This is a genomic window from Plebeiibacterium sediminum (genome assembly GCF_026013605.1).
Classification (GTDB): Bacteria; Bacteroidota; Bacteroidia; order Bacteroidales; family Marinilabiliaceae; genus Saccharicrinis; species Saccharicrinis sediminus.
The window spans coordinates 1-115,343 of sequence record NZ_JAPDPJ010000006.1 but is presented as its reverse complement, the minus strand read 5'-3'; the positions used below and the strand labels follow the sequence as shown (position 1 = coordinate 115,343).

The following is a 115,343-nucleotide window of genomic DNA, read 5'->3' as shown; positions in this document are numbered from 1 at the left end:
TCTTTTGGTAATGTAGGAGAAATGTAAAGTTAACATTAAATTAACATAGAAAGGAGCTGTTAACAAAAGGGCGAATTTTTAACAAATATGTGCAGAAAAAACAAGGGTTTGTTAAAAAGGTAATTTGAAAATATCGGGTCTGTTAATATGTGTTTTTAGAATTTTCCACTTAGTGAAATGATGTAATTCCTTCCTGCAGAGCTGATTCCTGAGGCGAATGTTTTATAGTGAATATCGAATATGTTTTCTACAGAAAGCTGGATATGTATGTTTTTACTAATTTGTAATTGGTTGGCCCAGTTTAATGTAGTCCATGAAGGAAATCCATTTATAGTACCCTCCTCTTCATTATCTTCACCATAAGGTGAAACATCTTTTAAATCCTTTTTGCCCTGGTAATATAAATATAATTCGGTTTTGTACCACTTAGCTTTATACGATCCTGAAATTTTGCCAAACACAGGAGTTATGTGACCTAAAGGTTCTTTTGTTGAAGTAACTTCACCCTCGGTATAATTAATAGTAGCATGAAAAGAAGTATTTGCGAATGGAGACAAATTGATACCCGCAGAAATTCCTTTAATAGATGCCTTTTGAGCATTTGAATTTGTAACTATAGTATAAATGTCACCATCATATAAAAGGGTTTCTTGTGAATATGGAGTGTTGTATGTTCTAACAATGGCATCTTTTAGCCAGGTTTGATAAACAGAGAAGTTTATTAAAGCCAGTTCATTACAAAAAGATTTTGATGCTGATAGTTCAATGTTGTATGCAAACTCGGGTTTTAGATTTGGATTTGGTAAACTTATATCATCATTCTTAGCTCTGATCTTACCATAGTCATCAACGTTTGGAACTCTATAACCAGTTGTGAATACGCCATTAATTTTCCATTGATCTGTTGGAGTTAAAATAAGGCCAAAACTACCGGAAGGAGCTGTGTTTTTGTTATCAAGTTGTGTGATGATGGGTTCAAAGTATTTATCAGCTTTAAATTTTGACATGTAGTGGTAATGGCCTAATCTTAAACCTGCATTTAATTGTAATAAAGCATTAATTTTAGATTGATAGCTGATGTAAACTGCATAGGTATGTACATCAGTGCCTCCATTAGGATACCTGGTTGGCGCTACTTCTTTATTATCTGATTCCAGGTTATTGTAAAAGGCTGTTGAATTAACATTGTTATATAAATATTCAAGGCCATAGTTTATGCGACCTTCTTTATTAAGGTTCTTTGCCAGGTCTATATTAATGCTAAATGCATCAACTAACTCAATTTGATTAAGTTTTTCATTTGAATTAAACTTTCTGCTGTGTCTTGATTCTTCAGTGTTTTGATAGGCAATGGTTGTGTGTATGGAATTATAAAAGTGTGTTTCTTTATTGTAATAGCTATTTGCTGCTAAAAATAATCTTTCTTGTGGACCATAGTAATATTCGCTAAATTTTAAATAATCACCTTTGTAATCGTTAAGCTGATCAAATCGGCTGATATCTGAAGATGTGGAGTATTGCCCGTTTAAAACAATATGGTGGTTGGAATTAAGTTGAAAACTAAATTTTTGAATAAAGTCGTATTGTCGATATCCTGTAAATAGCTGTTTGTTCGGATTTTTGTTGTCAATCATATAATCAACGCCATCAATTCTTTTGCTATAGTGGTACATTTTGCCCCAATCATATGGCGAAATATTTTTTCGCCTGTTTTTACCCATAATTATATTTCCATAATCGCTATAGGAAACGCTGGAGAATGATGCTGTTTTCTTTCCTCCGATATTAAGGTGTAAACTTGATTTTTTACTATTTGTGGCTGTTTGGTTTTGAACAAATGCCCCACCATTAATAAGTGGTTTTTTGTCGGTAGAAAAAACAGGATCTTTTGTGATATAGCTGATGACGCCACCAAGTGCATCACTTCCGTACATTACGGACGAAGGTCCGAAAAGTATTTCTGTGTTGGTTAAAATATTTGGATCAATTGTAATGCTGTTTTGCAGGTGCCCGCTTCTGTAAATGGCATTATTCATTCTAACACCATCTAATACTAAAAGTATACGGTTTGCTTCAAATCCTCTTAAGTTTGGGCTTCCTCCGCCGCCCTGGCTTTTTTGAATACTAACATAACCTGTTGATGTTAAGATGTCAGCTGCGGTATTTGAATTTTTGTATTGGATGGTTTTGGGTGCTACAGTTTGTAAAAAATATGGAATTTCTTTTTTGTTTTCTTCAACTCTGTTTGCCGATACGATAAACTCATCGAGCGTAAATATTTTTGGAGTTAAATAAAACTTCATTTGCTTTATGTCCTTTGCTGCAAGCAATAGAAGATTGTAAGCTGGATGTTTTAACCATAGGTTAGCTTCCTCCGGAAACAAAGAAACATCAGCTATTCCACTATTATTTGTAGATGTGGAGATTTGCTCAGCTTCATCAAATATAATCACATTCGAAACAGGAAGAAGCGTTTCCTGATCATAAATGCTTATGCTTTGTGATTTTAAGGATAAAAAAGGGGCCAGGCAGAATAATAAAAGTATTAATAGCGTATTAAGTTGTTTCATTATAAGTATTTACTCAGAAATTAAGCTCTTTGCAGCCTCGTAAATACCTTCTTTATCAAAGCCGCATTCATGCTGTAGTTCTGTTTGAGTTCCATGATCAATAAATTTGTCAGGGACTCCTAATTTTTTAATGGTAGCATTATAATTATTTTCTACCATAAATTCAGTTACAGCACTTCCAATTCCTCCAATAATTGTTCCATCTTCTATTGTAATCACTTTTTTGTGTTTACTAAAAACCTGATGTAATAAATCTTCATCAATGGGTTTGCAGAATCGCAAATCGTATAGTGCCGCATAAATATTTTCATCCTTAAGTTTTTGACAAACTTGTAATGCCTTGTTGCATACAGGACCTAGAGTTAAGATAGCAATATCTTCACCATCTAATATTAACTCTCCTTTTCCTATTTCTATTTGTTGCATTGGGTTTTGCCATTCTGTTGTAGTTCCAATTCCTCTGGGGTATCGGATCACAAATGGTCCCTGGTTTGGAAGTTGAGCAGTAAACATTAAGTTCCTAAGCAGATGTTCATTTCTTGGGCTGGCAATAATTAAATTAGGAATAAGTCTGAAAAATGCAAGATCATAAACGCCATGATGGGTAGCTCCGTCTGCTCCTACAAGACCACCTCTGTCGAGACAGAATACCACGTTTAATTTCTGAATTGCCACATCATGTATAACCTGATCATAAGCTCGTTGCATAAATGATGAGTAGATGTTACAGAAAGGAACAAGACCGGAAATTGCCATTCCTGCAGAAAAGGTTACCGCATGTTGCTCTGCAATACCAACGTCAAATGCTCTGTCGGGCATCTTTTCCATCATAATGTTTAATGAGCAACCAGTAGGCATAGCTGGAGTAATCCCGACTATCTTATCATTTTTTTCAGCGAGTTCCACAATGGTGTTTCCAAAAACTTCCTGATATTTAGGAGGTTTTGGTTTTGAAGTAGGAACTTCTAATTTTTCTCCGGTTACCTTGTCAAATTTAGTTCCGGTAGCATGCCAGGCTGTTTGGTTTTCTTCTGCATACTTAAAACCTTTTCCTTTTTTTGTAATGCAGTGTAAAACTTTTGGCCCAGGAATAATCTTTAAATCATTAAGAACTTTTATCAGGTGGTTGATATCATGTCCATCCACAGGACCAAAATATCTGATGTTTAATCCTTCAAATATATTGGTTTGCTTAGTAAGTAATGATTTAATGCTATTGTTAATAGCCGTGATTTTATCTTTTGCGTTTGGACCTGTTATTTTTAGTTTTTCAAGTCCTTTAATCAGTTCGTTTCTTATTTTATTATAGGTATGCGATGTGGAAATGTCCACAAGATATTCGCTTAAACCTCCCACATTAGGATCAATGGCCATGTTGTTATCATTAAGTATGATAAGCATATTAGCCTTGGAACTACTCAAATTATTAAGACCTTCGAACGCTTGTCCGGCAGTCATACTTCCATCTCCAATAATGGCTACGGTTTGCCTGTCAAACTCTTTATTGAGCTTGGCTGCCATAGCAATACCTAACGCTGCAGAAATAGAAGTAGAAGAGTGTCCAACTCCAAAAGCATCATATTCGCTTTCAAAAATATTAGGGAAACCACTAATTCCTTTGTATTTTCTATTGGTATGAAAACGATCTTTTCTTCCGGTTAATATCTTATGACCGTATGCCTGATGACCTACATCCCAAATTAATTTGTCGTATGGAGTATTAAATACATAGTGGAGTGCAACAGTAAGTTCAATTACACCCAGACTAGCTCCAAAGTGTGCTGGATTACACGAAACAGCATCGATGATAAAGTCCCTAAGTTCCTGACATAATATAGGTAGGTCTTTTTCGTCAATTTTTTTTAAGTCGTCAGGAGTATTAACCTTTTGAAGAAAGCTGTTCCCTTTGTGTTCCATTCTTTTTACCTCGGGTGAAAATTTGTTGGGTGCAAATATAATATATTAGCGCGAAACAAACCTAATCAGAGTTTTTATAGTTAAAAAATATCAGCATCTTTGGGCTTATTAAAGTAATCAACACATTTTAATTCAAGTATTAATCATGAGTAATTTTAAAATATTAATTTTTTTAGCACTTGTATTTGGTTTGTTTTCATGCGTACCATTAAAGCAGTTTCAGGAATTGGAAGATAGATATGATTCCAATAAGAGTGAATTAAGAAGTCTGAAGCAGAATAATGAGGAGCTCGAAGTAAAAAATAATGAATTGTCTTCAGAATTAGAGCGACTTAAAAGTGCGGTTGATAAATTGGAAAAAGATACGGTAAGGTTAGCAAGAAAAGTGTGGTCCTTACAAAATAGAAATAAGGAACTTTCCGGACAATATAATAGTTATCTTGATGAGATGTTAAAAAACAATCAGGATAAATCCTCAGGAGATTTGTTAAAGCACTTGCAGACTTTGCATGAGGAACTTCAAAAGAGAGAAGATGATTTAATTGCTGCAGAAAGAGAGTTGGAGTTAAAGAAATCCGGACTTGACCAGGCCAAAAGTAATTTGATGGCAATGGAGCAGGAGTTGGAGCAAAGAAATAAGCGTCTTTATGAGTTGGAAGGAGCTTTGGCGGAAAAAGATTCTTTAATGAATGCTTTAAGAACTACGGTTGCAGATGCATTAACCGGATTTAACGATGATGAATTGGCCGTACATATTAAAAATGGAAAAGTTTATGTTTCCATGGAAGAGAAGTTATTGTTTAGTTCAGGTAGTTATCAGGTGAGCGCGGCCGGAGTGTCAGCATTAAATAAAATTGCTGGAGTTTTAGAACAAAAGAAAGATATTAATGTATTGGTAGAGGGACATACAGATGATGTGCCTTATAAAAGTACAGTTTTGCTCGATAATTGGGACCTGAGTGTTAAAAGGGCAACATCTGTTACCAGAATTTTATTAAAAGGAGGTAATATTGAGCCTTCAAGAATAACCGCAGCCGGACGAAGTGAGTATGTTCCAATTCAAAATGGAAAAACTCCGGAAGCAAGAAAGAAAAACAGAAGAACAGAAATTATTTTATCTCCTAATCTTGATCAGATTTTCAACATACTCGAAACCAATTAAGCGTTTAAAGGTATTTATATTATATACAAAAATTTATTTAGGAGCTTGTAGTTTTAATAAGCTCCTGAATTTATTTTGTTTACACTTTTCGTATTTCATTAGCAGGTTCAGTAAAAAAATGATGCGCTATAAAGGGTTTCCTATGGCGGTAAGTATTGAACCATTGAATATATGTAACCTGTCCTGTCCGGAATGTCCTACCGGATTAAAACTTATTAAAAGAAATAAAGGAAGCATCAATCCTGAATTATATCAGAAAATAATAGATCAAATTTCAAAACGTACATTTCTGGTGAATCTTTATTTTCAGGGAGAGCCATTAATGCATATAAAGTTATTTTCTCTGATAGCTTATGCAAAACAGAAAGGTCTTGTTGTTTCAACTTCTACAAATGCACAATATATAACTCCATTTATTGCGGAAAAGATTGTGGAATCAGGTTTGGATGAAATATTTATTTCACTGGATGGCATTACTCAGGATGTTTATGAAAAATACAGGGTTGGTGGTGACTTAAATAAAGTGTTGGATGGCATTAAAAATATTGTTGCGGCAAAGCAAAAATTTAATTCGAATCTTCCGATCATTCGTACCCAAATGTTGGCTTTCAGCTTTAATGAGCATCAAATCAATTCCTTTAAAAAAGAATCATATAAGTTAGGCGCAGATATAGCCGATGTGAAAACAGCTCAAATATTTGATGTTGAGTATAAAAAAGATCTGTTGCCTCATTCTGAGGACTTAACGAGATACAGAACGGATAATCTAAACTCGATAGGCTTAAAAGGAAAGATAAAAAATAGCTGTTGGAAGCACTGGTCATCGTTTGTTATAACCTGGGATGGAGATGTTGTTCCATGTTGTTTTGATAAGGATGCTCATTTTAAAATGGGAAACGTTCAGAATGAATCATTGAACCATATCTGGAATAATACCCAATATAATGAATTTAGAAAAACTATTTTGTTGCAACAAAATAGTTTTGAAATGTGTAATAATTGTCCGTTAAGTAGGGGCTAAGAGTTAGTAAAGTAGACTTTATTTATCCATATTACAGAATTGACCGTGGTTGTTAATAAATTTTGGATAGATTTTATGATTTTTTTGATTAAAAATCAAGAAGTTTAAGTTGAAAATCCTAATTTTAGGTTTTAGAATAAACCTCACAGCCGCAGGGATACAAAATCCCTGTTTTAATGTATGATTAAGAAAGAACGAAGTCGAACACTCCGAAAGATTGATATATGTGTAAGGAGAAGGTTAGGTCCTACATCCTTACCTTCAGGGAATGGTTTCCTTTATTGGAGAGAACGAATCTTTCATTATTTTATCATAGCGTTAATTTCAATAGGTCTTCTTTCTTATTTATATTATACAATATCTTTTTTGCAGGACGAAAAATATATTTCTGCAATATTTAGCTCCGTTATATTTATATCAACCCTTTTTGTTTCAATAGTACGTACTTTGCCTTTAAAAATAAGAGCATCCTGGGTGTTAACCTGTATTTATCTGTTGGGAGGCTATTTGTTTATCATTAAAGGGCCTGAGTCTTTAGGTTTGGTTTTATTGCTTGCGTATTCTATTTTGTCCGCTATTTTATTGGGCTATAAATCCAGTGTATATTCTGTTGTGCTGAATATTGTTTTGTTGGGAGCTGCGTTTATTCTACATTATTCAACTTTTATAACACATGAGTTGCTGATTGATTTTAATATGGCAACGTATTTAAATTTAACAGCTCTTTTTGTGGTTGTAAATATTATTACACTTTTTCCGTTAGTTTCGTTTATTAACGGAATGACATTTAGTTTTGAAAAAGAACTTAGATATAAGAATATTTTAAGTAAGGAGCGTGAAAAGTTAATGCGAGCTAAGATAAAGGCAGAAGAATCAGATGTGCTGAAAACATCTTTTCTGTCTAATATGTCGCATGAAATTCGAACACCCATGAATGCTATTCTTGGTTTTAGTAATTTGCTGTCGCATAAAGAAATCAGTAGTGCAGAAAAAGAAGAATTTGTTAATCTAATCAGAATCAATGGTAAAAACTTATTGACACTGGTTGAGGATATAATAGATATTTCAAAAATAGATAGTGGCCAGTTGCAGGTAAAAAACAGTCCGGTGTGTTTGCACGAAATTTTAAAAGAGGTTTATGATTCATTCTGGGATGATATTAAACGCAGAGGTCAGTTAAATATTAAACTCTATCTGAATGAGGGGATTTCTGATAAAAAAACAATGATTCTTACTGATGCTTTTCGTCTGCGTCAAGTACTTATAAATCTTGTTGGAAACGGTATAAAGTTTACTGACAGAGGCTTTGTTGAGTTTGGTTATGAGTTGAGAAATGAGGAAGTGCTTCAATTCTATATTAAGGATACAGGAATTGGTTTACCCAAAGGAAAAGAGCAGGAAGTATTTGAGCGGTTTTCAAAGTTTTCAAATGATAAACAAAAAATGCTATATGGCGGAACTGGTATTGGATTGTCCATAGCCAAAGATGTTGTTTCGTTGATGGGAGGAAGGATATGGGTAGAGTCAGAAGAAAAAGTTGGAAGTACATTCTATTTTACCATTCCCTATCATAAAGTGTCAAATGTTTTAGTGAAGCCTGAGGATGATATACCTGTTACAAAATATAACTGGGAAGGTAAAACATTTTTAGTGGCAGAAGATGAGGAAGATAATTTCAGATATCTTGAAGTGGCTCTTTCTATTTCAAATGCCAGTTTAATATGGGCAAGGAATGGTGTGGAAGCTGTTGATATATTTAATAGGATCGATAATATAGATTTGGTATTGATGGATATAAAGATGCCTGAAATGGATGGGTATTCAGCAACGAGGGAAATCAAATTAAAAAATAAAAATGTACCAGTGATTGCTCAAACAGCCTATGCTATGAGTGAAGAAAAGGAGAAGTCTAGATTAGCTGGTTGTGATGATTATATTGCAAAACCTATTAATTATGGCGACTTGCTTAAGGTAATACATAAGCATGTGCCAGGTACCAATGGGCAATAAAAAAAGAGGTTACTTTTTTTAGTAAACCTCTCTTCTGTATTTTTTAGGTATCTATCTTCTTATATAGTTAAGATATCTTTCTCTTTTTTAGCGATGTATTCATCAACTATTTTAGAATACTTATCTGTTAGTTTTTGAACTTCAGCTTCAGCATCTTTTTCAAGATCTTCTGCAAGACCGTCTTTTTTCATCTTTTTTAGTTCTTCGTTACTGTCTCTTCTAACGTTACGAATACTTATTCTTGCATCTTCAGCTTCTTTTTTCGCTTGTTTTACAAGGTCTTTACGTCTTTCTTCTGTCAAAGGAGGAACGTTAATTCTTACAATTTCACCATTGTTTTCAGGATTGAAACCTAAGTTAGCAGCCATTATGGCTTTTTCAATAGGTTGAATCATTGCCTTTTCCCATGGTTGGATAGCAATAGTTCTAGGGTCAGGAGTGTTAACGTTAGCAACTTGTTGTAAAGGAGTCATTGATCCATAATAATCAACCATTATTCCATCAAGCATACCTGGGTTAGCTTTCCCGGCTCTGATTTTAACCAATTCATGTTCAAGATGGCTAATTGTTTTATCCATCTTTTCTTGAGCCATTTCAAATAATATTTCTATTTCCTCTGTCATAACAAACGAATTTCAATGCAATTTAACTTATGTTAAGGTAACATATTTTCACATGCAAAAATATAAAACTTTACTATATTATGAAAGTAGTATCATATGATGCAGTTTAATGTTTCCTTTAGATGTTTTAAAAATTAGGATGAATTTATTCCATTATATAATATGTATCCCTTGTTGTAACGAAGTTTATCTGTAAAAAAGCAATCTTTATAATATATATAGTATACCTCCGGATACCTCTTTAAATAGTTATTAAATGTTAAAAGCTGCTCTAAAACAATCCTCTTTATTTTTAAAATAAATAAATACATGTTTATTCCGTTAAAATATCGGGTTTTTGAATTCTTTATATTATTGATACATAGTGGTGTAGGATTCTTTTCTTAGACGGATTTTAAATAAAGATTTTTTTCTTTATTCTCATTGTAAAACACCATGAACAAACTACCTTTGCAATTCAAATTTTTGAAAATATATATTTAGAGATTTAATATTTAACTTTATGAGTAATCTATTTTGTTCCTCAATTGGAAGAAAGCTTGTGATGAGTTTATCGGGGCTTTTCTTGATTATCTTTTTGATAGTCCATCTTTCAGTTAACTTAATGTTATTAGTTCCAGATGGTGGAGAAACTTTTAACATCGCAGCTAATTTTATGGCGCTGCCAGTTATAAAGTACGGTCTTCAACCGGTTCTAGCTTTAGGTTTTATTGTGCACATTGCTTATGCTGCAATGTTAACAGCACAAAATAACAAAGCACGTGGACATAACAAGTATGCATCAGGTAACAGTACTAAAGAGGTAATGTGGGCTTCTAAGAACATGTTCGTTTTAGGAATTGTTGTTATTGCATTCTTAGCTGTTCATATTCTTGACTACTTTGTACCATTACAAATTACACATGGTGCTAAAGAAGTAACTATTGGTGGTGCAACTATGCACGACACTTATAGTTTAGTAAAAGAAACGCTTCAAAATCCGGTTAAAGTTATTCTTTACATCATCGGATCTTTAGCTTTAGCGCTTCACCTTACTCATGGATTTTGGTCTGCATTCCAAACGTTAGGAGCTAGTAATAGCATTTGGCGTAAGCGTTGGACTGTAATCGGAACTATTTTCGCTTGGGTTGTAAGCCTTGGTTTTTGTGTGATCGCGATTACAATGTTTTTATCTTAATCCTTTAATTTTTAAGAAATGAAGTTAGATTCAAAGATACCTGAAGGGCCATTGGCTCAGAAATGGGAAAATTATAAAGCCAGTCAAAAACTGGTTAACCCTGCAAATAAAAGAAACCTTGATATTATTGTAGTTGGAACAGGATTAGCTGGAGCTTCTGCTGCTGCTTCTTTTGGTGAAATGGGTTTCAAAGTAAAAAACTTTACTATTCAAGATTCTCCACGTCGTGCTCACTCTATTGCTGCACAGGGAGGTATCAACGCTGCTAAAAATTATCCTAACGATGGAGACTCAATCTATCGTTTATTTTATGATACAGTAAAAGGCGGTGACTATCGTGCTCGTGAAGCTAACGTTTACCGTTTGGCTTCTGTAAGTAACGATATTATCGACCAATGTGTTGCTCAAGGTGTACCTTTTGCTCGTGAGTACGGTGGTTTATTAGATAACCGTTCTTTTGGTGGTGCACAGGTAAGTCGTACTTTTTATGCAAAAGGACAAACCGGTCAACAGTTATTAATTGGTGCTTACCAGGCTTTAATGCGTCAGGTAAATGCTGGTACAGTTGAAATGCATACTCGTACTGAGATTGTTGATATTGTAATGGTTGACGGTAAAGCTCGTGGTGTTATTGCTCGTGACTTAGTAACAGGAGAATTCTCTCGTCACTTTGGACATGCAGTTGTTTTAGCTACCGGCGGTTACGGAAATACATTCTTCCTTTCAACAAATGCAATGGGATCAAATGGTTCTGCTGCTATTAAAGCGTTTGAAAAAGGAGCTTTATTTGCAAACCCATGTTATGCACAAATTCACCCTACTTGTATTCCAGTACATGGTGAATTCCAATCAAAATTAACATTGATGTCAGAATCTTTACGTAACGATGGTCGTATCTGGGTTCCTAAGAAGAAAGAAGATGCAGAGGCTATCCGTGCAGGAAAGATGAAACCAACTGATATTAAAGACGAAGATAGAGATTACTACTTAGAAAGAAGATACCCTGCGTTTGGTAACTTAGTACCTCGTGACGTTGCTTCACGTGCAGCTAAAGAAAGATGTGATGCAGGTTATGGAGTAGGATCTACAGGTTTAGCTGTATATCTTGATTTTAAATCAGCGATTGAGCGTTTGGGAGAAGATACTATCCGTGCTCGTTACGGAAACTTATTTCAAATGTATGAGAAGATTGTTGATGACAATCCATATGCAACTCCAATGATGATCTATCCTGCTATTCACTACACAATGGGTGGTATCTGGGTTGACTATGAATTACAAACAACTGTTCCTGGATTATTTGCAGCTGGTGAGGCTAACTTCTCTGATCACGGTGCTAACCGTCTTGGAGCTTCTGCATTAATGCAAGGACTTGCTGATGGTTATTTTGTACTTCCTTATACAATTCAAAATTATCTTGCAGATGATATTCGTACACCACGTATGACTGGTGAAGAAAAAGAATTTGTTGAGGCTGAAAAAGCAGCTAAAGATAAGTTTACTAAATTGTTAAATATCAAAGGAAATCGTTCAGTTGACAGCATTCACAAAGAATTAGGTTTAGTAATGTGGGATTTTGTTGGTATGGCTCGTAACAAGAAAGGTCTTGAAGAGGCAATCGAAAAAATCGCTGCTATTAAGAAAGAATTCTGGACAAATGTTAAGATACCTGGATCTGATAAAGGTATGAATGTTGAGCTTGAAAAAGCTTCTCGTTTAGCAGACTTTATTACTATCGGAGACTTAATGGCTCGCGATGCTTTACACCGTGAAGAGTCTTGTGGTGGTCACTTCCGCGAAGAGTACCAAACAGAAGAAGGAGAAGCACAACGTCAGGACGATAAGTTTACTTACGCTGGATGTTGGGAATATCAAGGTGAAGATAAAGCACCTATCATGCATAAAGAAGACCTTAAATTTGAAGTGGTTAAAGTTGCACAACGTAACTATAAATAATCTTGTAGGTCATTAATGTTCATAAGTTAAACAGAGAAAAATGGAAAATAATATAAATTTGACTCTTAAAGTTTGGCGTCAGAACGGGCCACAAGACAAGGGTCGTTTTGAAACATACAAACTAGAAGGTGTTTCTACAGAAAGTTCATTTCTTGAAATGATGGACGTTCTTAATGAGCAATTAATTGGTGAAGGAAAAGAACCAGTAGCATTTGATCACGACTGTCGTGAAGGTATTTGTGGTATGTGTTCTTTATATATCAACGGTCGTCCTCATGGACCTGATGATGATGTAACAACTTGTCAGTTGCACATGCGTAAGTTTAAAAATGGAGAGACTATTACAATTGAACCTTGGAGATCTGCAGGTTTCCCTGTAATTAAAGATTTAATTGTAAACCGTAGTGCTTTCGATCAAATTATTGCTGCAGGTGGTTATACATCAGTAAGTACAGGTGGTGTACCTGATGCTAATGCTATTCCAATTCCAAAACCAGATGCTGATGAAGCTATGGATGCTGCTTCTTGTATTGGTTGTGGAGCTTGTGTTGCAACATGTAAAAATGGTTCTGCAATGTTATTTGTTTCTGCAAAAGTGAGTCACTTAGCACTTTTACCTCAAGGTAAAGTTGAGGCTGCCCGCAGAGCAAAAGCAATGGTAAGCAAAATGGATGAGTTAGGTTTTGGTAACTGTACTAACACAGGTGCTTGTGAAGTAGAATGTCCAAAAGGTGTTTCTATTTCAAATATCGCTCGTTTAAACAGAGAATACTTAAAAGCTAAGTTAGCAGACTAAGCATTAGAGTTTTCTAAATAATATAGAGAGGTTGTCTTATGGCAACCTCTTTTTTTGTGCCTATTGATGATGTTCTTAAGCAATTGTACCCTTTAACTATGTGTTTTACACATTTGTGCGATTATTTTTTTATTATTGTAACTGAATCATTCTAATGAAGCTATTCTGTTCTTTAATTCTATGAAGAAGTTTATTATTCAGTTACTGGTATGTGCTTTTTGCATGTCATCTTATGCATTTTCAAATCATCCTTACGAAAAATTCTATCAGCGTTTGGATAGCGTAATTCAGCATAAGCAAGATTTTGAACAGCAAAAGATTCAGCGCATCAATCAGATAAATACGGAACTTCAGAATCATGAATCTAGAAGTCTACAGGAAAGTTATAATCAACTGCATAATTTACAAAAGGAATATTTTACATTTAATTATGACTCCGCCATGCTCACGGCAATTCATATGTTGAATGTATCTTATCAATTAAAAGATCCTGGTAAAATTGCCTATTCAAAAATACGTATAAGTGCAACTTTGTTAGCATCGGGTATTTTTAATGAGGCGGAGGATTCATTAAAATCAATTAACGTTAGAGGATTGTCCATAGAGCTCAAGCAGGATTATTATTACAACTGTTCTCGCTTGTATTATGATATGGCCGATTATTATCAACAATCTTACTTTGTGGAACATTATGTGAGTTTAGGAAACCAATATCTCGATTCTGCTATTAAAAATTCAGAAAAAGGATCGCTTGAATATTATTCGTTTAGCGGTTTAAAAGAATTAAGAAGTCATCAATTAACATTTGCACTGGCTAATTATGAAGCTTTATTTAGTCAATACTCTTTATCCGGCAGACAGTTGGCAATTGATGCTTGTACTTATGCATATGTACTGGAAACGAAAGGTAGAATGGAAGAATCTATTCGCTTGTTAATTGATGCTGCAATTGAAGATATAAAGTTGGCTAATAAGGAACATGTGGCTCTGATGAAATTAGCTTATATTTTGTATGAGGAAGGAGATATAATACGTTCCAGTAACTATTTAAAACTGGCCTTAAATGATGCTGATGAGTATGGAGCTCTGCAGAGAAAGTTTCAAATTTCACAAATGCAACCAATTATAGAGGCAGCAAAACTTAATTTAGCGGAAGGACAAAAATCGAAAATTAAAAGTTACGCTGTTCTTATTACCTTGCTGTTTCTGGTAATTGCAATTATTCTGTTTGTAATGATTCGTCAGTTTAAGAAAATTATTGAGGCTCGTAATGAAGCCAATACTTCCAATGAAGCATTGAAATCGACCAATAATCAACTCCGTGAAGTTAATTTAATTAAAGAAGAGTATATAGGATACTTTTTTAATGTAACTACAGAATATGTTGACAAACTCGAAGCTTTTAAGCAAAGCATCGAAAATAAATTGTTATCAAACAAAGTCAGTGAAATTAACCAGGTTGTTAAAAACCTAAATGTAAAAAAGGAACGAGAGGCCATGTATAAATCGTTTGATGTTACCTTTTTAAAGATATTTCCAAATTTTATAGAGGGCTTCAATAATCTGCTTGAAAAAGAATATCGAATTACAGTGAAAGAAGAAAATGCCCTTAATACTGATTTAAGAATTTTTGCATTAATACGATTGGGTATTACGGATAATGATAAAATTGCCCATATTTTAAATTATTCAGTTAATACGATTAATACCTATAAAACCCGAATTAAAAATAGATCTATTGTTCCAAATGAAGAATTTGAAAATGAGATCATGCAAATTCAATCAATCTAAATCAGGCTCTGTTACTTTCTAAACATGCCTAAATTTACTTTCAATTTTAACACAAGATATAACTGTTTTCAGGTTTGTGTTGTCTTTTCTTTTCTTGTTAAAAAACGTATTTGCTTACCTAAAAAATCGCAGAATTATCCTTTTATAGCTCAAATATAACTTAAAATAGCTGCTAAAATCGTTATATTTTTTAATGGTTTTTGTAAGTGGTGTATTGTGTTAAAATATTGTATTACAGTACTTATGTATTTTTAAAGTCGTTATATTTTATTATATAATCATTTGATATTTTGACGTTCTTTAACATTTGACTCAATTTTGTCATGTTCTCTTAAAAAGAGAGCGTATGGTATACCAAAAATAAAATCAAAAACTACAATTAAATCTAAAGGGGCAATAATCATGAAGGAAATAAATAGTAATAGTTAGATCATAAACAAGTAGTCTGTAATTGAATTAAAATGGAGTTTATGAAGCCTGTGTGGTAAATGGAAATCATAGAGCACAGGACAATTTTTCCATATGGGTTTCATAGTACTAAAAAAAGATTTCAATTCAACAGATCACGCGAATTATGCATTTGAGAGAAAGTAATTATTAGAGAATTAGTGTTTGGTAATCTTAGACAAGTAAAACAAGTAATAGATAAAATGTTGAATAAAAGGCTATTGCTAGTGGTATTTGATGTAAAACCAAAAATTAACACATGAAACGATCATAAAGAATTAATTATCTGCAATTACACACAGGACGGTGATTGATTTTTTCTGAGAGTTCCATCTGGCAAATAAATTAAATTATAAACAGATGAATCAAAAGATGATACATAAACGAGAAAATGTACTGAAGGTGCTTTTCTTATTATTTGTTTTTGTAAATGCTTGCTTTATTCAAACGGCGCATGCTGAATCTGGAAGAAGTGACATTTACTCAATGCAACAAAACGTAACATGTTCAGGTACAGTTAGCGATGAGTTGGGAGGACCCATTCCGGGAGTTTCTGTCATTGTTAAAGGAACAACGATAGGGACTATAACAGATATTAATGGTAACTATACGCTATCTGATGTTTCAAATGATGCCATTCTTGTTTTTTCTTTTATTGGAATGAGGAATAAGGAAGTTGCCGTAAATGGTCAAATTACAATCAATGTTACGCTTGAACAGGATATGATTGGTTTGGATGAGGTTGTGGCAGTTGGTTATGGAGTTACTAAGAAGATGGATTTAACAGGTGCTTCTTCGAATATTTCTACCGATGATTTAAATCAAGGAGCAGTAACAAATCCATTGCAGCAAATGGCAGGTAGAGCCGTGGGTGTAAATATTACACAAGTGGGTAGTGAGCCAGGTTCTGCACCAAGTGTACGTATTCGTGGTATAACTTCGTTATCCGGGGGTAATGATCCGTTGGTGGTTATTGATGGAATTCAGGGCGATATGAGTATGTTCAATCAGTTGGCTCCTTCTGAAATTGAAAATGTTGATATTCTTAAAGATGCTTCTGCTACTGCAATTTATGGTTCCAGAGGTGCTCCTGGTGTTATTATTGTGACTACTAAAAAAGCTAAAGCCGGACACAAATCAATTGAGTATAGTGGTTCTTATTCTGTTGATATGTTAGCAAATAAACTTGACTTTTATTCAGCAGACGAATACAGATCACAAATGGCAGCATGGCAGGTGCCAGGAGAAGTTGATCATGGTGCAGATACAGACTGGTATGATATTTTAACGCAGATTGGAAGTACACAAAATCACACAGTAGCCTTTGGAGGAGGAACTGGTGATTTTAATTATAGAGCTTCTGTTTCAGCTATTTTACAAGAAGGTGTGGTAATTAACTCAAGCAACAACAATTATATTGCTCGTTTAACTGCTACACAAAAGGGGTTAGATGACAAATTAACGCTTACTCTTAACATGAATAATAGTATCAGGCAAAATGTTGGTAGTCCTTCTGGAGTTGGTAGAGCACAATTTACAGGAAACCTTATTAGTAATGCCTACTTTGCAAAACCAACTGATCCTGTTTATGATGTGGATGGAAGTTACTACTACGATGAAAATGTTTTTCAATACATGAACCCTTATGCTGTTGCTCAGGAAGTTGAGAATGATAGAGAGGAAAAGAGCATGTTTACCAGCTTAAGGGCTGATTTAGAAATTGTAGAAGGATTAAAAGCTGGTTGGTTTGGTAGCTGGAGAAAAGTATCTGAAGAATCAGGATATTATGCTTCTCCAAAGTCAACACTTTATTCCGCAATGGATAAAGATGGCATTGCAAACGTAAGGTCTAATTTTAAAGAAGACCGATTAATGGATATTAGCCTTAATTACGACAAAGTAATTGGAAAACATAAAATTGCTGCTTTAGCAGTATATGAATGGCAGCGTAATACATATCAAGGTCATTTTGCACAGTCCAAAGGATTTATTAACGATGTTTTTACTTACAATAAGTTAGAGGCTGGTTCTGAGGGAAGTATTGATTTAGGCGATATGACCTCCTATAAAAATGACCGTACTGTTGTTTCTGTATTAGGGCGTGTGAATTATACTTTTAACGAGAAGTATTTATTAACAGCAAGTCTTCGTCGAGATGGAGCATCTGTATTTGGAGATAATTATAAATGGGGTAATTTCCCTTCAGCTTCGTTGGCATGGCGTGTAAGTGAAGAAGGTTTTATGCAAGGTCAGGATCTTGTTTCTAATCTTAAATTAAGAGTTGGTTATGGAGTTACAGGAAATCAGCAAGGTTTATATCCTCAGGCATCACTTTTATTAGTTGAACCATCAGACACACTGTTCTTTGGAGGTGAGGAAATTAAAAACTTCCGTATCAACCAAAATGCCAATCCTGACCTAAGATGGGAAACGCGCAAGCAGTTAAACCTGGGTGTTGATTATGGTTTGTTTAATGGAAAAGTTTATGGTGCTATAGATGTGTTTTCTGCAACAACAGATAATTTACTTTTTTCTTACGATGTGCCACGACCTCCATATCCAAACCCAAGTATGTATGCTAATGTAGGTTCATTGGTAAATGAAGGTATTGAGTTTGCGGTGAATTATATTCCATTAAAAAAAGGAGATTGGGAAGTTAACCTAGGTGCAAATTTTTCATTATTAAGAACAGAGGTTAAAACTTTAAGTGGTAAAATTGGCGAAACTGTAATTGATACGGAAATTGTGTCATGGGGAAGTTATAATGCTTTCTTAAAAGAAGGAGATGCAATAGGTACTTTCTATATTCTACAGAATGCAGGTAAAGATAATAGTAACTCAGAACTTGTAGCTGACATAAATAACGATGGTACAATTGATACAGGCATCCGAAGTGAAGATCGTTATAAAGCTGGTCAGGCTTTACCAAAATATAATTTTGCTTTTACACCTTCAGTCAAGTATAAGAATTTTGATCTTTCCATGGTTTGGCGTGGTGCCGGAGGTAATAAAATCTTTAACTATATCAAAAAGTCATTTTCAACTTATGAAAACCTTGGTAAGTCAAATTTATTGAAAACATCTTCAAATACTGGCTTATCAACAACTATGTATAACTCTGATTTATGGTTGGAAGATGGTGACTTTGTAAGGTTCGAAAATTTATCCGTAGGCTACACATTTAATACTGACAGACTTAAATATATCTCAAAAATGCGTTTGTCATTAACCGGAAATAACCTTGCTGTATTTACAAAATATACAGGCTTAGATCCTGAAGTTGATGTATCCGGTGGAAGTGGGTCTGGTGCCGATGTTGGAATCTATCCTCGTACCAGAAGTTTTTCACTTGGGTTAAATGTTACTTTCTAATTTAATTAATGAAGAATAATATGAAACGAGCAAGTAAATTTGATGATCCAAATTCGAATATAAGAGGATGATTAGATTTATTTGGGAGTTCCATATGGCCTTTGTAAATAAATAATAATCATATGAAGAAATATATAATAGTATCATTATTGGCTGCATTTTTTATCGTAGGATGTACCGATCTTGATGAGCAGGTGTATGATAAAATTGATGCCAATGAGTTCTACGATTCAGAGATAGGAGCTGATGCTGCATTGGCTAGTGTTTATGCTTTAATTCCAGGAAACTGGGATGGAAAAGGATTGATAGGCGCTGACAGAGGATATTATGACCTCAATAACATGAGTACTGATGAGCAGGTAGTTCCTCATCGAGTTACAGGAGACTGGGAACCAGATTTTGCATGGTTTCATAAACGTATGTGGACTCCAGGGCATGGCTTTATTAACAATGCCTGGAACTGGTTGTATGATTGTGTTTTTCATGCGAATTTGGCGGTTGAGTTATTAGAAAATGCAAATGCAGATAATGAAGTAGTGGCTGAGGCCAAGGTGCTAAGAGCTTTCTTTTATTATCTGTTGATGGATGATTTTGGAAATGTTCCATTCTTTACAGATAATAACCTTACTGTGGATCAAATTCCACAAAAAAGCAGAGCTGAAATTTTTGATTTTATCGTTACAGAATTGGAAGACAATGTTGCGTTCTTATCAGAAGAAAAAGGCGGTTCTTATTATGGTCGTTTCAATAAGTGGGCCGGTTATGCATTGCTTGCAAAAGTATATTTAAATGCTGAAGTATATACAGGTACTCCAAAATGGCAAGAATGTTTAAATGCTTGTGAAGCGCTCGAAGAAGGAGGGTTTTCTTTACACCCGGCAGTATCAGATGCATCTCATCCCAATGGCAATACTTACTTTGAATTATTCGGAGATCAATGTCCTGATGATGAAGTTATTTTAGCATTATATATTGAGTTGGATGTTGTGGGAAGAAATATCACAACAATTAGAAGTTTTGGGGGTACAGATGGTGCTCTGTTGTTTGGAGAAACTGTTTCAACATGGAATGGTACTATTATCCCAACTGAATTCCTGAATCAATTTGATGATATAGATATTCGTAAGCGTCAGTTCAGATATGGTTCAGAGCCATTTGGACCACGACCTGCAGGTTTTATTGTTTATGATCCGGAGGAAGATAATTATATCGATCCCGGTGCCGAGAGAGATGGGGGAGCCCGTAGCATGAAATGGTGGCCGGCAGGTACTGTAAATGGAGGTGGTGCTTCAAATGATTTTCCAATTTATCGTTATGCAGATATGTTGTTAATGAAAGCAGAATGTTTGGTTCAACAGAATAAAGCAGGTGAAGCTAAACCGTTTGTTGATCAGGTAAGAGAACGTGCTGGTCTGGATGCACTTAATGCAGATCCAACTTTGGAAGATATCTATAATGAAAGAAGTAAAGAGCTTTCTCTTGAAGGACATAAAAGACAGGATATGATTCGTTTTGGAACATTTACGAAAGCGCATGGAGAGGATGAAAATGGAGATCCTATTGTACCTGCTGTAGACAGCCATTATGAATTGTTTCCAATTCCTACTGCGGCAATTGATGCCAATCCTAGCTTGCAGCAAAATACTGGATATTAATATTTAAAAAGGACTGCCATGTCAACGTGTGTTTGGATAAAGACAAGGCAGTATAAGGTTTATTTAAAATTCAAAGCAATGCAAAAAATACTATATATAACATTAGGTCTAATAGCAACTTTGTTATTGGCTACTAGCTGCGAAGATGATCCAACGCTAACAAAACTTCAGGCGATAGGATTTGATAGCGAAGCTTCAATTTCTGTAACAGAATTAGTTTTGGCAGAAGAAAATGCAAATGATGTCGCACTTACTTTTTCGTGGACAGAAGTAGCTTATCCAATAAGTACTTATCCTGTTGAATATTCAGTAGAAGTTACTGATGTAACAGATGAAGGCTGGGCAATGCCAACTGTTTTTACAGCAGGTGAAGATGTAACCTCTGTGGGATTAACAGGAGTTCAGTTGAATGATCTGGGTGTTAAATTTGGCTATACAGCTGAGGAAGTTGGTACTTTTAAGGCTCGTATTCGCTCCTATGTGGATCGAGCAGCATATTCCAACGAGTTGGTTTTTGCTTTAACTCCTTATTTTATGCCCGTTGAAGATCCTGGAATTACTTATCCTTCGTTATGGGTGCCTGGCGATTTTCAAAACTGGACTCCGGTAACAGCACCAAAACTGGCATCTTTTATTGAAGGAGAAGAGGATACTTATCTTGGTTTCTTTAATATAGAAGAAGGTGCAGGCCTTGGAATTAAGCTAACTGCTCAACCAAGTTGGGAACCTACAGCATATGGAAATGATGGAGAAACAAATCTGGATGATTTTAATGCTGGAAATGTAGCGTATATCGAAGGTAATCTAAGAGTGTCAAATGAAGCTGGTTATAATTTTGGTTTACCTCAGACAGGTTATTTTTGTATGACTGCGAACCTGGCTGATATGACATATACCATCACCCCGATTAATACTCTGGGCATTATAGGTGATGCAGCACCTAATGGTTGGGATGGTTCAACTCCAATGACCTATGATGCAGAAAATCAGGTATGGATAATTGAAGCTACATTCAATGCCGGAGGTTTTAAAATCAGGGCAAATGATAATTGGGACATTCAGATTGCTCTTAATGATAACGATAAACCTTTTATGGTAGATCATTATGTATTAAACTATAGTGATGTACATGGTTTAGTGAGTGTACCTGAAGCAGGAAATTACAGATTTACTTTAGATTTAAGTAACCCGGGTAATTTTAGTTACGATTTTGTAAAACTATAGATTCCAAATATCAAGGAAAAGCAGTTTAACTGTTTTTTCTTGATGTATTAATGGTTATGGTAATCTAAGTCTACTTTGATTTTTTTATTAAGAAGGAAAATATCTCTTTAAATACGGTATCATTTTATAGTACTATTAAAGCTGATATTTATTATGGTTGAAACATACTTTGGATATAATTGAGGATTTAGAAATGGAAAAGCGATTTAAATATAAAATAAGTAAGGGTAATCTATTGGCTGTGTTAATGTTTTTTGTGTTGATAGTGCCATTTCATGCTTGTAAAAAAGATGAGATTGTACTTGAAAATAACAATAGCAATAAAATAATAGATGAAGGACCTGTTCAATATGGTACTCCATTTGCTGATGTTCCGGAAGTGCAGGATGTGGTTTTGTATGAAGTAAATCCGTTAGCTTTTAGCAGTCAGCAAAATTTAGATGGTATTACTGCCAGATTAGACGATATTAAGTCTTTAGGTGTTAATGTAGTTTGGTTGATGCCTATTTATCCAACAGGAACATTAAATTCTGTGGGTTCACCATATGCAGTCAAAGATTATAAATCCGTAAACCCTGATTATGGTACTTTGGCTGATTTGAGGGAGCTGGTTGATAATGCACATGCTAAAGGCATGGCTGTGATGCTTGATTGGGTTGCAAATCATACTTCATGGGATAATCAATGGATTGAAAATAAGTCATGGTACACCACCGACGAATCTGGTAATATTACTTATCCTGAAACCTGGCAAGATGTGGCAGATCTGAATTATAATAATACTTCCTTGCGTAAAGAAATGATTGCAGCTATGAAATATTGGACGCTGGAAGCTAATATTGATGGTTTTAGATGTGACTATGCTGGAGGCGTACCAAATGATTTTTGGAAAGCAGCCATTGATACGCTTCGTAAAATCCCTAACCGAGATATTTTGATGTTTGCAGAAACGGATAAAAAATCGGTATTAGATGCTGGGTTTGATATGATTTTTGGATGGAACTTCTATGGAAAAACCAAACAAGCAATAAGTGAAGGTACTTCTGCATTCAATATTATTAATGCTCACACATCTGATTATCAAGATTTGGCAGAAGGTAAGCATATTGTTAGGTGGATTACAAATCACGATGATAATGCACATGATAATATCCCTCAGGCATTATTTAATGGCGAAAGAGGAAGTGTGTCCGCTTTTGTATTATCTGCATATATGGGCGGTGTTCCTTTAATTTATAATGGTCAGGAAGTTGGCTTTGATAAACAGTTGGATTTCTTTAAAGCTAATACAACCATTATTGATTGGAATTATAATAACAGTTTGTTAGAAGAATATACCAATATCATTCAACTTAAAAAGACGGAAAGTGCACTTCGAAATGGTGCTTTCACATCGTATGGAAATTCAGATATTGTTGCTTTTACCAGAACTTTTAATGATGAACAAGTATTGGTTATTGTCAACATTAGAGCTGAAGAACTAACATATAATGTACCTGATGCACTTCAGGGTGAAGGTTGGTATAATGGATATACGAATAGTGCAGAAACTATTGGGGCAACAATTGCTTTAGATGGTTATGGATATAAAGTATTTGTGAAATAAAAAAACATCAAGGAAGGCAATCCAATTGTATTTTATTGATTTGTATAATGGAGCCTTGCTGAATTAATATAGAGTTACGGATGAAGTTATTCCTGATAGATCTTTCTTTGATAGGAAACTATTCAAATTTTGAGTATTTTATCTGACAATAAAAATTATACGCATGAGAAAAGTATTAGTGTACCTGCTGTTTATAGGAATCGTATTTACATCTTGTGAACAGTCTAATAAAAGTGGGATGATTGGAGACAGTGAAGCTGTGTTCTATCCCCAAAATTTTGATGCCGAACAACTGTTGCCCTCTTTTGCTCTATTAAATGAGCCAGTTGTTACTTCTGGTGTTAATGATGACTGGAAGATTAAACCAGAATACTATTTGAGTGAAGATAGCTTAAATGCCATTAAAATTCCAGTTGGAGAAGCTGTTGATTTGTATGGGACAGGTGAGGTTTTTGGTGACTTAAACAGAAGTGGTAAAGATGTTACGTTATGGAATACTGATAATTATGCTTATGGTAAAGATGAGGGTAAAAGATTGTATCAATCTCATCCCTGGATATTAGGTGTCCGACCAGATGGAACTTCGTTTGGTATTCTGATTGATAACACATGGAAACAATATTTCAAATTAACCAATCCAATTGAAATCAAAACAGAGGGTCCTGCACCAAGAGTTGTTGTAATTGAAAAGGATTCACCTCAAGCAGTAATAAAGAAATTAGCCGAATTAACAGGAACAATGGAAATGCCGCCGTTATGGGCATTGGGTTTTCAGCAATGTCGATATTCTTATTTTCCGGATACAAGAGTTAAAGAAATTGCAGATGAATATAGAAAAAGGGAAATTCCTTGTGATGTAATCTGGATGGATATTGATTATATGCAGAATTATAAAATATTCACCTTTGATAGTGTTGCGTTCTCTAATCCTCAAAGTGTGAATGATTACTTACACCAAAAGGATTTTAAATCAGTTTGGATGATTGATCCTGGTGTTAAGAAAGAAGAAGGATATCATGTTTATGATCAGGGAAAAGCGGGAGATCATTGGGTGAAAACTGCTGATCACAAAGATTTTGTAGGAAGTGTATGGCCTGGTCCTTGTGTATTCCCGGATTATACACAACCAGAAACTTGTGAATGGTGGGGTACTTTGTATAAAGATTTTATGGCAACAGGTGTTGATGGCGTTTGGAATGACATGAACGAGCCTTCCGTGTTTGATGGACCTGATGGAACCATGCCTGAAGATAATTGGCATAGAGGTGGTGGTTTATTGCCTGCTGGATCGCATTTGAGATATCATAATGTTTATGGTATGATGATGGTTAATGCCAGTAGAGAAGGTATTCTAAAGGTGAATCCTGATAAGAGACCGTTTGTGCTATCTCGTTCGAACTATTTAGGTGGTCAACGTTATGCTGCAACATGGACTGGTGATAATGCTTCAACATGGGAACATATGAAAGTAGCAACACCAATGATTTTAAATCTTGGACTTTCAGGTCAACCTTTTTCTGGTCCGGATATAGGAGGTTTTAAAGGAGATGGAAATCCGGAGTTAATTGCCAATTGGATGGCTGTTGGTGCGTTCTATCCATTTAGTCGTAATCATACCGAAAATAATTCAATCAATCAGGAACCATGGGCTTTTGGAAAAACGGTTGAGGACGTGTCAAGAGTGGCTTTGGAAAGAAGGTATCGTTTAATGCCCTATTTATATACCCTTTTTCATGAGGCTTCTATAGACGGTTTACCGGTTATGCGACCTGTATTTTTTGCAGATACAAAAGATCAGAATTTAAGAAATGAGCAGGAAGCTTTTTTACTTGGTAAAGACTTGTTAGTAGTCCCTCAATATGTTAATAATCCATCATTACCTAATGGTATTTGGAAGACCATACATTTGTTGGAAAATGATAAAGAGAATGATGGTTACCAGGCAGAATTAAAGCAAAGAGGTGGATCTGTTTTACCTTTAACAAAAGTGATGCAATCAACAGAAGAGTATCAAACAGATAGTTTAACTATTTTGGTAACACTTGACAAAGAGGGTAAAGCAAAGGGACAGTTGTATATGGATGCAGGAAATGGCTTTGGTTATAAAAATGGAGAATACGCAATAGATGAATATAGTGCTGTTCTGGCAGCTACAAATGAGGTGATTGTGAATATAAACCAGACAGAAGGGTCGTTGAAAAGTAAGGCTCGTTACTATAAAGTAGGCTTGGTTTCTGATGAGGGAATTAAGTTCTCAGAATGGGAAAATGATGGTTTAATTAAAATTGATTGTAAAAAGTAGTTTGTTTCATAAAAGTGAATTAATATTTATGCTGAGACTGACTTAATTTATTAAGTCAGTCTTTTTTGTTCAAAAAAGATTGTTTTTATAGTAAAAAAGTAAGTTTTGAGTTTTTGCAGATTATCAGAGTGTTATAAAAATGAGGTTTTGGTGATTTGAAAACTTTATTAAATATTTTGTAAAATTGTTATTTGTTGGTTTGTAGTTAGTTAGAATTTTTTCTAATTTCGGTGCGAATGCTTTACTTCAAAAATATTATTGATGCCCTACAGACGACTTCCAAATACAGATCAGGCTCGATTACGTGCATTGAAAGCAGCACTGGATCAAGGTAGATTAAAATATCCATACGATTTGGCATATCCACAACAGTTATACCACGATATTCAATCAATTTTACCTCAGTTTGAACAAGCTGTATCTCAATATAATTTTAGTAAGGAACGTCAGGCGAAGTACGGAAAATTATTATCCGATCAATTTAAGGAAGCTCGTATTTATGTATCTCATTTTGTGCAGGTATTAAACTTTTGTATTATCAGGAAAGAACTAAAACCTGAAGTTCGTGAGGAATTTGGTTTAAGTATTGATGATAAGGCCGTTCCGGAATTGGGAACAGAGCAGCAATTAATTCATTGGGGTAAAAAAGTAATTACAGGCGAGGAGTCGAGAATGATGAAAGGTGGAACAAGGATTTATAATCCCTCCATTGCCATGGTTAAAGTAAAGTATGAAAAGTTTATCGAATACTACAATAACCATAAAAATCTGCAAAACACCACTCAAAAAATGCACGAAAAAGTTACAAGCATGAGAGATGTTGTTGATAATCTGATACTGAAAGTCTGGAATGGTATCGAAGAAAACTTCAATGATCTTTCTGGTGATGATAAAAGAAATGCATGTTCCAACTATGGCATAGTATACATGTATCGAAAAGATGAAAAACCTATGGAATCCTAGTCAGGGATTGAATGCTGCTTTTTTCTTAAATAAAATAAAATAGCACCCACTCCCAGAATACTCAATAACACAAGGGAAAAATTAGGTAACTCTGTTTGTGCCTCCAATGGATTTCCTGGTATTTCGTTTTTGCTTTGAGATAAGTTATATAGAATAAAAGCTAAAAAGTTATTGATAAAGTGAGCTGTAATGGATAGCCAGATACTTTTACCATAAACCACAAGGTAGCCAAAAATTATTCCTAAAAAGAAGCGAGGGAAAAAACCAAAAAATTGCATGTGCATCGCACTAAACAGAAAAGCTGTAATCAAAACAGAAACATGATGGTTTTTTGTCAATGCAGTTATTAACTTCTGTAGGGCTCCTCTAAATAATAGTTCTTCACCAATTGCTGGAATAATGGCGATGATAAAAATATTCAAAACCATTAAAATCCATCCTGAGGTATCTAAAAATACTTTAGTAAGTTCTAAGGCCTGCTGCTCCTTCATTATCAGCCATTTTTCAATATGCTGTAAATATTGAGGAAAAGGAATGTGGTAGTTTAAATAACCCAGGAAGCTGACAAAAGGTTGTGCTATTAAAATAATTAAAATGGCAAGTACAACATACTTGTAACCAGGGTTTTTGAGGCGAAGCCATAAAAATGGTTCGTTTTGTGATATTAAAGCAAAAAATATAGGAGGAAGCGCGAATAGTGCAAGGCTTTGAATAATCTGAAAATATCTGGCAAATCCGGGATTGCTCAAAATTTGCTGGGTGTTGTTAATGATATCAGTCCCCCAGATAAGTGATCCAATAAAAGTAGCTGCAATACTCAGCAGTAACCAGGTTGTGAGCGTAACGATAAAAAGTAATATTATTTGGCTGAAACTAGATAAGTTATTGAAACGAACCATAAATCTTGATTTTTGCCGAATATAAAAAATCAAATTAATTTATTGGCTATTATATAAAATAAAACCCCATTAATCTTAAAATCAATGGGGTTTTGGATAACTATATAAAATGTTCTAAGCCAATTTTTGCGATATCAATTTTTCACTTAATTGTGTTTTTAAATTCTTTCCTAAATTATATGTTCTTAATTCTTTTCCTTTATAAATCGGTTTAGAATTGGAATCATTGATTTTTGGATAATTTAAAAAGGTTTCGTAAAATTTCACCTGTTCAAAATAATTAAGTTTCACCTTGGTAGGCGATGTTAAGTAAATTTTAAGCCAAAAATTAATGGGTTTGTTAATGTTTAATACCTGTAGTCCTTTTATTTTATAAAAGTAATCAAGTATCAAATCATCACTTAGTCTTTTACTGGTAACATTATGTATGGTTTCAAGTACCGATTCTTTTGTTTCATTAGTGTTGCTAAACAAGATTTTCTCCATCTTAGGAATAGCTCTTTTTTCTGCAATTAATCTTAAAATTGGCTTATATAAATAGATTAATGATAGCAAAAATATAAAAGTTAATGCAATAATTATATAGGTCATCTCTCCCTGTTTTGTAAATTCAACATCTCCAATAATCACTCTTCTCTCTCTCGTTTTGTTTACTCCTTTTACCTTGGTCGTGGATAAAAGGTTTTAATTAATTGACGAACTACCCTTATAACGAAATGAATTGTAAAAATGTTACAACGAAAAGAGTGAAATGAGTTAAAAGCCAGATGAAAGGATGCCTAATCTCAGGCTATTTCTATAGTTTGAAGAGTGCTTTTTTTATTACTTCTATATTTAAATTTTTCTGAGAGATATACATATGGTGGTTTGCATGAAACTCAGCAAGATATTCTTGTTCTGTTTGGCCTGGAGTTGGAACAAGCAAGGCTCTTTTTTTGAGGTACTCTAAGTCCATGATAGATGAATATCCCGATCTGCAGATGATTAGTTTAGAGTTTAATAATGCTTCTTTTATTTCAGAGGAAGATAGGTGAGACACTATTTTGAGCTTTTGCTTCAGATGTACTTTTTGTTGATTAGGTTTCCCTTGTATTATTAAAGATTTATATTCACTTTCTCGCAATATATTAACAATAACATTTTCAAAATCTGTTCTTGCAGGTTCCGGTCCAGATAAAACAACTACAATATCATAATTTTCAGAAGATGTATTCTGGTTGTTGATAAACGAAAATCTGGATTTTGGACCAATAAATTTAGTGTTTGATCCGTATGGATATTTATGACTTAAATCTCCACTGAGATTATTTATATGATCAGAATAATCAGGAATCCAACATTCATTGTATTTACTAATGAAGTTTTTTATCATTTGATGAAGTATTCCCTCAAACAGAATAAATGGACTGGGGAGTTTCACCATTAGTTGGTGAGTTATAAATATGCTATGTGTTTTTTTATTCCATAAACCATATCTGTTATCGGAAATTATTACATCAACATTTTCTTCTTTAAGAATTCTCTTAATTTTCCAATGCTCGTATATTATACGATAAATTAGTTGAGGAATGATCTTAATTAAATTGAAAATGGAGCCTTTTGAAGAAAACCGGATTGAGATATCTTTTATGATAATTGTTTTGAGATCCGGGAAAGCATTACTCAAACTTTGCAGGGCATCACCATCTCCGCAAAGTATAATGTTCTGTCCTTGATTTTTTAAATCAAAAATGATGGGCATCAAACGAGTTGCATGTCCTAAACCCCAATTAAGGGGACATACTAAATATGTTTTAGGAGCAGCCACTTAAATTATCCTGAAACCTGGGTTTTTATTCCTAGATTCTCAACTAACCGAGCAATTTCGTTTAGTTTATCAATCGGAATTTTCTTTAGTCCATCAACAGGAGTATCTCTTTCAATTGTATAAATCATAACTTGTTTAGGAGCAATGATTTTTAGTAATTTCAACCAGGACTCAATGTCTTCCGGAGTGGAATTATCAATTGGCTTACTATTATATGTTCCCTTAACAAACATGGTTTGAATGATCAGTTTACCTTCAAATTTCTTAAGGTTTTCAACAGTTTCTTTAATAGAGTATTTAGAAACAGGTTGATCTAAAAGGTTGATACTTTCCTCAAGGCCGGAATCCAGTTTTAGAATATTATCATCAATCTTATTAAGTGCTCTAAAAACTGAAGGTTTGTCAATTAATGTGGCATTTGAAAGAACGGCAATTCTTGCTTCCGGAAAATAGGTGTCTCGTAAGGCAATTGTTCCATCAATGATTTCTTCAAAATCTTTGTGGATCGTAGGTTCTCCATTACCCGCAAAAGTTATAACGTTGGGCGCTGTTCCTTTAGCTTTCATATCTTCAAGAACCAATTTTAGGTTCTGTAAAACCTCCTCTTTTGAAGGCATTTGAGTTTTAATATTTGTATTTTGATTGTTAAATCCACATTCGCAATAAATACAATCGAATGTGCAAATTTTCTTATTCACAGGTAACAGGTTTACACCTAATGAAACGCCTAATCTTCTGCTTTTAACAGGACCAAAAATAATATCTTCAAAAAGAAAGGTTGCCATTGTATACTTAAGTTCTATCGTGTTTTTATTGTGTAAGAGGGTACAAAAGTAGTCCAAAATTACGAAAGCTAATTATATTTAGAAATTATTATCTTTGACAGATTGTAAATTAAGGATTGAATTGAATGTTATTTAAACAAGTTGTTGGTCAGCAGGATATTAAAAATAGGCTTGTCCGAATGGTACAGGAAAACAGAGTGAGTCATACATTATTGTTTACCGGTCCGGAGGGTAATGGTAAGTTGGCAATGGCAATTGCTTTTGCCCAATATCTTAATTGTTTAAATCCCAGTGAAGGAGATGCTTGTGGAGAATGCTCTTCGTGTAAAAAGTATAATAAACTGGTTCATCCCGATTTACATTTTGTTTTTCCGGTGATTAAAACCACTTCCGAAAAAAATCCGGTCAGTGATACTTATATTTCTGAATGGAGAACTTTGGTGAATGAGAATCCATATTTCAGCTTAACAACATGGTTAAATCAAATTCGTAAAGAAGGCGAGAATAAGCAAGGAGCTATATTTACGGCAGAAAGTTCAGAGATTATCAGGAAATTAAGTCTTAAAACTTTTGAAGGAAAGTATAAGGCAATGATAGTATGGATGCCCGAAAAAATGAATGAGGCCACAGCAAATAAGCTTTTGAAAATTTTGGAGGAACCAACACCCAATACTGTTTTTATTTTGGTTTCCAATCATCCGGATGAGATGATTTCGACCATTTTATCGCGCACGCAACAATTAAAAATACCGGCATTTTCAGATTCCGAAATTGCCAATTATTTAATTGAGAAGTATGAAATTTCTGAGGCAGAAGCTCAAGGTGCAGCAAAAGTGGCTAATGGGAGTCTGATCGATGGTGTTGAGCAAGTTCATATGAGCGAGGATAATCAGTTCTTTTTTGAAAGTTTTGTTCAGATGATGCGCTATAGTTATGCTCGGAAAGTGAAAGAAATGCTGAACTGGGTTGAGGAAATGAGTCGTCAGCCAAGAGAAAAGCAACGAAACTTTTTGAATTATGCAATTAAAATGATTCGTGAAAATTATATCATGAACTTTAAGCAGCCTGACATTGTTTATCTGACTCCAGAACAGTATGATTGGTCGAAAAAGTTTTCGCCCTTTATCAATGATAAAAATGCATTAATGATTTCTGAGGATTTTGCATTGGCAGATTCGCATATCGGTCAAAATGGAAATAGTAAAGTGATATTGTTTGATTTGGCTTTAAAGCTGATTATTTCTATAAAAACAGGAGTTGAAGGATAGTTTGGAAAGTTAAATAAGCTTGATTATTTTTAACCAATCTACTTTAAGATGGCATTTCATGCAGAGAATGGGTTTTAAGTATTTGATTAAATGTGAGAATGAACCATTTAAATATGTTGATTCTCGTATTTAAAACTTAAAATAAATGATCTGTAATTAATATATATTCAGGCTACAATGCCTTTAAAAACAAAAAGATGGAAGAAGAAGTACAATCAAAATGTAGTACTTGTATTGATAGATGTGGAAAATTAGATGTTTACGACTGGCTGGCAGATGTTCCTGAAAGTTGTAATGTTTCCGATATAGTTGAAATACAATTCAAAAATACTCGTAAAAGTTATTATAAAAACACCAATGGTTTACGCTTAAAAAAAGGAGATGTTGTTGCAGTTGAAGCTTCTCCAGGTCATGATATAGGAACTGTTTCCTGTACAGGAGAAATTGCTGTAATGCAGATGCGTAAAAACAGGTTAAATATTAATGAATACGAATTTAAGCGCGTATATCGCCATGCTAAACCTGTTGATTATGAAAAATGGGAAGAAGCAAAGGAACTGGAGCATGAAACAATGATTAAAAGTAGGCAGATTTCTGCAGACTTGAATCTAAATATGAAGATTGGTGATGTGGAGTATCAGGGTGATCGCACAAAAGCCATCTTTTATTATATTGCTGATGAACGTGTAGATTTCAGACAGTTAATCAAAGTTCTTGCAGATAAGTTTAAGGTGAGAATTGAGATGCGTCAGATTGGTGCTCGTCAGGAAGCAGGACGAATTGGCGGTATTGGACCATGTGGCAGAGAATTATGTTGTTCTTCATGGATTACAAATTTTGTATCTGTAACAACAAATGCGGCCCGATATCAGGAGATATCATTGAATCCACAAAAGCTGGCAGGACAATGTGGAAAATTGAAATGTTGCTTAAACTTTGAGTTAGATGCCTATATTGATGCTCAAAAAGGATTCCCAAAAACGGATATTCCTCTTGAAACTCAGGATAATACGTACTATCACTTTAAAACAGATATTTTTAAAGGAATTATGAGTTACTCAACTGACAAGATGATTCCTGCAAATATTACAGAAGTACCAGTTGATAGGGTTAAAGAAATTATCAGAATGAATAAGCGAGGTAAAAAAGTACCTAGTTTATTAGATGACAGACATGTGGTAGTTGATAAAACTAAAGCCTTAGATTATCAGAATGTTGTAGGTGAAGACAGTATCTCAAGGTTTGATGAACCCAAAAAGCCTGTTAGCAGAAACAGAAATAAGAGAAGAAGAAAACCTAACACTAATAATAATAACAATAACAGAAATCCGAAAAATAAAAAGTAGTATGAGGTTTTTAGTTGCTGTACTGTTTCTTTCAATAATGTATGCTTGTGGATCTGCAGAATGGTACAATCATCAGGTAAATATACCGGAAACAGGATGGCATAAGGATACTGTGGCTGTATTTCATAGTGAAATAAATGAGTTGGATAAATCATGTCATTTACTGGTAGAAGTCACAAATAAAGAAAGCTATAAGTATAGTAATATTTGGTTTTTTATAGATGCAATTTCACCATCCGGACATATAGAAAGAGATACACTTGAGTGCTATTTGGCCAATGATGATGGATCATGGTATGGTAAAAGTTTAGGGGATGATTTATATGAAAGTATTCATTCCTATAAGTTAAATATCCGTTTCCCGGAAAAGGGGGTTTATAAATATTATGTCATTCATGGTATGAGAGATACTGTGTTAACAGATGTAGCATCAGTGGGATTAAAAATTATTGAAGTTGAATAATAGTTGGACGTGATTATAAGCTAGACTGTAAATAGTTCTGATACATATTAAAAGGATTTAGAAATAATCACTAAAGACAGTAGTTGGATTTAAAAGTGGGAAAAAACAAATTGTTTAAGTTTGCCAAACTGGAAACTTATCCTCATGTATTTCAAGTGAAATTTGATGAGCCTAATCGTGAAGATTTTCACATGAAAGGGCAATGGAAAAAAGAGTTCTTTAAAAATGATAAGCCTCTTGTTCTTGAATTGGGATGTGGAAAAGGTGAGTACACAGTTGGTTTAGGTGAGTTATATCCGGACAAGAATTTTATTGGTATGGATATTAAAGGGGCCCGAATATATACCGGTGCTACTCAGGCCTTAAATAAAAAGATGACTAATGTGGCTTTTATCAGGGCTAAAATTGAATTGATTACATCGTTTTTTGCAGCAGATGAAATTGATGAAATTTGGATTACTTTCCCGGATCCACAAATGAAGAAAACCCGGAAGAGATTGACTTCAACCAGGTTTCTTGAATTTTACAAAGAAATTCTAAAACCGAATGGTATCATTCATCTTAAAACAGACAGTAATTTCTTATACACATATACAGATGCTGTTGTTAAAGAAAATAACCTGCCTTGCGAAATCAATACAAGTGATTTATACAACAGTAATATTGTGGATAAAATACTTAGCATTAAGACTTTTTACGAAGGTCAATTCTATGAGCAAGGTATTCCAATTAAATATATTCGATTCTTTGTGCCTAAAGATAAGGCATTAATAGAACCTGAAATAGAGATTGAATTTGATAGCTACCGTAGCTATAATCGTGGATCAAAAATGCCATCCGACAAAAAGATTTGATATTAGGATAAGGAATGGAACCTGATTTTAATGATAAAGTTTTTGAGGTAGTTAAACAAATTCCCTTTGGAAGAGTTACTACATATGGAGCCATTGCCAGATTTTTAGGTGTTTCTAAATCCAGCAGAATGGTTGGATGGGCACTGAATAAATGTAGTCTTAGAGGAGACTATATTCCTGCACATCGTGTAGTAAACAGAGTAGGCTTATTAACTGGGAAAGCTGCATTTTCAAGTGAAAGAGTAATGGAAGAACTTTTGGAGAGTGAAGGTGTTCGTATTGAAAATGATAAGGTGAAAGGGTTTGATACATTATTTTGGGATCCACAGGAACTATTAAAAGAATTTGAGTAAGATCTATTTCTATGTTAATAAATGAGAATATGCTCATTTATTATAAGAGTATTGTATATTTGCAATTATTTTAAATCAAATTAAATAAACGTAATGCACATAATGATAATATACTAATGTTGTTAGTATTAAATTATGTGTCATAATCATAAAAGAAGGTACTATGAGTTTTTATCCTCAATTAGTTTTAGATGCATTAAAGCACGTTCGTCATCCGGGAAAAGGAAAAGATATTGTTTCGTTGGAGATGGTAGAGGATGATATTAGAATAGATGGCAAAAGAATAAGTTTTAGTTTGTTGTTTGACAGAGCTAATGATCCAATGATTCCATCCATTAAAAAAGCATGTGTTCATGCTATTTTAACCTATGTTGGAGAGGATGCAGATATTAAAGGAAATATCTATGTTAAGGTTAAAAATAAGCCAAAAGTTGAGGTTGAAAAGCCATTGTCTGAAGTTAAAAATGTAATAGCTGTAGCTTCAGGAAAAGGGGGAGTAGGTAAATCAACGGTAACATCAAATTTAGCTGTAGCATTAGCAAAGGCTGGATATAAGGTGGGTTTGTTGGATGCCGATATTTTTGGACCTTCTGTACCTAAAATGTTTAAAACAGAAGATGCTCGTCCTGTTTTAGAAAAAGTTGATGGTAAGGACAAAATTATTCCTGTAGAAAAGTATGGTGTAAAAATGCTTTCTATTGGTTATTTTGTAAATCCTAAGGATGCAACAATTTGGCGAGGAGCAATGGCAACCAATGCTTTGAAGCAGTTAATCACTGAAGGAAATTGGGGAGCGCTTGATTACTTGTTGATTGATTTACCTCCGGGTACCAGCGATATTCATTTAACTATAGTTCAAACGCTTTCTATTACAGGAGCTGTTATGGTAACTACTCCACAAGATGTGGCTTTGGCAGATGCGATTAAGGGTGTTAGTATGTTTCAGAGTAAAAATATTAACGTGCCAATTTTAGGGTTAATTGAAAATATGGCATGGTTTACGCCTGCAGAATTGCCTGAAAATAAATATTATATTTTTGGTAAAGATGGAGGCAAAAAACTTGCTGAAGAGTTGGGTGTAACATTGTTAGGACAAATTCCTATTGTTCAGAGTATACGCGAAGCAGGAGATAATGGAGAACCAGCAGCGCTTAACGAAGATACTGTTACCGGAAATGCTTTTGCTAATGTGGCACAAAAAGTTGTGGAATGTATAACGGAACGAAATTTAAATCTTCCACCAACTCAAATTGTTGATGTTAAAACAAAATAGTTATGGACGTAGTTAAATATCAAAAAGTTGAAGACGCACTAGAGCTTATTCGACCATATTTAAAAGCTGATGGTGGAGATATTTCACTTGTTGAAGTAACTGATGACTTTGTTGTAAAAGTAAAGTTGTTAGGAGCTTGTAATGGATGTCCAATGAGTTATCAAACCATGAAAAATGGTGTGGAACAGGTGTTGAAGAAAGAGGTGCCGGAGTTAAAACAGGTGATAACTGTTGAAAACTAATAAAATATTATTTAATATAAAGCCATGTATTTTTAAATGCATGGCTTTTTTGTTTTCTGGCCTTATATTAGATTATTATTTCAGAATTATGGTTCAATATATGAAACGATCTAAAAAAAATAACTCAAGAGATAAAGATTAGTTTTTTCAATAGTTTCATATTATAAATCGAAGGAAAAAGTAAGCGTATGAATTTAAAATTTAAATGGATCGGATTTGATGCAGATGATACCTTATGGGAAAACGAGTCTTATTTTAGGGAAGCTGAAGAGGAGTTTTGTAAAATGCTTAAAGATTATGCAACTGCAGAAGAGTTAACTAAAGCGTTGTATGATATTGAAGTTAAAAACATAAAGTACTATGGTTACGGAATAAAAGGATTTGTTTTGTCTATGATAGAAACTGGAATGCAAATAACTGATGGTAAGCTTTCCGGCGAAGTTTTAGAAGAAATTATAAGTCTTGGGAAAGAGTTATTGAATAAGCCGGTGTGTTTAATTGATGGAGTAGCTGAAGTATTGGAGTCATTAAAATATTGGGGGTATAAATTAGTTGTTGTAACCAAAGGCGACCTTCTTGATCAGGAAAAAAAGTTGCAGCGATCCGGCCTCGAGAAATATTTTCATCATATTGAAATTGTGAGTGATAAACAAGAAGAGAATTATCAGAAACTTCTTAATCATCTTGATGTTAAGCCAAAAGATTTTTTAATGGTAGGTAATTCACTAAAATCAGATGTGCTTCCGGTACTGAATATTGGCGGAAGTGCTATTCATATACCTTTTCATACAACATGGATTCATGAGCATGTTGAAAATGTTGGCGAATTGGATCATTTTTGTGAAATAAAATCAATATCAGAAATACATCATATTTTAAGTGTATAGGTATATATTGTAATTAGGATTATTGTGCATAAATGTATTTTGTAATGTATTGAAATCAAGAGTATTGTATTTTAGACTAATGTAAAAAAAACGTCGTTTCGTCAGGGGTATTTATCTATTTATCAAAGTAATGTAAACATACACAGTAAGTTGCGTAATACTTTCTAAACAAATAAACTTACGTTATCCGTAAGTAGAATTAAGAAAGATATTATGAAACGATTTATTTTTATTTTATTAATTGCTATAGGAATAGGAAATGCTGCTTCAGCACAAAATTTTTCATCATTAAATGAAGTAAAGTTTGTCGATACAGAAATGTATGAAGAATATATTGATCAGGTTTTTGATTGCTGTTATTATCTGGTACAAACTCCATTTACAAAAAAAGATGCAGAGAGAGTGGCTGCAAATGAATTTATTAAAAGATGGGTGAAAGGTTCTCCGTCGTATACTGTAAAAGTCAGTGATAAAGTAAAGCAGTTATTTGAAGAAAGAGAAGAATTGATTTCGTTGTATTATGGTTGCTATCTTAAGGTTTCCCTTGAGCAGGATGAAACAAATGCACAGATTATTGAGGAAAAAGCTTTAGATTCAATTATCAGATATTGTGAAAACTCTTCCAATAAACTTAAGATGACTAAAGGAATGAAAGAGCTTTTCGAATTAAAATCTAATGGAGATATTCAAAGTATAGATGAATATTTTGCAATGAAAGGGTGAGGTACTCTACTATTTTTATGTATAGAAGAGAAGGGGAGATTTTAAACCCTTCTCTTTTTTTATGCTTTATTTTTTATCGGTAGTTTCTTCAATTAAATCACCGTCTTTTAATTTTTTTGAAATGATATTGTAAGGCCCGCTAACAACAGACGAACTATCTGAAATACCGGACAGAATTTCGATGTATTTTAAGTCTTGAATTCCAGTTGTAACAGTTTGTTGTTTTACCTTTCCGTTTTCGTTTACAAATACCACTTCAATTTTTTCGTCAACCCCTGGATTATCACTTTTGGTTGTATCTTTTCGTGATGACACTGCTAGTATGGGAATGGTTAAAACATCTTCTCTTGTGTTGGTTTGTATATCGACTGTAGCCGACATTCCAGGTCGAAAAGGGTGGAAATTTTCTCCATGTTCATCTATAAGCTTTTGATAAGATTCCGGTAATATGAGAATTTCAACTTCAAAGTTTGTGATTTGATCTGCACTGTTTCCTTCTACATTAGCAGAATTAGCTATTTGCGTTACAATGCCTTTGAATTTGTCTTTTAAATATGCATCAACCTCAATAATAGCCGTGTCATTTAAACTTACTCTGATGATGTCATTTTCATTTACATCCACAACAACTTCCATGTTATTCAGGTTGGCAATGGTCATTATTTCTGTTCCTTCAAATTGAGCTGTTCCAACTACTCTTTCTCCTTTTTCAACTTTTAAACTTGAAATGGTTCCATCCATTGGAGCGTATATTGTTGTTTTTGAAAGGTTGTCTTTTGCCTCATTTCTGGATGCTGTAGCATTTTTTAGTGAAGCTTTAGCGGCGTCAACACTTGATTTGGCAACATTGTAATCAGCAAGAGCCAATTCATATTCAGCTTCAGAGATCGTTTTTTGTTCCCAAAGTAATTTTTTACGATTGAAGTCTAATTCCTTTTGTTTGTACTGTGCTAAAGCTTGTGACAGGTTGGCTTCAGATGATACAACTGCAGCCTCCATTTTTTCAAGGTTTCGTTGGTAAATATCTGGTTGAATTTTTGCTAACATTTGCCCTTTAGTTACTTGCTCTCCTTCTTTCACTGGAAGCTCAAGTATTTCCCCCGACACATCAGAAGTTACCTTTACTCTTACTTCCGGATTAATTTTCCCATTAGCTGTTATAATTTCAGTAAGTGTTCTTTTTTGAGCTTGCTCTGTTGTTACTTTGTATTTAAATTCATTTCCAATCCAACCCAATTGTTTTCCAATAACTAAAACCACAATTAGAATGACTAAAATTACCAGCGGATATAATAATGATTTCTTCATAAGATTATAATTTCTTTATTGGTAAGGCTTAACCTGTTTAATTCTTAACCCTACTGATTAATTGAGTTGTATATTGATTAAGGTCTGTATGTAATTAATGAATAAATGCAAAAAGCATGAGCAAGAAACTCATATGCAATATAATAAGATAAATGGATTATTGAATTATTGAGATTAAAGTTCTTAGTTAAGTGAAGAAATATTTTCCTTTGAGGGTAAAGTAATGCAGAAAGTAGAGCCCTCTCCAACCGTACTGATTACCTTAATTGAACCATCATTTTTCTCAATATACTCCTTACTGATTATTAATCCTAATCCGGTTCCGTTTTTTCCGCATGTCCCAATACATCGTTTTGAATTATCAATATTAAATAAATTATTGATGGTTTCCGGAGGCATTCCTATTCCATAATCTCTAATGTAAATAGTTGTTTTTCGTTTGTCTGTTGTTGATAATATTTCAACTTTGCCTCCTGCGTACGAAAATTTAATTGCATTACTGATAATGTTTCTTAGTGCCAGACTTATCATATTCATATCTCCATAAACAGTGGTTCCTTTTGAGATTGTAGAAACTATATTTATCTTCTTTTTTGCAGATGTAAGTTCAAACAAATTTATTTTTTGATTGATAAGTTTGTCTAATTCAAACTTAGTTCTTACCAGATTAATACGTTCATTCTGGCTTCTAGACCAGTTAAGTAAATTGTCAATTAAAGAATTAACATGTTTTGTTGACGAGTCAATTAGCTTAATGTATTTCCGTTTTTTGTCATCCTCTATTTCATCGTAGGTTTCTCTTAAAAGTGAAGAAAACCCCATAATGGATTGAAAAGGACTTTTTAAATCATGAGCTATAATGTCAAAGAATTTGTCTTTTGAAGTATTGGCTTTGATATATTTTTTATTTGCAATCTGAAGCTTAACTTTTTGTTTGCTTAATCGTGCCCGGCTTTCTATTAATTCAGTGTTTGCCTGTTCAAGTCTTATGGCATTTTCTTTAATGCTTTTATTTTGTTTGATAATTTTCTGATTTTGTTTTTTAAGCGTGTTGTTTAAAAGTTTAAGTCGGTAATAATTTATAAATACAATAACAGTAATAATACTTATGAATAGTAAAAACGTGATAAGTAATATTTTTGTTAATCGTTCGCTTTTAATTTCTGCATGTTGTAATTTTATCTGTTGGTCTTTTGTTTTTGAATTAAACTGTACATATAATTCGCTAATTTGTTGAGATATAGTTGAATGAAAAAGTTTATTTTCAATGTTGGAATGAATTTGCAAATATTTAAAAGCTTTAATTGTATCCTTATTATTTAAATATAGGTTGCTTAACGCTTTGTATGATTTTGATGTAATATCTGTATGATTGTTTGATTCGGATATTTCTAAAGTTTTAGTATAATAGTAAAGAGCAGAATCCATATTATTTACCGTTGAATAATAATTGCCTATATCAATTGTAAGGTTAGAAATCTGATAGCTTACATCTTCTTTTCTTTCTTTAGTTAGGGCTAGAGCGTTTCTAAAACATCTGCCTGCTGCAATCAAATGATCCTGATGTAAATTTAAATTTCCAAGGTGATGTAGTATGTGAATTTGTATGAGTGTGTCGTTGATACTTTTATTCAGGTTTAGAGCATCTGTATAAAAACTTTTTGCTTTAGTATAATGTTGTTGACTCTGATTATAACAACCCAGATTTACCAATAATCTTATTTTTTCAGTTGCATTTTCATGTTTTTTTAAAAGGAATTGTGCTTTTGCTGTATAAATAAACGCTTCTTCGAATCTCTGCGCATGATTTAACGAATAAGCAATTTGATTATAAATAGGTATAAGTCTGGAAGAATCCTGTTGGTTTTCAAGTATTAGTAAGGATTTATTAAGACAAGAAAGTGCCTTGGCGAAATTTCCTTTTTGGTTATATGACTTACCCATTGCAAAGTAAATTGATGATTGAATTAGTTGGTCACTAATATCTTTTATGTTTTCGGGGCAATGAAATTTTATTAACGTATCAGCAGGTATAGGTATGATTTGTAGTTCATGATCCTGAGCATGGATAGTTGAATAAAAACATATTAGTAGTATAAATAGACTCTTCCGAATCAAGTTTAGGAGGTGTGTTATTTTCATATGTTAGCTAAAGGTATTAATTAGTTATCGGTTAAAGATTTTTCATCTTTTTGAATTGGCTAGACGAATTTAATAAAAATATTTAATGTTTTCAATATCAATTTTATACATAAATAAAGTTGTGCTTATAGACCTTTGTATTTGCGGGATGTGTAAGGTTTTTTTCTGTGTTTTTTGTTTGGAATAGAAATGTTAATTACTTTACACATCCTACAATCTATGTTTAAATAAATCTAATTATAAAGCATGAAGCTTTTTGTTCGAATTATCATATTGTTTTGTTTATTCTTTTCAAATGAGCTGGCAGCTCAGGTTAAGAAAATAGGAATCCCGGATATAGAATATTTCAACAGGCGAACTTATCATGGAGCAACTCAAAATTGGGGAATCACTCAGAGTAAAAGTGGATTTTTATATTTTGGAAATAACTATGGTGTTCTGGAGTTTGATGCAGATCAATGGCGTTTGTATCGCGATTTAGGAGATTATAATGTAAGAAGTGTACATGCTATTGGAGATAGGATTTATGCCGGAGCTTTTAATGAGCTAGGGTATTTTTATTATGATTCCATCAGTAAATTGCAATATAAATCATTACTCCAGGGACCAAACGTAAGAAACTTCGAGGATTTTTGGCATATCTATGATTGGAATGGCTATGTTGTATTTCACTCACAAAAAGGATTATGTTTTTATAAAGATGATCAGCTAACACATATTATTTATCCCGAATCTCGTTTTGTTTCAGCATTTGTGGTTAATGGTTTGTTTATTGTTCAAGATGAGCAGGCTGGTTTAATGGAAGTTAGAGGTAATGATATTTACCCCATTAATGGCGGGAAATTGTTTGCCGGCAAAGAAGTAAAGTCTATTATGTCATTGTCAAATTCTGAAATGGTAATCGGAACAATGAATAATGGCTTGTATAAATGGGATATGCAAATGTTTGAAGCGTGGAAAGTGCCTGCAAACAGTCTTCTTAAAAAGATAAATATATTCTGTGGTTGTAAGTATTCAGATGATCGTTTAGTTTATGGAACAATTCAGGGGGGAATAGTAATTGTTGACGAAAATGGGGAGATTAACTTACAAATAGATAAAGATAAAGGTTTAAGGAATAATACTGTTTTAAGTGCATTTGTAGATCGGGAAGGCAATATTTGGGGCGGTTTGGATAATGGTATTGTAAAAGTGAATTTTAATTCGTCTATTTCCTTTCTTCAGGGATATTATAATCTGGGGACAGGATATGTCATGGAGAAATTTAAGGATGAATATTACTTCGGAACGAACCAGGCCGTTTTTAAAATCGGAGCGCAAAAGTTTAAAGATCCGTTAAAAGACAGAAACGATTTTATTAAAGTAGAAAATACAGGAGGACAGGTTTGGAGTTTGTATCAGGATGATCGATCCTTATTATGTGGCCATAATCTTGGGGTATTTGAAATAAAAGGCTCAAGTGCAAATGAAATTACACCAGACGATATTAATGGAGTATGGAACTTTAAACCTATAGCCGAGAATGATAATTTGTTGTTGTCGGGTACTTATACTGGTCTTATCATTTTAGAATATAAAAACGGAAAATGGCATTATCGAAATACGATAAAACAGTTTAATGAATCAGCTCGTTTTATTGAATGGGATGATCAGGGGTATTTGTGGATGTCGCATGGATACCGGGGTGTTTTTAGAATTAAGTTGAATAAAGATTTAACTGAAGCCACCGAAGTTTTAATATTTAAGAATACAGAATTTCCAGATAATCAGACTCCATTAACGCTGACTAAAATTAATGAAAAGTGTTTGTTTACCAGTCATGATGGAATCTATCAATATGATTACACTGAAGATAAATTTGTGCATAAAAAAGATTTTGAAGCAATGTTTTCAGATGGTATTTATCCCAATGATATTAAAGAAGATCAATATAGGAATTTGTGGTGTTTTTATGGTGACAAAATTGGCGTTCTAAGACTTTTAGAGGATGGAACATATAAAGATATCAGATATCCGTTTTTGCCATTGGATAGAAAGATGGTTAGCGCTTTTGAACATGTATATGTTGAAGATGACAAAAATGTGTTTTTTGGAGTTGAAGATGGATTTGCACATTATGCAACAGAAGATTTTAAAAATTATAAGATTCCTTTTAAGGTGCACTTACGCTCCTTTAAGGGAAACTCTGATTCAACAACTTACCAATTGAATTATGTTGGTGATTCTATAAAACAAAATACCGTTCCTACATTTGCCTTTAGAAAGAATACCTTTAATATTTCTTTCGTAGCATCTTTTTATGAACAACGTAATGTGTTGTATTCTACATGGCTCAAAAATTATGATAGTGGATTTGGAGAATGGACCGAAGTAAACCAGCGAAATTACTCGAATTTAACTGAGGGGGAGTATGAAATAATTATTAAGGCTAAAAATCAATATGGTGTACAGGCACCTCCTGTTACGTTTAAGTTTATTGTGTTACCGCCTTGGTATCGAAGTGTATTTGCAAAAGTTGTATTTGTTATTTTATTTTTATTTCTGGTCGCATTAATCTATTATTTTATCAGTAAAAGAATAGAGCTTAGTAAACAAAAGGAAAAAACGAAACAACAGGAGCGTTTTAGAATTAAAGAAGAGCAACTTAAGACCGCAGCTCTGGTTTCGGAGAAGGAAATGATCCGATTAAGAAATGATAAGCTCAGAAATGAGATGGTTTACAAAGAAAAAGAATTAGCAAATTCTACAGTTAATATCATCCAAAAAAACGAATTGCTTTCGGATATTAAAGAGCAGCTAAAGAAGATTGTTAGAATACAGGAAAAATCTGAGTTGGAAAAGAAAGTTCGATTGTTGATAAAAAAGATTGATCGCGATATTGATACAGAGAATAACTGGCAGGTTTTTGAAACTCACTTTGGCCAGGTTCATGAAGCTTTTTTTCAAAGCCTTAAAGAAAAGCACCCGGATTTAACAAGTCGGGAGCAAAAGTTATGCGCATATATCAAAATGGGTATGGCTAGTAAGGATATTGCCTCGCTAATGAATATTACTACAAGGGCGGTTGAGAATAATCGCTATAAACTACGTCAAAAACTAGGACTATCACAAGGAGATAACTTGCTTGAGTATATTGAAAATGTATAAATAAGTAGGTTTTGATGTTTTATTAGAATTAAAACAGTGATTTTAGTTCGATGGAACTATCCATGCTATTTTAAATTTCTATCCTTTATCTTATTCAAGTATTGATGAAGAAAAAATGAATGTATGTATGCGCTTATGTATATATGACAAAAATCACAAAAGTAAATAAATGTTAAAATATGCTTATTTTGGCTGCTTTGGTGTAAATGAGTTTGTTGTGTGGTGTGATATTATGTATTTATAAACTTTAAGGTATTGAAAAGCAGTATTTAAACATTTTTGAGATGAGTTTTATGTGAGGTGTAAAATTGGTATAAATGAGTTTTTTGTGATGTTATAAATTATATATAATTAACAAATGATTGCATTTTTGTGACAATGAAAGTTAATTCTAAATCCAAAAAGCAATTGAACGGATAAACTATTTAATGATTCAAATTGTGCACACTGAAAAATTAAAGGTTTTAAGTTCTTCCGCTTGCTGGAAAGTAAAGTGGAAAATGAAAATTAAATTCTAAAACACATGAAACATTTGTTAGGAACAATGATCCTGTTTTTGTGCAGCACTTTTATATGGGCGCAGGAAATGGCAATTACAGGTAAAGTTACATCCGCTGAAGACGGAGCTCCTATACCAGGAGTAAGTGTAATAGTAGAGGGAACTACCAATGGGACCATTACTTCAATTGATGGAGATTATTCTCTTAAAGTAAATCAAGGTGAAGTACTGATTTTCTCATTTATTGGAATGGAAACTCAAAAAGTAACAATTGAAAGCGAGTCTACTATTAATATGGTATTAGCACCAGAGGTTTCAGACCTTGATGAGGTAATTGTAGTAGGTTATGGTGTACAAAAGAAAAGTGTTGTAACAGCTGCAATTAGTAGTGTTTCTTCTGAAGAACTGGAAAAAACAACTCCTTCCAGAATTGAGAACGTACTAAAAGGAAAAGTTTCCGGGGTACAAATTACTCAAAGTTCAGGTCAACCCGGATCAGATTCGAAGGTTCGTATCCGTGGTATTGGTACTATTAATAATAGTGATCCATTATATATTGTAGATGGAATGGCAGTAGATGGAGGAATTGATTATTTGAACCCTTCAGATATTCAGTCGGTTGAAGTTTTGAAAGATGCCGCTTCTGGTGCAATTTATGGGGCTCGTGCTGCTAATGGTGTTATTCTTGTTACTACAAAATCAGGTAAAAAGGGTAAAGCTACATTAAACTACGATTTCTCTTATGGATGGCAAAATCCTTGGACAGAAAGAGATGTGCTAAATGCAAAAGAGTATATGACCATCATGAATGAGATTCGTTTGAATGATGGAAACTCAGCATTATATAGTGCTGATGAAATTATGAATGCAGGAAAAGGAACTGATTGGCAAAATGAAACTTTTAATTATAATGCACCGGTTCAAAACCATCAAGTTAGTTTAAGTGGAGGTACTGATGTATCAAATTACTTTGTTTCTTTCGGTTATTTTTCTCAGGACGGTATTGTTGGTGGTAACTACGACAGATCTAATTATGAAAGATATAGTGTACGTGTTAATAATACATACAACGTTTTTGAAGAAACAAGAAACTTGTTTAAGTCTTTAAAAGTTGGAGTAAATGCAGGTTACACCAGATCTAAGTCAATGGGAATTGAAACTAACTCAGAATATGGTTCTGTTTTAGGAAGTGCAGTAGCATTTAACCCAACAATTCCTGTTTATGCTACAGATCCAGATGCTGTTATTGCTGAGTATCCAACAGCTGTTAAAGATAAAGATGGAAGAGTATTTTCTTTACCACCAAGTGGATTTCAGGAAATTGCTAACCCTGTTGCAATGTTAAATGCACCTACTGCGGATCAGGGAAATTCAGATAAAATTGTTGCTACAATGTGGGGTGAACTTGAAATCATCAAGAACTTAAAGTTTAAGTCAAGTTATGGTGTTGATTTAGCATTCTGGGGAAATGACGGATATACTTATCCTCACTTCCTGGCAACACAAGGTAAAAACTATACTCAAAGTCATGTATGGTCAGGTATGAATAGAGGATATAACTGGCAGGTTGAAAATACTTTACATTATTCTAAAACACTAAGTGAAAAGCATAATCTCTCAATATTAGTAGGTCAGTCTGCTAAAGAATATACCTACAGAAGATTACAAGGTGATGATTACGATTTATTAGAGCAAGATCCTTCTAAAGCTGTAATTGATTATGCCATTGCAGACCGTGATGATGAAAGAGTTTCTGGAGGAACTGGAGGTTATACATCTAAAACATTGGCTTCATATTTTGGCCGATTAGATTATAATTTTGATGAAAGATATATGCTTCAGGCTACTGTTCGTAGAGATGGTTCATCAAACTTTGGTTCTAATAATAAGTGGGCCGTATTTCCTTCTTTCTCATTAGGTTGGAATGTTACTAACGAATCCTTTATGGATAATAAACCAAATTGGTTAAGTTATATGAAACTTCGTGCATCATGGGGTAAAAATGGTAACGAAAATATTGCTGCTTTCTCATACACCAGTTTAATGGATGGTGGTCAAAATTATTATTTTGGATCAGGAGATAACTCAACTATGCAATATGGTAGTAGTCCTGCACGAATTGCAAACCCTAATGTAAAATGGGAAGAGTCAACTCAAATTGATGTTGGTTTTGATTTAAGAATGTTTAATCATGCTTTAGCATTTGGTATCGATTACTTTAAAAAGGATACAGAAGGTATGCTTATGGAACAGCCTATACCAAAGTATGTTGGTAAAGGTGCTCCTATTGCCAATGCAGGAGATATGGAAAACCAAGGTATTGAGTTAGAGCTAACATATAAAAATAATATTGGTGACTTAAACTATAGTATTGGTGCACAGGCCTCTTATATTAAGAACAAGTTGATCAATATGGGTAATGAGTCAGGAGAGATTGTTTATGAAAATGGTGGAGCTGCTGGTTTAGGAGATTTTGTTAAAGGTAAAAATGGTGAAGTTTTCCCATATTTCTATGGATATAAAACGGATGGATTATTCCAAAATCAAGCAGAAGCTGATGCATATAATACTCAGTATGGTCAAAATGCCATGCCAGGAGATGTTCGTTTTGTAGATCATAATAAAGATGGCGAGATTAATGATTTAGATAGAACAAAAATCGGTAAAGGTATGCCTGACTGGACTTTTGGTTTAACCATTGGTGCAGACTATAAAGCTTTTGATTTGAATATGTTCTTCCAGGGAAGTATGGGTAATGATATTTTTGATTATTCAGTACGTGGAGATATTCCTGCAATGAATCGTCCTACATGGATTTTAGACAGATGGACAGGAGAAGGTTCTTCCTATAAAATTCCTAGAGTTACTTCAGAGAACCCAAATGCAAACTGGCGATCTTCAGATATATATGTAAAAGATGGTTCATTTGTAAGATTGAAAGCAATTCAGTTAGGATATACAATTCCTCCAACAGTTCTTCGCAAAGACTTTATTAAAAGATTAAGAGTATATGTATCAGCTGAAAATCTGTTGACATTTACTAAGTATGATGGATTTGATCCTGAGATTGCATCAGAAGAATATACTACAATTGGTGTAGATAGAGGAATTTATCCTCAGGCACGTACAATCTCAGTTGGAGCCAATATTACATTCTAATTCTAAATTATTCAAACCATGAAACAAGCTTCAATATTAGTCTTCGTTCAAAGACAATTATTTAAAGGGAGTTTCATTGAATATTGTCGAAATAAAAATTATAGACACATGAAAAAATTTATAAACGCAATAATTCTAGCAGTTTTATTAGGCTTTACATCGTGTAGTGAGGATTTCCTGACTGTAGAGCCTACTGATTCGCAAGAAGCTGGAGGTGCTGCTACTGAAGGTGCAATTTTATCAAACTTGGGTGCAGCATATCAAATTTTACTCTTTGATAGTTATGCAGATTATAGCTATAACAGTGTTCCTCTAATGTCAGATCTTCGTTCTGATGATATTTATAAGGGTGGTGGTGATGCCGGTGACCAAAGGATGTTGTATCTGTTGTCACAGTTTAATTTAAATGCTAACGAAACAGCAGCTGGTTTATGGAATATTTATTACAGTGGATTAAGCAGATGTAATAATGTTATTATAGCTTGTGAAAATGCTGTTGATGTTGATGAAGCAAGTTTAAATCAGTATAAAGCTGAAGCACATTTTTTAAGAGCTTACTATGTACATTGGTTATGGAAGTTCTGGGGTAATATTCCTTATTTCGAAGAGGATCTTCCAGCTCCATACATGGCACCTCAATATACAGCAGATCAAATTTATAATGAATTGATTGAGGATGTAGATTTTGCAATTGATGGTGACAAATTACCAATGCGACCAGAAGCTACTGATGATGGAAGAGCTTCTAAAGCTGCAGCCATGTTACTAAAAGCAAGAATTGTTCTTTATCAAAAAGATCAAACTCGTTATGCTGAGGTTTTATCAGATATGGAAGAAATTTATGCAAGTGGTGCATATTATTTAACTGACTATGCTTCTATTTGGGATAGAGAAGGTGAGTTTGGACCAGGATCTATTTTTGAAGCAAATCAACTCGCAGAAGGTAAAGACTGGGGTGCTGCTTGGCAAGGTTATGGAACAAACTTACCTGCATTTATCTCTCCAAATGGTTTAAAAGAAGATACAGAAGATCTTCTTAGCGAAAAAACAGAATATAAAGGTGGATGGGGATTTGGTCCTGTTAGAACAGAAGTTCTTTCACTTTTTGAGGCTGGTGATGAGCGTTTACCTGCATCGGTAAATCAATTTGAAGAAGGAACTTACACAGCTCGTTTCCAAAATACTGGATTGTTTATGGCTAAATATTCTGCAAGAGTAGATTACAACGATGCTCCTTATACAGAAGATTTGAACTACGAAAATAATGTACGCATCTTCCGTTATGCAGAAGTATTATTAAATGCTGCTGAGTTAATTGTAGTACACGGACAAACGCCTGGTACAGATTTAACAGCTCAAGGATGTTTAGATGAAATTAGAACTCGTGCCGGATTAGGTTCTGTTGATGCTACAGCAGATAATATTAAGCTGGAAAGAAGACGTGAATTTTTAGGCGAAGGAATGCGTTTTTGGGATTTAGTTCGCTGGGGTGATACAAATGTATTAACAGAGTCAATCCCTGAATTTTCTTCAGAAAGAACATGGTCTGATGATATGAAGTATATGCCAATTCCTCAGTCAGAAATTGATAAAACAGAGGGTGAATTTAAGTTGGTACAGAATTCAGGTTATTAATGAGTTTGTTAAAATTAAAATCTAAGAAAATGAAGAATATATTATATTTTGTTGTTTTAATATTTGCATTTGCAGCATGTTCCCCTGATGAGCATACTATGCCGGCAAATATTAATGCAGACCAGGTTTCGTGGGAGTATGTGACAACTGATGTATTAAATCAATATCAATTAGTAAATAACACTCCGGGGACTTCTGCTCTTTGGGATATGGGTAATGGTGTAAAAGCAAATGGTAACACAGTTACTGCACGTTACACTTTTGCAGGTACTTATACAATTAAGGTTACTATTATTTCTCAAGGAGGATCAGTAACCGTTGAAGATGATATCGTAATTACTGAAGATAATCCAGCTTTCTTATCAGGTTATCCTTATGATGAGTTAACTGGAGGTGGTTCTAAAACATGGGCTATGGATGGTTATGCAAGTGCTGCATTTGGCCTTGGACCTACATTGGGAAATCCATTAGAATGGCATGCAGATGTAGCCGGAGCAAGAGTTGGTAAAGGAATTTATGATGATAGATTTACATTTTCTATTGCATCAACAGGTTTGGTTTTTGAACAGGTTACTAATGGCGATGTTTATGCTAATGGTGTATGGGCAGCAGATTTAGGTTCAACTGATGGTCATCAGGAAGCCGATGGAGCAGATTTTATCATGCCTTACGATGGCGGTACTGTACAATGTGCTGTAGCTGGTGAATCCTTTACAGTGAGTGGTGGTTTCTTAGGTTATTATGCCGGCGCAACTGAATACCAAATTATTACATGTACCGATGATCTTTTAGAAGTTGCTTTCTGGGATTCACAAAATAACTTTTTCTGGTATACTAAATTTGTGCCTGAAGATCAGTTAACTCCGGAGCCAGAGCCTGTTGTTAAGAAACTGGAAACAAATGATTTATTTGATGATTTTGAAGGTAATGGAAACATAGCTTGGGTAACAAGTTCCATTGATGGATTTTCAATTATTGATAATTTCGCTCCAGTGCCGATTAATACTTCTGCAAAAGTAGCTCTATATCACAAAGGAACAGGGGAATGGAATAACGTGAGTATTGAATTGGATTATTTAATGGATCTTTCTGTAAGAAACGTATTTACATTAAAAGTATTTGTTCCAAGTTTCAATGATTATGTAACAGAGTGTAACCCGGGAACTGATTGGTTGGCTACTCATAATCTTCGTCCACAGATCGATATCAAACTTCAGGATAGTTCAATGGGAGGCAATGCCTGGCAAACCCAACAGGTTAGAAGTCATACATTGACAGAAGATCAGTTTGGAAAATGGATTGAACTTACTTTTGACTTTAGTGATGTTTCAGATAGACAGGATTTTGACTTGATTATCCTTCAGTTAGGAAATGAAGGTCACTGTAACGATGGAATATTCTATGTTGACGATTTCAAATTACTAGATTAATTGATTCACAATTCCCGGAGTAAAATACTCCGGGATATTTCCTGATTATTTTAATTATTAGAAAAGTTTAATAACAGCCTTTTCTAACGAAAAGTTGTTGAGATAAAAGATGCTTGACAAGCTATGGTATTGTAAAATAATCAATTACAGGAAGTGGCAACCTTGCATATTTTAATCATAAAGTGTGGCGCAAGTACACGATTATAATGGATTAGAAGTTCTGAATTACCAATGTAAAAAAGAAACTTTTAATATATCGAAATAAGAGATAAAGATGAGCATTACAAATATGATGAGTCGTTTGTTTATTGTTGGATTAGTCGCAGTTGTATTTGCTGCGTGTTCTGATAGTGAGGATGGACCAAAGGTGAAGTATACGGCAGATTTTGATTACGCAGTATCAAATGATAATCCTAATATAATTGAGTTTACCAATCTCTCAGATGGTGAATATTTGTATTTGCAATGGGATTACGGAAAAGGAGAAGGTTTGGGTTCTAAAGAATCAGATAAAACATCTGTGAGATCTATTTATTATCCATTAAAAGGTACTTATGAAGTTACTTTAGTGGTATGGGGTAGCTTGAATAACAGTAGTGATACTAAAACCATAACAAAAACCATAACCATTGATCAGGATGATCCGGATTATGTACAACCACAGGGATTAATATGGTCGGATGAATTTGATGGAAGCAGTGTAGACTTAACAATCTGGACTTTTGAAACAGGTTCTGGAGGCTGGGGTAATCAAGAACTTCAGTATTATACTAATGGTGAAAATGCAACAGTTGAAGGTGGTAATTTAATTATTACAGCAAAAAAAGTTAACGATAATAAAACCGATGGATCTTATACTTCAAGCAGGTTAGTTACCCTTGGAAAACAAGAGTTTACTTACGGACGCATTGAAGTGAGAGCTAAGTTACCATCAGGTACTGGTATTTGGCCTGCCATATGGATGTTAGGTTCAAATATTAATTCTGTAGGATGGCCTGCTTGTGGTGAAATCGATATTATGGAGTATGTAGGTTACGATCCGAATATAGTTCACTCAACAGTGCATACGCCAGCAGGATATGCCGGAGATGGTGATGGAAACTGGATGACTTTAGAAACGGCAGAAGAAGATTTTCATATTTATGGGTTAATCTGGTCCGAATCATCATTAACATTTTATGTAGATACACCTGATCATGTTGTTCATGTATATGCACCAGCTGTTAAAACCAGTTCAAACTGGCCTTTTGATAAACCTTGTTTCTTCATATTAAATATTGCCGTAGGAGGAACCTGGGGAGGTGCTCAGGGAATAGATAACGCCATTTTCCCTCAAACGATGGAAGTGGATTATGTGAGAGTTTATGACTTAGATTAACCAGGCAAAATAAATAGCATGGTAAAGCAAATAATTGTAGCAATAATAGCTGTTTTATTGGTGAGTTGTGGAAGCTCTCCTAAGAAATACGAGCTGGTATGGAGTGATGAATTTGATTACACAGGTCTGCCAGATGAGTTAAAGTGGAACTACGATACAATTGGAAATAGTTATGGTTGGGGAAATAACGAACTGCAGTTTTACACGGTTAAGAGAAAAGAAAATACATGGGTTGAAAATGGCATGTTGACCATTACAGCTTTAAAGGAAAAAGGTTTTCCAATGGCTTATACTTCTGCACGTTTAACCACAAAGCATAAAGGCGATTGGTTATATGGTCGCATTGAAGTGAGAGCAAAATTACCTTCTGGAACAGGAATTTGGCCCGCCATATGGATGTTGCCAACAGAAAATGCCTACGGTGGTTGGCCCAAAAGTGGTGAGATTGATATTATGGAACATGTAGGGTATAACCCTGATTCTGTATTTTTTACAGTTCATACTGAGGCTTTTAATCATATACAGGGAACCGAAAAGAGCAAGCCTGTTTTTATGCCGGAAGCTGAAGATGAATTTTTTACCTATGGGATTGAATGGAATGAGAAAGAGATTTCATTTTTGGTTGATGGAAAAGAGGTGTATAAGTTTAAAAATAGAGGGACGAATTCAGCCGAATGGCCTTTTAATAAAGCGTTTCATTTATTGTTAAATGTTGCAGTTGGAGGTAATTGGGGTGGAGTACAAGGTGTAAATGATGATATTTTCCCTCAATCCATGCAAATAGATTATGTAAGAGTATATCAAAAAAAATAAAGAATAAATAATGAAATATGTCTGTGGGCATAATTGCTGACGGGTTAATAAAAATCAGCACATCAGCTTGTAAACTCAAGCTTTGCTTTTAAAGACTATAAACAAACGACACAACTAAAGAACGTACTCATGAAACATCTTTTATTCATAACCTTATTGATTTTTACTTTTAGTATAAGTAAAGCGCAGGAACATGAAATACAGAACAAAGTTGAAGAATTAATGTCCCAACTCACCCTCGAAGAAAAAGTTTCTCTTTGTTCAGGAAGAGATGATTGGAGTACAATGCCTATAGAACGATTGGATATTCCATGGATTTGGATGGCTGATGGTCCACATGGTGTGCGTCGCGCACCTGCAACAAACAAAGCCGGTTATGGCGATCAGCATCCGGCAACTTGCTTTCCAACAGCATCAGCTCTTTCTGCAACCTGGAATACTGATTTGATTTATAAAGTTGGTCAGGCTTTGGGTGAAGAATGCCAGGCCTTAGGTGTTAATATTTTATTAGGTCCTGGTGTTAATATTAAACGGTCTGTTTTGGGAGGGAGAAATTTTGAATTTTTCTCAGAAGATCCGGTTCTTTCCGGAGAATTAGGAGCGGCTTATATCAACGGAGTTCAAAGTCAGGGTGTGGGTACATCGTTAAAACACTATGTGGCTAACAATGTTGAAACAATGCGCATGTACATGAACTCAAATGTAGATACGCGAACATTACACGAAATTTATTTAACTCCTTTTGAAATAGCAGTTAAAAAATCTCAGCCCTGGACAGTAATGGCTTGTTATAACAGGGTTCAGGGAGAATATGGTACGCAGAGTTCTTACTTGCTAACAGATATCTTGAAAAATGATTGGGGCTATAAAGGCATAGTGATTTCAGATTGGTTTGCTGTTGTTGATAGAGTTAAAGCATTAAAATCTGGTATGCATATTGAAATGCCGCACCCAGGAAATGTCAATAATGAATATTTACTTCAGGCTATCAAGGATGGAGCATTGGATGAAGCAGTTTTAGATGAGGCTGTAAAAGAAATCTTAACCATCGTACTTAAAGCAAAATCACTACAGAAGAAAGATGCTGACCTAAAAGAAAAAGAACATCATGCTTTTGCCCGTCAGGTTGAAGTTGAAGCCATAACATTATTAAAAAATAACAATGAAGTACTTCCATTGGATAAAAAGAAGTACAAAAAAATAGCCATTATAGGTGAGTTTGCACAAGCTCCAAGATACCAGGGAAACGGAAGTTCGGAGGTAAAACCAACCCAGCTAGATAATGCGCTGGAAATCATTAAAAAGGAATATGGTAAAGGCGTTTCTATTAGCTATGCAAAAGGATATGACCTAAAAAATGACAATGACTTTTCATTAATAGAAGAGTCGAAAAAAATAGCACAGGAAGCAGATGTTGCCTTGGTTTTTGCTGGATTACCTTTACATTATGAGTCTGAGGGAATTGACAGAAAACATATTGACATGCCTGCTTCTCACAATAAGTTAATTAAGGAAGTGAGTAAGGTTCAAAAAAATACAATTGCCGTGTTAACCAATGGTAGTGCAGTTGCAATGCCTTGGGTAAACGATGTGGAAGCCATTTTAGAAACATGGTTAGGAGGACAAGCTGGTGCAGGTGCGGTTGCAGATGTTTTATTCGGAAAAGTGAATCCTTCTGGTAAACTTGGAGAAACCTTTCCTGCTAAGTTGGAAGATACTCCGGCAGCCTTTAATTTTCCTGGAGAACAAGGAGATGTATTATACGGTGAACGCATTTTTGTAGGCTATCGCTATTACGACGAAAAGAGGATTGAGCCTTTATTCCCATTTGGTTTTGGACTATCATATACGCAATTTGAGTATTCAGATATGAAGGTTTCATCTAAGCAAATTACAGATAAGGATGAATTGGAAGTAAAAGTAACGGTTAAAAACACAGGGGCAGTTGCAGGTAAAGAAATTATTCAGCTATATGTATCCGACACGCAGAGTACATTACAACGACCAGAAAAAGAATTAAAGAAATTTACCAAAGTAGAATTGAATCCAGGTGAGTCAAAAGAAATAACCTTTGTACTAAATAGTCGAGATTTCTCATATTATGATGGAAAGCGTGAAATGTGGATTGCAGAAAGTGGATCGTTTACAATTTCAGCTGCAGCATCATCTCGTGATATTCGTCAAACGCAAACCATTACCTTAAATTCAGAACAGCAGATTCCGTTGATGGTTGATGAATATACCTTTGTAAAAGAGTTGTGGGACAATCCTCAAACCAGAGCCTTAATTAAAGAATACATTCCTAAATGGATCGGAAATTTTGTGCCGGAAGGAAAAACATTGGATGAAGCTAATATCCCGGGCTTTTTCTTAGAACATCCATTGATAAAATATCCATATATCACCAATAATGAAATTACTAAAGAACAGGTGGAAGAGTTAATAAAAAGGTGTCAGCCTCTTACCTATAAACCTGCATACAAGCAATTTGAAGAAAAAGAGAATGTAAGTTTTTAGTTATATGTTTTCTAACCTGTCAGCGAGCATAACACCTGCCAGAGTTAATAAAGGAGAAAATGGTTTTTTGAAATAATAAATGATTTAAGATATGAAGAAGGTTACTGTAGTTATTGTTGCAATAGTCAGCGTTTTTTTATGGAACGCCTGTACGCCAGTAAAATCTGGAGGACAACAAGATGAAATTGGGCAAAAAGTTGAAGATTTATTGGCTCAAATGACTTTAGAAGAAAAAGTTGGGCAGATGAATCAATACAATGGTTTTTATGATGCCACCGGACCAGCTCCAAGTGAAGGTGATGCAAAAAACAAGTTTGAGCATCTAAAAAAAGGATGGGTAGGTTCAGTGCTTAATGTTAGAGGAGCAAAGCAAGTACGCGAACTACAAAAAATGGTTGTTGAAAACTCTCGTTTAGGTATTCCGTTAATTTTTGGATTAGATGTTATTCATGGTCATAAAACATTGGCACCAATTCCGTTGGCTGAGGCGGCCAGCTGGGATTTAGAAGCAATAAAAAAATCTGCAGAAGTTGCAGCAACCGAGGCTTCGGCTGTTGGTATTAACTGGACTTTTGCACCAATGGTAGATATAAGTAGAGATGCGCGGTGGGGGCGTGTAATGGAAGGTGCCGGAGAAGATCCTTATCTTGGGGCTAAAATAGGAGTCGCACGGGTAAAAGGTTTTCAAGGCGAGGATTTATCTGCACCAAATTCCATTGCTGCCTGCGCCAAACATTTTGCAGGTTATGGATTTGCTGAGGCAGGTAGAGATTACAACACAGTAGATATCAGTACTTCTACTTTATTTAATGTTGTATTGCCTCCTTTTAAAGCTGCAGTTCAGGAAGCTGATGTGAAAACAGTGATGAATGCTTTTAATATAATGAATGGTGTTCCTTCTACTGGTAATGCTTTCTTGCAAAGAGATATTCTGAAAGGAAAATGGGGCTTTAACGGTTTTGTAATTTCCGATTGGGGTAGCTGTATGGAAATGATTCCTCATGGTATGGCTGCAGATTTAAAAGAAGCTGCTATGATTGCCGCCAATGCAGGTTCTGATATGGATATGGAATCATATGCTTATGTAAAATATTTAGCAGACTTAGTGAGAGAAGGAAAAGTATCTGAAGACAAAGTTGATGATGCTGTTCGTAGAATTCTTCGTGTAAAATTTGAATTGGGATTATTCGATGATCCATACAAATACTGTAGCGAAGAGCGTGAAAAAGAAATGTTGTATCATCAGGATCATCAGGATGCTGTATTGGATATGGCCCGCAAATCAATCGTGTTGTTGAAAAATGATGGAGGCTTGTTGCCTCTCGATAAAAAACAAAGTGGAATTGCTGTAATCGGTGCTTTGGCTAATGATAAAAACAGTCCTTTAGGAAGCTGGAGGATTGGTTCAGATGATAATACTGCAGTTTCAGTATTGGAAGGTTTGGATAAATATTGCAACTATAAATATGCTAAAGGAGCCGATGTGGCTGTTGGTGATGTAAGTTTTACTTACGATGTAACCATCAATGAAACAGACAAAAGTGGATTTGCAGAAGCAATTGCATTGGCAAAAAAATCTAAAGTAGTGGTAATGGTTTTAGGTGAGCATGGTTTTATGTCAGGAGAAGGTCGAAGTAGAGCTAATATTGATTTGCCAGGTGTTCAGCAGGAATTACTGGAGGCTGTTTATAAGGTAAATAAAAATATCGTATTGGTTTTAATGAATGGCCGTCCGTTAGCTTTACCTTGGGCTGCAGAAAATATTCCAACCATTGTAGAAGCATGGCAACTAGGAACACAATCGGGTAATGCAATTGCCGATGTGTTGTTTGGAACGTACAATCCATCAGGAAAATTAACCATGTCTTTTCCTCGTACTGTTGGCCAATGTCCTATTTATTATAATCATTATAGTACTGGACGCCCAGATGTTAAAAAAGAAGTATTCTGGAGTCACTATACAGATGAGGAAAATTCACCATTATTCCCATTTGGATATGGTTTAAGTTACTCAAAGTTTGAGTACAGTGATTTAAAAGTGGATGATTCAGATTCAAACAACATCAAAGTATCGGTTAAAATTACCAACACTAGTAATATTGATGGAGAAGAAGTGGTTCAGTTGTATATTCATGATAAAGCTGCATCCATTGTTCGCCCGGTAAAAGAACTTAAAGGATTTGAAAAAATCACTTTAAAAGCAAACGAAAGCAAAACAGTAGAATTTGCAATGACAGAAAAAGAACTTGGTTTTTATGATATAGAAGGAAATTTTGTTGTTGAACCAGGAGCTTTTGATGTAATGGTAGGAACAAATTCTCAGACAGGATTAAGTGGAAGTTTTGACTTAAAATAAACTTTTGTTAGTTTAGACTCGATATCTGTATACCAAGGAGCACCTACTATAGGTGCTCCTTTTTGATTGTATCATATATTAAAAAAACTACATAATATATTTACATTTGAAATGCCTTAATTAAATCAGCGATTTGTGATGATCAGACTTTTATATGCAATTCTATTTTTCTCATGTGTAAACCTGAGTGCTTCAAAATATTTACCAAAAGTAATTTGCTTTGATAAAGAAACTTATCAGGCAGGAAGACAAAACTGGGATATTGATATTGATCAGTATGGCATCGTTTATTTCGGAAATTCTAATGGTCTTCTGTATAATGTTTATGGGGAATGGAGTCTTGCAACAATGTCTGAGCCAGGTTTGGTCAGAACGGTAATGGCAGATCATGATACCATTTGGAGCGCAAGTAGTGAGTTTGGTTATTTTATCCGACAAAATGGAAAAATGGTATTTCATCATATCGGACAAACAGATGGCGATCAAATCTGGAATATGGTAAAGTTCAGGAATCAAATTATAATGCAGTCATCCTACAAACTTTATATATATGATAAGATAAGTCATAAAACTGATGAGATTGATATTCCAGGGCATGTGTATTCTATTATTGTGTGGAATGAAAAAGTATGGATGGTTTTAGCCTCTGGCGAAATAGGATACTTTGAAAACAACAACTTCAAGAAAGTATCGCAATTTGAAGAGCTAAAAAATAGAGAAGTAAGAAAAATATTTCTTCATAACGGTAAAATGTTTTTTGTTTTGTTTGATGGAGATGTTTATGCATATAGTAACGATATATTGGCAAAAATTAATCTACCTGAGGCTTTGCAAAAGAACACGCTGTTTTCAGGTTTTTCCTATGATGAAAATTCTTATTGTCTGGGTTCTATAGCTAACGGATTTTTTCATTTGGACGATGATGGAACTATTTCAAGGCAAGTAAATGCTACACATGGCTTGATTGATAATACCATTTTGTCAATGAAATGTGATGGCTTGGGTAATGTTTGGTTAGGATTGGATTATGGAATTGCCAAAATAGAGTTGCAAAGTGCCATCAATAATATTTTTGAAGGTGGAGCTACTTACAGTATTAAAAACTTTCAGGGAAATACTTATCTGGCAACCAATAAAGGTCTTTTCGTATCTTCAGAGAAAGGAGCATTTGAAATGGTACCAAACACAGGTGGACAAGTCTGGAATTTGAAAATCATTGATAACAGCTTGTTTGTTTGCCACAACAAAGGCATGTTAATATTGAAAAACGGAAGTATTAAAAATGTGGCACCTTACAGCGGATTTATTGATGTGGCCAGATTTGAAGGAACTGATTATTATCTTTTTTCAAGTTATCAGGAGCTAATACTTATACATAAAGTTGGTGACAGATATGATTATATTAAAAATTTGAATATCTGGGGAAACTCATCGTTGGTCTATGATAAGGAAAACAAATGTATTTGGGGCGAGATGAATGGGCAGGATATAGTAAAAATATCATTAAACGCTAAGGCAAAAGTTAGTAGCGAAAGAATAGACGGAGTTACACATATTTTTGATACTGAGATGGGCATTTTCTTTAATAACGAGGAACACATCTTACAATATAAAAACGGAGTATTCAAACCATCAGAACATCCACTGATTGAAAAAGTAGCATCAAATGATATTGAATCCTTAAACTTTGGTAGCAATGGAAATTCTGTTGCATATATACAAAAAGGAGAAGTTAAACTGGATGTTTTGTTACCCGATGGAAACATTTATTCATACAATACCTTGCTTAAATCATTAGGTAAGCTCATTAATGATGAACGCAAATTTGTTGACATAAAGAATAATAAATTGCGGCTGGCAACCGATAGAGGTGTTACCATATTTGATATTGATTTTCACTCAGACTTTAAAAAATACAGTAAGCCGGTTATTTCATCAGTATCAGAACTTGATGATGAGAACAGTAAAACATTTTATCCTTTTTCAGAGGATGGGATTAAGTATAAAGCCGGGAATAGGGATTTGAAATTTAGTTTTAGTATCAACAAATCCATGTATGATGTAGTTGAGTACAGATATAAACTGGAACCGGAAGATAAGCAATGGTCAGATTGGAGTTCAGATAAAGATGAGGTATTTTACGCACAGTTAAAAGGAGGGAAGTATCACTTTTACTTGCAAAGTAGAATTAACGGAGGAGAAGTAAACGAGAGTTCCTTATTGATTCATATCGATAAAAAGTGGTATCAGACAGCCTGGGTACTATTACCTGTTTTTTTGTTATTATTTTTTATTGGTTTTATCATGTACTACATCATGCTAACTATCAGTCAGATTAAACTCAAAAAACAGGAAAAAATATATGCAGAAAACGAAGCCAGTAAAACCATCTCTTTAAAAAATGAACAGCTTTTGCAGTATACAGAGATAATAAGCCATAAAAACGAATTTCTGAATAAGCTAAAAGTTGGTTTGGAGTCAATGCGTAATACTGATGCCAAACGTTGGGCAAATATGATTAACGATGAAGTCAATAATGAGAAAAAGGAATTTCTGTTTCATAAGTTATTTTCTGAAATTCATCAGGATTTTATTGCACGATTAACCGAAAAATTTCCCAATCTTACTTCCAATGATATTCGGGTTTTATCATTTATCCGAGCCAATTTAGAGAATAAAGAAATCTCTAACCTAATGAATATCTCTCCCCGTAGTTTAGATACGAACAGATACCGTTTAAGAAAGAAATTAAATCTTGAACAAGGTGTCGATTTAAATCAATTTATTCGTGATTTTTAATGTTGAGTTTGTTTTTGTAAGTGATTGAAAAATAAATAAAAAGGTTCTTGTGTTGTACTCTTGTTGAGGGTAAAATATAGCTTGCTGAGATTAAGTTGAGACCTGATTTTTTGAGTTGAATAAATTCTGGAATATTCTTGTGTCAAAGAAAAATTACTCCTGCATTTCAGGATGTATTACTCTTAAATGACTTGATAATCTAGAATAAAATTAAATGAAGAACCTTTTTAGTTTAATACTATTATTTGCGCTAAGCATTCCTTTATTATCAGCACAGGATCAATGGTCTGTTTCTGGTAATGTAAAAGGAGAGGAAGACAATGAGCCCATCATAGGAGCCAATGTTTTTGTAAAAGGAACTACAATAGGAACCGTAACTGATATGGACGGAAACTTTACACTTAAAGTTGAACCGAACAGTATTGTGGTTATTTCTATGATTGGATTTCAAAACGTAGAGAAACAAATTAAAGTCCCTAATGATTATTTGGCAATTGTATTAAAGTTGGATAATTATGTGCTTGATGAAATTGTTTCTGTGGGTTATGGAACCATGAAAAAAAGTGATTTAACAGGGGCTGTAGCATCTATTAAATCTAAAGAACTTCAAAAAACGCCGGCAGCCGGATTAGATCAGGCCTTGCAGGGTAAAGTAGCTGGTGTTACGGTAAATGCCAATAGTGGTCAGCCGGGAGAAGCCGCGGTGGTGCGCATCCGTGGAATTGGAACGGTAAACAATAGTTCTCCGATATATGTGGTTGATGGAATGATTGTTCAGGACATTTCCTTTTTAAGTCCCAATGATATCGAATCTACAGAGGTTTTAAAGGATGCATCATCTACAGCTATTTATGGTTCCAGAGGTGCCAATGGTGTTATTCTTATCAAAACTAAAAAAGGAGAGAAGGGAAAATCAAGAGTTTCAGTGAGTTCATACACCGGTGTTCAAAACCGTTGGAATAAGCTGGATTTAATGAAAAGAGATGAGTTTGCAGAAACGCTGATGAAACTGAATCCTAAAGCATCTTCTATATCTAAATATCAGCAGGAAGGTTTTAACACCTGGATGAAAGATAATGTTGGAACATCGCCGTATTATCCGCTATTGAAAACAAATGCAAATCCTTACGGAATGGATTATGCAGCCATTGAAACAGATTGGCAGGATGAGGTATTTAAGAAAAATGCAGTGATTCAGGATTACTATGCTTCTTTTAGTGGTGGTGATGCAAATAATAGCTATGTATTGAGCGCCAGTTATTTTAATCAGGATGGTACTGTTATCGGTTCAAATTATGAGCGATTAACATTAAGGGTTAATACTTCATTAAAGGTAAATGATTGGTTAAAAATTGGTGAAAACCTTTCGTTTGTGAATTCAACAGGGCGAAATGCAATGCACAATAGTTCCAGTCCGGGCGCATCAGTTTTATCTGCTGCTATTGCGATGGCACCTTGGGATCCAACGCATTATCCAGAGGGTTCAATAAATAACGAGGGTAAAGATATGGGCGGACAAATTGCTGCTGCATCAAACTTTAAAAATGTGGTGAATCCATTTTCGATGGTAAAACACAATCACCCAGAAAATATTGTTGAACGTTGGGTTGGAGATATGTTTGTTGAATTAACACCTTTCAAGAATTTTAAATGGCGTTCTGCAATCAGTATGGATCTGGCCAATAATCGTAACCGTTCTTTTGGTGATGCTTATCAATATTCAGACTACGATAAAAGAAACAAAAACTTTTTATCGAGCAATATGCAACACTACAGAACATTGATTCTTGAAAATATAGCCAATTATTCGGTAGATCTTGGTAAACACAGTATTTCGTTAATGGCTGGTCAAACTACCGAAGAGTATAATAACTATGGAATGGGTGGAGCTGGTGCTTCTATATTAAATCCAACAGAATCTAATTGGTACCTTTCTAAAACTACAGAAGATAAAACTGAGGCCAATGATAATGTATCCAGAACGAGAATGTTTTCGCTTTTAAGTCGATTCCATTATTCATTTGATAGTCGTTACCTGTTAACAGTAAACTTCAGGGCCGATGGTTCCAATAAGTTTCCTGAAAATGTTTGGGGGTATTTTCCTTCCATGGCGTTGGCCTGGAGAATTAGTGAAGAAAACTGGATGAAAAATTTTGAATCGCTGGATTTTATGAAACTGCGATTTGGTTGGGGACAAATAGGTAATGATAAAATTGCTTCCAATAGTTTTGCTACTACCATGTTTGAATCTAATACTGTGTTTACTGGTTATCCCTTGGGTTTAACACAAACACTGGCCAACGGTGCCACCGTTTTAACTTATGCCAATAAAGGAGGTAAATGGGAAACCACTGAGCAACTGAGTGCCGGAATTGATTTTGGATTTGGTAAAGGATTAATCACCGGTAGTTTTGATGGATTTATCAGAGACACCAAAGAAATGCTGCTGGGAGTTAAAGCTCCGGCACAGGTTGGAAACCGTTTTGATCCTTTGGCTAATGTGGGAACTGTTCGAAATGAAGGTATTGAAATCTCTTTAGGACATAGTGGAAAAATAGGAAAAGTAAGCTATAATATTGATGGTAATGCTTCTTTTATCAGAAATGAGCTGACAGCGCTTAACGGCGGTAGTCCGGTTTATGGTGACAGAACATTGAGTGATGAAGGATTGGCACTATACACCTTGTGGGGATATCAATTCGAAGGGGTATATAAAACAGATCAGGAAGCGATGGATCATTTATGGTCGTATTCAGCCAGTGAAATCGGTGTTCATGCCGGGGATGCCAGATATAAAGATTTAAGTGGCCCGGAAGGAACTCCGGATGGAAAGATTGATGATTACGATAAAACAGATATCGGAAATCCATTTCCATGGTTAACCTACGGTTTTAATATAGGTGCCAATTACAAAGGTTTTGATTTGCAGATGTTTTTCCAGGGAGTTTATGGCAATGAGATTTATAATGCAGTTCGTCATCGTACCGAAGGAGCGGGTAATGATGCTACTTTGAGCACTTCAATGCGTAATGTATGGGTGGATTATACAGATGTAATGAAGACTAGTCTGGAATCGTATGGCGTAGACTGGACTCAGTTGGTGAATACAGATGGAACCATTCCAAACCCAACAGGTAACCCAATGAACAGAGAAACTTCAGATCGTTTGGTTGAAAGCGGCGCTTACCTTCGATTAAAGAATATGCAGTTGGGCTATACTATTCCTAAAAGAATAACCGAAAAGGCGGGTATTAGCAGATGTCGTTTTTACCTGAGCGGTTCTAACCTGTTAACGTGGACTAACTACTCAGGCTATGATCCGGAGGTTGGTAGTGGAATTGATTATGGTAATTATCCGCAAGCCAGAACGGTAACCTTAGGTGTTAATCTTGATTTTTAAACATACTACTCATATTTAAAGAAATGTAACGAGCCATGTGAAAAGTCTTTCATAGTGTGCTGTTCCCATGGTGAGTTACATCAAAAAAATATTAGTCATATCGAAACTAGCTTTAGGAATGCTTTTCTCATTGAAGAGGATGATTACTCAGAAGAGTTTCATATGGCAATTAAAAAATATCAGACATATGAAAAATATACAATTCATATTTTTAGCTTCTTTGGCAGTGCTTTTTAGTTCTTGCGAAACATGGCTAACAGAAACAGCACCGGCCGTTACCGGACTGGAGGATTATTATACTTCAGGTGAAACAGGAATATATACCACAAATGCAGCATATGTTCCTCTGACATGGGAGTATAACTACACCTATTACAGCGACTTTTTTATTGGAGATGTGATGTCGGATGATGCCTTAAAAGGTGGACAAAACACCAGTGATATGGCTGATGTGTATGATATGGAAAACTTTAAAACCATTGCGAATAATGGATATCTGCTCGATTTTTATCGCACTCAATATATGGGAATTGGAAGGTGTAATCTTGGCTTAAGAGAAGTTCCAGCCTTGATACCAAACGAAAACATGACAGCAGAGGTTCAACAGAGATTGTTGGGTGAGCTTAAGTTTTTACGCGCCATGTACTATTTCCGTCTGGTACGTGTATTTGGTGGAGTTCCTTTGGTTGATTATGTGATTGAATCCACTACTGATTGGCAACAACCAAGAGCAACTGTTGAAAGCGTTTATAATTTTATTGTTTCTGATCTGGAAGATGCCAGCGAATTACTTTGGGAAAAGAGTGCTTATGCACCAGAAGAGTTAGGTCGTGCAACCAAAGGTGCTGCTCAGGCCATGCTATTAAAAGTGAATTTATATATTCATGATTATACAGAGGCTAAAAGATGGGGCGAGGCTATTATCTCTTCAAATGAGTATGACTTGCTTCCTACTTATGCCAATAACTTTTCTATAGACTACGAAAATGGTTTGGAATCAGTATTTGAAGTTCAGTATGCCGATGATCCAACAGGAGATTATGGTGGCTCAAATGGCGAAGGTGGTAGCGGATATACTCGCGGTACTTACTCAATCATACTTACACGTTCACGTTCTTCATTGTTAGGTGGAGGATGGGGTTTTAATAAGCCAACAGTCAATCTTTACAATGAATACGAAAGCAATGATCCGCGAAGAGATGCTACTATTTTAAATCCTACTGATGATCAGATTGAAAATCCTGAGCAGGAAATCTATTTAGGAACTCGATTCTTAAATAAGAAAACCGGATTTTATGATGCAGACGGAAATCCGATAGAACTTTCTCATCCATCTCGTGGTCCGTTAAACAGAATTGATATTCGTTTTGCTGATGTGCTTTTAATGTATGCTGAAGCTTGTTGTGAAACAGGAGATTATACCGATGCTAAGAACGCTTTAGAAAGAGTGCGAAACAGAGCGCGTCAGGGGCAGCCAGATATTTTGCCGGCGTTTCCTGATTATAATGGGTATGCAGATAACAAAGCAGACCTGGTTTCAGCTGTGCGCCATGAGCGCAGGGTTGAGCTGGGCATGGAAGGACATCGTTGGTACGACTTGTGCCGATGGGGTGTTGCCAAACAAGTGATGGATGCATACAAAGCAACAGAATCTCCGGAAGCTCAAAGTCATATGGCTGAGTTTATTGCAGGAAAACACGAGCTTTTCCCAATTCCAAGTAAAGAGATAGAATTAAACCCAATGGAACAAAATCCTATGTACTAACATAGGTCATTATAAGAGTTAAAAAAATCAACTATTAATTATTTCAAATTTAAATTATGAAAACAAAAGCTTTATTATTCATGTTTTTTGGCCTTATGGGGCTATTGGTTACAAGTTGCAGTAGTGATGGAGGTGGCGATGAACCAACCATTGAAGTAACGGGAATTACAATTGATCAGCAAACTGCCAGTATGGAGGTTGAAGCTTCATTAACGCTGGAAGCAGCATTGCAACCTGCAGGTGCAGAAGGTGATATCGCATGGAGTTCTTCTGATCCTTCAGTTGCTCCTGTTAATAATGGTATTGTAACAGGTTTAAAAAGTGGATCTGCAACAATCGTAGCTACCTATGGCGCTTACACAGCATCATGTGAAGTTACAGTTACTCCAAAAATAGGAGAATTGGATGCTTCATTAAAAGGATCAAATTATACTATTATTCAAATTGGTGAGGCTTCGTTTACTGCTATTCAGGATAAAGTAGTTAATGATTTACGTCCGGATGATACCAATAAATTTTTATATATCTGGGATGGTACATTTACAGGAGGAACTCCTACTGGTTTAAACTTTTACGAACAATCAGAAGGATGGCCAAGTTTTGTAGTTGGTAGTGCAGGATGGTCTGGAGCTGGTTATAGTATTTCTGCAGATTATCAACTAATTGATATGACTGATATGTATAATAATCCTGATAATTATGTATTCCATATTGCATTAAAAAGTTCTCAGGCAAGTAGTTCTTACCTATTCATTTTTGCAGATGGAGCCGCAGAAGCTAAAATTTGTATTGGTTCAGCAGCATACGAAGATGGAGGTGTAACATATGAGCCATTTGCTGATTTTGCAAGAGATGGCGAGTGGCATGAAATTGAAATTCCTGCTAGTAAATTCAGAGAGTTAGGCGTTTTCTATAATGAGCCATTTAATGATAAAAACGTATTTGCATTTTTAGCTGGTGGAGTACAAGGAACTACCTTAGACTATGATGCTTGTTTCTTCTATAAGAAAGCAAATTAATGTCTGTATGAGAAAGAGAGATCTTCGGGTCTCTCTTTAATTAGATTTTTTTTCTATCCGGATAAAAGAAATGCACCAGTAGATTCATACCTACTGGAATCAAAATTCAAATTACTGTTTCATGGGTCTCTCATGGGACTAAAAGAAATAAACTAGCGTATATGAAGCATATCCTTACCGTATTGGTTTTGTTACTTACTTTAATTACATCAGCTTGTTCTGAGGATAAAGCAGTAGTAACGTATGAACTGATACTTGATAAAAGTACACTGAACCTGACTATTGGAGAAAAAAGCATTATAAATGTTGTAGAGGCTCCTGCAACAAACGAACCTGTTGTATGGACTTCAGATAATGAAACCGTTGCGTCTGTTTTTTACGGCAATGTAACAGCTTTAGCTGGTGGTACAGCAATAATTACAGCTACAGTTGGCGACTATAGTGCTCAATGCGAAGTTGTTGTTCCAGAACCGGAGTATCAGTTAGTATGGGAGGATAATTTTGATGGTACAACGCTGAATGACGACAATTGGACCATAGAAGTAAATGGAAATGGAGGTGGAAACCAGGAATTACAATACTATACGGATCGTCCTGAAAATGTAAGGCTTGAGGATGGCTGTTTGGTGTTGGAAGCCCGTAAAGAACCGTATTCCGGAAAGCAATATACTTCAGGTCGTATTATCTCTAAAAACAAACAGGATTTTACGTATGGTAAAATGGAGGCCCGTTTAAAAGTTCCGCATGGAAAAGGAACATGGCCGGCCTTTTGGATGCTGGGCTATGGTTCATGGCCACGATGTGGTGAAATTGATATTATGGAGCATGTAGGCTACGATCCTAAAACTTTTCATTGTGCATTACATACTCAAAATAAGAATGGTATGAATGGTCAAAACGTGCATGGAGAACAGACTTTAGATAATGATGTGGCGGATGAGTTTCATGTGTTAACAATGGAATGGGTTCAAAACGAGTTTATGGGGTACGATCGTATTCATATTTATGTGGATGGTGTTGAAACAAAAACTTTTGGAGAAACTACACAACTGCAGGATAGTGGAGACTGGCCTTTTAATGATCGCTTTTACTTTATTCTGAATTTAGCTATTGGTGGTAATTGGGGAGGAGCTCAGGGTGTTGATGATAGCATGTTTAATGAACCTGTTTTGTTTAAGGTGGATTACGTTAAAGTTTATCAGTTAAAATAACAAACACATGAAATTAAATTTATTGATAATAGGAGTTCTAACATTTCTGTTGTGTTCTTGCGAAAAGGATAATACAGGAACTTATACTCCCAAGGATCCTGTTCAACAAGGCAGAAGTGTTAAAAGAGGTGTTTCGTTTAGTTATCAGTTTGTAGAGGATGTTACCGCTTTAGCACCCGGAATTTGTTGGTCGTATAATTGGTCGCCTACACAAAGTTCCATTTTTGATGAAGCAACAGCAGAGCATGAAATTGATTTTTGTCCGATGGCGTGGAATGGTATTAATGAGGGACAAATTCGTGAATATGTTTCCAGACATCCTGAATGCGAATATTTATTGGCCTTTAATGAACCAAACTTAACAGATCAGGCTAACATGACACCGAAGCAGGCAGCAGAAAAATGGCCGTCAATAAAGAGTATTGCTGAAGAATTAAACTTAAAAATAATCTCTCCTGCAATGAATTACGGTACGTTGGCCGGATATTCTGATCCTATTGTTTGGTTGGATGAGTTTTTTAAGTTGGTACCAATTAGTGATATTGAAGGTATTTCTGTTCACTGTTATATGCCAAGTGTAACTGCCTTAAAAAGTTATATTGAGCGTTTTAAAAAGTATGAAAAACCAATTTGGTTAACTGAGTTTTGTGCTTGGGAAGGTAATATTTCTCCTGATAGTCAAAAACAATTTTTATCGGATGCTGTCAATTACCTTGAAAGTAGCAATCAGGTAGAGCGTTACGCCTGGTTTATTCCACGATTTGGTGCTGGGCCTGAAAGTTTTCCTTATATGGCATTGTTAAAAAGTACTTTTCCAGTTGAGTTAAGTGAATTGGGAATGATTTATACTCAAATGTCATCCCAGGATAAGAGTAGGTATTATGTAGAGCAACAGCAAATAGAGGCGGAACACTACAGCTCAATTAGTATTGCTGAAACAGCAAATGTCGAAGGTTGGAATAACGGCCCTAAAGTCAGAGTTACCACCGATGCACCTAACGAAAGTTTAGAATTGTACAATTGGTTTGTAAACCAATGGGTGGAGTATCAGATAGAACCAGACCGAAGTAAAAACTTTACGCTGGATATTCGTTACGCTACATTTATTAATGCTGATATAGAAGTTAGTGTAGATGGCAAAGTGGTAAAAACAATTACACTTGCTGATACCGGTGAAAACTTTATATGGAATACAGCACAGATAGAATTGCAGTTGAGTAAAGGAAAGCAAACAATACGACTAAAACTTACCGATGGAGCATGCTGTTTAAACTGGTTGAAATTTTACTAATCAGGTTGCATAAATCTGATTTTTAAAACCTGAAATACGGATCTGTTAATTAGACATAAATCACAAGTTGCCTTTGAAATCAGGTTTCCCATAGGGTTTCGTTGGGTCACTTTATACAAATTTTAATTGAATGAAATTCTTACACTACATCTGGGGGTTATTGGTATTGCTTTGTTTTTTAAACTCGTGTAATACAGATGCAAATAAGGTTATTTGTAATGAAAATACACATGTAAAACAGGGTAAAAGTCCTAAGCGAGGTGTTTCTTTTGCTTTCTCATTTTCAGAAGATGTAAGTGTGTTGGGACCATCAATTTCGTGGTATTACAATTGGAGCCCGGCTCATGCTGCAAAATACGATGAGTTGAATAAAGAAATGAATCTGGACTTTTGTCCAATGGCCTGGAATGGTATTGATAAAAGTGCTTTAAAAAAGTATAAAGAACGACATCCGGAATGTAAATACCTACTGACATTTAATGAACCGAATTTAACAGATCAGGCCAATATGACTCCGCAACAAGCGGCTCAAAAATGGCCGGAGATTAAAGCTGTGGCAAAAGAGTTTGGTCTAAAGCTGATATCGCCTGCAATGAACTACGGAACACTTGAAAACTATGGAGATCCGATAGTTTGGTTAGATGAATTTTTTGAGTTGGTGCCTCTTTCGGATGTGGATGGAATTTCGCTGCATTGTTATATGGCAAGCCCCGGTGCACTGAAATGGTATATTAGTCGATTTAAAAAATATAATAAACCGATATGGCTAACTGAATTTTGTGCATGGGATGGTCTGAATAATGAAACTTATACCGCTGAGGAACAACAGCAATTTATGTCGGATGCCATTAATTATCTTGAAAGTGATTCTTTAATTTATCGCTATGCATGGTTTATTCCAAGAGGTGCAGAAAGTGAAAATGATTTTCCGTACAATTTTTTGCTTAAAAACTCATCCTCGTTTGCCTTAACAGATTTGGGCGAAATTTTTACACAGATATCTGCACAGGATAAAAATACTTATTATGGCGAATGTCAAACTATAGAGGCTGAGGATTATAGTTCTATTTGTATTGCAGAAGGTGTGGGTACCAATTCATGGGTAAACGGTCCCCGGGTTAGAGTTACAAATGACGCAACCCATAAAACGCTAGAACTATATGATTTTTTCAAGGAGCATTGGGTCGAATATCAAATTAATCCTGAAGCTTCCGGCAATTATACCTTAGAAATTCGTTATGCATCAGAAAATAATACACGATTACAATTTGATGTAAATGGAGCATTGTCTTCCAAGTTTCTCCTCTCCAATACAGGTAGTAATAATACATGGAAAACAGCAAAGATTCCTATCTCACTGGAAAAGGGAAAACAAACTTTTCGAATAACAATTGAAGCCGGATCTTTGAAAATGAACTGGCTCAAGTTTTACAATAACCTTAATTCATAATCTTAAAAATCAATTCAAATGAAAAAATTTACTTTTTTATTCGCTGCCTTACTAATGGTGGCAAACATTTACTCACAAAATTTAGCTTTAAACAAAACCACAACAACTTCCAGTGAAACTTCAGAGGGAAGAGGTTCTGCTATGGCAGTGGATGGAGATGGCGGAACACGTTGGGAATCAGTATCTGAAGATCCTCGATGGATTGCTATTGATTTAGGACAATCTTATTCAATTGGCAGAGTTGTTCTTGATTGGGAAGGAGCCTTTGGGAAGGAGTATAAAATTCAGGTTTCTGATGATAATTCAACCTGGACAGATGTTTATACTGAAACCAATTCAGATGGAGGTGTTGATGATATTACCTTAACCGGAACAGGTCGCTATGTGCGTATGTATGGTACTGTGAGAGGAACTGGCTGGGGATATAGTTTATTCGAGTTTGAGGTATATGAAACTATTTCGGAAGAAAAAGATGCTTCTTTATCAGATTTAAAAGTGGATGGTGTTAGTATTGATGGTTTTGCCCCTGGCGTAACAGAATATACTTACGGACTGGTTCAGGGAGAAACAACAGTTCCTACGGTTACAGTTACTACAACAAATTCAAGTGCCGGTTCAGTGATTACAGAAGCAACAAGTATCCCGGGATCAACAACTATTGAGGTTAAATCAGAGGATTTGTCTGTAACAGAAACCTATACGATTCATTTTATTATTGATACACCAAGTGCTGCAGCTCCAACTCCAACTCAAAACGAAGCAAATGTAATCTCTGTTTACAGCGATCATTACACTAATAATTTAATAACCAATTCAAACCCTTATTGGGGACAAACAACAGTTGTTTCTGAGGTACAATTTCAAGAGGATAATGCACTTAAATATGCAGGTTTAAATTTTCAGGGAACAGAGTATACAGGAACTGATGTATCAGCAATGGAATATGTGCATTTAGACTATTTTACAGGAGATGCAACTGAATTAAAGTTTTCAGTAATAAGTCCGGGACAAGAAAATGCTTATGATATAGCAGCTAACGAAGGTATTACTACTGGAGAATGGGTGTCAGTAGATATTTCTTTAGAGGAATATACTATGCCTGATTTAACAAATGCATTTCAGTTTAAAACCGAAGGTAATGGAACTGTATATGTTGATAACTTATTTTTTTGGAAAGGAAATACAACAGCAGTATCTGAAATGGATGACGTTGAATTTAGCATTTTACCTAATCCGGTTGTAAATTATATGAAAGTGATTTCGGCTTCAACAATAGATGGTATTGAGATTTTTGCTTTATCAGGAAGTATGGTGCTTGAAGTATCTCCAAATACAACTGATGCTAAAGTCGATTTAAGTAATCTTACTAAAGGAGTATATATAGCCAAAATAAGAATGGGAGGGATTGTGAAAACCCAAAAAATCATCAAGAAATAATTGTTAATCGATTCTTTTCCTGATCGTTTTTAAAAGTTGGTAAATCTGGGGCTGTTCAAAACTTCCGGAACAGCCCCTTTTTTTAATCTTGTAAAAAGTAAACCTGAGCTTTATATCAACACATCAAAACATTAAAAATTAAATAGCAAATCAATGAAGGCAGTTGGGTACATTATAATGCTTGTTTTACTGGCATTATGGGGATGTAATACAAGTAATTTGAAAGTAGATGTTTATGAAACATCAGCAATGGGTAATAAACTTAAAAAGCTGGGTAAGTTTCAGGATGCAGAAAATACCGTATCTCTTGTACTTTTTCCTGAGCAACAATATCAAACAATTACAGGTTTTGGAGGTGCTTTTACCGAAGCTTCAGCATATTTATTAAATCAGTTAAATGTTGCAAAAAGGCAAGAAGTAATAGATGCATATTTTGGTAATGAGGGGGCAGCCTATTCTTTAACAAGAACGCATATTAATTCATGCGATTTTTCATTGGGTAATTATTCCTATGCTCCAATAGAAGGCGATACTGCGTTAACAAGCTTTTCTGTTAAAGAGGATATGGATGATTTGATTCCGATGATAAAAGATGCCCTGGCAGTTTCAAAAGATGGTTTTAAAATATTGGCTTCTCCCTGGACTGCGCCAACATGGATGAAAGACAATAAGGATTGGAAAGGTGGTAAGCTATTACCTGAATATTATGATACCTGGGCTTTGTTTATTTCAAAATATATAACTGCTTATAAAAATCAAGGGATTGATATTTGGGGGCTCACTGTTGAAAATGAACCTTTAGGTAACGACTGTAACTGGGAAAGTATGCATTTTTCTGCGGAAGAAATGGTAAACTTTGTACAGCATTATTTAGGGCCGCAGCTTGAACAAGATTATCCTCAGGTAAAAATTTTAGGTTATGATCAAAACAGGGGCGAAGAGTTAAAATATTGGGCTGATGTTATGTATGCAGATGAGGCGTCCTCAAAATATTTTGATGGTATGGCTGTTCACTGGTATGCCAGTACCTATGATGTATTTGCAGAATCATTAAACTATACACACAATGCAGCTTCGAAAAAACATCTGATTCAATCTGAAGCATGTGCCGATGCCGAAGTTCCCCATTGGCAGGATGATGCCTGGTATTGGACCAAAGCAGCTACCGATTGGGGCTGGGATTGGGCTCCCGAGAATCAAAAATACCTGCATCCTAAATATGCACCAGTGTATCGTTATGCTCGCGATATCATTGGTTGCTTAAACAATAATGTGGATGGATGGATTGATTGGAATATGGTATTAAATAGGCAAGGTGGACCTAACTGGGCAAAAAACTGGTGTCTGGCACCTGTAATTGTTGATGAAAATGCAGGAGAGGTATACTATACGCCATTGTATTATACCATGGCACATTTTAGCAAGTTTATTCGTCCCGGAGCTAAGCGTATTGGTTTTCAATCTTCAGAAGACAACTTGCTTATAACAGCCGCACAAAATCAGGATGGTTCCATTGCACTTGTAATGCTAAATATGCAGGAGGAGGCTCAACTAGTTAAACTATCCTTAAAAAATGAAATGATTAAAGTGGCCATTGATGCAGAAGCCATTCAAACAATAGTGCTTAAAAATGAATAGAGCATAAAACCACCGTGTATTATGTTTTTGTTTTCCGGTTTAATTTAGAATTAAATTATTGTATTACTAAACTAAGCACAGGCAACAGTTTTGTTATTTAAAAAATAATAGTTCTGTTTACGACACATGTATTACAGTAATGATTAAATCCTCTTGGCTTAAGCTGCCAGGGGGATTTTTTATTTTAAATTTCTATTACTTAAATGATGTTATTGTAGTTTGCAGGTATTCAGTGGATAAACAGGTTATTTCTAAATGATTTTAATAAGCTGATGTTATACAAATGGAAAAAATGGTTTTAAATTACAATCGTTGGTATTAACTATTTGTTATATTTGAAAGGAAGTATAAAGTTCTTCGTTTTAATGATCTGCATAAAATCCTGTTTCAATACCCCCTCTTAGAAACGAATGTAGGTGCAGATAGTGTAAACAAATTGAAAAATAACCTATAACAAAAACAAAACTATGGACAATCAAAAAATAATCTATCGATCTACTTATCCTCACGATGCACATATGGTTAAAACTTATCTTCAGTCAGAAGGTATTCATAGTGTTATAATAGATGAACTAACTGCTCAGGTTAATAACTTTTATTCAAATGCCATAGGTGGCGTTAAGCTGTTGGTGAACGAAAATGATTATAGTGCAGGAATAAATGTTTTGCAAAAAGGAGGATATATATCAGACGGTAATGAGCAAGAGAATATCCCGGTTGAAACGGTATACCTTACAGCTTCAACCAATAAAAAAGCTTGTCCCTTTTGTCATTCCGAAAATATTGGTCGCAAAAAAGAACTTAATATTGTGGCTGTTATAGTCTATGTAATTCTGAGTATTCTATTTCCAATATTTAAAAGAAATTACAAGTGTTTTGATTGTAATAAGGAATGGAAATATGTAAAGAAGTAAGTGGCGATTTAAACTAATCAAAACCCAAACATCGTTCATATTTCCAGTTTTATGAATAAAATATCAGGTTTATTATTTCTACTTTTCATTTCAGTAAATGTTTTTTGTCAACTCGAAGAACCTTTGGTACCGGATAGTTGTGTTGAAGAAGTAAAATTTATTAATCCGATAGAGAAAATAGCTATATTTCCGGGTGGTAATGATGCATTAATCTGTTTTATTGAGAATAATTTAAATTGGGAGCTATTAAATAAGATTGATACAATAGGAAAATTTTATGTTGCATTTATCATCGACTCCACAGGAATATGTCAATATCAAAGTACACTTCGGAGCATTGATGAAAGGTTAAATGAAGAATATAAAAGAATTTTAAATATGTCGCCAAAGTGGACACCTGCCAAGTTGAATGATAAAAATGTGCCATCATCATTTTCATTAGCTGTACAACTACCTTATGTTCGTAAATGTAAAAATGAAGAAAACGAATAACCGGCCTACCAAAATGAATAAACTATTTCTCTTTTTAATCCTATTATTTTGTGCAATTTCTTCAAAGGCTCAGAGCCCAAATGAATCAGTTAAGGTAATTCAGGCTGTTATAAACTATGATAGGGATATTTCAGAAAAGAATATTGTAGTTTGTGAGTTAGTGGAGGAATATAACGACTCTGTTTATATCAGTTTATTACAGAAAAAATATGGCGGAGTAATAAAAGAAGACCTAAAATACTTGAAGTTTGGAGATTTAAACGTTCGTTTAGTACGTCAAAGTGCATTAATTGTTTTGGATAAAATGGCGCGCAAGCTAAATCAATGTGAAAGTATTTCAGATCCGTTTTCAGGTACAAATTATCAGCAATTAGTAAATGAAATATTCGACAGAGACTTATGTCTCTTTAATCAGGTTTTGTTTTCAAAAGATAAATCTGTAGCTATCGTTAAATATATTGTTGAAACAGGAAATGTATTAGGACTTGGTGATTTTTCATCGACCTATTTATTAGAAAAGAAAAATGGAAATTGGATTGTTAAGGATATTTTAGAGAGTGAGGAGTAAAAGTCACGGAAATGATTTTTATATTTATGTTACTCCCAGAAAGCGCGGATCTGTGATCCGTGTTTTAAATTTATTATAAGTGTATGAAACCTTTTCACAAACAAGTACTTCCCTCTTTCAATTACAAGGTAGGATTTGTAATCTGGTAGATAGAAACAAGTTCTCGGCTATTTTATGAAGAAAATGATATACATATTGTTTTTGATTTTTTTCCCCTGTTTATTATCTGGACAGGAAAAAAAAGGAATTAAGTTTCTGGATGTGGAAGCTAGTTCTATTGATAAAATCATATTAATTGACCATTATAATGATAATTACGAAAGAATATGGGGACGAAAATATGAGATTATTTTAAATAGTGATACTATTAAATTATACCAAACCGAGGAATACTACAAATCTTATCAATTTTTTCCAGACTCATTGAATTTCAGTAAAATGCATTTTTTACAAGAAAAAGGTATAGACTCTATAAAAATGAATGGCATGCTTGCTGAAATAAATAGAGAAAATGAGAATAGAATAAAATACCGTCGAAGAATAGACTCAATGTATTGGGGAACTTCGACAATGTTAAAAAATTGGAAAGGAAAGAATTATAGAAAAGTAATAACAAAACCAGAAATTGATTATTTGTTTTCTGAAATTAATATAAAGAACAACGGACCCTTTCGATATCTACAAAACGAGGGAGTTGATAGTCTGTGGTTAAGCGAAAATTCGGATAGATTATATAATTTATGGTTTCAGGAAAATAAAAAATCAAAAGCATTTAGACAGACATATGTAAAATATAATCTTGAAAATTTCAAGCAATTTAAAGAATGCTATATGTTATGTCTGTTGCAAAGAAATATGAATAACTACCCATATTTTGAAGTTCAAATAATTTCAAATAATAATGATACAACATTCTTAAAATCACAAGGTCAGAAATTTTTTCAAATACCCTGGAATATGAATGAACAATATAAATCATATAATCCTAACTTAGCAATTGCATTAGGGAAGTTATTACCTAATGAAGACCATTTTTCCAGTGAGAAAAGACTAAACCCAAAATATAGTGATTTAGAAAAAGAGATAATTAACTATATAGATTTTAAATCCACTTCTATAGATGAAAAGAAATGGAAGAAAATAGCAAAGAAGAAAATAGAAACAGCCGAGAACACGCGCTAATAAATAATTGCCGGTACGTTGTGCTTTGAATGCTTATATCCCGCATCAAGTTTGGTATAGGTTGAAAGTTTTGCAATCCGCAAGTCGGCAATTTATTCATAGAGCAGACGTTCAATAAAGGGCACACTTCAATTAAGTTGCCCCTTCAGGGCGCCATTTACATGATGTATCATACCCAACGCGTCACTACGTTTGTATTGGGCTAAATTGATTTGTCCTTTCAGGACGTTGATTTACATTATGGAAAATTAATTTTAGAAATTGCAGACTACCCAATTTGATCCATATTTAAATAAAAATATTTGTGGAATTTATATAATCACCATCATGTAAATTCCGGCTGTAAGTGTGAAACTTATAGTTGATGTTTAAGGCTTCGAACCTTCTAAGCTATTACTTCCATCCCTTGATTGACATAAGTAACAGATAAAAGTGATAAATTCGCACTTTAATTTAGAATACACAATAAACAGAACATTTACTCAATGTCTAAAAATATAAACGATCCCAAAGAGATTTCTGACGATAAGCTAATAAGCTCAATCCTTACTAAATTTGAAATTGAATCATTAAATCCGATGCAGGAGGAGATGTTTTCAACTGTTCAATCCAAGTCGGATGTGGTATTACTTTCACCTACCGGAACAGGTAAAACACTGGCTTTTCTATTGCCTTTAATCGAACGATTGGATAAGAACTGTGCCGAGATTCAGATTTTAATTCTTGTTCCGGCTCGCGAATTGGCGCAGCAAATTGAGCAGGTGGCACGTAATATGGGATCGGGTTTTAAGGTAAATGCACTGTATGGCGGCAGGGCAGGCGCACTTGATCGTATTGATATAAAACACCGTCCTGCCATACTTATCGGAACACCCGGTAGAATAGCGGATAGAATAAGAAGAGATGAAATTTCTTTGGATCATATTAAAACCCTTGTGTTGGATGAGTTTGACAAGTCGCTTGAAGTAGGCTTTGAAAACGAAATGATAGAGATTGTTGATCAGCTTCCCAATGTAAAGCAAAGGATTTTAACTTCAGCTACCAGCGATGCTAAAATCCCTGGATTTGTTGGATTAAAAAAGCCTGTTTTTATTAATTACCTGAAAGAAGCAACCTCTCAATTGACTATAAAAACACTGCTTTCTGAAGAAAAAGATAAATTAAGTGCTTTACAAAAAACACTTGAATTTGTTGGTCCTCAACCGGGTATTGTGTTTTTCAATTTTAAGGATGCCTTGCAAAGGGTAAGTGATTTTTTAACTGAAAACCATATTTCGCATGAGTGTTTTCATGGAGGAATGGAACAAACAGATCGTGAGCGTTCTCTTGTTAAATTCAGAAATGGTACTATTCAGCTTCTTTTGGCAACCGATTTGGCAGCCCGCGGACTGGATATTCCTGAAATAAAGTTTATTATTCATTATAACCTCCCACTACATAAAAAAGAATTTACTCACAGAAACGGTCGAACAGCTCGTATGAATCGTGATGGTATTGCTTATATTTTGCAATGGAAAGATGAAGAGCCGCCAGAATTTATTCAGGAGATAGACCCTGAAAAAATGAATGTGGAAGAATTGCCAAAATCAGATATTGCATTGCCTGTACAATGGAAAACCTTATATATTTCCGGCGGCCGACAAGACAAAATTTCAAAAGGTGATGTAGCTGGTTTGTTTATGAAACAAGGTCAAATACATAAGGATCAGTTGGGAGTGATTGAACTCAAACAAAATTGTACTTATGTGAGTGTACATGCCGAAGTTGCAGAACAATTAATAGCAAAAACAAACAATACAAAACTCAAAAAAAAGAAGATCAGAGTTAGTGTTGTGTAATGGATTATAAAGGATTTGAAAAAATCCTTTTCCCAGTTTAAGACTTTAGCGTGCTGTAAATCAACTCTCCTCCTTACCAAGGAGGAGTCCCCGAAGCATGAGGGGGAGGTGGTTTTAAATACTATTCGCATAAAATATATTTTAGCAATATTGCAATAACTATGAATACCAGCCCAATATTAAAGCCAAGCATTAAAACACAAACAAGAGTGCTGCAGCTGATTATGTGTCTCTGTCTTTATTTAACTGTTTCATGCAATAACTTTCAAAAAGAATCCACATCGTCGCCAAAAATAATGTCGTCAGATTATAGTTATACTTATTATAAAACATCCAATACTAATGAATATGATTTGTATGAAATTCCAGTTTCGTTTATTCAGGAAATAACAGATACTTCAGTGTATCATTTAAAATATATCAGAAATTGGAATAATTATGTAGAGAAGAAAACAGATACCATTAAGTTTAAATTTGATCAAGGGCATCTCAATAATTCAGATATATACTTTACAAAAGATGTGAGTAAATCATTTTTGTTTGCGCAAAGGAGAGTTTATATAAATGGATCTAAAAATTATACTGTATATAAATTTTATAATGCACCCCAAATGATGGATGCAGGAGAAGCCTATTTCTGGACACCGGAGTTTGGAGTTATTTTGATTCGATCTTTATATTGGGAAAATATAATGAAATTAGAATGTCATAAATCAGAATCCTTATCAAAAGAACTAGATCAATTGTGTACAATGGTTCTGTTTGATAAATCAAACTTTTTTAATTCAATTGATAATATAGATTTTGAATAGGAAGTTTGAATGTTGCACATAATGTACTGTAAATCAAATCTCATTCTTGCCAGGGAGGAATACCCGAAGTATGAGGGGGAGGTGGTTTTTACCTCTAATTCATAATATTCCTTAGTGTACTTAGCGCCTTCTTGGCGTTCTTTGCGGTTAACAAGATCAGAGCTAGAAGTCATAACCTTTTGCCTCATATTTGACATCCAACCTTTTTTTGATGTTGGGGAATTTTGTAGCAGAAATTCATCTCTCGATTAAAGATAGCATTTTAGCAAACTGTCGAAGTCTCCCAAACATGAGAGGAAGGTGGTTTTAAATAATATTTCAATAGAAATACACTATCCCGCTATACTTTAATTATTACCGGTCCTATACGAATGAATAGAATTGCTATTCCAAATGAAATAAGCTTGTTTTAAATTTTTGAACAAGCGTGATATGAATTGGTTTAATATCAACAGAATTACGTTTTAATATTTCTGTTCAATGATTTTAAAGTCAATCAACATATAAAATATTTTCATTATGAGTGATAGAATAAAAATAAGTAATACTGATCTGGAAGTCAGTAGAATAAATTTTGGAGGGAATGTTTTCGGGTGGACATTGGATGAAGCAAAATCATTTGAAATTTTAGATGCTTTTGTCGCCGAAGGTTTAAATTTTATCGATACAGCCGACACCTATCCATGGTGGGTAAATGGAAAAGGCGGAACTTCGGAAACCATTCTTGGTAATTGGATGAAACAAAGAAAAAACCGTAAAGATTTGGTAATTGCCACAAAAGTAGGTTCTGAAACCAAAGAGCATAGCTTTGATGTGAGCAGGAAACATATCCTTAAATCGGTTGATGAATCATTACAACGTTTGCAAACCGATTATATCGATTTGTATTACACCCATTTCGATGATGAAAAAACACCACTTGAAGAAACCCTGGCAGCCTATGATGAGATTGTTAAAGCAGGTAAGGTTCGTTATATTGCTGCATCAAATATTTCTCCACAAAGATTAATTGAATCTTTTGAGGTTTCAAAGAAAAACGGATTTCCTAAATATGTGGCTTTACAACCTCACTACAATTTGTTAGAAAGAGCCAAATACGAAACGGAATATTTGCCAATTGTTGAAAAGTACAATTTAACGGTATTCCCTTATTGGTCGTTGGCTGCAGGTTTTTTAACAGGTAAATACCGCTCAGAAGAAGATTTAAGTAAAAGTGTCAGGGGCGAAGGTGTTCGTAAATATTTAAACGAAAAGGGACTTGCAGTTATAAATGCATTAGATACCGTTTCTGCTAAGTACAATTCAAAGCCTGCCTCCGTGGCCTTAGCATGGTTAATTGCTCAACCGCATATTGGGGCTCCAATTGTTAGTGCCACAACCACATCGCAGTTAGAAACACTTTTTGCCGCACCAAAAATGAAATTGGATCAGGAAGATCTTGATTTGCTGGATAAAGCAAGCAAGTAAAAGATGCCGAATTTTATAAAGAGAGTCCCCTTTGCAATTAACGTAAAGGGGATTTTTTATTTATTAGTGTTTTGTTTTGCATTTAATTATATTTGAGAATCAAAACATATGGTTCAAAAAAAGTAACCTCTTTTAAACAAATCCTGAAATATGGGTATCTCCAAAATAAATCAACTCTTTTTGCTAATTATTATAGCAAGTTTCTATTCATGTAGTAAGGACAATAATCAGATTATTGGAAAATGGATTGAAGCAGATAATTATACGAATTATGTGACCTTAGATATTGGTGAATATTCATATCATTTTGCAGACGATAATTGGCCTGGAGAAAGACTATATCATCTCAATAAGGATACTATTTACAATAATGGGATTAATAAAATAAATAAGAGTATATATAAAATTGTCGATGGAAAATTATCCTTTTATGATATAGATAGTCTTAATCCATCAATCACCTACGAAAGAAATATATATTCTGATTGTTTGGATTATTTCAATTCAAAAAAGAAAACATCCATTCAATTACCACACCTTAATATAAGCCAAAAATATATAGGCACTTATCAGAATTCGTTGTACGCAGATTATAAAAACAAGGAGTTGAGATTCTATATTAACGGAAATCCTCATGAAATATCAGATACTTCTTATCAGTCTCTAAATAATTTAAAGCAAACAAAATCACGTTTGTTTATTGATAAGGATTTGCCATTAGGAACTCTCAATCAAATAAAAAGAGAATTACAAAAGGCTCAAATGAATTCGGTTGGTTATGCAGCCTACAACACAAAAGATTCAATAAGTTTTGTTAACTTTTTGTTACCGCCAGTTGATTTACCTGGAGTTCCCGTTCCTTCTCGAATTCCAGATAGTATACTTAAATTAAATATCACAAATATTGTTGTTGAAATTTATCCTAAGAAAATACTTGTAAATGGCACTGAAGTGGATATTCAAAACTTTAAAAATGATGTTAAAAGGCGATTAGAAAAATTAGAAAATGAAGTAATAAGATTGTATTGTGATGATAACCTTATGTATGAAACTTATATTACTACTTTATATCAAATACAAAGTGCTTATTATGAGCTAAGAAATGAATATGCATTTGAAAGTTATAATGTGGATGACTATTCAGATTTGGATCATGATGATAGAATGATTACGATAAATAAATATCCAATGAAAATTCATGAAATAGATAAGACTAAGCTTATGGAATTACATGACAAACATTTATATTAACTATTTTTTATGCGATTTAGAATAACCTTCATTTTCATATTATTTTTTATTGGCAATAATATATTTTCTCAAAATATTCCTGATCACATAATTCATTTCATAGAAGAAAAACTACCCCAACTTTCAAAGGTTTCAATAGATGAATATGTTGCTTATTGGAATGATTTTATGGAAGAAGAGGGACAATTACCATACTACTGTTCTGGTGATTTTAATGGAGATAATAATAAAGATTATGCAATTCTGCTTACTGACTCAGTTAAGCAACTATACTTATACTCCTTTTTAAAAAACGAGAACAGTTATAAAGTAATATTGATTGATAAATTGGCAAGTCAAAATGAAATGATTCAGATCGTTGTTCATATTGAGCCCAAAGGAGTGTGGGAATCAATTGTTGATGAAATTAATGTATCAAAAGAGGGTGTTACAATTGACTTGTTGGACGAAAGCTTGAGTTGGTCGTATTATTTTGAAGATGATAAATTTATTAAGTTTTTATATGATTAATTTCAGAAACTACAAATAACAAAATTTTAACACATGAAAAATCATACAAATATAGGTTTAGCATTAGGAGGTGGAGCTGTACTGGGTGCAGCTCATGTTGGCGTGCTAAGAGCAATGGAGGAATTTGATATTAAGGTAAAATATATAACAGGAACCAGTATCGGTGCTTTTGTTGCAGCCTTTGTTGCATTTGGTAAAACGTGGGACGAGATTGAACAGATTGCTTCAGAATTAAAGTGGATGGATATTACCAGAGTTACACTTTCAAAGTATGGTTTGCTTTCCAATGAAAAACTAGGCAATCTTATTATTAAACATATTGGAGATAAAAACATTGAAGATGCTGATATTCCATTGGCAATGATTGCTACAAATATTGAAACCGGAGAAAAAGTAATTTTAGATAAAGGATCAGTAGCAGAAGCTGCAATGGCTAGTACTTGTATTCCCGGTATATTTAAACCTGTTGAAATCAATGGTAACATGCTTGTTGATGGCGGAATTGTTGAAAATGTACCTATAAATACGGTTAAAAATATGGGCGCTGATTTTGTAATTGGGGTTGATTTAAATGCAAAACATTCCTATAAAAAGCCCGATAATATTATTGATGTATTGCTAAATAGTTTCCATTTTATCATGAAACATTCTGTAAAGCACCAAACTGAATACGCACATATGCTTATTGAACCTAACCTGGCTGGTTACAATATGGCCGATATGGATCAAGTTCAGGATTTAATGAAAAAAGGTTATAGCGATGCAAAAAAAGCCTTTGAAAAGAAGCTGGCTGAATTGAACCTTGAATAAAGAAATTTTGTATATTAAAATACATACCAAATAATCACTACCTCGAAAACTGCCTTTTACTTATTTAATTCTTTATAATAGGTAAATCAAAATACTGCAACTCCTATTATATAAGGCTTTTATTTAGCTTTAATTAACACACTACTCATTGTACACCAGATATCTCCTAATTACTTTTGCTGCTGAAAGTTAAAAGTAATAGTATGAAGAAGAGTTTGGTGCCATTGGCATTAGGAACGTTTGGCTTAGGTATGGCTGAATTTGTGATGATGAGCATATTGCCTTATGTGGCTCAGGAGATGAATGTAAGTATTCCTGCTGCAGGTCATTTGATTTCAGCATATGCTTTGGGTGTTTGTGTTGGAGCTCCTGTAATGCTATTAAGTGCCCGTAAATTTCCATTAAAAAAAGTACTCTTTTTATTGATATTAATTTATGCGTTAGGCAATACGCTGGCGGGATTTTCTCATAATTACTGGTTTATGCTGGGTATGCGTTTTATTTCCGGTTTACCTCATGGGGCCTTTTTCGGGGTAGGATCAATTGTTGCTGAAAAATTAGCGGATGAAGGAAAAAGTTCAAGTGCATTGGCTTTTATGGTTTCAGGAATGACTATTGCCAATTTAATAGGTATTCCATTGGGTGCATATATATGCAATCATTTTTCATGGCGTTTAATTTTTTACGTAACAGGAGTTTGGGGAGCTGTTAATTTATTTTTCCTTTTAAAATGGATGCCTTCCATAGCACCTCTTCCAAACAATGGTTTGCGAGGTCAGTTTAACTTTCTTAAAAAGATGGATCCCTGGTTGATATTGCTGGCTACAGGATTAGGTAATTGCGGTATCTTCTGTTTTTACTGTTATGTATCTCCATTTTTAACAGGTATGTCAGGTTTTACAGCTGCTGATATGACATGGATTATGGTGTTAAGCGGTGTGAGTATGGTATTAGGTAATATAATTGGAGGTAAACTTTCTGATCGTTTTCGTAGTGCTTCGGTTGTTGGTTTTGCTTATTCTTTAGCTGCAATGGCCCTGGTTGTTCTTTTTCTTTTACCATCCATATCCTTTCTTGCCATTGTAATGATGTGCATTTGTACCAGCTGTTTGTTTATGGTAGGTGCACCAAACCAGTTGTTGGTACTACAAAACTCACGTGGTGGTGAAATGATGGGAGCAGCCATGATTCAAATAGCATTTAACCTTGGAAATGCATTAGGATCGTATAGTGGTGGTTTACCAATTGATAATAATGTAGGTGTAAACTTTTCTTCCATAATCGGAATGGGTTATTTAGTAATAGCCATATTTATTGTATCCATTTTGGTGCGACGACAAAAATCAAAAGAACAACTTATGGTAACTCCGATTTTGATGAAGTCTTAGTCAGACTAATGTATTTCAGAAACTAAGAATGGCAGGGTTTTATATATAATAGCTTCTATTGTAGGGATTTGCGAAAAAACATTTTTTGTAATAACTTGATTTATCTTTAAATCAAAGTGAATTATGATAGAATCAAATAATTGCGATAGCTGTCCTTGGAGAGCCAAGTATGATAATAATCCCAAGTCATTTTTAGGAAGATTGTGGCGATGGCATATTAAATTTTGTCCCGGTTGGAAAAACTATATGAAAACTTTGGATGATGAAAAAAGAGCGATGGTTATTGATAAATACCATATTCGTAATTAACTGGAGTAAAAGAATAAATAGATTGTTGTATTCCGTAAAGTGCGTACGAAACAACAGGTTATAATACAAATACACATACATAAATATTGAGCATTTGCTAATTTTAATAGGTTAAATAAAATACATAATCTATGAAAAATCTATGTTCAAAATCCCTCGGCTTATTAACTGTTCTAATTGTCTCAGTCTTATTTCTATTAAGCTGTAGAACAAAAGATACCATACCAATAATTGAAACAGGGGGACAAACTCCCATGCCCGATCAATGGATCGATAAAGATACAGGTCATAAGTTGACTAAATTAACCCGTAACAATAGCGATAATCGCAGTTTCTATTTTCATAATAATCCATTTTTGCCAACAGCTGATGGAAAAGGAACCTTAATGGTTTATTACGGAAATCAGAATGAAGGAGTATCAGATCATTATTATGGCGGGCAACAAGTGCGACAGTTGTATGTATTAAACCTGCAAACATTAGAATCTCAAAAGCTAACCAATAATACAGCACCAATACATGGTGAGATTGTAGCTAAAAAACATCGCGAAGTCGTGTATCAAAGCAGAGACACAGTTTATGCAACTCATGTGGATAAAGGATCAACAAGAGTCTTGTATGTTTTTCCCGATTCATTAAGGCGCACAGGAATTACAACATTAAATGCAGATGAAACCTTATTAGCCGGCGTTTTTAGTGTTCCTGAAAAAGATTCTATTTTAAAGTATCACCCTAAAAAATCGGAGTTTTTTCAATTGATTTACGAAGCAAAATTACCACATACTATTTTTACTGTGAATACAGAAACTAAGGAGCTGAAGCCTGTTCATAGTGATACGGCATGGTTAAATCATGTTCAGTTTTCACCAACAGATCCTGAAGTTTTAATGTTTTGTCACGAAGGCCCCTGGCATAAAGTAAATCGTATTTGGACGATTAGGATGGGAGAAAAAGAACCCATGCTTATGCACGAAAGAACCATGCATAGAGAAATTGCCGGACATGAGTTTTTTAGTGTTGATGGACAAACGGTTTGGTTTGATTTACAGAAACCTCGTGGAGAAACTTTCTTTTTAGCAGGTACCAGCCTGAACTCAGGAAAAGAAGTAGCTTATCAAATGGAAAGGGATGAGTGGTCGATTCACTTTAATATTTCACCAGATCAAAAGATATTTGCAGGCGATGGAGGTAATGAAACTCAAGTGGCAAAAGCTAAAGATGGGCGTTGGATTTATTTATTTTATCCGGATGACGAAATGAAAAAGCTGAAGAGTGAAAAGTTGGTTAATATGAAACACCATGATTATGATTTAGAACCTAATGTGCATTTTACTCCAGATGGGAAAAGTATCATTTTCAGAGCTAATTTCGAAGGTATGAGCCAGATATATTGTGTGGAAATTAAAAAATAGTAGATGCTTTATCTTATACCACTAGAAAATAATCCATAGGATTTTATTTCTTGTAAAAAAGAAAAAAGCTTATACTTGAATTTTAAATCAGGTATAAGCTTAATTATTATAATGAAATCATTATTCAACCTACTTAACAAACCCTATCCTCCAATTCAGAATATCTGGAAATCGGCTTTTTTTATTGGTTTGTTTATCTCTCTGTTTTTATATGTTTTTCAACCGTTTGGATTACAGTTGATGCAGCATGATCACAAGGAGCTCGTTTTATTGGGTTATGGATTAGTAACTTTTATTGTATTAATTGCGAACAAATCTTTTCTCCCATTAATTATTCCTTCTGTATTTGTTGAAGAAGGTTGGACCATAAAGAAGCAGATTCTATGGTTAATCTGGCTTGTGTTAACAATAAGTTTAGGTAATTATCTTTATGCAGTTTTATTCACTGTTATTCCCTGGAGTGGTTTTAATGGATTATTGGTATTCATGATATTTACAATAGCTATTGCTTTAATTCCTATTGTATTAACCACTTTTATTACACAAAATGCCCTGTTAAAAAAGAATATCGCACACTCTCAGGAAATTAATGCAAGTATTCATAAAAAGATTGAAAAACAGGAAGATATTATTGCTGTTGAATCAGGGAAACAAATAGTAAATTTCAATACGGATCATATTATTGCCATTGAATCAGAAGGTAATTATATCAATATGCTGACTATTGAAGATGATCAGGTCAAAAGTGAATTGATTAGGAATACCATTAAAAATTTAGAAGATCAGCTAAGCGACAGAGCTTCTTTTTTTAAATGTCACAGGGCTTTTATTATTAATCTGTCCTATGTGCAAAATGTAACAGGTAATTCACAGGGATTTAATGTTGATTTGCTGAATCTCGATAAATCGATTCCTGTATCCAGAACCTACACCAAAGACTTTAAAAAGAGAATGGTTGAATTGGACAAACCCATGTAACTCATCACAATTTATCACATGTCGTAATTCGAATAATGCAAGTCATCCCAAAAGCTTGTTGTATATCCCATTTGTATTGTAGTTCAGTGATTTGATTTTATCATTGCATCAACGAATTAAGTTTTAAACATTTAATAATTGAGCAATGAAAAAGAGAATTTGGATTATTTTAACAGCAGTGGTTTTATTTACTATCGGACTATTTTTAGAGTTTACAAGTGGAGGAGTATGCAGTATTGGAAACTTCAGTTTTAATTATTTCTCTACAGGAGATTATGCCCTCGGTGTATTTGCCTCCGGAAAATTTGCCATTGGTATATTTTCAGTTGGAATCTTCTCCATTGGAATTTTTTCCATCGGAATATTTAATATTGGATTGTATGCCGTGGGATTATTTGTACTGGCATGGAAAAAGCGTTTACCTAAAACATTAATGGAATATTTAAAAGTAAATCAAGAGGAAGCAAAGGCATAAAACAGTCCTTTTTAAATAGCGGCATAAAAGAAGTAATTAATGCACACTTTTATGCCGCTGTTTTTTTATAGTGTTTTATATCGTAAATTAGGTTTTCAATTAAAATCTTAATTATGAGGTCTTCTATCATATTATTCATCTTTGCACTTATCCTTTTAAGTTGTTCGCAGCAAAAGCAGGATGTAATTATTCAAAAATATTTTGAAGCATTTAACCAATCTGATTTTAAGCAAATAAAAAAGTATGTTGATAATGACTTTGTAATGTCAGAAGGAGATTTTAAAATTTGTTCCTCTGTTAATGATCTGCAAACTGTATTTAAATGGGATTCTGTTTTTCAGCCAAAGTATAAGGTTTTAAAAATAGTTCAGACAGATGATAAGGTTGAAATTGAAGTATCAAAAATAGATACGCGGGTAGCTTATTTGCACGATGAGCCTATGATTTCTAATGTTTCGTTTGAATTTAAAAAGGGAAAAATCAGCAAACAGATTATTAAAGATTACAAGTATTTTGATGTTAAAAAATGGAATGGCAGATTAAAAGACCTCAGAGATTGGATCAATTTGAATAAACCGGATTTAGCTGGTTTTGATAGGGATATTACTTTAAATGGAGCTAAAAATTATCAGAAGGCCATTGATTTATATGCTAGTAGAGATCTGGGTTTAGAAGAAAACATCTTTATAGATAAAGATTTGCAGTTGGTTCATTTAAAAGATTCTGTATTTGTTCATATTAGTTGGTCTGATTCTGAACAATATGGCAAGTTTCCTTCAAATGGATTAATCATAGCCCAAGATGGTAAAGCTATAATGGTAGATACGCCAATGGATAATGATAAAACAGAGGACTTGTATCAATATCTTAAGGATAAAATGAATATTGAAGTCACACTTTTAATACCTGGACATTTCCATAATGATTGTATGGGAGGAATTACTTTTCTTCATTCAAAAGGAGTTAACTCTATTGCCAATTTAATGACAATTCAAAAAAGCATAGAACTGGGATTGGAAGCTCCAAAAGAATCTTTTGAAAAACAAAGAGGTATTGATTTTTATGGAGAACCAATAGAATGCAACTATTGGGGAGGAGGACATTCATTTGATAATATTACTGTATGGCTGCCAGATAGGAAAATATTATTTGGTGGCTGTTTAATTAAAAATGAAAGTTCAAATAGTTTGGGTAACCTAGCTGATGCTGTTGTTGAAGAATGGGATGATACAGTTGAGAAAATAAAATCGTCTTATACCGATGTTGATTATATTATACCAGGACATGGAATGTATGGTGATAGTAAGTTGCTTGACCATACGATAGCATTAGTTCAGGATTTTAAATTAAAGCATTAAAATGTTGAGTCGGTTTGATAAAATGGGAGGAGGTTAAAAATGATAGGAATATTGTTGAGTGTGAATTTGTTCTTTCTTTAGTATTCTTCTTTGATTTCGTTTTGCTTTTCTCGTTTTATCAGGTTGTAGATGGTTGATTTTCCTATGTCAAGCTTTTTAGCCACTTTTAATACATTGTTGTCGTACTGTCGAAGGTAATGTCGGATAATTCTTTCAGTATATTCCTTTAGGGTCATTTCTTCAGCCAGTATATCTAATTCTGCCGATGTAGAGTTTAATAAAATATTTTCTTCATCAATTTTATGGTCGCTGGCCATAACTGCACTTAACTCAATAATAGCTTTTAGCTCTCTTACATTTCCTGGAAATCCGTAGCTTAAGAGTTTCTTTTTAGCTCGTGAAGTAAAAATCATGCCATCCATTCCATTGTCCTCACAAAACTGATTGAGGAAAAACTGACTGAGTGTGATAATATCATTTTGACGATCTTTCAATGGAGGTAGGTGAATAGGGAGTCCTAATAAACGATAGTATAAATCTTCACGGAAATTCCCTGCTTTAACTTCTTCCAATAGGTCTTTATTGGTGGCTGTAATTATTCTACAATTAACCTTAATAACCTCATTACCTCCGACTCTTGTAATCTCACGCTCCTGAAGTACACGCAGTAATTTTACCTGAAGGTTAATATCCATTTCTCCAATTTCATCTAAAAATATGGTTCCACCTTCAGCTTCTTCAAACTTTCCTTTCTTAGTTAAAATTGCTCCGGTAAAAGCACCTTTTTCGTGGCCAAATAATTCACTTTCAATTAAATCACGAGGTATTGCACCCATGTTTACCGCAATAAAAGCCTTGCTTTTTCTAATGGAATTGTAATGAATGGTTTTGGCAACCAGTTCTTTACCGGTTCCGGTATCTCCATATATAGAAACATTAATATTGGGTACTTTAACTGCTTTTTGTAGTAGAGCAAAAACCTCTTTCATTACCGGACTATCACCAATTATGGCATTCCCAAAATTGTATTTGGTGGCTATTTCATTTTTTAATAACGAAATCTCATCCAATAATTTCTTTTTATTTCGAATGTTATTTACGCTATTTAAAAGACGGTCCTTAATATTTTCATCTTTGGTAATATAGTCGTAAGCACCTTCTCTTAATAAATTAACCGCTGTGGTAATAGAGTCTTGTCCCGAAATAATAATAACCTCAATATCGGGGTTGTATTTCTTAATTTGCTTGAGAATTTCTTCCCCTGTGTAGTCTGGTAAACCAAGGTCTAAGGTTACAACATCAGGGTTATCGGGTAAATGTTTAAAAAATGTAGCTCCGTCGAAGTAGGTATCAATTTCAAAATCAGGATTTAGGGCAAGCGAACGCTCAATGAGTTTATTAAAAACGCGATCGTCTTCTACAATATGAATTTTCATTGATAACTAATTTTTAAAACACTTATAATTCAAATATATTTGCTTTTTGTAAATAAACCGCAATAAATGGCAGATGTTTTTGGTAGAATGCCAATTTTGTGGTGTAGATATAATATTTTTACAGAAAGGTAGTTTTATTTGTTATGGCTACGTGCGAAAAAAGATATAATGAAATTAAATAAGATATATTTTTTACTGGTCCTGATTTTAATTTGGGGCTGTTCTACTAAGAAAAACACTTGGTTAAGTCGGAATTACCATGATCTTACGGCCCATTATAATGTTTATTTTAATGGTAATGAAAGCTTCAAGGAAGGAGTAAAGGCTATTGAAGAGGCAAATGAAGATGATTATACCCAGGTGTTAACCGTATTTCCGGATTCAAAAGATGCCAGCAAAGATGTTGCCATGAGTGAGATGGATCGGGCTATTGAAAAAGGAACTAAGTTGATAAAAAAACATTCCATCACTAAGAAACCTAAACGAAGAGATGGAGATAATACCATAAAATATCAACGGTTTATCAGTCAAAATGAATTTAATGAATGGGTTGATAATGCCTATTTGCTTATTGGAAAATCGCATTTCTACAAGCACGATTACCAGATGGCTCAGCAAAGTTTTGAGTATATGTTCAGGGAATTCAGAACAGGTCCGGAATGGTATGAAGCTGAAATATACAGTGCCAGAGCTGCTATAGAATTAGGTGATTTAGCAAAGGCTAAAATTATTTTAGATAATTATGATATTGAAGGGAAAGCCCCGGATCGTTTATACGGTCTTTTTGCTGCGGTTTATGCCGATTACTTTTTACGTCAGCAAATGTATGGTGATGCGGTTCCTTATCTTGAAAAAGCCATTGCCGGAGCATGGTCGCGTTACTACAAGTTGAGATTGAATTTTATTTTAGCTCAAACATACCATAAGCTACAAAGATATAATGATGCAAACAGAGCCTATAAAACGGTGATCAGGATGAATCCTCCTTACCAAATGGCTTTTAATGCAAAAGTAAACAGGGCAAGTGTGATGTTTGGAGAGGGAGGTTTGCCAGCTGTTCAAAAGGAAATCGCTAAACTGCTGAGGGATAAGAGAAACTCAGAATATGAGGATCAGATTTATTATGCACTGGCTATGGCCTATCTAGCAGAAAAGCAGGAAGACGAAGCAGTGGATAATTTATTGCTCTCTGTAGAGAAAAGCATTTCTAACGATTATCAAAAAGGACTTTCGTTCTATCAGTTGGCAGATATTAATTATCAAAAGCCTAAATATAAACCTGCTTATGCCTATCTGGATTCAGCACTATATAGTTTGGACGAAACCTTTTATGATTATAAGAATATCTCAGAACTGCATGATGATCTTGAAGGATTGGTTACCAGACTTAATATTGTAGAAAGAGAAGATAGTTTGCAAATGGTGGCTCGAATGAGCGAATCGCAGCGAATGGCTTTTATCGATAATTTAATTGCAAAGGAAAAAGAAAGACAGGAAGAATTAAAGAAAAAGGAAGAGCAGGGAGGTGATGATTTATACTTTACAAATATGCAAAGTAGTTCTTCCGTTTCAAACCGAAGTGGAAAGTGGTATTTCTATAATCCAAATTCAGTGGCTCTTGGTAAAAGTGAATTTGAAAGAAAGTGGGGAAGAAGAAAATTAGAGGATAACTGGCGTAGAGCCAATAAAGAAGTAGTTGTAAATGAGATCTCTGATCCAGGAAATCCGGATGATATGTTTGGAGAACCTTTTGCTGTGGGAGAAAATAATTTAGAAGCAGTAATTGACTCCGCACAGGCAAAGTCAGAAAGTTCTGATCTTTTAAGTAGAGATACTTATATCAAAGATCTTCCGTTAACAGATGAAAAGATAAAGCTGTCAAATCAAAATATTGAAGAGGCTTTAATTATGATCGGGGTGATTTATAAAGATCAAATTGAAAATATCCCTTATGCTATTGATGCATTTAAAGAGTTAATCAGAAGGTTTCCACATAGTGCTTATCTTGAAGATGCTTTAATGAATTTGTATTTGTGTTACGAGATACAAGGAGATCAATTAAATATGGCTCAAATCAGAAAGCAGATTGTGGAGCAATATCCTGATGGTGAGTTTACGGCATTCTTAAATGATCCGGACTATTTTAAAAAGCGTGAAGATAGATTACGGAAAATAGAAGCCTTATATGAGGAGGCATATGCTGCCTACTTGTTTAATAACTTTGATACTCCTGTTGAAAACTACAATAAGGCAAAAGAATTAGATGAGGAAAATGAGTTATTACCTAAGTTTAAATTTTTAACGGGCTTGTCCTATGCTAAAATGGGTAATTTAACCGGTTTTAGAAGCGAGTTAAAATCAGTTGTAGAACAATATCCGGATGCTGAAGTAACACCTTTGGCTAAGGAAATGCTGGCATTGTACGATGAGGGAAGAACTCCTGTTCAAGGGCCGGTTAGTTCAAATCTAAACGAACTTCGAAACAAAGAATTTGAATTAGAAAAACAACAAAGTGGAGTTTTAGATGCTTCAGAGAAAGCGGCTAATGCATTTGTTGCAGACCATAAGGCTGTTCACAGTCTCATTTTACTTGTTAATGCGGAGGCAGATATCAATAGATTGAGATTTAATATTGCGGATTATAATTTCTCTAAATTCTTGTTGAATGATTATGAAATGACAGATCTGAAGTTGCCTGATGGAACTCCGGTATTTGCTATAACAGGATTTAATAATCGTTTGGAAGCATTGGATTATTTTTATTCAATTCGTGAGAGAAAAGATATTTTTGAAGTGGATGGAATTGAAGATTATCAACTGTTTGTAATTACTCAGGATAATCTTAAATATTTGTTGTCTTCAGGAGATGTAAATGGCTACGTTCCATTCTTCGCAGAAAATTATTTGTCAGCTGAAGCTTTCAAAAATATTGAACAGGATAAAGTTCCGGATGTAAATAAAACAGTGGAACAAGTTCAGGAACCAGAACAAAAACTTCAGGAAAAGACTGTTGATAAAAAACAGACTGTTGAACCAGTTAAGGAAGCAATTAAACCAGTAGAGGAAACAAAAGAAAATGTTCAACAAGCTGAGAAACCTGCGGAAGTTGCTAAAGAAAGTAAGGAAGTTGTAAAACAAGAGACTGTTCCTGATGTTAAAGAAGAAGAAAAGCCGGTTGTTACTCAAGATGATAAAGTAGCTGAAGAATCAACCGAACCACAGATTATTGAAAAACAGGAAGGTACTGGTTTTGTTTTTGAAGAAGGAACGCATAGTGCACTGATTCTATTTAAAAAAGGACGTATTAATATTCAAAGAACAGGTACCATCTTTAAAAATTACTCAAAAGCTAATTTTGGAAGTCATCTGGAAACAGAATTTGGTCCTAAGGGAACAGCTTGGTTTTATATTAAAGTAGATGGTTTTGCCTCAGAAAAAGAGGCCAAGCAATATGTTGAAAAAATAAGATTGGATAGTTATTTAATGCGCGAGATTTCAAGGATGAAATATTACACCTGGGCTATTACAGAAAATAATTATCAGCGTTTAACAAATGAGGAATCGTACGAAAAGTATGAGGATTTTTATAAATTAAATTACTAGTATTTGAGCTATGATGGATGTGAAGAAAGCTAATATTCTTTGGGTTGATGATGAAATTGACTTGTTAAAGGCTCATATCTTGTATTTAAAAGAAAAAGGTTTTTTTGTTCAGACTGCAACCAATGGACAAGATGCTTTGGATATGGTCCGGGAATCGCATTTCGATTTAATTTTTTTAGACGAGAATATGCCCGGTTTAAGTGGACTGGAAGTGCTTAGTCAGTTGAAAAATATGATGCCGGAAGTTCCTGTGGTTATGATTACCAAAAGTGAAGAAGAGGATATCATGGATCAGGCAATAGGCAGTAAGATTTCAGATTATCTGATTAAACCGGTTAATCCAAATCAAATATTGTTATCCATTAAAAAGCATATCGATCAACATCGTCTTGTGGCAGAAAAAACCACCAGTAAATATCAAACTGAATTTGGAAAAATAGGACTAAAAATAAATGATTCCTACTCGTTTAATGATTGGGTAGAGGTATACAAGCAACTGGTTCATTGGGAAATTGAATTGGAAGATACAAAGGGAGAAATGGATGAGGTGCTTAAAATGCAAAAAACAGAAGCCAATCATGCATTTACAAAGTTTGTAAAAAATAACTATACCAATTGGATAGGTGGAGATGATGAGGACGCTCCTATGTTATCCAATCAAATGATGAAGCATGTAGTTCTTCCTATGATGGATAAGGGAGAAAAGGTAGTTATGCTGGTTATTGATAATTTCAGATATGATCAGTGGTTGATGATTAAGCAGGAAGTATTAAAAGACTATCGTATAGAAGAAGAAAAATTATACAGTAGTATTCTGCCAACGGCTACTCAATATGCAAGGAATAGTTTATTTTCAGGTCTGATGCCTTCTCAGATAAAAGAACTTTATCCACAGTACTGGCTCGATGATCAGGATGAGGGAAGTAAAAATCAATTTGAAGAGGAGTTGATCGGAACTTTTTTTGAGAGGTTCAGAAAGAAAGTTAAGTATTCCTATCAAAAAGTCAGCAACATGGATACCGGAAAGCAGTTGATTGACAATTATAATCAATTGCTAAATGATGATTTATCGGTGGTGGTATTTAATTTTGTCGATATGCTTTCTCATGCCCGTACAGAAAGTAAAATGATTAAAGAATTGGCAAACGATGAGTCAGCATACAGATCATTAAGTAAATCGTGGTTCTTACATTCGGTTATGAATGAGTTGTTGATTAAACTCGAATCGGAAAAGGTTAAAGTGTTAATCACAACAGATCATGGAACTATTCGTGTAAAAAATGCGGTGAAGGTGGTTGGAGATAAGAAAACCACTACCAATCTTAGGTATAAACAAGGAAAAAATTTGGCATACAATCCTAAGGAAGTCTATGAAGGAACAAAGCCTGAAGAATTAATGTTGCCAAAGGTAAATGTGTCTACCAGTTATGTATTTGCGACAAATGAAGATTTCTTTGCTTATCCAAATAATTATAACCACTATGTTAGTTATTATAAAGATACATTTCAGCATGGAGGAATTTCTCTGGAGGAAATGTTGATTCCATATGTAATTTTGTCACCAAAAGGTAATTGATTTTATTAAAATTGAAATGAAGAAGAATTTTATATTGCCAACAATAGAGCAATTAAGTGAGGTTGCTGATGCGTTTTTAAAAGCTTTTCCAGAGCCTGGAGTTTTTTGTTTTTATGGATCTATGGGTGCCGGTAAAACTACTTTTATACAAGCCTTGTGCGAAAAACTAAAAGTGGTTGATGTGGTCAATAGCCCTAGTTTTGCTATTGTTAATGAGTATAATACAGATGGAGGAGATGTTGTGTATCATTTCGATTTCTATCGTTTAAAAGAAGAGGAAGAAGCTTTTGACTTAGGCTACGAAGATTACTTCTATTCTGATAGTTACTGCTTTGTTGAATGGCCAGAAAAAATATCATCCTTATTACCTCAAAAAAGATATGATGTTACTGTAACTGTACAGGATGATATGTCACGCAGTATTGAAGTAGCACAAGTTTAAAAAAGATAATTTATAGTCCGTTTTTTAGAGATACTTATTGTTGTTATGTCTTCTTAGTACAAGGAGATCTAAATTCGTATTTTGTCTTAGTAAACAGAATTGAATCCTTAATTATAAAGGACTTCTTTAAAATTAGTGTGTCTATAAATCTATTTTTAAGAAAAAAAGTGGCATTTTTGTACGTCAAAATTTTAAGATACATATAAAAAGATTAATATATTATGCAGACCGTAGTAAGTGGAATACGACCTACAGGTAATTTACACCTGGGAAATTATTTTGGAGCAGTAAAGAATTTTTTACGAATGCAGGATGAGTACAATTGTTATTTCTTTATAGCAGATTATCATTCTTTAACCACGCATCCAACCCCGGGAGATTTGCATAATAGTGTTCGTCAGGTTTTAGCAGAATATTTAGCTTGCGGTTTAGATCCTGAAAAATCAACAATTTATATACAAAGTGATGTTCCTGAAATAGCAGAGTTAAGCTTGTTAATGAGCATGAATGCTTATTTGGGAGAGTTAGAAAGAACAACATCATTTAAAGATAAAGCACGTCAGCAACCAAATAACGTAAATGCAGGTTTGTTAACCTATCCTGTGTTAATGGCTTCCGATATTATTATTCATCAGGCAGATAAAGTTCCTGTAGGTAAAGATCAGGAGCAAAATATGGAGATGGCTCGTAAATTTGCTACACGTTTTAACCATATGTATAAGCAGGAGTATTTTAAGATACCACAATCGTTTAACTATGGTGAGGCATTGATTAAAATTCCTGGGTTAGATGGATCTGGTAAAATGGGTAAATCTGATAATAATGGAATATTCCTAGTAGAAGAGCCAAAATCTATTACTAAGAAAGTGATGCGTGCTGTGACTGATAGTGGTCCAACAGAATCAAATTCAGTAATGACAGAACCAATTCAAAACTTGTTTACCTTATTGGATGTGGTTTCAACTCCTGATACAGTTGCATATTTTAAAGATAAATTTGCGACTTGTGAAATTCGTTATGGAGATTTAAAAAAGCAATTAGCTGAAGATATTGTGAAATTTACTGCACCAATACGCGAAAAAGTAAATGAAATTAAAGCTGATGAAGCTTACTTAAGTAAAGTTGTTAAAATGGGTAGAGAAAAAGCTCAGGCTAGTGCTGCAAAAACGCTAAAAGAAGTAAGAGAAATTATTGGAATAAAGCATTTCTAGTTTAATCTGGATATACAATATTTGAGAAGAAGGTGTCTGTTTAGGCACCTTCTTTTTTTGTTTATACCTATCACATTATTGTGTAATTGTCTTGTTTCTTAAATAATTATGATAAGTAATCAGGGAAGGTGCGTATTATGTGGGAATAGTTAATGTATTGATATGTAGTCATTAATGTGTTTATTTTAAAAATGATTACAAAAAATATAGTAGTATGTATTGCATAGTACCTAATAAAAAACATATATTTGTAATACAAACAACAATGTTAAGAAAGGTATTGTGTTAAGAAACAAGTTGAAATTATCAACGGAATAAAACTTAAAGAGATGAAGTTTTCAATTAAAAAGAATTGTTTGGTCGTATCACTGTCAGTTGTAATTGTATCTGCTATGCTTGCAATTGCTCCAATTAATATTTGTGATATAAATAATTCGGATGAATTTAATTCATGCGAAACGGAAGAGCACAATGAGAATAATTCTGAGATATCATCCAAGAATGTGGGATTATCAGTTGGAAATCAATTTTTGGTAAGATTATAAAAAAGGAGGGAGAAGATAATGAAGGTTGAAAATACAAAAGCACAAATGCGAAAAGGTGTACTGGAATATTGCATCTTATCCATTTTGTCAAGAAGCGATAAGTACGCCTCAGATATTATTGCCGAATTAAAGGAGGCAAAAATGATTGTAGTTGAGGGTACTTTATATCCATTGTTAACCAGATTAAAAAATGCTGGCTTATTAGGATATAGATGGGAGGAGTCAACACAGGGACCTCCTCGTAAATACTATGAACTTACAGAAAGCGGTAAGGATTTTCTAAAAGAGTTGGATGCATCATGGCAAGAACTCGTTGATGCGGTAAAATTTATAAACAATAACTAGCAAAAGTCAATATCATGCAAAAAACAGTCAACATAAATTTGAGCGGTAGCGTTTTCTACATTGATGATGATGCTTATGCTTTGTTAAGACAATATCTTGACAAATTAGAAAACTATTTTGGTAATCAAGAAGAAGGAAAAGAAATAATCCATGATATTGAAAGTCGCATAGCGGAACTATTCAATGAAAAGCTAAACGACAAAGGTGCTGTTGTTAATATGGCAATGGTAGAAGATGTGATTGCAAAAATGGGTCAACCTGAAGACTTTGAAGAAGAAGCTTCTGAGGAGAAAGAAACAGGATCTTATAAAGAAGAAAAATATTACAAACAAAAGAAACGTTTATACCGAGATGTGGATAATCGGGTTTTAGGTGGCGTTTGTGGTGGTATTGCAGCCTACTTTAATACCGATCCAGTATTTGTAAGAGTTTTATTCGCTATACTTCCATTCCTAAGTTTTGGTATTATAATTCCTGTATATATTGTTTTATGGATCATAATTCCAGCAGCAATTACTACTGCACAAAAGTTAGAGATGAGAGGTGAGAATGTGACGATTAAAAATATTGAGAAGGCAATTCGTAACGAATATGAAGATGTAAAAGAGCATTTTTCTAAAGTTCGAGAATCTAAAATGTATCGTAAAGGTGAGTCGTGGTGGAACAGACTTACCAAAAGAGATCGAAATATTGTGATTGTAATTGCTGTTGTTGTTGGAGCAGCCTTATTGGCTAATATATTTCAAATCCATGTTTTTAACGAAAACTTTGTGTATACAACCAATTATCATAACGGCTTTTTTTTTAATGTTTTTCATGGAGGTGGAGTTATGGGATTAGCCATTATATTATTAATCATCGGATTGATATTCAGATCAATATTTAAAATTGTGATTTATTTAATAGCATTTTTATTTATAGGTGTACTCGCCATTAAAATAATAGGTTTTGTAATGGGAAGCGTTATTATGCTTTGCTGATAAAGCTTATAAAACTTATACTATATCGACTAGCCTATTGATGTGTTTTATAAAAACGATCATTGAAAATAAGATAAAATGAAGAAGACAATATATATAAATTTAAACGGTTATGCCTTTCATATTGAAGAGGATGCTTACGACAGATTAAGTCAATATCTTGATAAAATAGAGCGAAGTTTTTCAGATCCTGAGGAAGCTAAAGAAATTATTGCAGATATAGAATCGCGCATCGCTGAAATTTTTAGGAGTAGTCATCCTTCAGCTGATGAAGTGATCACATTAGCAAATGTTGAAGAAGTGATAAAAACAATGGGTGAGCCTCAGGATATTGTTGATGAGGATGAGGTAGGAAGTCAGACTAAAGAGGAAACAAAAAGAGATTCTGATTCTGGTTACAGTAAAAGGTTATACCGTGATCCGGATAACCGTGTTATCGGTGGAGTTTGTGGTGGATTAGGTGCTTATTTTAATGTGGACCCAATAGTTTTTAGAGCTATATTTTTAGTTGCATTTATTATTTATGGTTCATCATTGTTGCCTTATATCATTCTGTGGATTGTGATGCCCAAGGCTGTAACAATCAAACAGAAACTTGAAATGAAAGGACCTGCAGGATATGAAAAGTGGGAACAAAATTTGAAAAACGAATATAAAGATATCAGTGATCGTTTTACAAAATCCAGGACTTATCAAAATTTTAATAAAGATGTTTCTGAAACTTCAGATAAAATGGGATATGCTTTGCGTAAGTTTATTGGTATCATAGGTGGAGCTATTGGAATTGTTATTATGGTTAGTACTTTAGCATCTTTAGTAGCCATTATTTTAGCCTTCACAGTAGGATATACTCTCTTTGATTTCTCTAATATTGGCGATTTATATACCACTATTCCAAGTTACTTTTTATATCCACAAGAGGTTACTTTAGGAACCATATCTGTAATAATAATAGCAGGTGTGCCGTTGTTGATTCTGTTTTTAATTGGATTTAAATTGGTATTTAAATTTAAAACAAGAGTAGGTCTGGTCGCTTTAATATCTATTGTTATCTGGATTGGTGGATGGGTAATGTTGGCTTATACGTCAGCTAAAGTGGCTAAGAATTATTCAGATGTTGAGGCAAAATATACCAAAGTATTATTGGAAGAAACCAGATCACAAACAATCTATTTTAAACCGAATGAAAATACATTTACTCCGGATTATAAGGAGCGTCTGTTTGAAATAAATCGATTAGATATTTATGCTTCTGAGGAAAAAGTATATGTTGAAGGTGATCCTAAAATTGAAATAAAAAGAGGTCCTGAATTTCAGGTAACGATTAAAAAATCAGCCAGAGGTTCTGATTATTCAGAGGCACGGAAAAATTGTGATCATATAGAGTATTTCTGGATGCAAAAAGATTCTATCGTTTACATAGATCCAATTTTTACACTAACAGAAGGAGCTAAAATCCGGGATCAGAAAATTCAGGTTGTATTTACGATTCCAGAAAACTATAAAGTAGATATTGCGGATGAATTAGATTGGCATGTAAATAGCAATTTAAACTAAAACAATAACTCAATTAAAATGTAGTAATATTAACAACCTGTTAAATTAATAATTATGAGAACAATAATGAGGTTTAGTATTTTATTTGTTTTGGTAGGATTTATCCAAACATCTATATTTTCACAGGAAAACATATCCAATAAAATGTTTAGTTATTTTCGGGAATTGGATGAGGTCACTTACTTTTCGTTTTCAAAAAACTTAATTGACATTGTTGATCTGGATATTGATGCAGATGATGACGAGGCCGCAAAAAAAATTACAGGCGACTTAAACGAAATTAAGGTAGTTATCTACAAACCTGATTTTAAACCTGAAAAATCGTTTCGGGATCAAGCCATGAAGTTTCTGAATAAAGGAGATTATGATTTAGTAGAGGAAGATGATAATGACGATGATACAGAGGTGTGGATTCATAGAAAAGGTAAAAAAATATATGAATGTCATGTTATTTTTCAGGGAGAGCAAAATGGTGTTCTACTTTCTTTTTTCGGAGATTTTAATGTGAAGGATGTGAAAAAACTAAAGGAAAAAATTAATGATTATAAGTAAGTGAAATAAGATTTTTCACAAGAGGTAATTTATAGCGTAAAAAAAGGTTTGTGTGAATATGGTTTATCACACAAACCTTTTTTTATGCTATTTGTTTTTATAATAGCTATTGTGCACCATACGTTATTTCTTTTCAACGTATTGTGTCAAAAAGTTGAAAGATGTAATTTTTTTAAATTAATGTAACTGTTAGCATATATTTAAAGTATAAAGGTACAATTAACTTGTTTTAAAGAAGAATACATATAATATTAGAATATATGAAATAAGCCGTGAGAATTGCGAGATCGACTAAATCAAAAAGTTCTCAAACGTGAAAATTACTATATCTAGTAAGGTGCATGTGGCAAATAAAATCAAATCCCAACAGATGAAAAAAGGTTTACTTCAGTCAAAATTTGCACGACAGTTATTTTTGTCGGTAACCATATCAATTGCGGTTACATCCATCTTTTTAATATCAATGTCAAATAATCATATTGGTACTCTAATAAAAGATGCAACCGTACATGAGTTAACTACCGTTTCGTTTGAGCGAAGTAAGCAATTTGATGCTAAATTAGAAGAATTAAAGGTTTTAGCAGAATCATTTGCCAATGACAAATACTTATTGGATTTCTTTAAAAAAGCCAAGCAGGGTGATGTCGATGGCGAAATGAAGCAAGAAATTGAAGAGAACTTACTACAAGAACGATTATTGCAGCCTGAAATTATAGAGAACTTATTTTTCTCACTGAATGGAATTGTTTTGATTGATGGATTGAATGGAATTTCTGAAGGTTACAACTTAAAAGAAGATAAAACGACAACATGGTATAATGATACCTATCAATTAAAAGATGCTGTATTAGGGAAAATTGTAAAGTCGCCAATAACAGGACAACCAGTGGTATTAGCAAGTTTTCCAATTTTAGATGAAAACCAGGAATTGTTATCACTTTTTGCGGTTTCTATTCAGTTAAATGGTTTTTCTCAGCAAATTGTTACAAATGCATCAGGAAGGGAATATAAAACCATTGTAATTGATGAAGATGGGGCAATTATCGCATCCTCAGACACAGCCAAAATTTTTAATTTAAACATAAATACTTCAGACGAGTCTTTGGCTAACTTATTTAAAACAATTCAAAATTCTCCTAAGGGTACTGCATACTTTGAAATTGACGATACAGAATGTATTGGAGCATATAATAAAATGACCAATAACCTGGTGGCACTTTCTTACATTCCTGTTGAATCATTTCAAAAAGAGATAGACTTAAATCTGTATGTTGGAATTGTTATTGTTTTGGTAATGATTATAATTGGAAGTACATATGCTTATTTCTTTTCGCGAAGAATTACCCGACCAATTATAGCAATCAATAAGCTCATAAAAAATATGTCAAATGGTGATTTAACTCAGAAGTCGGATGTTCAGTTAAACAATGAGATCGGAGAATTATCTGAAGCATATAATCTAATGATCAGGGAATTAACCAATATTATAGCAGGTATTAAAGATAATATCTCAAATTTTAATGATGGAACAAGAGAGGTTGCCACTAATGCCCTACATATTTCAGAAGGAGCTTCAGAGCAAGCGTCATCTATAGAAGAGATTTCTTCGGTGATGGAAGAAATTACCGGAACGATTAATCAAAGTGCAGAGAATTCTGTAGTTGCCAATAAAATATCGCAGGAAGCTGCAGAAGGAATGAATAGTGTGAGAACTGATTCAGAAAAGGTGGTTGAGGCAAATAACCGAATTAAGGATAAGATTAAAATTATTACGGATATAGCAACGCAAACTAATATTCTGGCTCTTAATGCAGCAGTTGAAGCAGCAAGGGCAGGCGAGCAGGGAAGAGGTTTTGCAATTGTTGCTGCAGAAGTTCGAAAACTGGCCGAATTAAGTAATAAAGCTGCTAAAGATATTGTGGATTTAACAAGTGAGAGTTACGAGTTGTCTCTTTCTTCGTTGGAAAGAATTACAGGTTTATTGCCCGAAATAGAAAAGACTTCTAATTTGGTTCAGGAAATTTCAGCTGCTGCTCAAGAGCAAAATAATGGAATCAATCAGGTTAATTTTGCCATTAGTGAACTCAATAGTGTAACTCAACGGAATTCGGCATCGTCGGAAGAGTTGGCATCAACTTCAGATGAATTGTCATCTCAATCCAAAGAGTTGCTGCAGTCGATATTGTACTTTAAAATTAAGGAATGATATAAATGAAAAATGGGAATCTGCTCTTGGACAGGATTCCCATTAGTTTTATGTGGAAATTATTTTTTTGCTTCTAATAGCTCCTTGTTTTTATCACTCCACTTTTTGCAGGCTTCATATGTCGCTTTTGCAACAGAAGGAATGTCTTCAAAATCCATTAAAAGTCTATCCTCCACTAAATCATGCAATTCACTGGCTTGTATACCAGCTTTAAACTTTAACTTGTTTACTTCTTTTTCTAATTCTTGTATTTCTACCTGGCTCATAATTGTATGTTTTAAATTTGATAATTATAATTCAAATAATAAGCCATGATGTTTATTTTGCTGTTTTTCAGTATTTAGAGAAATGAAAACAAACAATATTGTTGTGTAAAAAGGTAAAGAACTACCTGATTGTAGGATTGAAAAATGAAAATAAAAAAAGGGTAAACGATTCAATTTACCCTTCTATATACCCCCTGATAATTCGGTTAATTGAATTTTCTTTCGATAAACGGATTGATAAAAGGTTTTTCGTCTTTATTTTCGGCGTGAAAATCCAATAGTTTATCATACATCTTTGGGTCAGCCCATTCCTCTTTAATGGCATCACTAAACTGAATATCATTTAATCCATAGTCAAACCATTTTAAATCTTCCATATAGGCTTCGGCGTAACCAGTGTCTGTTTCGTGTACTCTTACTGATTTAACACTTACATTTCCTTCTCCGTTATTAAATTGAGTAGCCTCTAAAATCTTATTAATTAAAAATAAAATGGTTAACGAAAAGCACTCAGCCGATGGAGAAACCGGCATTTCAATATATCTTTCGCTGTTGTTTTTAATAAAGGATTTAAAATCATCACTTTCCTTATTCCACATGGCATAGGCATGATCAAAACTATCTATGATATCTTTTATGGTTCCTTTTGTTAATCCAAAATCATAAATCATCTGGCCAAAGTCCAGTTTGTCAGAAGTCAAAAATACTTCTACCACATAGCTATGCCCATGTAAGGATTTTTTGCATCTGTCGCTTGAACAATCTCTGACAATATGAGCTCCTTCAAACTTAAATTTCTTTCTTATTATCATTGTTTATTTTTCTTTATTTGATTCAATTGAAATGTGGGTGTCTGTAATTTAAAAGCTTTATCAAAGTTACATACCTCTAACTTCTCTGCGTAAGTCAATATCTTTAAAATCTCCGCCATAGTATTCGCTTGAGAAAGAACCTTCATTACTCTGCGTACCTCTCAGCGATTCACAGGTATGTACTAAACCTGAGAGCTTTACATAAACAGATGCAGTTTCCGCTGCCTTACTAATCTCATCATAAATCATTTTAGTCAGGTTTTCTTGTAGGTGTCCTCTTCTGGAAACCCAGTCAACAATCCTTTGTAATTTAGAAATCCCTAAGACTTTTTCATCCGGAATATAACTTACCAAAGCATATGCACCATCTCTGAAAAGTGTACTGAATGGCGCTAAATGATGAGAGCATACAGATACAATATCAATTCTTTTAGTAATTGGAAAACGTTGTTTTTGTTCGTTCGGAAAATTGGCAATGGCAGGTCTGTCTGACCATCTTCCTGATAACAATTCAGAATCATCATTAAGGCTATTACCAGTATACATTTTTGTAATACGATACGGAGTTCCTTTTTCACCTCCAACATTAGGATCATTCATGTCAACTTTCATGGCTTTAAAGGCCTGAACAAAATGATACTCCGTAATGATTCTCATGATGTAATGAGCTTGCTCCGAAACCCCTCCGACACTTTCCACATTGTCAGATATTTTAAAATCCTTTAGGTTATTATATTCATTCCAGTAAACTAAAAAGTTCTCTTTAGGATACTGTTTATTAAACTGATCTCTAACAAAATCTTTTAAGTAATCAAAAGGACCTTCTACTTCAGGTTTGCAACCATAATATTTATAGGTGTCTGCTAATCGTTTATTTTTTTTGATAGCAATATTTATATCTACATCCTTCATAATCTTCAGTTTTATGCATTCTTATAGTACAACATACATTTATCTGGTATTGTTTAAGATATTGGTTTAATAAATTAAACACGACTGATTGAATTATCCTTTTAATATAGTAGGTGTATAGGATTAAGAGATGCAAAGTTGTATGGTTCAAAGAAGAAATGTAGAAAAGAACAGACCGAGTGGTCCGGACCATATGATCTCGCTATCATTAAAAAAGAAGGCAGGTACCTATAAAAATTATACCAGCCAGAATTTATAATTAGAAAGAAATCTTATCATTAATCTTCATGGGCTTTCCACTTTTCTTTTCCAAAACGAGATGTTAAGATAGTAATGATTTCATTTGCAGAATATTCTATCGGTTTATTGGTGATATTTAAAACTTTAAAACCTCCTTTTTTAAATAGATTGGCAGCAAAATCCAATTCCATTCTAACTTTTCTTCTGTCAATATAATCGGTATTTGGATCCATATGAATTCTGGAAACTCTGCTACTTCGCTGTGCAATTAAGTAGGCCATTGAAATCGTTAATCCAAAAACACGGTTTGGATCAATCTGAAAAAGTGTATCAGGTATAGGCGTACCAGGAACAATGGGTACATTGGCAACCTTCCAGCCAAACATGGCGAGGTAAATGCTTAATGGAGTTTTTCCGGTTCTTGAAACACCTGCTAAAACGATATCTGCAGTTGCAATTTTTTCAGCATGCTGGCCATCATCATGTTGCATTGTAAATTCTATGGCTCTGACTCTTCGGTAGTATTCCATATCTCGTAATCGGTGCAAACCAGGTTGTTCAACAGGCTTCATGTCTAAAACAGTATCCAGATAATCTGACATGTTACCAACAAGATCAAAATGTCTGATTTCCTTTTTCTCACAAGCATCAACCAATTTTCTGCGTGCAATGTGATCTACCATTGTATGCGCAATTACACCATTGTTGGCTACAACCTTATCGGTAATCGTGTCAATTTGTTCCTGAGTAGAAACTTCAGGTTCTATAATTACAGGAATTTTATGATTGGGATATTGTATAAGCATTGATTCAACCAGGGTATGTCCGGCCACTCCTTTACCTCCGGATACCACATAAATAGGAGGCATATTAGAATTTTGTTCCATAATAGTAGATTTTTGCTTTAAGATAATAAAAAGTAGGATTTTGATTAATATTCAAACAGATTTTGTTATGGGAATTTATGCTGGCATTTTCATTTTTTTAATAGTCACAATAAGTATTCTTTCCCATAAGAACCTTTTATTTGTCAATCGGTTTATATAACATTAAAACATTACCTATTATTTAAATGCAAAGTTTCAGCCAATTGGTTCTGAAGTATTTTAAATCAAAATACTTACAGAATATTTTATATGCTCTTTTTGTGGTTTTTGCCCTTGCAATAATGTATAAATATGGTTTTTATGACGAAAGGAGTTCTGGAAAAGGAGCACCTAAATCAGTTAGGGGAGAATTAATACTAAAAGAGCACGACTTTGATCATTCAGAATTATTTCAGCTGCAAGGCGAATTCTCTTTTTATTGGAATAAACTCTATTCAAAAGAAGATATTAATGCTCTTGAAGAAAAGCCGGTTTTTGTAACATTACCATCCGTGTGGAATGATAAAACTATTTATTCCGATGATATTACTGCAGAAGGATTTGCTACGTATTATTTAACAATAAAAGTACCTGATGATGGTTTTTATGGCATAAGAGTAAAGGAATTGGATTGTGCATATAAACTAATGGTAAATGGAGAAATTATTGAAGTAGGGAAGGTAGGCACTTCAACAGAAACAACCGTTCCTTCCTGGAAACGTCAGGAAATATATTTCTACTCTCACAATAAAAAGATTGATGTTGTTTTACAAATATCAAATTTTCATCATAGAAAAGGAGGGCCGGAAGATGTAATGTTATTTGGCAAAGCGAGTGATGTTAGAGCATACATTCTTAGGCAATTAAGTTTATCCATTTTTTTACTTGCGGTATTTTGCGCTCTGGCTGGATACTTTTTGCACATTTATATTGTTGGTCGAAGAGATGTTTCAATTATACTATTCAGTCTGTTGTCAATGTTTGGGGTTCTTCGATTGGCAACAACAGGCGAGAAGCTGTTGTTATGGGTTTTTCCATCAATGAGTTGGGAATTTGCCTTGCGTATTGAATATCTTGCCTTTATAGTTATTACCGGTTTGTTTTTTAGTTTTTTACGGACCTTCTATTCAAAAATATTTACTAAAAAGATGGAGTTCGCAGTATGGCTGGTTATCGCTATAAGTGTTGTGCCAGTGCTATTTATGTCTCCATTTGTATTTACTTATATACCTTTATATTATCAATTTTTTGCTTTTATAGTAAGTAGCTATATGCTTTATGGTGTGTTTATGGCATTACTTAAAAAGCTAGCGTTTTCGGGAGTGTTTTTTGTAGGAATCTTCTTTTTTTATGCGTCATTTATTAATGATATATTGTACTTTAATAAAATGATTGATTCCGGCTTTCTGTTGCCTTACGGATTATTCTTTATTTTCTTTTCCTTTTCTTTTGTAATGGCTAAAAAATTAACCCATTCCTTTTTAGAGGTGGATTTGTTAAGTACGGCTTTGAAAAAGCATACCATGCAGTTGGAACAGGAAGTAAATGTGCGTACGCAAGAAATCAGACTTCAAAAGGATTCGATTGAAAAACAGGCTTTTGATCTTGAAAAAGTAAATAAAAAACTGATAGAATTAAACAGGTTTAGAGATGGAATGACCGGTATGATTGTTCATGATTTAAAGAATCCATTAAATTCTATTATTAACCTTTCGCAAATGCATGATATGCCCGACAGAGATAAGTTAATTTGGCAGGCCGGTATTGAAATGCATAACATGGTATTAAATATTTTAGATGTTAATAAGGCTGAGGAAGTTGGTTTTTCAATTAACCGACAATTTTTAAATTTAAATGATGCGATAACATCTGCAATTCATGATGTAAGTGTAAATGTTATGCTTAAAGGTATTTGTATAGAAAGGATTGAACCTGCGCAATTTAACACCTTTGGCGATTTTGATATCATAAAAAGAATATTGGTAAATATTCTGATCAACGCCATTAGGTTTTCACCAACTAATGGTAAAATTTTTATCACATTAGAAAAAGATGGTGAGCATATGGTAATTTGTAAAATTAAAGATCAGGGACCTGGTATAACAAAAGAGATGCAATCAAAAATATTTGACCGATATAAGAGTGGTGATCAGGCTGATCAGAGTTTGCGATCTACAGGACTAGGACTTGCTTTTTGTAAACTGGCTATTGAAGCTCATGGAGGAAGCATTGCAGTGCATTCTAACTTTGGTGATGGTGCTGAATTTCAAATTCTGATACCCGTGGAATCTTGTTCCTTTATAAATAAGGAGCGGATAAAAAACGAAGATGAAGATCAGTCTGTTAAACACAGTAAGCTGAGTTTGCAAAGTAAAAATTTGATAGTACCATATTTATCTGAACTTAAAGAAAAAGAGGTTTTTGAAGTTACAGATATCAATAAAATCCTTGGCATGATAGGAGCTTTAAATATTGAAGAAGGCCATTGTTTAATAGAACGAATAAATGAGGCCGTATTTAGTTGTAATCAGGAAAGATATATTGAAACGATCAATCGTATATTGAGCTAGTGTTTATGAAAAAGGGATGTGGATGGCCTCTAAAAGTGCCGGATTAACACAAGAAAATGCTATTTTTGAAATAAAAAGCGGGATATGTCTAATTTTAAAATACTTATTGTTGATGATACTATAGGGAATTTAAAACTCATGGTTTCGATATTTGAAAAATACGAGCCTGAGTATAAGATATATCAAACGAATAATCCTCAAATGGCCTTGTCTATTGCCATTAAAACAGAGCCGGATTTAATTATTACAGATTGGAATATGCCATCTATTTCTGGCATTGATTTGATCAAAATTTTAAAAAAAGAGGACTTACTTAAGGATACGCCCATAATTATGGCAACAGGAGTGATGCTTTCTTCAGAAGATTTGCAAACAGCTCTATCTGCCGGAGCTACAGATTATATCCGAAAACCACTTGATCCGGTGGAGTTAATTGCTCGCTGCAAGTCAGCCCTGCTAATTTCATCCTATTATACAGAGCTGGTAGAACAAAAAAATAAGGACTTAGCCGAAAGTTCATTACATCTGATAAAGGCACAACGTTTTAATCGTACTTTTGCTTCAGAGATTGAAAAATTAAAAGGAATTATCTTATCCCACCCTGATAAGGCGGTTGAAAAATTGGAGAATATTAAATCTGAATTGCTGCAAGAGGTTGAAGAAGAAGGTTGGTATCGGTTTAACATTTCCTTTTCACAAGTACATGCCAACTTCCATAAAAAAATCACCGAGGAGCATCCCACAATTACACCTGCAGAACTGAAGTTATGTACCTTTATTAAACTTGGTATGGCAAATAAAGAAATAGCTACTGTTTTAAATCAAACTGCCGACAGTATAAAAACTTCAAGATATCGCTTGCGCAAAAAACTTAATCTGGAAGGAGTTAATCTTGAAACCTACTTAACGAGCTTTTAAAGAAAAACAAAGCTTCCTTTTTTGCCCTATTATCTGGTAATCTATTCTTTCCAACTACCATTGTTTACTTTTTGCTTACTGTAAAAATATTACGCATTCTAATAGCCTCATTATATTCGCAAACGCTTTAGTATGTATTAAAGTACCTCGTAAAAACTGGACTGAGTAAAATGAAAATTTAGGAAAAATAGCACTGGATTTAAGGAGTTATCCACCCTTATAATTTTCGATTTAAAAGGTTCTTAGTTCCATTAGTCAAGATAAACGTAAAGTTTATCAGTTTTATTAATCAATCTATCATGTTAGAGAAACTGTGAAATGATAATAGCGTATTGTGAATTTAAAAAGGTAAAGGAGTACCAAAAGACACAAAACTCTTTTATTGAAATTGAAAATAGAGAATGATTAAAAGAATAGAACATATGAATTATAAAAAATTAACGAGAACATTTTTTCGACTAGTATGTTTGGATTCGTTGGTAACATATTCTGCAGTGAATTTTAGTATTAGGAATAAAAAAGAATGAGAAAAGGATAGGAGAGGGGTAATTGTCAACAATACGCTGCTTAGAATAAAGTATTGTGCAGTAGAATCTTAATGTGTCAATTTAAACCATCTATAATCTCAATACATAGATTTAGAATTACTTGAGAAAACAAAAACAATTATAATATGCGAAAAATTTTACTATTGAGCTTTGCGCTCTTGAGCTTTCTTGTGAAAGCTCAGGAGGGAACAAAGCAATTAATGCCCAGTGCAACAGATCGATTGCGAATACAAATGCCTACCTACAGTAATACCGAAAGTAGGATTTATATTTATTTAAATGCAGGTGAAAAGCTCCATTTGGGTATGAGAGTCACTAGTACAACTGCAAACTATCAGTTATATGATCCTTCAGGAAACATTGTGATATCAGAAACACCTACGCCAACTACAGGTGTTGGATATATTGCCAGTTATCAAGAGGCAGTTAATGGTCCGGAGGGTGTTTACTTAAATGGAACGCAAACCTCAACTGCTGATGGATATACACCTATTGTATATACTGCAACAACTACCGGTAATCATTATATAGGTTTTAGCAGTAACATTTATCTTAACTACTTTGATGTTACAGTAACCGATGCCAGTGATAATATCATTGTAAATGCTGATCAACCCAATAAATCAGCAGGTAGGTTGTGGTCTTATAAATGGAACTTTAGTACAACAAGTTTTACGCAATATCCTGTAAATGCTGATTTTTATGTATTTACATCGGATGAGTTTGTAAATAAAGTAAAGTATAAAATGTATCCAAATGTTTTTTCTTTTGCTGTAAACTCCTATGGTATTAATGATAGCAAGGCAAACCCTATTGAAAAAGCACAAAGTGTTACAGGAAGTAGGAATAATATTGGAGAATATAAGATTTTCTTAAATGATCCTGATCATGTAGCCTTTACAGGAACTTCTTTACCACCACCAATGTTGAAAGTGTGGTTAGAGGATACAAAAATCTATGATTATGATTATGATAGAGAACCACAGTTATTAAATATTAATGCGGGAACAGTTACTTTAGAAAAGAATGGCGCAACTTGTACCTATGGAAGTAAAACACTGTTTAAAATTGAAACAAATATTTCAGGATTTACCACGATACTTTTAGATTTAAATAACGATGGAGTTTATACAGCGGGAAGTGTTGATAGATACCTTAACGTAGATTTAAATGTAGGTACCAACTATGTAATATGGGACTTTAAAGATGATTCAGGTAATGATGTAAGTGATGGATTAGTTAATGCCTCTGCTACCTTTTTAGGTCGGGGCCCTGCTCACTTTCCAATTTATGATGCAGAGGCTTTAAGTGGAATTGAAACAGCCTCTGTAAGGCCATTTAATAAGTTAGGGCCTACCCTGTATTGGGATGATTCAAATATTTCAGCAATCAGTGAGTGGGGTGATAATACGGGTAAAATGGACGAAACTGTTATTACCCAGCTTAAGATTAACGCCGGTATTGAACGGATTTGGACTTATTTTGGGAATAATGGTGGATTTAATAATGGTAATACCAACACAATGAACTCATGGTTTAATGCTATTGATCTGGGTTTGCCAAGTATTCCTATTAATATCTCAACCAACCCTTCAAAATGTGAAAATGGTGATGCTCCTATAGTTGCAGATATTTATAAGCAGACTCCAATAAATACAAATCTGACTTTTAGTGCAACAGACTTCGAGAATAAATTTTTTGATATCTCACAATCTCTGAATAAAATTCAGATTCTGTCATTGCCAAATCCTGCGCATGGCATTTTAAAATTATCAGGTGTCAATGTTGCTGTGAACGATGAGATTCTACAATCTGATATTTCTAATCTGGTATTTATTCCGACCACTGATTGGGGGGGAGAAGCCAGTTTTGAATATAATGCCAGCAACGGAACTTATTATTCAAACGAATCTGACTTTGTTTATGTGGAGGTTAACACAGATCCCGTTATTTCTGACATTGCCGATCAATCCATTTGTGCCAATGCAGATTTAACAGATTTGCCGTTTACAGTTAGTGATACAGAAACTGATGCAAATGATATAGAGGTAATCGCATATTCTCATAATACAGAAATTGTATCAAACCAGAATATTACAGTTGGAGGTTCAGGTTCAAACCGAACAATCTCTATAACACCTAATACTGATGCAGCTGGTTCTGCAATTGTATATGTTAAAGCTGATGATGGTTATTCTGAAGTTATTAAAAGCTTTACACTTTATATTGGTCCTTCAATTGAAGTGATGGGTGATACAACAATCTGTAGTGGTAATGATTTGAATTTATCTGCAGAAGAACCAGGAGCGACTTATTTATGGACCGATCCTAATGGTGCAACATATTCTACTCAGGATTTAAGTATATCGAGTGGTAGTGTAAGTTATGGAACTTATTCTTTAACAGTAACCAAAGGTGGGTGTGTGCATTCGGATGATTTTGAGGTTTCACAATCTCCTCTGGTAACATTTACAGGTGAAACAACTGCATGTGCAGGAGATGAAATTTCATTGAGTGCGACAGAAACAGTAGCAACATCTTATACCTGGACCAATGGATCTCTTATATATAATACTAAAATTTTAAAAGATGATGTAAGTACTTTGGCATCCGGCAATTGGACCTTAAAGATAACAAAAGAAGGATGTACAAATACTTCTGAACCATTTGCAATATCATCAAATAATGCTCCGGCAGTAAAAACTACAACAGGAAGTACTGTTGAAGCTGGAGATAATGGTGTGGTAACAATAACTTCAAGTGAAAGCAGTATTGTTTATAAAGCCTATATTAATGGAACTGAAGTAGGAAGTGCAATTGGAGATGGAAACGATTTGTCAATTAGTATTTTACCAAGTAAATTGTTAATTGGTTCAAATACAGTTTCAATAATTGCTAGTGAAGGTGGTTGTGAAACTCCTCTTTCTGATGTTACAATTACAGTAAATCAACCTAAAATATCTGTTGGTGATGTTTCTGTTAATGAAGGAAATTCAGGAACTAAAAATATGCAGTTTGTTGTGTCGCTGAGTTATTATAGCCAAAGTGATATTACTGTGGATTATAGTACTCAGGATAATTCTGCAACTGTTGCAAACGGTGATTATCAGGCACTAAGTACAGGTACTATTACTTTTGAATCCGGAGAAACATCTAAAACGATCAATGTTACTATAAATGGTGATAAAACAGCCGAACTTGATGAAGCTTTATATCTTAATTTATCTAATGCAGTAAATGCTGTAATTGAAGATGCTTTAGGTGTTGGAACAATAAGTAATGATGATAATGCTCCTATACTAACAGCATCAGACAAAAGTGTAGCTGAAGGGACTACTGCAGTAGAAACAGTAAGTGCAACAGATGCCGATGCAGGAGATAGTAAAACATACTCAATTAGTGGAACCGATGCAAGTTTCTTTACAATCGGAGCAACTTCAGGTGTGCTGACATTTAAAACTGCACCAGATTATGAGAATGCAGCGGATGCTAATACAGATAATGTTTATGTATTGAATATAACCGTAACAGATGGTGGATCAAATACTGATACGGAGACTATTAATGTAACTGTAACAAACGTGAATGACAACAGTCCTGTAATTTCAAATGCCTCAGCAACAATTGCAGAAAATGCATCAAACAATAGTGCAGTGGTAAATATTGATGATGACAACACGTCTTCAGACCTGGATGCGGATGGAGAGACCATCAGCTACTCAATTACAGCAGGAAATGGCGATGGCATTTTTGGAATCAATTCATCGACAGGAGCTATCACAGTAGTTAATAACAGCAAGTTAGATTATGAATCAACAACTTCATATAGTTTAACTGTACAGGCTACAGATGGAACAAACACTGATAATGCAACTGTTTCCATTAGTGTATCGAATGTGAATGACAATAGTCCTGTAATTTCAAATGCCTCAGCAACGATAGCAGAAAATGCATCGAACAATAGTGCTGTAGTAAATATTGATGATGACAACACGTCTTCAGACCTGGATGCCGATGGCGAGACCATCAGCTACTCAATCACCGCAGGAAATGGGGATGGTATCTTTGGAATCAATTCATCTACAGGAGCCATCACAGTAGTAAACAA

General features: G+C 34.1%; 82 protein-coding genes. 68 read left to right on the top strand and 14 right to left on the bottom strand.

Annotated features, from left to right (window positions below; translation table 11 throughout):
• Positions 1 to 155: 155 nt before the first annotated feature.
• Both OM075_RS05015 and dxs read right to left on the bottom strand, forming a co-directional pair.
• The gene (locus OM075_RS05015) at positions 156 to 2,570 is read right to left on the bottom strand and encodes a TonB-dependent receptor plug domain-containing protein (protein ID WP_301189385.1); all 2,415 of its coding nucleotides are present in this window, start codon (positions 2,568 to 2,570) and stop codon (positions 156 to 158) included.
• A gap of 9 nt (positions 2,571 to 2,579) precedes the next feature.
• Positions 2,580 to 4,487 carry a 1-deoxy-D-xylulose-5-phosphate synthase gene (gene dxs / locus OM075_RS05010; RefSeq protein ID WP_301189384.1) on the bottom strand — a complete coding sequence of 636 codons (1,908 nt, stop codon included), beginning with the start codon at positions 4,485 to 4,487 and terminating at the stop codon, positions 2,580 to 2,582.
• Between the two features lie 145 nt (positions 4,488 to 4,632).
• Between dxs and OM075_RS05005 the strand changes: the two genes are divergently transcribed.
• From OM075_RS05005 to OM075_RS04995, 3 genes are all read left to right on the top strand, one after another.
• Entirely contained in the window at positions 4,633 to 5,649 is a 1,017-nt protein-coding gene (locus OM075_RS05005) for an OmpA family protein (RefSeq protein WP_301189383.1), read from the top strand.
• Between the two features lie 118 nt (positions 5,650 to 5,767).
• Positions 5,768 to 6,670: a radical SAM/SPASM domain-containing protein gene (locus tag OM075_RS05000; protein WP_301189382.1), complete on the top strand. Its 903-nt coding sequence runs from the start codon at positions 5,768 to 5,770 to the stop codon at positions 6,668 to 6,670.
• Positions 6,671 to 6,850: 180 nt separating this feature from the next.
• A complete protein-coding gene (locus tag OM075_RS04995; protein WP_301189381.1) occupies positions 6,851 to 8,680 on the top strand; it encodes a hybrid sensor histidine kinase/response regulator in 1,830 nt (609 codons plus the stop codon).
• 59 nt (positions 8,681 to 8,739) lie between these two features.
• Here the strand turns inward: OM075_RS04995 and frr are convergent, their stop codons facing one another.
• Positions 8,740 to 9,303: a ribosome recycling factor gene (gene frr / locus OM075_RS04990; protein WP_301189380.1), complete on the bottom strand. Its 564-nt coding sequence runs from the start codon at positions 9,301 to 9,303 to the stop codon at positions 8,740 to 8,742.
• A gap of 502 nt (positions 9,304 to 9,805) precedes the next feature.
• On the opposite strand from frr, the gene OM075_RS04985 reads away from it, so the two are divergent.
• The 10 genes from OM075_RS04985 to OM075_RS04940 all read left to right on the top strand — a co-directional run bounded on the left by OM075_RS04985 (position 9,806) and on the right by OM075_RS04940 (position 26,592).
• The gene (locus tag OM075_RS04985) at positions 9,806 to 10,480 is read left to right on the top strand and encodes a succinate dehydrogenase cytochrome b subunit (protein ID WP_301189379.1); all 675 of its coding nucleotides are present in this window, start codon (positions 9,806 to 9,808) and stop codon (positions 10,478 to 10,480) included.
• 18 nt (positions 10,481 to 10,498) lie between these two features.
• Positions 10,499 to 12,436: a fumarate reductase/succinate dehydrogenase flavoprotein subunit gene (locus tag OM075_RS04980; protein WP_301189378.1), complete on the top strand. Its 1,938-nt coding sequence runs from the start codon at positions 10,499 to 10,501 to the stop codon at positions 12,434 to 12,436.
• A 40-nt stretch (positions 12,437 to 12,476) separates the two neighbouring features.
• The gene (locus tag OM075_RS04975; protein ID WP_301189377.1) at positions 12,477 to 13,232 is read left to right on the top strand and encodes a succinate dehydrogenase/fumarate reductase iron-sulfur subunit; all 756 of its coding nucleotides are present in this window, start codon (positions 12,477 to 12,479) and stop codon (positions 13,230 to 13,232) included.
• Between the two features lie 180 nt (positions 13,233 to 13,412).
• Positions 13,413 to 15,023: a SusR family glycan utilization regulator gene (gene susR, locus OM075_RS04970; RefSeq protein WP_301189376.1), complete on the top strand. Its 1,611-nt coding sequence runs from the start codon at positions 13,413 to 13,415 to the stop codon at positions 15,021 to 15,023.
• Between the two features lie 807 nt (positions 15,024 to 15,830).
• The gene (locus OM075_RS04965) at positions 15,831 to 18,842 is read left to right on the top strand and encodes a SusC/RagA family TonB-linked outer membrane protein (RefSeq protein ID WP_301189375.1); all 3,012 of its coding nucleotides are present in this window, start codon (positions 15,831 to 15,833) and stop codon (positions 18,840 to 18,842) included.
• A gap of 122 nt (positions 18,843 to 18,964) precedes the next feature.
• Complete coding sequence (locus OM075_RS04960; protein ID WP_301189374.1) at positions 18,965 to 20,497, top strand: RagB/SusD family nutrient uptake outer membrane protein; 1,533 nt, start codon at positions 18,965 to 18,967, stop codon at positions 20,495 to 20,497.
• Between the two features lie 78 nt (positions 20,498 to 20,575).
• The gene (locus OM075_RS04955) at positions 20,576 to 21,721 is read left to right on the top strand and encodes a SusE domain-containing protein (RefSeq protein WP_301189373.1); all 1,146 of its coding nucleotides are present in this window, start codon (positions 20,576 to 20,578) and stop codon (positions 21,719 to 21,721) included.
• Positions 21,722 to 21,914: 193 nt separating this feature from the next.
• Positions 21,915 to 23,327 carry an alpha-amylase family glycosyl hydrolase gene (locus tag OM075_RS04950; protein WP_301189372.1) on the top strand — a complete coding sequence of 471 codons (1,413 nt, stop codon included), beginning with the start codon at positions 21,915 to 21,917 and terminating at the stop codon, positions 23,325 to 23,327.
• 163 nt (positions 23,328 to 23,490) lie between these two features.
• Positions 23,491 to 25,629, top strand: coding sequence for a TIM-barrel domain-containing protein (locus tag OM075_RS04945; protein ID WP_301189371.1), 2,139 nt, complete (start codon positions 23,491 to 23,493; stop codon positions 25,627 to 25,629).
• Positions 25,630 to 25,890: 261 nt separating this feature from the next.
• Positions 25,891 to 26,592, top strand: coding sequence for a hypothetical protein (locus OM075_RS04940; protein ID WP_301189370.1), 702 nt, complete (start codon positions 25,891 to 25,893; stop codon positions 26,590 to 26,592).
• Here the strand turns inward: OM075_RS04940 and OM075_RS04935 are convergent.
• From OM075_RS04935 to OM075_RS04920, 4 genes are all read right to left on the bottom strand, one after another.
• Positions 26,589 to 27,524: a CPBP family intramembrane glutamic endopeptidase gene (locus tag OM075_RS04935; RefSeq protein ID WP_301189369.1), complete on the bottom strand. Its 936-nt coding sequence runs from the start codon at positions 27,522 to 27,524 to the stop codon at positions 26,589 to 26,591. The genes OM075_RS04940 and OM075_RS04935 overlap by 4 nt on opposite strands.
• A gap of 81 nt (positions 27,525 to 27,605) precedes the next feature.
• Positions 27,606 to 28,082 carry a hypothetical protein gene (locus OM075_RS04930; RefSeq protein WP_301189368.1) on the bottom strand — a complete coding sequence of 159 codons (477 nt, stop codon included), beginning with the start codon at positions 28,080 to 28,082 and terminating at the stop codon, positions 27,606 to 27,608.
• Positions 28,083 to 28,287: 205 nt separating this feature from the next.
• Positions 28,288 to 29,298, bottom strand: a complete 1,011-nt coding sequence (locus tag OM075_RS04925; protein ID WP_301189367.1) for a glycosyltransferase — start codon at positions 29,296 to 29,298, stop codon at positions 28,288 to 28,290.
• 5 nt (positions 29,299 to 29,303) lie between these two features.
• Entirely contained in the window at positions 29,304 to 30,083 is a 780-nt protein-coding gene (locus tag OM075_RS04920; protein ID WP_301189366.1) for a radical SAM protein, read from the bottom strand.
• Positions 30,084 to 30,208: 125 nt separating this feature from the next.
• Between OM075_RS04920 and OM075_RS04915 the strand changes: the two genes are divergently transcribed.
• The 9 genes from OM075_RS04915 to OM075_RS04875 all read left to right on the top strand — a co-directional run bounded on the left by OM075_RS04915 (position 30,209) and on the right by OM075_RS04875 (position 37,492).
• Positions 30,209 to 31,351 (top strand): DNA polymerase III subunit, encoded by a 1,143-nt coding sequence (locus tag OM075_RS04915; protein ID WP_301189365.1) that lies wholly within the window; start codon positions 30,209 to 30,211, stop codon positions 31,349 to 31,351.
• Positions 31,352 to 31,548: 197 nt separating this feature from the next.
• A complete protein-coding gene (locus tag OM075_RS04910) occupies positions 31,549 to 32,697 on the top strand; it encodes a PSP1 domain-containing protein (RefSeq protein ID WP_301189364.1) in 1,149 nt (382 codons plus the stop codon).
• A 1-nt stretch (position 32,698) separates the two neighbouring features.
• Complete coding sequence (locus OM075_RS04905; protein ID WP_301189363.1) at positions 32,699 to 33,160, top strand: gliding motility lipoprotein GldH; 462 nt, start codon at positions 32,699 to 32,701, stop codon at positions 33,158 to 33,160.
• A 95-nt stretch (positions 33,161 to 33,255) separates the two neighbouring features.
• Positions 33,256 to 34,014: a tRNA (guanosine(46)-N7)-methyltransferase TrmB gene (trmB, locus tag OM075_RS04900; protein ID WP_301189362.1), complete on the top strand. Its 759-nt coding sequence runs from the start codon at positions 33,256 to 33,258 to the stop codon at positions 34,012 to 34,014.
• Between the two features lie 14 nt (positions 34,015 to 34,028).
• On the top strand, positions 34,029 to 34,367 hold the full coding sequence (locus OM075_RS04895; protein WP_301189361.1) for an MGMT family protein: 339 nt from the start codon (positions 34,029 to 34,031) through the stop codon (positions 34,365 to 34,367).
• Between the two features lie 163 nt (positions 34,368 to 34,530).
• Positions 34,531 to 35,640 carry an Mrp/NBP35 family ATP-binding protein gene (locus tag OM075_RS04890; protein ID WP_301189360.1) on the top strand — a complete coding sequence of 370 codons (1,110 nt, stop codon included), beginning with the start codon at positions 34,531 to 34,533 and terminating at the stop codon, positions 35,638 to 35,640.
• 2 nt (positions 35,641 to 35,642) lie between these two features.
• Complete coding sequence (locus OM075_RS04885) at positions 35,643 to 35,882, top strand: NifU family protein (RefSeq protein ID WP_301189359.1); 240 nt, start codon at positions 35,643 to 35,645, stop codon at positions 35,880 to 35,882.
• A 188-nt stretch (positions 35,883 to 36,070) separates the two neighbouring features.
• Positions 36,071 to 36,769, top strand: a complete 699-nt coding sequence (locus tag OM075_RS04880) for an HAD family hydrolase (RefSeq protein ID WP_301189358.1) — start codon at positions 36,071 to 36,073, stop codon at positions 36,767 to 36,769.
• Positions 36,770 to 36,982: 213 nt separating this feature from the next.
• The gene (locus OM075_RS04875; RefSeq protein WP_301189357.1) at positions 36,983 to 37,492 is read left to right on the top strand and encodes a hypothetical protein; all 510 of its coding nucleotides are present in this window, start codon (positions 36,983 to 36,985) and stop codon (positions 37,490 to 37,492) included.
• 66 nt (positions 37,493 to 37,558) lie between these two features.
• Here the strand turns inward: OM075_RS04875 and OM075_RS04870 are convergent, their stop codons facing one another.
• Together OM075_RS04870 and OM075_RS04865 are read right to left on the bottom strand one after the other, a co-directional pair.
• A complete protein-coding gene (locus OM075_RS04870; protein ID WP_301189356.1) occupies positions 37,559 to 38,800 on the bottom strand; it encodes an efflux RND transporter periplasmic adaptor subunit in 1,242 nt (413 codons plus the stop codon).
• Between the two features lie 183 nt (positions 38,801 to 38,983).
• Positions 38,984 to 40,744, bottom strand: coding sequence for a tetratricopeptide repeat-containing sensor histidine kinase (locus OM075_RS04865; RefSeq protein ID WP_363321530.1), 1,761 nt, complete (start codon positions 40,742 to 40,744; stop codon positions 38,984 to 38,986).
• A gap of 444 nt (positions 40,745 to 41,188) precedes the next feature.
• On the opposite strand from OM075_RS04865, the gene OM075_RS04860 reads away from it, so the two are divergent.
• From OM075_RS04860 to bla, 33 genes are all read left to right on the top strand, one after another.
• Positions 41,189 to 44,089, top strand: a complete 2,901-nt coding sequence (locus OM075_RS04860; protein WP_301189354.1) for a triple tyrosine motif-containing protein — start codon at positions 41,189 to 41,191, stop codon at positions 44,087 to 44,089.
• 523 nt (positions 44,090 to 44,612) lie between these two features.
• Complete coding sequence (locus tag OM075_RS04855) at positions 44,613 to 47,747, top strand: SusC/RagA family TonB-linked outer membrane protein (RefSeq protein WP_301189353.1); 3,135 nt, start codon at positions 44,613 to 44,615, stop codon at positions 47,745 to 47,747.
• A 108-nt stretch (positions 47,748 to 47,855) separates the two neighbouring features.
• On the top strand, positions 47,856 to 49,382 hold the full coding sequence (locus OM075_RS04850) for a RagB/SusD family nutrient uptake outer membrane protein (protein ID WP_301189352.1): 1,527 nt from the start codon (positions 47,856 to 47,858) through the stop codon (positions 49,380 to 49,382).
• A gap of 29 nt (positions 49,383 to 49,411) precedes the next feature.
• Positions 49,412 to 50,812 (top strand): PKD domain-containing protein, encoded by a 1,401-nt coding sequence (locus OM075_RS04845; RefSeq protein ID WP_301189351.1) that lies wholly within the window; start codon positions 49,412 to 49,414, stop codon positions 50,810 to 50,812.
• A gap of 274 nt (positions 50,813 to 51,086) precedes the next feature.
• On the top strand, positions 51,087 to 52,190 hold the full coding sequence (locus tag OM075_RS04840; RefSeq protein ID WP_301189350.1) for a glycoside hydrolase family 16 protein: 1,104 nt from the start codon (positions 51,087 to 51,089) through the stop codon (positions 52,188 to 52,190).
• A gap of 18 nt (positions 52,191 to 52,208) precedes the next feature.
• Positions 52,209 to 53,003, top strand: a complete 795-nt coding sequence (locus OM075_RS04835; protein WP_301189349.1) for a glycoside hydrolase family 16 protein — start codon at positions 52,209 to 52,211, stop codon at positions 53,001 to 53,003.
• Positions 53,004 to 53,132: 129 nt separating this feature from the next.
• Positions 53,133 to 55,520, top strand: a complete 2,388-nt coding sequence (locus OM075_RS04830) for a beta-glucosidase (protein WP_301189348.1) — start codon at positions 53,133 to 53,135, stop codon at positions 55,518 to 55,520.
• A gap of 91 nt (positions 55,521 to 55,611) precedes the next feature.
• Positions 55,612 to 57,876, top strand: coding sequence for a beta-glucosidase BglX (bglX, locus tag OM075_RS04825; RefSeq protein ID WP_301189347.1), 2,265 nt, complete (start codon positions 55,612 to 55,614; stop codon positions 57,874 to 57,876).
• A 138-nt stretch (positions 57,877 to 58,014) separates the two neighbouring features.
• The gene (locus OM075_RS04820; protein WP_301189346.1) at positions 58,015 to 60,675 is read left to right on the top strand and encodes a triple tyrosine motif-containing protein; all 2,661 of its coding nucleotides are present in this window, start codon (positions 58,015 to 58,017) and stop codon (positions 60,673 to 60,675) included.
• A 214-nt stretch (positions 60,676 to 60,889) separates the two neighbouring features.
• A complete protein-coding gene (locus OM075_RS04815) occupies positions 60,890 to 64,075 on the top strand; it encodes a SusC/RagA family TonB-linked outer membrane protein (RefSeq protein WP_301189345.1) in 3,186 nt (1,061 codons plus the stop codon).
• A gap of 187 nt (positions 64,076 to 64,262) precedes the next feature.
• A complete protein-coding gene (locus tag OM075_RS04810) occupies positions 64,263 to 65,840 on the top strand; it encodes a RagB/SusD family nutrient uptake outer membrane protein (protein ID WP_301189344.1) in 1,578 nt (525 codons plus the stop codon).
• A 56-nt stretch (positions 65,841 to 65,896) separates the two neighbouring features.
• Positions 65,897 to 66,859: an Ig-like domain-containing protein gene (locus OM075_RS04805; RefSeq protein WP_301189343.1), complete on the top strand. Its 963-nt coding sequence runs from the start codon at positions 65,897 to 65,899 to the stop codon at positions 66,857 to 66,859.
• A gap of 161 nt (positions 66,860 to 67,020) precedes the next feature.
• The gene (locus tag OM075_RS04800; RefSeq protein WP_301189342.1) at positions 67,021 to 68,070 is read left to right on the top strand and encodes a family 16 glycosylhydrolase; all 1,050 of its coding nucleotides are present in this window, start codon (positions 67,021 to 67,023) and stop codon (positions 68,068 to 68,070) included.
• 7 nt (positions 68,071 to 68,077) lie between these two features.
• On the top strand, positions 68,078 to 69,361 hold the full coding sequence (locus OM075_RS04795; RefSeq protein WP_301189341.1) for a glycosyl hydrolase: 1,284 nt from the start codon (positions 68,078 to 68,080) through the stop codon (positions 69,359 to 69,361).
• Positions 69,362 to 69,491: 130 nt separating this feature from the next.
• Positions 69,492 to 70,811 carry a glycosyl hydrolase gene (locus OM075_RS04790; protein WP_301189340.1) on the top strand — a complete coding sequence of 440 codons (1,320 nt, stop codon included), beginning with the start codon at positions 69,492 to 69,494 and terminating at the stop codon, positions 70,809 to 70,811.
• An 18-nt stretch (positions 70,812 to 70,829) separates the two neighbouring features.
• Positions 70,830 to 72,248: a galactose-binding domain-containing protein gene (locus OM075_RS04785; protein ID WP_301189339.1), complete on the top strand. Its 1,419-nt coding sequence runs from the start codon at positions 70,830 to 70,832 to the stop codon at positions 72,246 to 72,248.
• Between the two features lie 153 nt (positions 72,249 to 72,401).
• Positions 72,402 to 73,886, top strand: a complete 1,485-nt coding sequence (locus OM075_RS04780) for a glycoside hydrolase family 30 protein (RefSeq protein ID WP_301189338.1) — start codon at positions 72,402 to 72,404, stop codon at positions 73,884 to 73,886.
• A 467-nt stretch (positions 73,887 to 74,353) separates the two neighbouring features.
• Positions 74,354 to 74,800: a putative signal transducing protein gene (locus OM075_RS04775; RefSeq protein ID WP_301189337.1), complete on the top strand. Its 447-nt coding sequence runs from the start codon at positions 74,354 to 74,356 to the stop codon at positions 74,798 to 74,800.
• Between the two features lie 51 nt (positions 74,801 to 74,851).
• Entirely contained in the window at positions 74,852 to 75,292 is a 441-nt protein-coding gene (locus OM075_RS04770; protein ID WP_301189336.1) for a hypothetical protein, read from the top strand.
• Between the two features lie 13 nt (positions 75,293 to 75,305).
• On the top strand, positions 75,306 to 75,860 hold the full coding sequence (locus tag OM075_RS04765) for a hypothetical protein (RefSeq protein ID WP_301189335.1): 555 nt from the start codon (positions 75,306 to 75,308) through the stop codon (positions 75,858 to 75,860).
• A 174-nt stretch (positions 75,861 to 76,034) separates the two neighbouring features.
• Positions 76,035 to 77,042, top strand: coding sequence for a hypothetical protein (locus tag OM075_RS04760; protein WP_301189334.1), 1,008 nt, complete (start codon positions 76,035 to 76,037; stop codon positions 77,040 to 77,042).
• A 485-nt stretch (positions 77,043 to 77,527) separates the two neighbouring features.
• The gene (locus OM075_RS04755; protein ID WP_301189333.1) at positions 77,528 to 78,880 is read left to right on the top strand and encodes a DEAD/DEAH box helicase; all 1,353 of its coding nucleotides are present in this window, start codon (positions 77,528 to 77,530) and stop codon (positions 78,878 to 78,880) included.
• A gap of 296 nt (positions 78,881 to 79,176) precedes the next feature.
• The gene (locus OM075_RS04750) at positions 79,177 to 79,692 is read left to right on the top strand and encodes a hypothetical protein (RefSeq protein WP_301189332.1); all 516 of its coding nucleotides are present in this window, start codon (positions 79,177 to 79,179) and stop codon (positions 79,690 to 79,692) included.
• A gap of 519 nt (positions 79,693 to 80,211) precedes the next feature.
• Positions 80,212 to 81,159 (top strand): aldo/keto reductase, encoded by a 948-nt coding sequence (locus OM075_RS04745; protein WP_301189331.1) that lies wholly within the window; start codon positions 80,212 to 80,214, stop codon positions 81,157 to 81,159.
• A gap of 180 nt (positions 81,160 to 81,339) precedes the next feature.
• The gene (locus OM075_RS04740; protein WP_301189330.1) at positions 81,340 to 82,410 is read left to right on the top strand and encodes an ExbD/TolR family protein; all 1,071 of its coding nucleotides are present in this window, start codon (positions 81,340 to 81,342) and stop codon (positions 82,408 to 82,410) included.
• Positions 82,411 to 82,419: 9 nt separating this feature from the next.
• On the top strand, positions 82,420 to 82,920 hold the full coding sequence (locus tag OM075_RS04735) for a hypothetical protein (RefSeq protein ID WP_301189329.1): 501 nt from the start codon (positions 82,420 to 82,422) through the stop codon (positions 82,918 to 82,920).
• A 33-nt stretch (positions 82,921 to 82,953) separates the two neighbouring features.
• The gene (locus tag OM075_RS04730) at positions 82,954 to 83,730 is read left to right on the top strand and encodes a patatin-like phospholipase family protein (protein ID WP_301189328.1); all 777 of its coding nucleotides are present in this window, start codon (positions 82,954 to 82,956) and stop codon (positions 83,728 to 83,730) included.
• Positions 83,731 to 83,933: 203 nt separating this feature from the next.
• A complete protein-coding gene (locus OM075_RS04725; RefSeq protein WP_301189327.1) occupies positions 83,934 to 85,118 on the top strand; it encodes an MFS transporter in 1,185 nt (394 codons plus the stop codon).
• A gap of 123 nt (positions 85,119 to 85,241) precedes the next feature.
• Positions 85,242 to 85,427 (top strand): hypothetical protein, encoded by a 186-nt coding sequence (locus OM075_RS04720; protein ID WP_301189326.1) that lies wholly within the window; start codon positions 85,242 to 85,244, stop codon positions 85,425 to 85,427.
• A 131-nt stretch (positions 85,428 to 85,558) separates the two neighbouring features.
• Positions 85,559 to 86,839 carry an oligogalacturonate lyase family protein gene (locus OM075_RS04715; protein WP_301189325.1) on the top strand — a complete coding sequence of 427 codons (1,281 nt, stop codon included), beginning with the start codon at positions 85,559 to 85,561 and terminating at the stop codon, positions 86,837 to 86,839.
• A gap of 111 nt (positions 86,840 to 86,950) precedes the next feature.
• The gene (locus OM075_RS04710; protein WP_301189324.1) at positions 86,951 to 87,817 is read left to right on the top strand and encodes a LytTR family transcriptional regulator DNA-binding domain-containing protein; all 867 of its coding nucleotides are present in this window, start codon (positions 86,951 to 86,953) and stop codon (positions 87,815 to 87,817) included.
• A 145-nt stretch (positions 87,818 to 87,962) separates the two neighbouring features.
• The gene (locus OM075_RS04705) at positions 87,963 to 88,292 is read left to right on the top strand and encodes a hypothetical protein (protein WP_301189323.1); all 330 of its coding nucleotides are present in this window, start codon (positions 87,963 to 87,965) and stop codon (positions 88,290 to 88,292) included.
• Positions 88,293 to 88,405: 113 nt separating this feature from the next.
• Positions 88,406 to 89,650, top strand: a complete 1,245-nt coding sequence (gene bla / locus OM075_RS04700; RefSeq protein ID WP_301189322.1) for a subclass B1 metallo-beta-lactamase — start codon at positions 88,406 to 88,408, stop codon at positions 89,648 to 89,650.
• A 77-nt stretch (positions 89,651 to 89,727) separates the two neighbouring features.
• Here the strand turns inward: bla and OM075_RS04695 are convergent, their stop codons facing one another.
• Positions 89,728 to 91,086, bottom strand: coding sequence for a sigma-54-dependent transcriptional regulator (locus tag OM075_RS04695; protein ID WP_301189321.1), 1,359 nt, complete (start codon positions 91,084 to 91,086; stop codon positions 89,728 to 89,730).
• Positions 91,087 to 91,254: 168 nt separating this feature from the next.
• Here OM075_RS04695 and porW point away from each other — a divergent pair, with 168 nt between their 5' ends.
• The 10 genes from porW to OM075_RS04645 all read left to right on the top strand — a co-directional run bounded on the left by porW (position 91,255) and on the right by OM075_RS04645 (position 104,103).
• Complete coding sequence (gene porW / locus OM075_RS04690) at positions 91,255 to 94,689, top strand: type IX secretion system periplasmic lipoprotein PorW/SprE (protein ID WP_301189320.1); 3,435 nt, start codon at positions 91,255 to 91,257, stop codon at positions 94,687 to 94,689.
• 13 nt (positions 94,690 to 94,702) lie between these two features.
• A complete protein-coding gene (gene porX / locus OM075_RS04685) occupies positions 94,703 to 96,265 on the top strand; it encodes a T9SS response regulator signal transducer PorX (protein ID WP_363321531.1) in 1,563 nt (520 codons plus the stop codon).
• Between the two features lie 16 nt (positions 96,266 to 96,281).
• On the top strand, positions 96,282 to 96,707 hold the full coding sequence (gene tsaE / locus OM075_RS04680; RefSeq protein ID WP_301189318.1) for a tRNA (adenosine(37)-N6)-threonylcarbamoyltransferase complex ATPase subunit type 1 TsaE: 426 nt from the start codon (positions 96,282 to 96,284) through the stop codon (positions 96,705 to 96,707).
• 221 nt (positions 96,708 to 96,928) lie between these two features.
• Positions 96,929 to 97,918 (top strand): tryptophan--tRNA ligase, encoded by a 990-nt coding sequence (trpS, locus tag OM075_RS04675; RefSeq protein WP_301189317.1) that lies wholly within the window; start codon positions 96,929 to 96,931, stop codon positions 97,916 to 97,918.
• 329 nt (positions 97,919 to 98,247) lie between these two features.
• Positions 98,248 to 98,463, top strand: a complete 216-nt coding sequence (locus tag OM075_RS04670) for a hypothetical protein (protein WP_301189316.1) — start codon at positions 98,248 to 98,250, stop codon at positions 98,461 to 98,463.
• Between the two features lie 18 nt (positions 98,464 to 98,481).
• Entirely contained in the window at positions 98,482 to 98,808 is a 327-nt protein-coding gene (locus OM075_RS04665) for a PadR family transcriptional regulator (protein WP_363321528.1), read from the top strand.
• Positions 98,809 to 98,822: 14 nt separating this feature from the next.
• On the top strand, positions 98,823 to 99,788 hold the full coding sequence (locus OM075_RS04660; protein WP_301189315.1) for a PspC domain-containing protein: 966 nt from the start codon (positions 98,823 to 98,825) through the stop codon (positions 99,786 to 99,788).
• 78 nt (positions 99,789 to 99,866) lie between these two features.
• On the top strand, positions 99,867 to 101,345 hold the full coding sequence (locus OM075_RS04655) for a PspC domain-containing protein (RefSeq protein WP_301189314.1): 1,479 nt from the start codon (positions 99,867 to 99,869) through the stop codon (positions 101,343 to 101,345).
• 54 nt (positions 101,346 to 101,399) lie between these two features.
• On the top strand, positions 101,400 to 101,897 hold the full coding sequence (locus tag OM075_RS04650) for a DUF4252 domain-containing protein (protein ID WP_301189313.1): 498 nt from the start codon (positions 101,400 to 101,402) through the stop codon (positions 101,895 to 101,897).
• A 370-nt stretch (positions 101,898 to 102,267) separates the two neighbouring features.
• On the top strand, positions 102,268 to 104,103 hold the full coding sequence (locus OM075_RS04645) for a methyl-accepting chemotaxis protein (protein WP_301189312.1): 1,836 nt from the start codon (positions 102,268 to 102,270) through the stop codon (positions 104,101 to 104,103).
• Positions 104,104 to 104,162: 59 nt separating this feature from the next.
• Here the strand turns inward: OM075_RS04645 and OM075_RS04640 are convergent, their stop codons facing one another.
• From OM075_RS04640 to OM075_RS04625, 4 genes are all read right to left on the bottom strand, one after another.
• Positions 104,163 to 104,369 (bottom strand): CCE_0567 family metalloprotein, encoded by a 207-nt coding sequence (locus tag OM075_RS04640; protein ID WP_301189311.1) that lies wholly within the window; start codon positions 104,367 to 104,369, stop codon positions 104,163 to 104,165.
• A gap of 206 nt (positions 104,370 to 104,575) precedes the next feature.
• Positions 104,576 to 105,181 (bottom strand): 6-pyruvoyl trahydropterin synthase family protein, encoded by a 606-nt coding sequence (locus tag OM075_RS04635; RefSeq protein ID WP_301189310.1) that lies wholly within the window; start codon positions 105,179 to 105,181, stop codon positions 104,576 to 104,578.
• A gap of 66 nt (positions 105,182 to 105,247) precedes the next feature.
• Positions 105,248 to 106,093: a GTP cyclohydrolase I gene (locus OM075_RS04630; protein WP_301189309.1), complete on the bottom strand. Its 846-nt coding sequence runs from the start codon at positions 106,091 to 106,093 to the stop codon at positions 105,248 to 105,250.
• Between the two features lie 278 nt (positions 106,094 to 106,371).
• Positions 106,372 to 107,220, bottom strand: a complete 849-nt coding sequence (locus OM075_RS04625) for a pyruvate, water dikinase regulatory protein (RefSeq protein ID WP_301189308.1) — start codon at positions 107,218 to 107,220, stop codon at positions 106,372 to 106,374.
• Positions 107,221 to 107,405: 185 nt separating this feature from the next.
• On the opposite strand from OM075_RS04625, the gene OM075_RS04620 reads away from it, so the two are divergent.
• The 3 genes from OM075_RS04620 to OM075_RS04610 all read left to right on the top strand — a co-directional run.
• On the top strand, positions 107,406 to 109,769 hold the full coding sequence (locus OM075_RS04620) for a sensor histidine kinase (protein ID WP_301189307.1): 2,364 nt from the start codon (positions 107,406 to 107,408) through the stop codon (positions 109,767 to 109,769).
• 84 nt (positions 109,770 to 109,853) lie between these two features.
• Positions 109,854 to 110,687, top strand: coding sequence for a response regulator (locus OM075_RS04615; RefSeq protein WP_301189306.1), 834 nt, complete (start codon positions 109,854 to 109,856; stop codon positions 110,685 to 110,687).
• Between the two features lie 673 nt (positions 110,688 to 111,360).
• Positions 111,361 to 115,343 (top strand): cadherin domain-containing protein (locus tag OM075_RS04610; protein WP_301189305.1); only part of this gene is annotated, 3,983 nt, incomplete at its 3' end.

Excerpts from the sequence above, each read along its gene's own strand:
- OM075_RS04645 (WP_301189312.1), top strand. The coding sequence starts at position 102,268 with ATGAAAAAAGGTTTACTTCAGTCAAAATTTGCACGACAGTTATTTTTG.
- OM075_RS04890 (WP_301189360.1), top strand. The coding sequence starts at position 34,531 with ATGAGTTTTTATCCTCAATTAGTTTTAGATGCATTAAAGCACGTTCGT.
- OM075_RS04870 (WP_301189356.1), bottom strand. The coding sequence starts at position 38,800 with ATGAAGAAATCATTATTATATCCGCTGGTAATTTTAGTCATTCTAATT.
- porW (WP_301189320.1), top strand. The coding sequence starts at position 91,255 with ATGAAATTAAATAAGATATATTTTTTACTGGTCCTGATTTTAATTTGG.
- OM075_RS04930 (WP_301189368.1), bottom strand. The coding sequence starts at position 28,082 with ATGACCTATATAATTATTGCATTAACTTTTATATTTTTGCTATCATTA.
- OM075_RS04845 (WP_301189351.1), top strand. The coding sequence starts at position 49,412 with ATGAAGAATATATTATATTTTGTTGTTTTAATATTTGCATTTGCAGCA.
- OM075_RS04630 (WP_301189309.1), bottom strand. The coding sequence starts at position 106,093 with ATGAAGGATGTAGATATAAATATTGCTATCAAAAAAAATAAACGATTA.
- frr (WP_301189380.1), bottom strand. The coding sequence starts at position 9,303 with ATGACAGAGGAAATAGAAATATTATTTGAAATGGCTCAAGAAAAGATG.
- OM075_RS04865 (WP_363321530.1), bottom strand. The coding sequence starts at position 40,744 with ATGGGTAAGTCATATAACCAAAAAGGAAATTTCGCCAAGGCACTTTCT.
- OM075_RS04790 (WP_301189340.1), top strand. The coding sequence starts at position 69,492 with ATGAAATTCTTACACTACATCTGGGGGTTATTGGTATTGCTTTGTTTT.
- OM075_RS04650 (WP_301189313.1), top strand. The coding sequence starts at position 101,400 with ATGAGAACAATAATGAGGTTTAGTATTTTATTTGTTTTGGTAGGATTT.
- OM075_RS04960 (WP_301189374.1), top strand. The coding sequence starts at position 18,965 with ATGAAGAAATATATAATAGTATCATTATTGGCTGCATTTTTTATCGTA.
- bglX (WP_301189347.1), top strand. The coding sequence starts at position 55,612 with ATGAAGAAGGTTACTGTAGTTATTGTTGCAATAGTCAGCGTTTTTTTA.
- OM075_RS04835 (WP_301189349.1), top strand. The coding sequence starts at position 52,209 with ATGGTAAAGCAAATAATTGTAGCAATAATAGCTGTTTTATTGGTGAGT.
- OM075_RS04920 (WP_301189366.1), bottom strand. The coding sequence starts at position 30,083 with ATGGCAACCTTTCTTTTTGAAGATATTATTTTTGGTCCTGTTAAAAGC.
- OM075_RS04760 (WP_301189334.1), top strand. The coding sequence starts at position 76,035 with ATGAAGAAAATGATATACATATTGTTTTTGATTTTTTTCCCCTGTTTA.
- OM075_RS04780 (WP_301189338.1), top strand. The coding sequence starts at position 72,402 with ATGAAGGCAGTTGGGTACATTATAATGCTTGTTTTACTGGCATTATGG.
- OM075_RS04765 (WP_301189335.1), top strand. The coding sequence starts at position 75,306 with ATGAATAAACTATTTCTCTTTTTAATCCTATTATTTTGTGCAATTTCT.
- OM075_RS04880 (WP_301189358.1), top strand. The coding sequence starts at position 36,071 with ATGAATTTAAAATTTAAATGGATCGGATTTGATGCAGATGATACCTTA.
- OM075_RS04820 (WP_301189346.1), top strand. The coding sequence starts at position 58,015 with ATGATCAGACTTTTATATGCAATTCTATTTTTCTCATGTGTAAACCTG.
- OM075_RS04655 (WP_301189314.1), top strand. The coding sequence starts at position 99,867 with ATGAAGAAGACAATATATATAAATTTAAACGGTTATGCCTTTCATATT.
- OM075_RS04745 (WP_301189331.1), top strand. The coding sequence starts at position 80,212 with ATGAGTGATAGAATAAAAATAAGTAATACTGATCTGGAAGTCAGTAGA.
- OM075_RS05015 (WP_301189385.1), bottom strand. The coding sequence starts at position 2,570 with ATGAAACAACTTAATACGCTATTAATACTTTTATTATTCTGCCTGGCC.
- OM075_RS04955 (WP_301189373.1), top strand. The coding sequence starts at position 20,576 with ATGCAAAAAATACTATATATAACATTAGGTCTAATAGCAACTTTGTTA.
- OM075_RS04860 (WP_301189354.1), top strand. The coding sequence starts at position 41,189 with ATGAAGCTTTTTGTTCGAATTATCATATTGTTTTGTTTATTCTTTTCA.
- OM075_RS04660 (WP_301189315.1), top strand. The coding sequence starts at position 98,823 with ATGCAAAAAACAGTCAACATAAATTTGAGCGGTAGCGTTTTCTACATT.
- OM075_RS04805 (WP_301189343.1), top strand. The coding sequence starts at position 65,897 with ATGAAAACAAAAGCTTTATTATTCATGTTTTTTGGCCTTATGGGGCTA.
- OM075_RS04795 (WP_301189341.1), top strand. The coding sequence starts at position 68,078 with ATGAAATTAAATTTATTGATAATAGGAGTTCTAACATTTCTGTTGTGT.
- bla (WP_301189322.1), top strand. The coding sequence starts at position 88,406 with ATGAGGTCTTCTATCATATTATTCATCTTTGCACTTATCCTTTTAAGT.
- OM075_RS04995 (WP_301189381.1), top strand. The coding sequence starts at position 6,851 with ATGATTAAGAAAGAACGAAGTCGAACACTCCGAAAGATTGATATATGT.
- OM075_RS04915 (WP_301189365.1), top strand. The coding sequence starts at position 30,209 with ATGTTATTTAAACAAGTTGTTGGTCAGCAGGATATTAAAAATAGGCTT.
- OM075_RS04985 (WP_301189379.1), top strand. The coding sequence starts at position 9,806 with ATGAGTAATCTATTTTGTTCCTCAATTGGAAGAAAGCTTGTGATGAGT.
- trpS (WP_301189317.1), top strand. The coding sequence starts at position 96,929 with ATGCAGACCGTAGTAAGTGGAATACGACCTACAGGTAATTTACACCTG.
- OM075_RS04950 (WP_301189372.1), top strand. The coding sequence starts at position 21,915 with ATGGAAAAGCGATTTAAATATAAAATAAGTAAGGGTAATCTATTGGCT.
- OM075_RS04620 (WP_301189307.1), top strand. The coding sequence starts at position 107,406 with ATGCAAAGTTTCAGCCAATTGGTTCTGAAGTATTTTAAATCAAAATAC.
- dxs (WP_301189384.1), bottom strand. The coding sequence starts at position 4,487 with ATGGAACACAAAGGGAACAGCTTTCTTCAAAAGGTTAATACTCCTGAC.
- OM075_RS04705 (WP_301189323.1), top strand. The coding sequence starts at position 87,963 with ATGAAAAAGAGAATTTGGATTATTTTAACAGCAGTGGTTTTATTTACT.
- OM075_RS04850 (WP_301189352.1), top strand. The coding sequence starts at position 47,856 with ATGAAAAAATTTATAAACGCAATAATTCTAGCAGTTTTATTAGGCTTT.
- OM075_RS04770 (WP_301189336.1), top strand. The coding sequence starts at position 74,852 with ATGAATAAAATATCAGGTTTATTATTTCTACTTTTCATTTCAGTAAAT.
- OM075_RS04855 (WP_301189353.1), top strand. The coding sequence starts at position 44,613 with ATGAAACATTTGTTAGGAACAATGATCCTGTTTTTGTGCAGCACTTTT.
- OM075_RS04635 (WP_301189310.1), bottom strand. The coding sequence starts at position 105,181 with ATGATAATAAGAAAGAAATTTAAGTTTGAAGGAGCTCATATTGTCAGA.
- OM075_RS04725 (WP_301189327.1), top strand. The coding sequence starts at position 83,934 with ATGAAGAAGAGTTTGGTGCCATTGGCATTAGGAACGTTTGGCTTAGGT.
- OM075_RS04800 (WP_301189342.1), top strand. The coding sequence starts at position 67,021 with ATGAAGCATATCCTTACCGTATTGGTTTTGTTACTTACTTTAATTACA.
- OM075_RS04665 (WP_363321528.1), top strand. The coding sequence starts at position 98,482 with ATGAAGGTTGAAAATACAAAAGCACAAATGCGAAAAGGTGTACTGGAA.
- tsaE (WP_301189318.1), top strand. The coding sequence starts at position 96,282 with ATGAAGAAGAATTTTATATTGCCAACAATAGAGCAATTAAGTGAGGTT.
- OM075_RS04905 (WP_301189363.1), top strand. The coding sequence starts at position 32,699 with ATGAGGTTTTTAGTTGCTGTACTGTTTCTTTCAATAATGTATGCTTGT.
- OM075_RS04720 (WP_301189326.1), top strand. The coding sequence starts at position 85,242 with ATGATAGAATCAAATAATTGCGATAGCTGTCCTTGGAGAGCCAAGTAT.
- OM075_RS04885 (WP_301189359.1), top strand. The coding sequence starts at position 35,643 with ATGGACGTAGTTAAATATCAAAAAGTTGAAGACGCACTAGAGCTTATT.
- OM075_RS04735 (WP_301189329.1), top strand. The coding sequence starts at position 82,420 with ATGCGATTTAGAATAACCTTCATTTTCATATTATTTTTTATTGGCAAT.
- OM075_RS04840 (WP_301189350.1), top strand. The coding sequence starts at position 51,087 with ATGAGCATTACAAATATGATGAGTCGTTTGTTTATTGTTGGATTAGTC.
- OM075_RS04715 (WP_301189325.1), top strand. The coding sequence starts at position 85,559 with ATGAAAAATCTATGTTCAAAATCCCTCGGCTTATTAACTGTTCTAATT.
- OM075_RS04775 (WP_301189337.1), top strand. The coding sequence starts at position 74,354 with ATGGACAATCAAAAAATAATCTATCGATCTACTTATCCTCACGATGCA.
- OM075_RS04755 (WP_301189333.1), top strand. The coding sequence starts at position 77,528 with ATGTCTAAAAATATAAACGATCCCAAAGAGATTTCTGACGATAAGCTA.
- OM075_RS04730 (WP_301189328.1), top strand. The coding sequence starts at position 82,954 with ATGAAAAATCATACAAATATAGGTTTAGCATTAGGAGGTGGAGCTGTA.
- OM075_RS04750 (WP_301189332.1), top strand. The coding sequence starts at position 79,177 with ATGTCGTCAGATTATAGTTATACTTATTATAAAACATCCAATACTAAT.
- OM075_RS04810 (WP_301189344.1), top strand. The coding sequence starts at position 64,263 with ATGAAAAATATACAATTCATATTTTTAGCTTCTTTGGCAGTGCTTTTT.
- OM075_RS05005 (WP_301189383.1), top strand. The coding sequence starts at position 4,633 with ATGAGTAATTTTAAAATATTAATTTTTTTAGCACTTGTATTTGGTTTG.
- OM075_RS04710 (WP_301189324.1), top strand. The coding sequence starts at position 86,951 with ATGAAATCATTATTCAACCTACTTAACAAACCCTATCCTCCAATTCAG.
- OM075_RS04965 (WP_301189375.1), top strand. The coding sequence starts at position 15,831 with ATGAATCAAAAGATGATACATAAACGAGAAAATGTACTGAAGGTGCTT.
- OM075_RS04830 (WP_301189348.1), top strand. The coding sequence starts at position 53,133 with ATGAAACATCTTTTATTCATAACCTTATTGATTTTTACTTTTAGTATA.
- susR (WP_301189376.1), top strand. The coding sequence starts at position 13,413 with ATGAAGAAGTTTATTATTCAGTTACTGGTATGTGCTTTTTGCATGTCA.
- OM075_RS04945 (WP_301189371.1), top strand. The coding sequence starts at position 23,491 with ATGAGAAAAGTATTAGTGTACCTGCTGTTTATAGGAATCGTATTTACA.
- OM075_RS04670 (WP_301189316.1), top strand. The coding sequence starts at position 98,248 with ATGAAGTTTTCAATTAAAAAGAATTGTTTGGTCGTATCACTGTCAGTT.
- OM075_RS04975 (WP_301189377.1), top strand. The coding sequence starts at position 12,477 with ATGGAAAATAATATAAATTTGACTCTTAAAGTTTGGCGTCAGAACGGG.
- porX (WP_363321531.1), top strand. The coding sequence starts at position 94,703 with ATGGATGTGAAGAAAGCTAATATTCTTTGGGTTGATGATGAAATTGAC.
- OM075_RS04895 (WP_301189361.1), top strand. The coding sequence starts at position 34,029 with ATGGAACCTGATTTTAATGATAAAGTTTTTGAGGTAGTTAAACAAATT.
- OM075_RS04785 (WP_301189339.1), top strand. The coding sequence starts at position 70,830 with ATGAAAAAATTTACTTTTTTATTCGCTGCCTTACTAATGGTGGCAAAC.
- OM075_RS05000 (WP_301189382.1), top strand. The coding sequence starts at position 5,768 with ATGATGCGCTATAAAGGGTTTCCTATGGCGGTAAGTATTGAACCATTG.
- OM075_RS04625 (WP_301189308.1), bottom strand. The coding sequence starts at position 107,220 with ATGGAACAAAATTCTAATATGCCTCCTATTTATGTGGTATCCGGAGGT.
- OM075_RS04940 (WP_301189370.1), top strand. The coding sequence starts at position 25,891 with ATGCCCTACAGACGACTTCCAAATACAGATCAGGCTCGATTACGTGCA.
- OM075_RS04695 (WP_301189321.1), bottom strand. The coding sequence starts at position 91,086 with ATGAAAATTCATATTGTAGAAGACGATCGCGTTTTTAATAAACTCATT.
- OM075_RS04875 (WP_301189357.1), top strand. The coding sequence starts at position 36,983 with ATGAAACGATTTATTTTTATTTTATTAATTGCTATAGGAATAGGAAAT.
- OM075_RS04615 (WP_301189306.1), top strand. The coding sequence starts at position 109,854 with ATGTCTAATTTTAAAATACTTATTGTTGATGATACTATAGGGAATTTA.
- OM075_RS04640 (WP_301189311.1), bottom strand. The coding sequence starts at position 104,369 with ATGAGCCAGGTAGAAATACAAGAATTAGAAAAAGAAGTAAACAAGTTA.
- OM075_RS04815 (WP_301189345.1), top strand. The coding sequence starts at position 60,890 with ATGAAGAACCTTTTTAGTTTAATACTATTATTTGCGCTAAGCATTCCT.
- OM075_RS04910 (WP_301189364.1), top strand. The coding sequence starts at position 31,549 with ATGGAAGAAGAAGTACAATCAAAATGTAGTACTTGTATTGATAGATGT.
- OM075_RS04980 (WP_301189378.1), top strand. The coding sequence starts at position 10,499 with ATGAAGTTAGATTCAAAGATACCTGAAGGGCCATTGGCTCAGAAATGG.